Raw genomic sequence first — 115,343 nt, forward strand, 5'->3', positions numbered from 1 at the left:
CTGCCCCGACTGCTTGAAGAGCATCCGCGTCTGCAGTTCGCAATTCTCGGACAAGGCGAACGCGGGCTCGAACATGCGATGCAGGAACTCGCCGCCGCGTGGCCGGCGCGTGTGGGTGTGCAGATCGGTTATGACGAGCCGCGCGCGCACATGCTGCACGCGGGCGCGGACATTCTGCTGCACGGCAGCCGCTTCGAGCCGTGCGGACTCACGCAACTCTATGCGATGCGTTACGGCACGATCCCGGTGGCCTCGCGCGTAGGCGGCCTCGCGGATACGATCGTCGATTACGCGCCGCACGAAGCGCGAGACGAAGATTGCGCGACCGGCTTCCTGTTCGATGGTGAGCATCCGCACGACGTCGTGCATGCGCTCGGCCGTGCGTTGGCCGCGTTCGTGCGGCCGGCGTCGTGGCATGCGTTGCAGCGCAATGCGATGAACCGCGACTCGGGCTGGGAAGTGTCGACAGCGAACTATCTTGCGTTATATGCGGGTCTCGTCGACGCACACCCTGCGGTGCCCGATACGCGTGTTCGCAAGGCGCCTGTCCGCGCAAGAACTGCAGCCCCGGCGAACTCACGGCGAGTTCGCAGCGAAGATACGTTCAATGCGGGTGTGGGCGAGTTGGCGCGAACCGCGTGATGGATTGACGGCGTGATGGCTGGAGTCTGACGGTAATGAAGGGCCTGCGCCGCGAAGGCGCAGCCGGTTCATCAAAGGTGCAGCCGCTTCCCGCTTGAGATCGCAACGCCCGGGCTACCCGACGCGCGCCTCAGATGCGCGCGAGGCAAACGCGAAGCCGTTCTTGCCGCTTCGCTTGACCCGATACATCGCTTCGTCGGCGGCAGCGACGAGGCGGCAATAGTCGTCGACGAGATCGGGGTAGCTCGCTATACCGATACTCGCGCGAACCATGCCCATGCCCATCTGTTCGTCGGTGCGGGCCACGCAGGCGATCAGGCGCTGCGCGATCTGCCGCAACTCCTCCTGCTCGGCGAACTCCTGAACCAGCACTGCGAATTCGTCTCCGCCAATGCGCGCGACAACGTCCTCTTTGCGCACCGATTCGCGAAAACGCCGCGACACTGCGACCAGAAACTCGTCGCCCACGCGGTGACCGCGTGAATCGTTGACCTTCTTGAAGCCGTCGAGATCCACATACAGCACGGCCATCTTGCGCGGGCTGACCGACATCGACGCCTGGGCAGCGGCCTCCTCCAGCGCGGCGAAAAGCTTGCGCCGGTTCGCGAGCCCGGTCATCGGATCGTGCAGCGCCGCGTGCTTGAATTCGTGCGACTGGCCGGCCAACTGCCGGTTGCGTTTGGCATACATGCCCAGCGCCGTAATCAGCAGGCAGAAGAGCAGCGCCGCCACCGCGATGAGCATGTGCGCGATCCCCGTGATTCGCTTGCGCATGTCCGCGCTATAGGTATCGCGTTGCGTGTGCCAGTAGGACGACGCGTCGCCGAGCAACCTGTCCATTTCGCCGAACGTCGCGTCGGGCAATAACACCGACGACGGAATACGCGGCGCATTCGCAGGACTCGCATTCACGAGCGCGGCTAGCGACGCGAGACGCCGCGTCAGTTCGGCGCGCGCCTGCCCGTACCCTTCCGCTGCGGCATCGTGAGCGTGCGGCACCTGGTCCCATACGCCCACGCGCGCACGCGCGGTCTCGGCTCGCTCGACGGCTTCGAGCACGAGACCCGCATATTCCTGTTTGACCTGATCAGCGAATACCGTTCTGATCTGCAACGCCAGATACAGCAGGCCGATCAGCAGGCACAGCAGCGACGCCACGGCGACGGTTGCGGGACCGGGCGTGAGACGCCATCCGTTGGCGCGGCCGGATTCGCGGGGCAACGCAAAGAGCGTTTCAGGGATGCGAGTAGGGGTCTTGCTGACTTCCGCTGCCATGTTGTCGGTAGCTTACGCGTCGAAAGAAGGAGCTCATTCTTGCAAACAGATTGGGCTTACGTCGTGCGCTGGTCCCTGAAGCGCGGCGCTCCTGCTGCGCGTATTTCGCTGCTCGCGCGGGACGTGTTGATGCCAGCTGCGGCGAGGCCGGATCCGCCGCGGCGGCAGTACGTTGCATTGAGCGAGGCGAAACGGCCGCGCCGGTTTCCGTGCCCGACGGCACAGCCTCGGCACTGTCCGCGAGCACTTCCTCTTCGTCCTCCGGACGGCTGATCTGTCCGGACCACACCGACGGCTTCCGGCTCTCCGTGCTAGACACCGGCGACTTCGCGGGAACCGCCGGCAGGTCGAGCAGTGCAATCGCATCTGCGGGCGTGCTGGTGACGGGCCCGGGACTCTGTGTCGGTGCCTGCATCGGTGCCGGTGTTGGTGCCGGTGCCGGGGCGCTGATCGCGGATGTCACGAGCGGCGCTCCCACGATAGCGGCTGCAGGCGGTGCAGCCTGCGCGCTGGTGGCGAGCGTAGTGTCTGCCTGCGCGGACGCTTTCGCGAGCGCCGACGCCATGTTGTTCGGCGTGGGCATACGCAACGCCTGGCGCGCGCGGGCGATGGCCTCGGCATACGTCTGCTGGTCGCTATTGAACCAGACGCCGTAGGCCACGGTGCCCACCACGCCGAACGCGAGCGCGCTCGCCGCCGCTACGCATAGCGCGAGGCGTCCGAAGCGGGGCGTCACGCCTGAGTCTTCCACATCGCCGCTATCGAAGCGCGCATCGTCTCCATGTCCGCGGACAGGAGGCAAGTCGGGATCGTTATACATCGCAATACGCTCCGGAATTCTTCCGTCTGACGCTCCATCAGGCTGGGTCTCACTATTTCGCACGGTCGATGCAAACGCTGCTGGAAGAATGTAACTCGCTCGTCCGGTAGCGACAACAACACGCGGCGCGGCTGCCGACGTCTGTTCGGCAGCGCGCATTCGCGTCTGAAACCCGGGTAAAACGTTCAACGCCCATGCATATACAACAACGCAGTGGCCTTTCAACTGACGTCGGAGCGGGCGCAAAGCGCCGCCAGCCTTGATGCTCGGTCGGCAGAATGCGCCAGGGGCTCAGTACCATGCAATTTTCGCGCCTGCAGGCCGGTTAACTGAACGCGCGGCGCGCTTGCCGCGCTTGCCGTTTACGCCTCGCGTCGAATAGCTGCGCCGAGCGGCGCCAGAAATGGTTGCGCCATCCACTAAACGAGGAATGTTTAACGCCACGTCCGGCGCGCACAGGAGTCACACATTCTCACCGGAGCGCTCGGGCGCGGCTGCGCGCCTTTTGCTGACACGCGCAGGCGCGAGTGGCGTACATCGATGAGATTTCGGCGCTATTGTGCGATCGCTTAGCGGAGCCGCTTGCCCATGCATTGAGCGGATATGGCCGGTAATGCGGTAACGCTGACGTCGCTTGCAAAAGCGCAGTGGCCCGCATCGCGCGAACGATGCGGGCCACTGTACCTTCGGCAGCTAACACGCTGGTAATGGCCGCCGGCTTGGCGCGTTACTCCCCTTGCGCCTTTTGCCGCAATTTGCCTTGATAGCGGATCGTCGGACGCAGCGACTGCGTCGTCGGCGCCGGCGTCTTCAGCAACTGACGGGCAACCATCGCGTTAGCGGAACTGAACGAGCCGATGCTCGTTTCACGCGACGGGTCCGCAAGACCGTGTGCCACGAGCAGTTTTGCTTCGAGTTGCAAGCTCGTCAGCAGGACAGGATCCTTCAGCGCATTGCCCTGTGCGAGCAACTGACTCCACGCGTTGTTGCTGTAGTTCGTCACGTAGTAGTCGAGTCCGCTCGGGTCCGCGAGCACCGCTGAGCAGCCGTTGAGCCGCACCTGCGTTTGCGGGTCCTTCAGCGCGAGCGTTTTGCGCGAGGTCAGTCCGTCGCCATACGCGAGCGTCAGCGGAACGGTCCACTGCGTCCCCGGATACTGGTTCTGATTCGGGAACGGCGACTGTTTCAGCGTCACGATGGTCTGGTTCGTCGTCAGATCGCATTGCGTGTCGAGCGATATCAACGGCACGCCGGTTTGCCGCACGAAGCTGTCGCCGATCGCGACCATCGGCTCGCCGCTCGCCTTTGCCAGCTCATCCCACAGACGCTTCGGCGTGACGTTGCCAAGCGAATAGTCGGCGAGATACTGCTGCAGACCGCGGCGCATGGTTTCCTCGCCGAGATAGTTTTCGATCATCTTCAGCACATGGCCGCCCTTGTCGTACGTGAACGCGCTCGCGCTCAGCACGAAGTCGTTGGACGCCCAGCCGTTGAAGTTCGGCTGCACCGGGAACGAGGTCGACTTCAGGTCCGCGTTGATCACCGCATACTTGTTCTTCACGTCGTCGACCCAGCTGAACCGGTCCGGGAAGAAACGCACCTTCGTCTTGTTTTCGAAGAACGTTGCGAACGATTCGTTCAGCCACACATCGTCCCACCAGTCGAGCGTGACCAGATCGCCGAACCATTGGTGCGCCGCTTCGTGCGTGAGCACCGTTACGCCATAGTCGGACATGGTCGTGCCCGGCGCGGGCAGGATGTCGTCGGCGAATTCGAGAATGGCGCCCCAGTTCTCCATGCCGCCGAAGTTCAGGTCCTTCTCTTCCTTGAACGCGTCATTGGCAGCCACCGTGTCGAACTTCGTGAGCGGCAACGGGATGCCGGTGTAGCGATAGTAGTAATCCAGCGCCTGCTTGGTCTGCTGCATTGCCGGCTTGGCCCAGTCCCGCATGCCCGGCGGCGTGAAAATGCGCAGATGCAGCCCCTTGCCGTCAGGCAGCGGACTCGTGAAGTCGTCTTCGAGAATGTCAAACTGGCCGCCGCCGAAGAAGAGCAGATACGAAGGCATCGGCGGCGTCTTTTCGAACGACACCAGCTTGTAGCCGCTATCCACATTCACCGCGGGTTTTTCCGCCGCGTTCGACACGACGTTCCAGTTCCGCGGCACCTCCGCACTCACCTCATAGGTCGGCCGGAAAGCCGGCTCGTCCCAGCCCGGGAACCATTGCCGGGCCAGATTCGACTCGCCTTGCGTGAGGATCGCGCCGCTCGTGGTGCCGTCGGTCGCCTTCAGATCGACGCGGAATACGCCCTCCGCTGCAGAGCAGCCGGGGTAATGATCCTCGCCGCAACTGCCGCCCGTCTTCGCGACCGGATCGTCATAACTCTTGAAGTTGATGATGCCGCTCCACTCCATGTGGAGCGAGTAGTTGCCGGCGGCGATCTGACCGCTCACGGGCCGAAGCTGATAGAAGTCGCCGTCGTCTTGCGGCGTGGCGATCAACGCGATGTTGCCCGGTTGAAGCGTGATGGTGCCGTTGGTGAACTTCACGCGATGGCCTGCGATCGTAATCGCATTGACGGCCTTGAGCACCTTGATCTGCACGTCTGCGCGACCGTCGAACGACGACAGCGCCGGGTTGGGCCGGAACCACAGTTTGTAGTTGACCGGCATGACAGTGTTCGGCAATTCGACCGGCTGCACGGTCTTGTCGATCGACGTATCCGCGAGCACTGCACTTGCGGGCGGCACCTGAGCGACTTCGGATGCGCCCGCCGGCCCCTGTGCGGATTTACTCGTCAATGACGAGGAGCCGTCTCCTCCACCGCACCCGGCCGTTACCATTATTCCGGCTAACGCCAGGCACTGCACCTGCGATCGGAAATTTATACGCATTTTAATCCTCGACTGACAATATCGGTATAAAGAAGTGCGTTGAGCCACTTGAGCCGTGTTTCTGTTTTTTCAGCGACAAAGGTCTCCCGCACTAGCACCGAATTGCTAGCCAGAATATGGACGTGTTACGTCCTCAGCACTAATTGGCTGATTTTAAGATTCGAATGCTTATTTATTACAAAGCTTTCAGAAACGCATAACTACGCTCTGACGATCGCCGGGCAAAGCGCCGCCCACCGGACCTCACAGGCAGAACCGGAAACCAGGATCAGTTTTCGACGACAGTGCGTAGCCTAGTTTGGCAAACGTTATCGTGTCAACTTCCTTTCACAATCTTTCCTGAATTGCCACGCGATGTATGCGAGTTGGTTGCCGGACGTAATCGATCCGAGTTAAAACTCTAAATAGCGGTTTTTCCGGATTGGACTACGAAAAACTTTTTTATTTTTCAATGCCGGATGTGCTAAGGCGAGCAGGACGCAAATAACGAATTGCGAATCGATTTTTGTACTAGCTATTGAGTTCAACGCAGCGCACAAAAAGACCGGTGTGCGAATGGGTCATGGGGCACATGGCCGCGAGTCCGCGCACTGCCGACCCGCGGCTAAGAACGGACGTGGTGCACGTCACCGGCGATGCAACGATCGCACCGCAGTTGAACGTCTCAGGCCGCAACCGCCTGGGCCCGCCTCAGAGGAAACGGATCGCGCCACGCCTCAAGCTCGCTCAGCCGATCGTGCCAGCGCATTACCTCGGGAAACTCGTCTAGCGGCATGTTCGCGCTTGCCGCATAAGGCAGCGTGACGCCGACCGAGAAGTCAGCGATGCTCATCTGATCGCCAAGCAACCATTTACGCCCATGCAGATGCTGGTCGAGAACGCCCGCATGTTTGCGGAACCACCCTTGTGCTTCTGCGACTTTCGCACTGTCAGGCGCGCCCAGACCGATTGCCGGTTTTATCAGGTGTTCGAAGTAAAGCAAACCGCCGTGGCGGTAAAAGTGCTGGCTATTCCAGCTTAGCCAACGCAGCACGTCGGTCTGCTGCTCGGCGTTCTGCGGCCATAACGGCGATTGCCCGCGTTGCGCGAGATGGCAAATGATCGCGTCCGCTTCCCAGATGCTTCTTTGCCCATCGACAAGGCACGGCACCTTGCCGTTCGGATTGAGCGCCAGATAAGCGGGCGCAGTGTGCTCGCCTTTGCCCAGATCGACATAGACGTACTCAATTGGCAACCCTAAATATTTAGCTACTGCGCATGCCTTGCGCGGCGCTAACGACTCCGCATAGTAAAGCTTCATTTGACGTCTCCGTGATGGTTCACTTCATTCGATGCTGCCTCTTCAAAGTTCCGTATTGCCGAGTTCCGCAATCAGTGCATCCAGCTTCTCAAACGCGCCCTTCCACCCGGCGTCGTGACCGTCGCGTGCGGCTTCGTCGAAGAACTGCGAGTGGGTGAAGTTCATTTCCGTGCCATCGTCGATCGGCCGGAACGTGATGCTGACAAGTGAGCGCCGCTCCGGCAACGTCACCCATTCCCACGTAAAGACGAGCTTACGGTCCGGCTCGACTTCCTGATATTCGCCGCGGCAGTCATGCGTTTCGCCGTCGAGCGTCTGGAATACCACGCGAAACCGGCCACCCACACGCGGATCGGCTTCGGCGCTCAATACCGGACCAGCGTCAGGTCCCCACCAGCGCGCCATCAACTCCGGCCTCGTCCACGCTGCGAACACTTTCTGCGGCGGCGCCTTGAGGCGGCGCACGATGGTTAAACTGGGTTTCTGCATCGCTCACTCTCCTCCTTCGACAAAATCGGCAAGCCGGTCGAGGCTCGCGGACCAGAAGCGTTCATAGCGTTTAAGCCACGCCATGGCCTCTTCCATGGGGCCGGCAACCAGATCGACTGACACGGTGCGGCCATGCTTGGCGCGCGTGATCAGGCCGGCGTCGCTCAGCACGTCGAGATGCTTCATGACGGCCGGCAACTTGAGCGGCAACGGGCGCGCGATTTCCGTGACAGAAAGGCCCGGCTCTCGCTCCAGACGAGCGAGTATGGCCCGCCGGGTCGGATCTACCAGCGCGGAAAAAGTACGATCGAGTTGACTGACTGGACACTTCACCATGTGGTGAACTATAGAGATTCGACGGGCAGTGTCAAGGATTTTTGCGCGATACTTTTTTCCGCAGTCTGCTGTCAGAAGTTCGCCGTTCGCGCGACCAAGCCGAACGTCGAATTAAAAAGGGACTTTCGCGTGGACGACATCGACTTCGAATGCACCGCGTGCGGCAAGTGCTGCCACGACTTGCGCTTGCCGCTGACATTGACCGAGGCGAGCGACTGGCTCGCGCGAGGCGGACAGATGGAATTGATTTGCGAGGCGATTCCGTGGCCGGCCGATCCCGAGCCGCCCAATGCGCAAGCGGACTATAGAAAAGCGCGCTCGACACCCGCGGCGAGCGGTTCGCTGCCCGTGCGCGTGTCGATCATTCTCGCGGCCGCGTTCGCGGGTCCATGTCCGAATCTTCGTGCCGACATGCTGTGCGGCATCTATGAAGAGCGGCCACTCGTGTGTCGCATCTATCCGGCGGAGATCAATCCTTTCGTCTCGCTGACGCCTGCAAACAAGGCGTGTCCGCCCGAGGCATGGAATACGAAGCCGTTGCAGCGGCACGGTGTGTTGGTGGACGAGACGACGCGGGGGCTGATCGAACTATCGCGCCGCACGGCGGAAAATGAAGCGCCGCTTCGTATGCGCTTATGTCACGAGTTGGCGATTACTCATGCGTCGCTTGCAAACGAAGGCTTTGTTATTCATGCGCCGCGAAGCAGCGAACTACTTGCGGCTCTCGAACGAATTCGCGCGACGCCCGATGTGTCGCCCGAGCCGGCGGAATGGACGTTTGTATCGAACCGCAGTGTTACGGTGGAGACGCTGCTGTCGGTGGGCGCTACCGTCCGCCTTGACGAACCGGTGGAGGCGCGCGACTTCCGCTATCACGGCTTTCACGAGGCATCGTCTACGTAGGACCGTGCGTGTCTGCTCGCACCGACTCGGCGTCTAGACGCCGCCCGCAGGCCTCCGGTGGTTCCATCGCTTTGCCGAACCTCGCACAATGTTTATCCACAAGCAGGCGACGCATGCTTCGTCGAACATTCAGCGCGGCCATCCGATGAACTGCCACGACAGCCACGCGCGGCTCTTCGCGCATCATTCAATGCGTTACGTCCGCAGCGGCCGGAAGAATGCGCGGATTTCGGCGGCGAGCAGGTCCGGCTTCTCCATGGCTGCGAAATGCCCGCCGCTCGGCATGTCGGTCCATTGCACCACGTTGAAGGTTCGTTCGAGCCAACTGCGCGGCGGACGACTGATCTCCTTCGGGAAACGCGCGAAGCCGACGGGCGGCACGACACGTTGCCCGTCGGCAAAACGCATCGGCGCGAGGCGGTTCTCCCAATACATCTGCATCGCCGGGCCAATGCTTTGCGTGTACCAGTAGAGCGATATGTTGGTCAGCAAATCGTCTTTTGAAAACACCCGTTCGACGTCGCCTTCGCAATCGCTCCATGCGCGGAATTTTTCGCCGATCCAAGCGGCGAGCCCTACCGGCGAATCGTTCAGCGAAGCTGCGACCGTCAATGGCTTCGTTGCATGCATGTGCGCGTAGCCGCCTTCGAGCGCTACCCACTCGTTTCTCTCACGCAGAAAGCGCTCTTCTTCCGGCGTCAACGGTTGTTGGGCCGCCCCGATTGCGGGCTCGTACGACCCAGGCAGAAAATTGAGGTGAATACCGTCGACCATCTGCGGATGCCGTGCCGCGAGCGCAACCGACACACCGGCGCCGAGGTCGCCCCCTTGCGCGCCGAAGTGCTGATAACCGAGGCCGCGCATCAGCGATGTCCAGAGATCCGCGACCTGAAACGCGGACATGCCGGACTGCGCGGGCGGCGGCGAAAAAGCAAAGCCCGGCAGAGAAGGCACGACCACATCGAACGAATCAGCGGGATCGCCGCCGAACGCCGCCGGTTCGCAGAGCCGCTCGATCAACGCCTCGAACTCCACGAACGAGCCCGGCCAGCCATGTGTAACGACGAGCGGATAAGGTGCCGGTCCCGTACCGCGCCGATGCAGGAAGTGCACGCGCTGCCCCTGAACGTCGGCCACGAATTGCGGCTGCCGGTTCAGGCGCTGTTCCGACGCGCGCCAGTCGAACTGACCGGCCCAATAGTCGGCGAGCTCACGCAACCAGTTTGAATCGACACCCTGCTGCCACGCGGCAGACGGCGTAGCGGGCGCCCAACGTGTCGCGCGAATGCGTCGACGCAGATCGTCGATGTCCTCGTCCGGTACGGCGATTTGAAACGGCTCGATTTGCATGGCTGTCGTCCTGCAACAAGTCATTGATGGAGAACTTTCTGTACGCAAGGCTCGCCGCAATCTGCTCGCGGGGTCCACGGAACTATCTGCATGGTACACAATGGCCGCATTTCCGTTTCCTGCTGGAGATCTACATGCTTGCCGCGCTGGCTGCCCTGCTTACTTTTCAATGCCTCGGAGAAGGTGTGTCTTACGTGTTTCATTTGCCGGTGCCGGGTCCCGTGATCGGCATGCTGCTGCTGTTCGGCTTTGTCATGATGCGTCCGCAGACAGCCGATGCGATCGAACCCACCGCGCTCGAACTGTTGCGGCACCTGTCGCTGCTGTTCGTGCCGGCAGGCGTCGGCATCATGGTCTCGGCAAGCCGCATTCGCGGCGACGCCATTGCGGTGATCGTGTCGATTGCCGTCAGCACGACTCTCGCGATTGCGGTGGCCGCGCTCGTCACGCGCGCGTTGATGCGCCGGCAGTTGCACAATGACGCCAACCGCGAGGCCGCACAATGACCGCCTTACCGAAGCTCGGCGCACTCTGGGTCTATCTCGCAGCGAGCCCATTGCTCGGCCTGACCATCACGCTGATCGCGTACCTGATCGCCCAGACGCTGTATGCGAAGGCGCGCTTCAATCCGCTGGCTAATCCGGTGTTGATTGCGGTCGCGTTGCTGGTCGCGCTGCTCGAAATCACGGGCACTCCGTACGCCACCTACTTCGAGGGCGCGCAGTTCGTGCACTTCCTGCTCGGCCCCGCGACGGTCGCGCTTGCGTTGCCGCTTTATCGTCAATGGCCGAAGCTGCGCCGCTTTGCGTTTCCGCTGATCGGCGGACTCGTCGCCGGCTCGTTGACGGCGATACTGTCTGCGGTCGCCGTGGCTGCGCTCTTCGGCGCCTCGCATCAGACGGTTGCGTCGCTCGCGCCGAAATCCGCGACAACGCCGATTGCAATGGCCGTCGCTTCCGAAATCGGCGGGATTCCTTCGTTGACGGCTGTACTCGTTATCTCGACGGGAGTATTCGGTGCAGTGTTCGCCCGGGCTATTCTTAACGCGCTGAAAATCGCCGAGCCTGAAGTGCGCGGGTTCGCACTTGGCGTTGCGTCGCATGGCATCGGCACGGCGCGCGCTTTTCAGGTTAGCGAGCAAATGGGTGCGTTCGCGGGGCTCGGCATGGGTCTCAACGGTGTGTTCACCGCGTTCGTGGTTCCCGTGCTGATGCCGCTCATTGCGCGCTGGATCGGCGCCTGAGCGCAAGGTGTTCATTGTCTCGGCGACGCAGAAAAGCCCGCAAATTGCGGGCTTTTTTTCAAAGTGCCGCTAATGCGGCACTCGACGCCACTGCTTAGAAGCGATGACGGATACCGACGGTGCCGACCACCTGCGAACTGGTGGACGAAGCGCTCACGCCGACAATGTCCGCAGTAATGCCCGAGTTGCCGGTGCTGCCCACATGCTGGTATGCGGCTTCAGCATAGACGTCGGTACGCTTGGACAACGCGTAGTCCGTTTGCACGGTGACCTGATGGTACTTCGGGCTCACGCCGTCCAGACGCGCGTCGGTAAACGTGTACGCGCCCGACACCGACAACGCCGGCGTCAACGCATAACGGCCGTTCACTTCGTAGTTCGTGAAGCGTGCGCTGCCGCCCGTCAGAGCCAACCCGCTGCTCGTGCCCGATGCCGACGAACTGATCGCGCTCGCGCCGTTCAGTTGCGTCTGCGTCACGACGAGACCGACGTTCGCCGGGCCGAACGCATAGCTCAAACCGGCGCCATACGTGCGTTGGCGCGCCGCCGTGAAGGTCGAGTCGCCAGTCGCAACGGCGCCGCTGGTGTTCGTCGACGAGCCGCCGCCGTTCAGTTGCAGATAGCCCGCCGCGACCTTCAGGCCACCGAATACATACGACGCGCCGACGCTGTACGCGCGGCTATCGGCGAAGCTGCCCGCTGCGTTCGAGAATCCGTATAACGCACCGAATTTGAAGCCGGCGTAATCGACGCTCTGGAATTTGACAGCGTTGTTGATACGCACCGAGTTGTTCAGGTTGTCGTTGTCGTACGGGTGTGACGCCAGCGTGCCGCCATACTGCGTGCCGTTTAGCGCAAGCGGCGCGAGATAATCGACCACGCTGTCGTACTGGCGACCCAGCGTGACGGCGCCGTACTGGTTGCTCGACAAACCGACGAACGCCTGCCGCCCGAACTCGCGGCTGTTCTGACCGAGCTTGCCGGTAGACAGATTGAAGCCGTTTTCAAGCACGAAGATTGCCTTCAGGCCGTTGCCGAGATCTTCCGCACCGCGCAGGCCCCAGCGATTGCCGTTCAGAATGCCGCTTGCCTGCTGGAAGTTGCTGCTGCCGCCCGAATTGCTCGTATAGGTCAAGCCTGTATCGATCAGGCCGTACAGCGTGACGGAGCTTTGTGCATGAGCGACGCCCGCGGCGCCGGCAAGAGCGAGCGAGAGGCTCGACAATACGTATTTGTTCATTGAATATCTCCTGAATCCAATAGCGGCTGCTATTGAGCGGCGGAGAATACCGCAGAAATTCAAAACCTATTTTTCACTATATTACGACGTTGCTTTTTAGCGACGTCATTGCGATTTAACTTTCGCTTTATTTCCTTTAACACGCTTAACCTCCGTGCCAAATGAAATGGGGCGCGTCTCGCGGAAGACGCGCCCCAAGTGCCTGATCTAGAAAAGCGCTCGGAATCTCAGGCAAATCGAGAATAGCATATGGACAGTCTCACAACAACGCAGATTCAATCGCTTTATTCTTCCACATTATTCCATGCGTAAGTTATGGAAATAATGAATCAGCGATTTAAACAATTCCATTGGTTATTTATTTAACAGCAAAGACATTTCGCCTGATTCGAAAAGCGTTGTGGGCACGTCAGTGGTAGCAGCTACCAGCGTCGATCAAAGTTCGCTGACACAGACACTCGACGCAATCGTTTCGTGATCCGAACTAAACGACCGTCAACCATGACTCTCGACAATGCGCGCAACGCATTCACCATGCATAGTTTGAAGCGCGCCCGGTTTTATGCCATGCTAGCCACGCCCCAACACGGGCCATGAAAACAGAGGGCGTAAGAGGCAGACCAATCCTGTTGTCCATTCCTCAGGAGGAGACATGATTGTGTCATCGCAAGCGCGCAGCATTAGCCGTGCCGGAAACGTGTCCGGCGTTCCCGGCGTCCTCGTTCAGCCCTCCCTCCCCGCCGCGCGATTGAAGTACTTGCATCGCGCGGTTGCTGTTTCAGGCTTTGCCTTCCTCGTTGGGCTGTCATCCGTCTGTCGAGCCGACACGCAAGTAGGTGGCACTCTGCCGCCCGCGCCCGATATTCTGTACGGCGACCTCTTCGTTGCCGTGCAAACCGCGCAGATCTATCCAGACCAGAAGACCTTCGTCGATGCAACGCCCAATGCGGACCCCGCCGTCATCGTGCAGCTTTATCAGCAGCAGCGAGGCAAGCCCGGTTTTTCGCTGGCGAACTTCGTGAACCAGTACTTCACGCCGCCGAGCGAGCCGGTCATCACGCCGCCCGCCAATCAGACGCTGCGTGAGCACATCAACTGGCTATGGCCTGCCCTCACCCGCACGACCACGAGCGCGCCGCCGAACAGTTCGCTGATTCCGTTGCCAAAACCCTATGTCGTGCCGGGCGGCCGTTTTCGTGAGGGCTACTACTGGGACACCTACTTCACGATGCTCGGCTTGCAGGAAGCGGGCCGTGAGGACCTCGTCGACAACATGCTCGACAACTTCGCGTACATGATCGACACGTTCGGCCATATTCCAAACGGCAATCGCACGTACTACCTGGACCGCTCGCAGCCGCCCTTCTTCTCGCACATGGTGGAACTCGCGGCGAAGGTGGAAGGCCACGGCGTCTATCAGAAGTATCTGCCCGCGCTGCGCAAGGAGTATGGCTACTGGATGCAGGGCGAAAAGTCCACGCCGGCCGGCTCGGCGACCCGCAATGTCGTAGTGATGCCCGATCGGACTGTACTGAACCGCTATTGGGACGAACTCGACACGCCTCGCGACGAATCGTATCTGGAGGACATACAGACCGCGCAGAAAGCCACCGGGCGCAATCCGAACGACGTCTACCGCGAACTGCGCGCCACTGCGGAAAGCGGCTGGGATTTCAGCTCGCGCTGGTTCGGCGACAACATGACGCTCGCGACGGTGCGCACGACGTCGATCATCCCTGTCGATCTGAACAGCCTGATGTTCCACCTGGAGATCAGCATTGCGAAAGGCTGCAGCGAGACGCGCGACTTCCGCTGTGTCGGCGAATTCGCAGGACGCGCCGCGAAGCGCGCGCTCGGCATCAATCGCTACCTGTGGAATCCGAACGGCTACTACGGCGACTATGACTGGCAGCTCGCGAAACCGCGCGACAACAAGACCGCCGCCATGGTGTTCCCGTTGTTCGTGGGCGCGGCATGGCCGGAGCGCGCGCAAAAGACTGCACAGCAAGTGCAGTCGACGTTATTGCAACCCGGCGGACTCGCGACGACAACCTACAACACCACCCAACAGTGGGACGCGCCGAACGGCTGGGCGCCGCTGCACTGGGTCGCGATTCAGGGCTTGAAGCGCTATGGCCACGACGCCCTCGCCCAACAGATCGGCACGCGATTCCTTACCAACGTGAAAGGCGTCTATGCGTCGGATAAGAAACTGGTCGAAAAATACGTGGTCGAGGGAGCGGGCACGGGCGGCGGCGGCGGTGGCGAATATCCGCTTCAGGACGGCTTCGGCTGGACCAACGGCGTAACGCTCAAACTGCTCGACCTGTACAGCCCCGGCGAGTAGCGGCGTTCCAACGACGCAAACAGGCTCAAGCGCGGACACGGGCAAGAGGTCCAGCCTGCGGGCAAGAATACTGTATAAAAACACAGTACAATGCCTTGCATGAACCGACTATTTGCCGGCCGGGCCGCTCGCGCCCGGCATTGAACCATGGCGTCCCAGCAAGGCCTGTTTGCTCCCGAACCCGTTGCGCTATTCGGCGACAGCGACGGCGGAATACGCTACCTGCCCGACTCTGTCCCGCCCGAGCTCGCGCAACGGTGGTTCGACGAGGCGCTACGCAACATAGGCTGGAGCAGCTATCAGCGCATGATGTACGAGCGCGAGGTGCTGGTGCCCCGGCTGATCGCCACCTTCCTGCGCGAATCGGCTGACCTGCCCACGCCGCTTGGCGAAGCGTTCGAGATGGTGCGTTCGCTGGTCGGCGCGCCGTTCAATCGCGTGGGGCTCAACCTTTATCGCGACGAGCACGACAGCGTCGCGCCGCATAGCGACAAAACGGCGAATCTGGTGCCCGGCGAGCCGATCGCGATTGTGTCGCTTGGTGCAAGCCGCCGCATGACGGTCCGTCCAAAGAAAGGCCCGGGCCGCGCAGTGCATGTCGAACTCGAACCGGGCAGTTGCCTCGTCATGAGCTACGCGTCGCAGTTCACCCATGACCACGGCATTCCCAAGCTGAATGAGCGCGTTGGGCCGCGCATCAGTCTGGCGTTCCGCTGCTACAGCGGCTAGCGGCACTGGCTACACGCCGCATGCGCGGCGCAATCAGACGCCGTCAATCAGACCGCGTAAATGTTCGGATTCTCGAGCAGCGGCACGAATTGGCCGGTGCGGCCGTCGAGTGCAAGCATTACGCCGCTTTCAATCTGGAAGATCCAGCCGTGCAATTGCAGCGTCTTGTTCGCGAGCCCGACAGCGACCGACGGATGCGTGCGGATATTGGCCAGTTGCGCGACCACGTTGTCCTTGACGAGCGCGTCCAGACGCTCTGTGGGCGACTGATAGGTGCGCGACGCATTGATCGCCTTCGCCGCATCGGCGTGCCGCAGCCAGCCGGCCACTGCCGGCAAATGTTCCAGGTTCGTATTGGTCGTAATTGCGGTCATCGCGCCGCAGTTCGAATGGCCGCATATCACGATGTCGCGCACGCCGAGCACGGCGACCGCGTACTCGACTGTCGCCGATACGCCGCCAGGCTCCGGACCATACGACGGCACGATATTGCCCGCGTTGCGGATCACGAAGAGCGCGCCCGGCTCCGCTTGCGTCAGCAGTTCAGGAACCACGCGGCTGTCCGAACACGTCACGAAAAGCGTGCTCGGACTTTGCGCGGTCGACAGGCGCTTGAACAAAGCACTTTGCTGTGGAAACACTTCACGTTGAAAGCGGATCAAGCCCTCGATGATTTCCTGCACGATGTTCTCCCGATAATCGAAGATACGCGGCACGCCTTGCATGGCCGCGGCGGTTCGCGCGAACTATACCGCGTTGCCGTGGCGTCGGCAGGCATGGCGGCGTGCTATCGGGGCGGCGCAATCGGCCAGGCACTCGTGAACTCACCGCTTGGCGCATGGACTGGCTACAAGTGCTGCAACGGCTCGCAGCATGAGCGCCGCCGAGCCGCTGAGCCACCGCAGATTCATCGGCTAGAACAACCGTCGAGCCCGGCGCATGCCGGACCCGTCGACGGCAATGACCGCGGCAGCGCCAATGCTAAGGCCCCGTCTTGTCGAAGTCGCGCGTCTCCAGTTCCACCGACTGCCCGCCGTTCTTTTCCAGCACCCGCTTGGTAGCCTTTTCAATCTGCGCGCGATTGGCTTCGAACGTACCCACGAGATCGTGAGCCGACGGCCCGCCGTTACCGAAATGGTCGTTTAGCGCGTCGAGCGAGACGCTGCACCAGACGTCTTTTCCGTCGACATTGGCTTCGAAGGCGACGCGTGCCGCCGCCACCACTTCACGGCGTCCGGTGAATTCGATCCTCATAATGACCCTCCATGTGTCGAAAGAACCTTGCAAGTCGCAAGTGCTGTGCCAAACGGCGCAGGGCGCCGATGGCGCCGCTCGCATGCGAAGATTCTGTGCAAGGTGCATACTCGGGGTCGGCCGCCTCCGAACGGCCGTGCTCATGCGTCGCCGCGTGCAGGTCGAGCGCCAGGCGGCCGGACGCACCCACTATTCTGATCCAACTTCGCCCCATGTCCCGCAATCCGCAATCGTCGCGTCCTTTGGTCATTGCCGCCGTGATGGCTTCCATGGCGATGGTCGCCATCGAGGCCACCATCGTTTCCACCGCCATGCCGCAGATCGTCGCGCAACTCGGCGATCTGCATCTGTATAGCTGGGTATTCTCTTCGTTCCTGCTCACGCAAACGGCCATGACCGTGGTGTTCGGCAAACTCGCCGATCTGTACGGCCGCAAGCCGGTCATGCTGGCCGGCATCGCGATCTTCCTGATCGGCTCCGTGCTCGCGGGCTTCGCATGGTCGATGCCGGCCATGATCGCGTTCCGGCTGATTCAAGGCATCGGAGCGGGCGCGATCCAGCCGGTCACGCTGACCATCGTCGCGGACCTCTACCCTGCGCGCGAACGCGGCAAGGTGCAAGGTTATCTTGCAAGCGTGTGGGCGATTTCAGCGGTGGTGGGACCGATGGTCGGCGGCTTCATCATCCACAACTTGTCGTGGGCGTGGATTTTCTGGATGAACGTGCCGATCGGCCTCGCATCCGCAGCAGGATTTATCGCGTTTCTACGAGAGTCCGAGCGGCATGCGCGCCCTTCTATCGACTTCGCGGGCGCGGCGCTTTTCATGGCCGCGATAGCCGCGTTGATGACTGCGCTCACCTGTGCGGGCGACGACGACCTCGCGCACGCATCGATGGCCGGCGGTGCATTCGTCGTGTGCCTGCTGCTGTTCGTGTTGCAGGAGCGCCGCGCAAAAGAACCGATGATCTCATTCGCGCTCTGGAGCCGCCGCCCGATTGCCGCGTGCAACGGCGCGACCTTGCTGTCCGGCATGATCCTGATGGGCTCAACCACGTTCCTGCCGATGTATGTGCAAGGCGTGCTCAATCGCTCGCCGGTGATAGCGGGCCTCGCGCTCACGATGATGATGGTCGGCTGGCCGGCCGGCGCCACGCTCGCCGCCAAGTCGTTTCATCGCATTGGCTTGCGGCGCATGCTGATTTGCGGCAGTGCTTTCATTCCCATCGGCGCGGTGCTGCTGCTGTTCCTCGCGCCGGGCGGCTCGCCGCTCGTCGCCGCATTCGGCTCGCTGATCATGGGTTTCGGCATGGGCACGTCGAGCGTCAGCTGTCTCATCCTGATTCAGGAAATCGTGAAAATCGACGAACGCGGCAGTGCAACGGCGTCGAATCTGTTCTCGCGCAATCTGGGCAGCACGCTAGGCGCCACGCTATTCGGCGCTGTGCTCAACTTCGGCCTCAGCCACTCGCACGGCGTCGCCGTCGTAACGTCGGACCAACTGAAAAGCCTGCTGCAAAATCAGGCCGCGAGCCTCGGTGGTAGCGAAGCAATCCGCATGGTGCTGCATCAATCGCTGCACCTCACGTTCATTTCGATCTTTGCAATCGCGATTTTCGTGGTGCTGCTGCTGACTCTCGTGCCGGCCATCACCATCGGCACGGAGAAAAAGATGCCAGTCGAAGCGCTTGCGCCGCTCGAAGACTAGCTGTTGCCGGTAGATGGACGGACGTGTATGTCGAATGGCCGACGCGCGAATGCAATCGACCGCCTTCTGATACGTCAGGCTTTCGCGTACAGCGTCGAATTCGCAAAGCCTTCGGCCGCGAGGACCTGTCCGACCAGAATCAACGCGGTGCGCTCGATCTGCGTGGACTGGACCTTCCCGAGAATGTCGTCGAGCGTGCCCGTGATCTTTTCCTCGTCAGGCCAACTCGCGCGATAGATCACCGCGATCGGACATGCGCCGCCATAATGCGGCCGCAGTTCTTCGACGATGCGCGCAAGGTGCCGCACGCCGAGATGAATGGCCATCGTCGCACGATGCCGCGCCAGATCGGCAAGCTGTTCGCCCTCAGGCATCGTGGTTTTGGTCGCGTACCGCGTGAGAATCAGCGTCTGCGAAATGTCTGGCAATGTGAGTTCGCAGCCGAGCGCCGCCGCGCAAGCAGCGGTTGCGGTCACGCCCGGTACGATTTCGTACGGAATCGCAAGCTCGCGCAACCTGCGAATCTGTTCGCCGATCGCGCCGTACAGCGAAGGGTCGCCGGAATGCACGCGCGCCACGTCCTGACCTTCATCATGCGCGCTTTTCAGTAACGCCACGATCTGGTCGAGGTCGAGTTCGGCCGTGTTCACCACCTGCACCGCCGAATGCCCTTCGAGCACCGCAGACGGCACTAACGAACCTGCATAGAGAATCACGGGACAACTGCGCACGAGACGCTGCCCCTTCACCGTGATCAGCTCCGGATCGCCAGGACCCGCGCCGATAAAAAACACCGTCATTCAATACTCCATTGATTCAAGCGGACGACTCAACGTGACAGATGCAGCGCGTCAAGCAACTCCGCCACGCTTTCGAATTCACGATCCGCCGCGGGCAATGAAGGCCGGCGCAGCATCACGACAGGCAGGCGGCGCTCACGTGCGACTTCGAGCTTGGCCTCGGTTGCACTGCCGCCGCTATTTTTGCTGACCACGACGTCGACGTGTTGCAGCGCAAAGAGCGCACGCTCGCCTTCGAGCGTAAACGGTCCGCGCGCCGCGATTATGCGAGCGCGTTCCGTGTCTTCGTGCGAGTCGAGACAGCGCACGAGCCAGAATTGATGTGGCGGAATCTCGTCGAGATGCGAGAGCGGTTCGCGTCCGAGCGTGAAGAGCGGTCGCCTGAACGGCGCGAGCGCCATGGTGAGTTCGTCCCAGCCGTCGATCATGCGCCAGTCGTCGCCGGCGCGCGGCTGCCACGCCGGTCGACGCAGCACCCAGCACGGCACGCCCGCGTGACGAGCCGCATTCACAGCATTCGCACTGATCTGCGCCGCGTACGGATGCGTCGCATCGATCACGAGGCCGATCTCTTCATCTGCGATATATCGTGCCATGCCTTCGCTGCCGCCAAAGCCGCCGACCCGCACGCTGCATGGCAGATCGTCGGGCACCTTGCCGAGTCCCGCGAGACTGTACACGTCGACGGAAGTAAGTTGGCGGGCAATGCGTAAAGCGTCGCCGGTGCCGCCGAGCAGCAGAACCTTTGTCATCGCGCGACTCCGATCAGCTTGCCCGCGCGGTCGATCGCGAACATCTCCACGTTCACCTGCGGCGGCACGATTTCGCGTGCGACGGCAAGCGCGTGCGCACAGACAATGTCGCCGAGCGGCACCTGCTCCGCGTGCGCTAGCGCGACGGCTTGCTGACTCGTATTGGCCGCGCGGATCGCGGATTGCAACGCGTCGTCGGCGCCCTGTTCGGCGGCCCATGCGGCGAGCCGTTCAAGATCGATGCTCGAGTTGCGGCTATGCAGATCGAGATGGCCCGCCGCGAGCTTGCTCAGCTTGCCGAAACCGCCGCAAATACTCAGGCGCTCGACCGGCGCGCGCTTCATATGCTTGAGCACCGCGCCGACGAAGTCGCCCATTTCGATCAGCGCGATATCGGGTAATGCGTAGTGCGAGCGCATCGCGTCTTCGCTCGCGTTACCTGTACACGCGGCGAGATGCATATAGCCGTTAGCGCGCGCAACGTCGATGCCCTGATGAATCGACGCGATGTAGGCCGAGCACGAAAACGGCCGCACGATGCCGGTCGTGCCCAATATCGACAGGCCGCCCACAATCCCGAGCCGCGGGTTCATCGTTTTGAGCGCGAGCGCTTCGCCGTCCTCAACGCCGATCGTCACTTCGAAACCGCCGCCATAGGCATGCTCGGCAGCGAGTTCTGCAAGATGCTCGCTCATCATTTTGCGCGGCACCGGGTTGATCGCCGGTTCGCCGACGGCGAGCGTCAACCCCGCACGCGTCACCGTGCCCACGCCCGGCCCGGCGCGGAACACCACACCTGGCTCAGGGACCAGACGCACGCGCGCGAACACCACGGCGCCGTGCGTGACATCGGGATCGTCGCCGGCATCCTTGATCGTGCCCGCTTCGGCGCCGTCATCGGTCAACCGGCAGAAGACGAGCGGCATCGGCACATGCTGGCCCTTGGGCAACACGATTTCGGCCACCTCGCTGACCACACCCGCGAGCAGCAGACGCGCGGCCGCCAGCGACGTGGCGGTTGCACAACTGCCGGTCGTGTAGCCGCTGCGCAGCGGTGCGGGTTGTTCAGGCGTTTCGTCGCGCATGAGCGTCACGCCGATGAAGCAGCGTTGAGGTTATCGGCAACACTATGGACGCCGTTGGCAGCGCAACGCTTCACCGCATCGTACAAGGTGATCGGCAGCGCTTGCCGCCACGTATCGAAGCCACCGAGCGGCTGAGCGTCCGCAAGCGCGATTCGCGTGAGCGTGCCGCCATGTTTGTCACGCCATGCGGCGAGCGCCGCCTCGCCTTGCAGCGTGACCGCGTTCGCGACCAGCCGGCCGCCGTCGCGCAAATTGTCCCAGCACGTTTCGAGCACGCCGGGCACTGTTACGCCGCCGCCAATGAACACCGCGTGCGGCGCGGCTAACCCTTCGAGCGCTTGCGGCGCGCGGGCCGCTACGAGTTGCAAGCCCGGCACGCCCAACGCATCGCGATTGTGCTCGATGAAGCGCTGACGCTCCGCGTGCCCTTCGATGGCGATCGCCCGGCAAGTCGGATGCGCGCGCATCCACTCGATGCCGATCGAGCCGCTGCCCGCACCCACGTCCCACAACAATTCGCCGGGCGTCGGTGCAAGTCGCGCGAGCGTGATCGCTCGCACATCGCGTTTGGTGAGCTGGCCGTCGTGACGGAACGCGTCGTCGGGCAGGCCGCAGGTGAGCGGCAGGCGCGGCGCGCCTTCGGTGGCGCGGCATTCGAGCGCGACCAGGTTCAGCGCGGCGACATCGCCCGGGGACCATTGATCCGCGCGGCCGTCGATGCGCCGCTCGTCGTCGCCGCCAAGGTGTTCGAACACGGTCATCCGCGTTGCGCCGAAACCTCGCGCGCTCAGCAGGTCGGCAAGCGCGGCGGGTGTGCGCCCGTCCGCGCTGAGCACGAACACGCGTGCGCGGTCATGCAAATAAGCGTTCAGCGTGGGCAACGGCCGACCAACCACCGACACCGTGGCCACATCCTGCAACGGCCAGCCGAGCCGCGCCGCCGCGAGCGATAACGACGACGGCGCGGGCAACACGCGCAGTTCGCTGGGCGGCAACTGCCGAGCCAGCGTCGCGCCGACGCCGAACAGCATCGGATCGCCGCTCGCCAGCACGCAAACGGGGCCGCCGCGCTCGGCCAGAAGCGGCGCGAGATCGAATGGGCGCGGCCACTCGGCGCGGCGCGCGGCCAGCCGCGCGGGCAACATCGACAGATGACGTTCGCCGCCGTAAATCACCGACGCCTCGAGCAACGCACGCCGTGCGGGCCGCCCCAAACCGGCGAAGCCGTCGTCGCCAATGCCCACTATCGTCAGCCACGCCGACATGCACCCTTCCTCATTTTGTATCTCAAACAATGCACTGCGCCACGCCGGTCAAAGCGTCCAGCCTCGTTGTGCTATCCGAAAAAAGGCATAATACAGCCGCCGGTGCCCTTCGGGGCCTAACAGGGAACACAGCGGGAAGATTACCGCTGTGGCTGCCCCCGCAACTGTATGCAGCGAGTCCGCCTGCGCTTGGCGCCACTGGTTAAACCGGGAAGGCCGCAGCGGACGACGACCTGCCAGCCAGGAGACCTGCCGGCCAGACTGTTCGTGCCAGCCAACATCGGGCGGGGTGTACCGATGCCGCAGCAATGCCGTTTTGACCGCTTGCTCGGGCCGTCGCGCGACGCTAACCCGGTGTCCGTCTTGAATCCAGCTTCGCCCTCCACTGTCTTGCCCGACGCGGCATCTGCGCTGCGGCCCTCGGCGTGTCCGGGCCTGCTGCGGATCGTGGCGGCGCGCGACGGCGGTATTTGTCGGATCAAGCTGCCAGGCGGCGAATTGAGCGCGGCTCAAGCCGAAGCGATCGCCAACGCGAGCGCGCAGCATACGGCGGGTGTGATCGAACTGACGAATCGCGCGAATCTGCAATTGCGCGGTGTTCGGGCCGGCCATGAAGCTGCGCTGGTCGCCACGCTGATCGATGCGGGGCTCGGACCGAGCGCTGCAAGCGGCTCTGCAGGAGCGGGCGGTAGCGCGCCGACCGATTCCGTCGAAGACGATCACGATCACGGTCACGATCGCGATCGCGATCGAAACGCGCACGCACTCGATGCAGCCGCCGCTGACGACGTGCGCAACGTCATGATCAGCCCCACTGCCGGACGCGACCCATGCGCACTGTTCGACACCAGACCTCTGTGCACCGCCCTTCTCACGCTGCTGCAAAGTGAAGCGCGTTTCGCGGCACTATCGCCGAAATTCGCGTTATTGGTCGACGGCGGCGAGCGGCTCGCGAGAGTGGACCACCCGCATGACGTGTGGCTCGCGGCAGCACAAGATTCGGCCGGAGCGGTGCGCTTCGTGTTCGGGCTCGCGGGCTGCCCGACCGTGGATGCAAACGCGAGCGCAAACACGCACATCGGCGGGAAGTCACCATCATCAGGCAACGCTGCGAACTCGTCCGAAAGATTGCATGCGGATGCGACAGGCGCGTTGGCCTCGGTGCTGCCGTCGCAAGTTCCGGCGCTCGTGCGCGCGTTGCTGCATACGTTTCTCGATCTTGCCGCTGCCGACGCCACGCGTATGCGTCACCTGCTCGACACGCATTCGGCGGACGCGATATTGCAGCATGCGCAAACCTACGTGGATTTTCCATTGACACGCGACGCGACGCTCGCCGGCTGGCGTCGCAGCACGACCGCCGATGCCTCGCTGCGCCTCGGCGCACATGAGCAACGCGCCGCGGATACATGGCATGCCGGCGGTCAACCGCCGCTCGGCCGTATCGATGCGGCCACGCTGCACGGCCTCGCCGCGCTCGCGCAACAACATGGCGACGGCACGCTGCGCATCACGCCGTGGCAAAGCGTGCTGCTGCCCGATATCCGGACGCTCTCAGTGCCCGTTGTGCTTGCCGCGCTGAACGCGCTGGGCCTCGCATGCGATTGCGCCGAAGCCATCACACACCTGATCGCGTGCGCCGGTTCCACTGGCTGCGCGAAAAGCCTCGCGGATACCAAAGCCGACGCATTGAATCTCGCGAAGCGCCTGCCCGCCGGCGTCGACGTGCATTTGAGCGGATGCCCGCGCTCATGTGCTGCCGCGCATTGCGCGCCGTTTACGATGCTCGCCGCGGCGCCCGGCATGTATGACCTTTTTCGACGCGACCAGGGCCCCGGCTTCGGTCGATGCGTCGCGCGCCAACTGACAGTCGAACAGGCCGCCGAGACGATCGCGCGCCTTGTTCGAAGCGACACATGAGTGACACCGATGCTTGATTACATTCGCGACGGTCAGGAGATCTATCGCCAGTCTTTCGCGACGATCCGCGCCGAAGCCGACCTGTCGCGCATTCCTGCCGACCTCGAAAAACTCGCGGTGCGCGTGATCCACGCGTGCGGGATGGTCGATGTGATCGACGATCTCGCGTTCTCCGAACATGCCGGCACAGCAGGCCGCACGGCGCTCGCGCAAGGCGCGCCGATTCTCTGCGACGCCGGCATGGTCGCGCAAGGCATCACGCGCGCGCGGTTGCCGGCGAACAACGACGTGATCTGCACACTCACACATGAACGAGTGCCTGCACTCGCCCGCGAACTCGGCAATACGCGCTCGGCCGCCGCGCTCGAATTGTGGCGCCCGCATCTGGGCGGCAGCGTCGTCGTGATCGGCAATGCGCCGACTGCCCTCTTCCATCTGCTCGATATGCTCGACGCCGGTGCGCCGAAGCCCGCGCTGATTCTGGGCTTTCCGGTCGGCTTTGTCGGCGCAGCGGAATCGAAAGCGATGCTCGCAGAGAATAGCCGTGGCGTGCCGTATGTCGTCGTGCATGGCCGGCGCGGCGGCAGCGCGATGGCTGCGGCCGCTGTCAACGCGCTGGCAACGGAGGTCGAATAAATGACGGCGCAACAACGTGCAGGGCGTCTATATGGACTCGGTGTCGGTCCAGGAGACCCGGAACTCATCACGCTAAAGGCATTGCGTCTGCTCAAGGCAGCAGCCGTAGTCGCCTACTTCGTCGCGAAAGGCAAGAAGGGCAACGCGTTCAGCATCATCGAGGCGCATTTGCACGACACGCAGCAGCAACTGCCGCTCGTGTATCCCGTCACGACCGAAGCGCTTGAGCCGCCGCTCTCGTATGAAGCGATCATTGCCGACTTCTACGACACCGCGGCCGACATAGTCGGGGCGCATCTGGATGCGGGGCGCGACGTCGCCGTGATCTGCGAAGGCGATCCGTTCTTCTACGGCTCGTACATGTATCTGCACGACCGGCTCGCGGCGCGCTACGAGAGCGAAGTGGTGCCGGGCGTCTGCTCGATGCTCGGCGGCGCGGCCGTGCTCGGTGCGCCGCTCGTGTATCGCAACCAGAGCCTGTCGGTGCTCTCGGGCGTGCTGCCGGAAGACGAACTGCGCCGCCGTCTTGCGGATGCAGACGCCGCTGTCGTGATGAAACTCGGGCGCAATTTCGACAAGGTGCGGCGCGTGCTCGGCGAACTCGGACTCGCGCACCGCGCGCTGTACGTCGAGCGGGCGACGATGGGCAACCAGCGTATCGTCCCGCTCGCCGAAGTGGACCCGATGGCGTCGCCGTATTTCTCGCTGCTCGTCGTGCCGGGGGAAAAATGGCAAGGATGATGCCGCCCGCCATCGTCATTCTCGGCGCGGGCGCGCTGGATACCGCGCGGCGCATTCAGACGCTGTATGCGGATTCGCAGGTGCATGCGCTGCAAGGCCGCGTTGAAGCCGATGTCGCGTACGCCGAACTGAGCCCGCATCTGCGCGACCTGTATGCACGTGGCACGCCGATTGTCGCGCTGTGCGCGGCCGGCATCGTGATTCGCTGCGTGGCGCCGCTGCTGTCGAACAAGGGCGCCGAGCCGCCGGTGCTCGCCGTCGCCGAAGACGGCAGCGCCGTCGTGCCGTTGCTCGGCGGCCTCGCTGGCGTCAACGTGATGGCGCGCGAGATTGCCGCCGCACTTGCCATACCGCCTGCAATCACCACGAGTGGCGAGTTGCGGTTCGGCACCTGTGTGCTCAATCCACCGGATGGTTATGCGCTTGCCGATATCGGCCAGGGTAAGCGTTTCGTGTCGGACCTGCTCGCCGGCGAAAGCACGCGGGTCGAAGGCGACGCGCCGTGGCTCGACAATGCGCAACTGCCGCGCTCGCCATCCGCGCGGCTGGCGATTCGCATCACGCCTCGCGCGTGGAATGGACGCGACGACGAGCTTGTGATTCATCCTCGCAGTGTGGTCGCAGCGGTGGCGCTTGAGGCTGTCGCTTCAACGCCCGCACAGGCAAACAGCGCGGCGACATCAACCGCATACAAGAACGCCGCCGCCGAAATCGCGGCTCGTGTGCGCAACTCACTCGAAGCGCACGGCCTCGCGTCTCTTTCGCTTGCCGCGTTGCTTGGCTCATCGGAACACATGGCAGAACCGGCGCTTGCCGAAGCGGCCGCGCTGCTGAACGTGCCGCTGCGTTTTACGGGTTGCGACGCCGCAATCGGCGAATCACCGGCCAGCCTTTTACGCGCCGCCCTGCGCATTCCCTACGAGACGTTGCACGACGATCATGTGCAAGGCATCGCCCTCGCTCTATCGCCGCTCGCGGTCGATCCCGGCACGATAGGACGGGCGCGCGGCCGGCTGACGGTGATCGGCCTCGGCCCCGGCAGCGCGGAACTGATGGTGCCCGCGGCGCGTAAGGCGCTCGACCAGGCCACCGATATTCTCGGCTATGAGACGTACGTGAAAATGGCCGGCCCGCTGCGCGCCGGCCAACGCGTGCACGGCACCGATAATCGCGAGGAAATGCAGCGCGCGCGCCATGCGTTCGAACTCGCGAGCGCGGGACGGTCAGTGGTGATGGTGTCGTCCGGCGACCCCGGCGTGTTCGCGATGGCCGCGGCTGTGCTCGAAGCGCTCGACGCCTCTGAGGACAGCGCGTGGGCCGCTGTCGAGCTCAGCATCGTGCCGGGTGTATCGGCGGCAATGGCTACCGCCGCGCAAGCCGGCGCGCCGCTCGGCCATGACTTCTGCATGCTGTCGCTGTCGGATAACCTGAAGCCCTGGAGCATCATCGAAAAACGCTTGCGACATGCCGCGCAAGCGGACCTCGTCATGGCGTTCTACAACCCGATTTCGCGCGCGCGTCCGTGGCAACTCGATAAGGCGCTCGATATCGTTCGTGAATATCGGGCGGCGCATACGCAGGTCGTGCTCGGCCGCGACATTGGCAGGCCGGGCGCAACGCTGCGCGCGGTAACCCTGGGCGAACTGCGCTCAGCGGATGTCGATATGCGCACGATGCTGATCGTGGGCTCCTCCACCACGCGCCGCTTCACCAGGGGCGCGCAGTGGGTCTACACGCCGCGCTGGTACGAGTAAGCGCCGACGGATAGTTACGCCGCGGCCTTCATATCGTCGATCGCGCGCTGCCTCACGCCCAGGTCGTCCCACAGTTCCGGATGACAGGTGAACACCAGAATCTGATGCCGCGTGGCAGCGTCGATCAGCGCCCGCTTGATCGCATCCCGCCGTGCGGCGTCGGTATGCACGGCCGCATCGTCGAGCATCAGCAACGTGGGCCGGCCGGACGCCTTCAGCAGATCGGCATACGCGAGCCGCGTGAGAATGCCGAGTTGCTCGCGCGTGCCGAAGCTCAGCGCTTCGAGCGTGTCTGCGCGGCCATAACGATCGAGCGTCGTGGGACTCAGATCGTCGCCGAGCGCGATGGTCGATTGCGGGAAGATCCGCTTCAGATAGTGGCCGAGCCGTTCCGTCAACGGCGCACGCAATTGGGCGACCGCCGCATCGCGTTCCGCGACGAGCACTTCGTCGAGCAGACTCAACGCGCCGGCGCGCAAGCTCAGCTCCTCTTTGCGGCGGGTGGCCTGTTCCACTTTTGCGTCGAGCGCTGCAAGACGCTCGCCGAGCCCTGACGCGCCCACGGTCTCCAGCTGGCTGCGCAAACGCGCGATGCTGACCTGCCGCTCGTGCTGGTCCTGGCGCGCAAGTTCCGCCGACGCGCGATAGCGCTTCGCCTCGGCCGCCGGGTCGTCCAGACGCACGGCTTCGAGTTCGCGCGCCCGCGCTTCGCGCTGCTTCGTCAGCGCCTCGACCTGCACACGTTGTTCGACGATCTTCGCCTGCCACTGCGCGCGGTTGCGGCAGAACGCCGGGTCGCTCAGCTGCGCCTCCTTGCGCTGCAACTGAAGCGCGAGCGATTCAGCCGTTGCAATACCGGTGGAACGCTTCTCGGTTGCCTCGTTCAGCATCTTGCGGGCACTCTCCAGCGCGGACGCTGCGATTTCGGCGCTGCGCCGGGCTTCGTCGAGCGGCAGCGCGGCCGAGACGTCGGGCAAACTCGTCAACCGCTCGTTGGCGGCCTGCGAGCGCGCGGTGGCCGAAGCCAACGCGGCGCGCAGCGCGTCGATGCCCTGCGGCGCGTATGCTTCAAGCACCTTCGCGTGACTCTTCTGCTGCGCGACGAGCGCCTTCCACTGTTCGTGCCTCGATTCGGCTTCGGCAAGCGAAGCGACGCCGAGCGCTTGCAACAACTGCGCATGCTGCGCTTCGAGCGCGGCGAGTTCCGACAGTCGCGCGGACAGATCCGAAACGCCCGGAATCACGCGCAGTTCGCCAAGCTCGCCGAGGCCAATCCGCTTTTCTTCGTCGACACGCAATACGCCCGTGCCGCTGATGGACGCATCGCCCACCGTAATCGGCCCACTCAACCGGTATTCGATGCGCGTCATCGCCGCTTCGGTGCGCGCACGCAACACGGTCAGCGACGCATCGAGCGATGCGAGGCGCTTGAGCTTCGCCTCGTCTATTTCAAGGGCGGCTGCAGCGCGCGCGGCTGCTACGAGCGCTTCGTTGGCTTCGCTCGCGGCGGCAATCGCCGTTTCGAGCCGTTCCAGTTCAGCACGATGAAGACCGATCTGGTTGCGCAGATCCGCAGCACTCACCGCCGCGTTCGCCAGTTCGAGCGCGCGGTTTGCATCGGTAAAAGCCTGCTCAAGTTGCGCGACGCGGGTTGCCGCCTGCGCATATTCGGTCTCGACCGACGCCACGTTCGCGCGCGCCGTGTCGAGTTGCTGACGATCGCGCGTCACCGCTGTTTCCAGTTCCACCGCGGCCTGTTCGTGCTGCAACGGCAGCGCGAGTTCAGCCTCACTGACTTTCAACGCCTGCGCGAGTTGGCCTACGCTGCGCTCGAGTTCCGCAGCCGCATCGGCGCGTTTTTGCGCGAGCACGGCCTTCTCCTCGTGGAGTTCCCACGGCCGTTTGCGTTCGGTTTCCTCGAAGGCCTGCTGCTGCGCGGCAAGCCGCGCGATGTTTTCATCGAACTGTTCGCGCTGCCGGTTTAGATCGTCACGCTCCGCGATCAGCGCGGCGAGCGCGGCTTCGGCTTCCGCCAGCGGCCCCGTGGATTTCTGCGTGCGTGCGGTCAGCAGTTGCCGAAGCTCGCGTTGCACGGCGGCGATCAACGCATCCTCGCCCGCCGATTCGCGGCTGCCGGACAATTGCGACAACGCATCGCGCAGATACTGCGCCGCGTGACCGGTCGAGTCGCGCATATCCTGCGTGCCGCCCTGCTGCACCCATAGCAGCCCCGGAACACCCGCGTTTTCCGCCTTCAACGGCCCGCGCGCGGCACGCGAAAAGCCGAGCAGTGCGGCGAGTTTGTCTTCCGCTTCGTCTTCGCCGAAAACGGCCTGGCCGATCTTCAACTCACAGCGCTGACGCGTGACGAACTGCTTCGACAGGCGGCATGCAACGCCGTCGAGATCGAAGCTCACCTCGACCGACGGCTGCCCGCTCGCCTTGCCCCAAGGCAGCAATTCCTTCAGATGCGAGGCCTTGTAGCGTTCAAGAAATACCGCACGCACGGCCTCGGCAATCGTGCTCTTTCCGGCCTCGTTCGGTCCCACGAAAAGATTGAGACCGGGCTGCAGGTCGTCGATAAAAAGACGCCCGGTGAACTGTTTGAATTCCTCTATTGCGATGCTCTGAAGCTTCATGCGGACCTCGCTTCACGCGGCAATTCGCGTTGAAACCGCGCCAGCAGCAATAAAGCCTCTGCCGCGCGCTTGACCTGTTGCGGGTCGGACTGCGGGTCCTCCTGCATGCCTCGCAAACGCGCGACGACTTTTGCCAGATAGCCGCTTTGCGCGCCGAGTTCGGCGAGATCCTCTGTAGTGGGCAGCACCTGCAAACCGCTCAGATCGACTCGCAAGGCACGCACGCGCGCGCGGGTCTCTTCGACGGCGACATGAAGCGCCTCGGCGTCGGCCAGCGCGGCCGTGCCGGTCACCGAGACGCGCAGCACGTCGCTGCTGCCCAACGTGGCGAGGCGCGTCTTCAGCGAATCCACATCGGTCGGCACGGAAATCGTTTCGTCCCAGCGATGCCACTGGTATTGCCCGACTCGCACCGCCTCGACCGCGGGTTGTGCGCCGGGCTCGCTCAGCGTGACGTCGAGCATGAAGCCGGGATCGTTCGCGCGAAAACGGTCCTGCTCGTGCGTGCCCGCGTACCAGGTGCGCTCGTCGACGCGAAAGTGGCCGTGCCAGTCGCCAAGCGCCAGATAGTCGAGACGCGCGCTCGCGGCGCGCGTCGGCGAGATCGGGTTCGAGGAGTCGATGCCTTCCTGCAGAATGCCGCTCACGCTGCCATGCGCGAGGCCCACACGGTGATACCCCGGCGGTGTCTCGGCGGTATCGAAAAAGCCGGTGGTGTCGTCGTAAGTAATGCGCTGCGTGAGCGGCGCGCACAGCACCGCGCAACGGCATGCGTCCAGCAACACGACGCCGGGCGCGAGCACGAGGCGCACGTTCGGCGGCACGCAATTGAGGCGCTGCGCACGCGTCCAGACGCTTTCCACGAGCGCCGCGTCGTGATTGCCAGGCAGCATGATCCAGGTGCCCGCGAAGGCTTGCAGTGCGGCGAACAGGCGGCGGATCACCGTATCGGATACCGTCTGCAGATCGAACACGTCGCCTGCCACCAGCACCGCGTCGACCTGGCGTGCGGCTGCTTCGTCGGCGATGCGGCGCACGGTATCGAAGCGCGCCTGTGCCAGATGCGCGGCCTCCTCCGGCTCGAACTGGCCGAACTGCGTGCCGATTTGCCAGTCCGCGGTATGCAGAAACCTGATCACTGTGCCTCCATTGCGTTCAAATGCATTGCCGCGCGGCGCATGATGCTCACGCCGCCGCGGTTCAACCCTCGATGTTACCGCGCCGGCGGCGCAAACAGCGACCGAAACGGCCGGATCGCGCTCAAGGGGCGCGATGCCGCGCTCTTCAACGTCATTCGCCATCATCCGGCATCATTCAGCGCGGCTCGACTCGCCCTACACACCGCGCGGCGCGCGGCGCTAAACTCGCGTTTCCGGACCCTGGCTCTCTCGCCGATGAACAAAGCACTCGAACTGAAGAAGGCCAAACGCACGCCGCTGCTGCTCCTCGCCGCGGCGGCCTGCGTTTTCGTCGTCACGGCATTGATGCCGCGCGGCGTCTGGATCGACGGTATCAAGGCAGTGGCCGAAGCCGCGATGGTCGGCGCGCTCGCTGACTGGTTCGCAGTCGCCGCGCTGTTCAGGCGCGTGCCGATTCCGGTGGTATCGGCTCACACGGCGATCATTCCGCGCAACAAGCACAAGATTGCCGACAACCTCGCCGTGTTCGTGCAGGACAAGTTTCTCGACGTGCCGTCGCTCGTCGGTCTGATCAAGAAGCACGATCCGGCACAGAGCATCACGCGCTGGCTGACCGAGCCCGCCAACACCGCGCGCCTTGGCAATTACGTCGTGAAACTGACGAGCGGCATTCTCGATCTGACCGACGACGTGCGCATTCAGGTGTTCATCAAGGACGCATTGCGCGATGTGCTCGCCAAGGTCGACCTCTCGCAGTCAATGGGCTCGATTCTCGACACGCTCACCAAAGACGGCCGCCACCAGGAACTTCTCGACGCGGGCATCGAACAGGTCGTCGCATTGCTGCGCGAACCGCAGGCGCGCCAGTTCATTGCGGAACGTATCGTCGATTGGGTCAAGAGCGAATATCCGAAGATGGAGAAAATCCTGCCCTCCGCGTGGCTCGGCGAGAAAGGCGCCGAGACTATCGCGAACGCGGTAAACCGGATGCTCGAACAGGTCAGCGAAAACCCCACGCACCAGTTGCGCCAGAAGTTCGACGACGCCGCGCACAGGCTGATCGTCAAGCTCAAAAGCGATCCGGCCTTTCTGGAAAAAGGCGAGGAATTCAAGCGTTATCTGGTGGAAGGCGAAGCGCTCGCCTTGTATGTGAAGGACATGTGGGGCGAACTTCGCGCGTGGCTCAAGCGCGATTTGCAAAGCAGCGACTCGGCGTTGCATGCGCGAGTCGTCGCGGCGGGCCAATGGGTGGGCCGCGAACTCGCGAACGACCCGGCGCTGCGCCAGTCGCTCAACGATCACCTCGAAGACGCAGCACGCGCAATGGCGCCCGAGTTCGCGCAATTCCTCACACGGCATATCAGCGACACCGTGAAGAACTGGGACCCGCATGAGATGTCGCGGCAGATCGAACTGAACATCGGCAAGGACCTGCAATATATCCGCATCAACGGGACCGTGGTCGGCGGCTTCATCGGCTTGCTGCTCTATGGAAGCTCGCTAGTATTCGACTTGCTGCGCATGCATATCGGCTGAGCGGGCAGTTCTGGCGAACCGCGACGCAAAGCGCCTACAATCCGGGCATAGGGTTTGCTCAGCCGCAGTGGCCCATACGGCACCGTGCCGCCGCCGCATCTACCGCGCGCGAGACTACAAGCGACCGCGGAAGCGGCCGCGCCACTCAAACGGACAGTGTGCTCATGAAAATATCCTTACCGCCGCATGGGCGGTCGAACCGCGTTTATCCGCCCGCCGCTCCGAGTTTGCATGGTCTCGCCTCGGTCATTACCGGCGTGGTCGTGGTCTGCGCGCTTTACTTCGGCCGCGCGGTGCTGATTCCCATCACGCTCTCCGTGCTGCTCAGTTTTCTGCTCGCGCCGCTCGTGCAGATGTTGCGGCGGCTGCATATGGGCCAGTTGCCGTCCATTTTCATCGCGGTGCTGTTCGCCCTGGCCGCACTGCTCGCCGTGGGGGCGCTGATCGGCGCGCAGCTCGTTCAACTGGCGGGCGACCTGCCGCAGTACCAGGTCGCCATCGAACGCAAGATCGAAACCGTGCAGGAGAAAACGATCGGTCGCGCCGATTCGCTGATGAGCCGCGCGGCGGCCACGCTGCAACGCGTTGCGCCTTCGAAGCCGCCGCCACGGCCTACTGGCAGGGCGGCGCGCAACGCCCCCGCCGTGCCCACACCCGTCGAAGTCCACGAGCCTTCGCCCACGCCGTTGCAACTCGCGCAGCGTGCGCTGTCGCCAGCCATCGCGCCGATTGAAACCACCTTCATCGTGCTGGTGGTGACGATTTTTATTCTGCTGCAGCGCGAGGACCTGCGCGACCGCCTGATCAGTCTCTTCGGCTCTCGCGATCTGCATCGCACGACGACAGCCATCAACGACGCCGCAGTGCGCCTGAGCCGCTATTTTGTCGCGCAACTCGGCGTGAACCTGAGCGCAGGCGGTGTGATCGCGATCGGGCTCGCTATCATCGGCGTGCCTGGCGCGTTGCTGTTCGGCGTGATAGCGGCGCTGCTGCGCTTCGTGCCATACATCGGCATCTGGATCGCGGCGATTCTCGCGGTGTTTCTCGCGGCAGCCATCCAGCCGCAGTGGACGATGGCGGTCTACACACTGATTCTTTTTATCGTCGTGGATGTGGTCGCCGGGCAGATCGCGGAGCCGCTGCTATATGGCCACCGTTCGGGGCTGTCGCCGCTCGCAGTGGTCGTCGCAGCGATTTTCTGGAGCTGGCTGTGGGGGCCGATCGGCCTCGTGCTGTCCACGCCGCTCACGCTGTGCGTCGTGACGCTTGGGCGCTATGCCGATCGTCTGAACTTTCTCACGGTGCTGCTCGGCGACCAGCCGGCGCTCACGCCCGCGCAGAATTTCTATCAGCGGCTTCTTGCAGACGATCCGCATGAGGCGATCGTGCAGGCGGAGCGTCTGCTGCGCGAGATGTCGCTAATCGACTACTACGACACCGTCGCGCTCGAAGGACTCAAGCTCGCGCGCAACGACGCGATGCGCGGCGTGCTGATGCCGGACCAGTTGGCCCGCGTGAACGAAGCGCTGGTGGACATCGTCGAAAATCTGGAAATCGCCGATGGTTTGCCGGACCGGCTGATCCGCGCCGAGTCTCCAGAAGCGCTCGTCGCGGCTTCCTCAGCGGATCTTTCCGAGCGGCACGATAGTGCGACGCGAGCGCATGCTTCACTACAGAGTGACAGCGAAAAAGCGGCGGTGCTCTGCGTGCCCGGACGGGGCGCGTTCGACGAAGTCACGACGGCCATTGCGGTGCAACTGCTCGGACGCTTCGGTTTTGCGCCGATCATGGCGACGCACTCGGGCTATCGCAGCGCGCACGCCGACGAGCCGAGCTACAAGAATGCGCCGATCATCTGCATCGTCACGCTCGACGCTCCGGAATCGCCGCCGTATCTGCGCAATATGCTTCGACGCACACGCCAATGGCGGCCGAGAGCGGCGCTCGTGGTCGGCGTCGGCGGCACCGCGGAAAACGGGCATGAGACAGGAACGGGTGCGACTGCCGCTTCACACTCGGCACCGACCTTCCGCGCGATGATCGAGGAATGCCAGCTGGCCGCGTCGTCGCTGCACACGCGTCAGCATTCGCACGTGGCGAGCAGCGCGGATTGAGCACGGTGATAGGCCAACCGCGCGCCCGTTAGCGTGGATCGAATCGTGGCGCGCCTGTACCCAAAATGAGGACAGGCGCGCGTAAGCTCTCCTCCATACTTCGCTCATCGCTTTTTTCGTATCGCCGCGCGTCTAAAACACTCACAGGCGCGGCGCACCGGAAAACGCGGCGAAAATCGAGGAGACATGCATGACGCGCAGTTTCAAACCCTACCCCTTTGCGCCGCGCCAATACGAGGGCGCGGCGCCCCCGCTCATCGACGGAAACGATCCCGTGCGGCGGCCCGTGGCGATAGTCGGCGGCGGGCCGGTCGGCATGACGCTCGCGCTCGCCCTCGCCCGGCAAGGCGTGCGCTCGGTGCTGATCGAGGCCGACGACAGCGTATGCACCGGCAGCCGCGCAATCTGCATTTCGCGGCGCAGCCTGGAAATACTCAAGCGCCTTGGCGCCGTGCAAGGCTTCCTGCAAAAAGGCCTGCCGTGGACGGGAGGCCGTAGCTTCTATCGCGACACCGAAGTGTTCCGCTTCACGATGCATCAGGACGACGAGCAATCGTTGCCGCCGATGATCAACATCGCGCAATATCAGGTCGAGCAGTTCCTGCTCGACGAACTGGAGCGGCATGCGGATCTGATCGACATCCGCTGGCAAACTCGTGTGACCGGCATCGAGCAATCCGACGGTTCCGACGCGCCGCGCGGCGCAACACTCGCGCTGCGCACCGGCGACACCGCGTGGCGCATGCACGCCGACTGGGTCGTCGCGTGCGACGGCGGGCGCAGCACCGTACGTGAAGCGCTCGGTCTGAAGCTCACCGGCACCACGTACGAAGGTCGCTACGTGATCGTCGATATCGCCTTGCACAGCGAGCGCGCGACCGAGCGCCTCGCCTATTTCGATCCGCCGTCGAATCCCGGTTCCACGGTGCTCGTGCACAAACAGCCGGACGACGTATGGCGTATCGACTACCAGCTTCGCGACGACGCAGACCCGCAGGCGGCCATCGAGCCGGATAACGTAATTCCACGCGTTCAGAGCGTGCTCGACGCAATGGGCGAAACGGGCGAATGGTCGCCGATCTGGATCACGGTCTACAAGGCAAACGCGTTGACATTGGAGCGTTATCGCCACGGCTCGATACTGTTCGCCGGCGACGCAGCGCATCTTGTGCCGATCTTCGGCGTGCGCGGCGCCAATTCAGGCATTGACGACGCCGATAACCTCGGCTGGAAACTCGGCTGTGTGGTCAACGGCATTGCATCGCCCGATCTGCTCGACAGTTATAGCGACGAGCGCGTGTTCGCCGCGCGCGAGAATCTGAGCTACGGGATGAAAAGCACCGAGTTCATGGCGCCGCCCACGTTCGGGTTCGAGTTGATGAGAACAGCGGTGCTTGGGCTCGCCGAACATCATCCCGCTGTGCGGCCGCTGATCAATCCGCGGCAAACGCACCCGATCGCGTATGTCGAATCGCCGCTCAATCGCGTTGCGGCAGACGGCGTGCAGGCAGCCGGCGCAGTGCCCGTGGCGAGCCGATTTGCCAGCGGTCCCGCGCCGGGCAGCGTATTACCGGAGTGCAGGCTGCAGCGCATTAGCGACGGCAAGACGGTCGATATGCACGTTACCGATCTGCTGTTACCGTGCTTCACGGCGTTGCGCTTCGGCACGGACGCATCGCAAGATGCCGAGTGGCAACGCATGCAGGACGATCTGAAGAGTCGTGCGATTCCATTCAACACGATCACCGTCGTCGACACGAACGTCAAGCTGGGTGCAGACAGCACTGCCGTTATCGATCACAGCGGCCGCCTGCATCACATGCTCGACGCAACACCGGGCACCGTCTATCTGATCCGCCCGGATGGCCATGTGCTCGCGCGCTGGCGCGACGGCACGGCAGCCGCGACACACAGCGCGCTTATCGCCACACTGAACATTCGGAGCAAGGAGAGACAGTCATGACCGATAGCGATCTCGAGCGCATCTATACGACGCTTTGCCAGAACATCACGGCCGAAGGTGAAGCGCAGGCACCGCTCTATCTCGCCCGCCTTGCACTGCTCTGCATGACCGAACTCGATGACACGCAACGCGCTTTGTCTTTGATCGAGGCAGCTCGCCTGCCTTCGCCGGGGGCAGTCACGGCGGCGACATAGGTTGAAAAGAGCACGACGAACCAGGCGCAAAAAAAGCCGCCGCGAGTTGACCCGCGGCGGCTATCAGCTTCAGCGAAGCACTACTGCTATATCTGCTAGATCGGCTATACCGGCTTCAGTACAAACCCAGCGTGCTCGCATGCAAACGCGCGAGACCGAGCAGCGCGTCCGTGTATGGCGTTTGAACACCGGTCAGTTGACCGAGTTCGCGCACCGCGCTCACGAGTGCGTCCAGTTCCACGGGCTTGCGCGCCTCTACGTCTTGCAGCATCGACGTTTTCATCGCCCCGAGTTTGAGCGTGACCGCATGCCGGTCCTGCGGCGCCTGATCGATCGGAATGCCGAAGCGCGCGCCGATCTCCTTCGCTTCGAGCATGATGCTCGTGACGAAGTTGCGCACCAGTTCGTCGCTGAGAATGCGGTCGGTGGTCGCGCCGGTCATTGCGCTGATGGGATTCATTGTCATGTTGCCCCAGAGCTTGTACCAGACATCGCGCTGGATCTGGTCCGACATCGACGCATTGAAGCCGGCTGCGACGAGCGCTTCAGTTAACGCCTTGACGCGTTCGCTCGGCCGGCCGGCAGCCTCGCCGACGATCAACCCATTGCCCTGATGATGCCGGATCACGCCAGGCGCCTCGACGAGGCAGCTCGCATGCACCACGCAGCCCACCGTCTGCTCGCCCGGAATCGCCGCGGCGATGGCGCCGTCGGGATCGACCGACTTGAGCCGCTTGCCCGCGAAATCGCCGCCGAGCCCGTCGCAGAACCACCACGGCACGCCGTTCATGGCGGTGAGCACGAGGGATTGCGGCCCGAGCAGCGGCGCGATATGCGCGGCCACCGACGCCATGGCAGGACCCTTGACCGCCACCACCACGAGATCCTGAACACCGAGTTCCGTGGGATCTTCGGCCGCTCTCACGCGAACCGTCTGCGTCTCGCCGCCTTCGATCAAACGCAGGCCATGCTCGCGCAACGCGGCGAGCGTCGCGCCGCGCGCCACCACACCGATATCGTGGCCCGCTTGCGCGAGCTTCACGCCCATCCATCCGCCAATCGCGCCTGCGCCGTAAATCACTGCTTTCATTGATTCATTCCTTGTAACTCGCGTCGATGCGCTCCACGCGACGCACCAGCGCATCGTACACATCCTGGCCCGCGCCGTGACGCGGATCGAACTGGAGCGCGTCGCGCGAACAGCGGATCGCCACTTCTTCGGGGACCGGCCGCGCCTTGCCCATTGAGAACGTCGCCATCTGAATTTCGCACGCGCGGTTCAGTGTCCAAAGAATCGCAAAAGTCTGCGGCAACGTGCGGCCCCACGCAAGCAGTCCGTGGTTGCGCAGAATCACCGCCTGCCGGTTGCCGATATGTTCGACGAGCCGCGGCCCTTCTTCCGCATGCACGGTGATGCCCTCGAAATCGTGATACGCGATCCGGTCGTGCAACTGAGCGCTGTAAAAATTGGTCTGCTGCAAGCCGTCTTCGAGACACGCCACCGCGACGCCCGCCGTGGTGTGTGTGTGCATCACACAATGCGCGTCGGGCACGCCTTCGTGGATCGCCGCGTGCACGACGAAGCCGGCCGGATTGACCGGATAACGCGAGTCGTCCAGCACGCGGCCCTGCGCGTCGATCTTCACGAGATTGCTCGCCGTGACTTCGCTGTAGTGCAAGCCGAACGGATTGATCAGAAACTGCCGCTCGCCGCCGCTTACGCTTTCCGGCACACGCAACGTGATGTGGTTGTAGATCATCTCGGTCCACCCGAGCATGTCGAAAATCCGGTAGCACGCAGCCAGCTGAACGCGCGACTGCCATTCGTCCGGGTGCATTCCGGTGCTCTTCGGCGCACTCGCCGCTGGCATATCAAGTGTCGTCATCGATCTCTCCATGGTTATCTGCTGGCTGCAAATGTGCGTATCTGCCGTTGTGCGCCGCCCGTTATGCGCCGGACACGACCGCGGCAATGGACGATGCGACGTACTCCGCATTGCGCGCATTCAAGCCCGCTACGCACATGCGCCCCGAGCGCAAAACGTACACCGCGTGTTCGTCGCGCAAACGCTCGACCTGGCTTGCGGTCAAGCCTGTATAGGTGAACATGCCGCGTTGCGCGACGTAACGTGCACGCATCACTTCATCGACGCGGCCGGCGAGCCCTGCGTGAATCGTGCCGCGCATCGCAAGAATGCGCTCGCGCATGGTGGCGAGTTCCGCTTCCCACGAAGCGCGCAACGACACATCGGACAGCACGTTCGCGACGAGGCGCGCGCCGTGCGTCGGCGGATTGCTGTAGTTCGCGCGCACGGCGGACATCAGCTGACCGAGCACGCGGCTCGCTTCGTCGGCGTTCTTGCAGACAACGCTCAGTGCGCCGCACCGCTCGCCGTACAGCGAAAAATTCTTCGAGAACGAATTGGCAGCGATCAGCGGTACGCCGGCCTCGGCCAGCATACGAACGCAAGCGGCGTCTTCTTCGAGGCCCGCGCCAAAGCCCTGGTAAGCCATATCGACAAACGCGATCAGCTTGCGACGCTGCAGGACCGGCACGAGTTCGGTCCATTGCTCGACGCTGAGATCGACGCCGGTGGGGTTGTGGCAACACGCATGCAGCAACACGACACTGCGCTCGGGCAAACGGCCGATGGTGTCGATCATATCGGCGAAACGCAGGCCGCCCGTCTGTTCGTCGTAATACGGATAGGTGTTGACCGTCAGGCCCGCGCCCTCGAATACGACGCGGTGATTCTCCCAGCTCGGGTCGCTGATCCACATTTGCGAACCCGGAAAATAGCGTCGCAGGAAATCGGCGCCGACTTTGAGCGCGCCGGAGCCGCCAATGGTCTGCAACGTCGCGATGCGGCCTGCGGCGCGCGCCTCGCTGTCTTCGCCGAATACCAGCGCCTGTGCGGTCTCGCGATAGAGCGGCAAGCCCGCCATCGGCAGATAGGAACGCGGGCCGATTGCGTCGAGCAACGCGGTTTCCGCGCGGCGCACCGCGTCCATGACGGGCAGCTTGCCGGCGTCGTCGAAATAGATGCCGATGCTCAGGTTGACTTTGTTCTGGCGTGGATCGAGCTGGAAGTCTTCGTTGAGACTCAGAATCGGATCGCCGGGATAAGCGGGGATATGTTCGAACATGGCATTTCCTTGAAAGGAGCCCTGAGATGTTGCGCCGACATTGCGTCGACGGCCGGGCGAGACTGAAAGTCTAAGCGTCTTTACGTGCTCCCGTCGATTGGGACAAGTGTCGACGAACGCGCCCCAATCAACAATCAACGGATTTTTCACGATTCGTAAGTTTTTCTTTAGAATCGGGCGATGGCACTTACTCGCATCACCATCCGTCAATTCGAGGCGTTTCTCGCCATTGTCGATCTTCAAAGCATCGGCGCGGCGGCGCAGCGGCTCGGCCTCACTTCGTCGGCAGTCAGTCAACTGCTCGCCGAGCTTGAAACGGAACTGGGCTTTCGCCTGTTCGACCGGACCACGCGGCGTGTGAATCTGTCGAGCGCGGGGCAAGACTTCCTCGCGTCGGCGGAATCGGTATTGCGTCACGTGCGCGCCGCCGCCCAATCCGCCGACGATATCCGCAACCGCGCGGCCGGCATTGTCCGGATCGGCGCGCCGCTGGTGCTGGCGTCCACTGCGTTGCCGGAGGCGATTGCCGAGTACGCGCGCGACAAGCCGAAGGTGGTCGTGCGCATTTGCGACACGGTGGTCGAGCAACTCGTGGAGCGTGTGGAGAGCGCGGACGTGGATCTCGCGGTTGGCCCCGACAGGCCAAGCGGTGCACGCGTGCGCCGCGACTCCGCATTCGCAAGTCCGTGGGTGATGTGGTGCGCGCCGTCGCATCCGCTCGGCACGCGAAGGCGTGTGCAGTGGCAGCAGTTGCGCGATATACCTATCGTCGCTACAGGCCGCGATCACGAACGCGCGGTCGACCAGATGCTTGCAAACCTGCCGGTCGAGGCACGCATCGTTCCAGTCGATGTGGTGGACAACGTGACGACCGCTTTCGGCATCGCTTCGCGCGGACTTGCGGTGACGCTCGCGCCGGCCTACGTCGCGCCGCTTGCGCGCACTTTCGGGCTGATCATGAAGCGGATCGTCGAGCCGGAGACCATCCGCGAGGTTTGCGTGTATCGCTCGACCGAACGCGCGCTGTCACCGCCTGCGGCCGGCTTTGCTGATTTCCTGTTGCCGTGGCTCAAACGCTGGGACCGCGAGACGCGGTTGAAAAAGCGTTGAGTACGGCTCGGCAAGATCCCAATCTCAGCCGCGTTGAGGCGCTAAGCACAGCGCGAACAGTTGCCTCTGACTGGAAATGCCAAGCCGCGCGTATGCACGCTTCTGATAAGTGATAACGCTCGTGGGCTTGACGCCCATTTGCGCGGCGATCTCGACGGCTGTCGCGCCTTCGAGCGTGCCGCGAAGCACATCGAGCTCACGTGGCGTAAGCGCGGGACAGATTCGCCTGATGCGTGCAAGCATGGCCGCTGCCGGGCCTTCCTGATGCTGCCCATGAAGCGCGTAATGCCCCTTCGCTGCGTGCGCAAACAGATGCGCGAGGCTCTCGACCCGTTCCAGCTCGCCCGCGCTGAACGTGCCGTATGCGCGGTCACGGTATAGGTTGATGGACAGCCACACGTTTTCCACAGGCTGCAGGAGCAGCGACAAGCGGTCGGATACGTTGGGCTGCGAGTAGCACGCTGCGCGATACGCTTCGTTCGGGATTTCTTCGCTTTGCTGCTGATGCAGAACTAGCGCGCCGTTCGATCGCGCGCCGCGCGCGTTTCCGATGATCGCCCTATTGCCGTCCAGTGCATAAAAGTGCGTCGCGTAGCGGTCTGCAACGTCACGCAGAAAACGTCCGCCCCGATGATCGGCGGCGGAAATAGTGCGCGGTCGCGCGTCGAATTCGTACGCAAACACGGTGCACTGCGAAACCGGCAGCATATCGCCCACGGTTTTGAGCATGCTGGCGGCGAGCGAGTCGGCGTCGCCGTGCGAAATCGACATGACGAGCTCGGCCGCACGCGCGGTGCTGACCTGTTCGCTTCGATGCGGCGGGGAAATGCGCCATGAACGCATGATGGCTTCGTGCTCGCGCGGCGTGGATTGTGTTGCGCCAAGCGTAGCACAGCGCGGCGCTGGTATCGACGGCCGTATCCGCAGCGCCGTTGCCGCCTACGCGCTGCATTTGTGTTCGCGCTTATTTCCCTGAGAACGAGCCGCGTTGCAGCGTCACCATTCGCGGGAGTTCGATCGTGAACACCGTGCCGTCCGCTTCGTCCGACTTCACGCTGACGCCACCGCCGTGCATCCGCGCAATCTCCTGCACGATATGCAGACCGAGCCCGAGGCCTTCGCGTGAGCGGGAGCCGCTGTTGTTCGGGCCGAATGCCTTGAACAGATGCGGGAAAACTTCAGCGGGAATGACGCCGCGATTGGCGACCTTCAGGCGGACGCAGTCGGCGGCTTCGCCGTCCACCTCGACGCTGACGTCGCCGCCTTCCGCGCCGTGATGCAGCGCGTTGCTCACCAAATTCGACACTGCTTGCCAGACGAGATCCGTATCCCATGCGCCGGCCGTATTGCCGCGGCTCGCGAACACGATACGCTTGCCGTTCTCGCGCGAAGTAAACTCGTCGATGACCGATCTGCATAGCGTCGCGAGTTCGATCGAACGAGGTTGCAACGGCAGACGTCCGCCTTGCAGACGCGCGAGGTTCAGCAACTGCTCGACCATGCGCGCCATGCGCAGCGAACTGTTTTTCACACGCGCGGCAACCGTTGCCGATTGCGGGTCGGCAGCGGTGCGCATCAGATATTCCGCAGACGCGAGCACCGCGCCGAGCGGCGTACGCAGATCGTGGCTAAGCACCGCCATCAACATCTCATTCGCTTCGAGCATCTGACGCGTGGTCACGAGTTGCGCGGCAAGCTGGCGCTTCTGCTGTTCGAGCTGAACGAACACGTCCACCTTCGATTGCAGAATGCGCGGGTCGAACGGCTTGTAGAGAAAATCGACCGCGCCTGCTTCATAGCCGCGAAACGTGCGCGACGCGTCGTGCGCGGTTGCCGTCAAAAAGATGATCGGCACATGCGTCGTGCGAGGGCTGCCGCGCATCAGCGCCGCCAGTTCGAAGCCGTTCATGCCGGGCATGTTGACGTCGAGAATCGCGAGCGCGACTTCGTGCTTGAGCAGCAGATCGAGCGCGGCGGTGCCGGAATCGGCCACCAGCACGGCGACGTCTGGCCGTGTCAGCAACGCCTTGAGCGCAGTAATGTTGTGAGCGATGTCGTCGACAATCAGAATGTTCACGGGTGGGTTCGACATGGCATCGGGTCAGAGAGAGGCCGGCAGAGCTGCAAGCTGCCGTGCCATTGTTTCGGGAGAGAAGATGTAATCGGCCGCACCGCGTTCAATTGCGGTACGCGGCATTTCCGGCGAAGTGGCGGTGTCCGGTGCCTGCACCCACGTAAGGCCGCCGAACGCGCGCACTCGCTGCAGACCGCGCGCGCCGTCGTCGTTGGCGCCGGAGAGCAGCATGGCCAGCAATTGATCGCGGTAGACGCCCGCCGCGGACTCGAACAACACGTCGATGGAAGGCCGGGAGAAGCGCACTGCTGCATCCGTTGACAGTGCAACCGTCCGGTCCACTTCCACCAGCATGTGATAGCCGGGCGGTGCTACATGCACGCGGCCCGGCATGATCTGTTCGCCCGCGTCGGGCTCGACCACGGGAAGCAGGCAGCGGTGCGCCAGCGCGTGAACGAGATAGCTCGGCGGATCGGGCGGCAGATGCATGACGACCATCACGGCGGGCGCAAAGCTCGCTGGCAGCGAGGCAAGCAGCAGGTTGAGGACTTCCATGCCGCCTGCCGAGCCGCCGATCAGGACGAGCTCGCAGGTGCGCCCATTTCGCGCGCCTCGCGGAGCGTCTTCGGGCGACTGGATCGATGTGCGTGGGATCACGGTGGTGTCAGCGTTTCTGGTAAATACGCTCGCCCGGACGAAACTCGTCGAAGGCTTCGTAATGGCTTGAAAAACGCAGCGTCTCCTTGCTGCCCAGACCGAGAAAACCGCGCCGTACCAGCGCATTCTCGAAGAGCCCCAACGCGCGGTCCTGCAAACCGCGATCGAAATAGATCAGCACGTTGCGGCACGACACGAGATGCGCTTCGAGAAAGACCTCGTCGGTCGAGAGGCTATGGTCGGCGAACACCACGCGGCCTTTAAGCGAACCGGCAAAGCGCGCACCGTTATAGGCCGCGTGATAATAGTCCGACAGCGAGCGTTTGCCGCCGGCCGCGAGGTAATTCTGCGTGAAGCCCTGAACGCGATCCAGCGCGTAGATTCCTGCTTCGGCACGCGCGAGCGCGTCCGGGCTGATATCGGTTGCGTAGAACAGCGTGCGCTCGGTCAAGCCCTCTTCGTCGAAAAGAATTTTTAGCGACCACAACTCCTCGCCGGTGCTGCAACCGGCCACCCACACCTTGATGGACGGATACGTGCGAAGACGCGGCAAAACGTGCTCGCGCAACGCGAGAAAATATGCAGGATCGCGAAACATGTCGCTGACCTGCACAGTGAGGTATTGGAACAGCCGCGAAAACTGATCGCTATCGCGCATGATGCGGTCCTGCAATTGCGATAGCGTGCTCAGTCCAAATTCATCCAGTGCCTGAGACAGACGGCGACGCAGCGACGACATCGCATAGTGACGGAAATCGTGCTGGTATTTGAGGTAGATAGCCTCCAGCAGCAATTTCAACTCTATGTCGAAATCGCTCATGCGTTGCCGTGCGTCTAGTTCGAACTGGCTCATTGCTTTTTCCGTGTCTGGACCGTTGTCTCAGCCTGTTAGCGTTGGCGCAGCCAGACACGGCAGAGCGCAACGAGCTTGTCCACGTCGATCGGCTTGGACACGTAGTCGTCGGCGCCCGCTTCGAGACAACGCAGGCGATCGTTCGCCATCGCCTTCGCCGTCAACGCGATGATCGGCAGATGCGCAAAGCGCGGATTGCGCCGAATCTCGCCCATTGCGGTTAGACCGTCCATCTCCGGCATCATGATGTCCATCAGTATGAGATGCACTTCGGGGCCGTTTTGCAGCGCTTCGAGCGCTTCGCGGCCATTGCGCGCAATCTGCAACTTCGCACCGAGCGGCTCGATCACATGCGAGAGCGCGAAGATATTGCGCACGTCGTCTTCGGCAAGCAGAATCGTGCGGCCTTCGAAGGCGTTGTCGCGTTGCCGCACGGTGCGCAGCATGCGTTGCTGCTCTGGCGCGAGCGACGACTCCACGCTGTGCAGGAACAGCGTCACTTCGTCGAGCAGGCGTTCCGGCGACTTTGCGCCTTTGATAATGATGGATTTCGAATAGCGGCGCAGGCGGTGTTCGTCTTCATCGGAGAGCATGCGCCCTGTGTAGACGATCACCGGCAATGACGCATGCTCGGCGTTTCCGGCCAGGCGTTCCAGCAGATCGTAGCCGGTGCCGTCGGGCAGCGCGAGATCGGTTACCACGCAATCGAACGAGAAAGTTTCGATGTGTTCGAGCGCTTCGGCCAACGTGGCGACCGCCACGATCTCGGTGTTTTCACTTTGCAGCAACGCGCGGATGCTTTCGCGCATCGCTGCGTCGTCTTCGATCACCAGTACGCGTTTGAGGTGCTGCTGCAAGCGCGCTTCGAGCCGGCGGATCGCGGCTTCCATCGTGGAGCGCGCGGTCGGCTTGAGCGTATAGCCGATTGCGCCGAGATGCAGCGCCTTGTCCGCGTGGTCGGTGGCAGACACGATGTGGATTGGAATATGACGCGTGAGCGGATCGTTCTTCAGCCATTCGAGCACGGTGAGGCCCGAACGATCCGGCAAGCCCACGTCGAGCAGCACCGCCGCAGGGCGCATGTCGCGCACGAGAGCGAGACCGCTCGCCGCGCTGCTCGCATGCACGAAGTCGAAGTCGAGTTCATGCACGAGATCGCGAAGGATTTCGGCGAACGCGAGGTCGTCTTCCACCGCGACGATCAGACGGCCCGCACGCGTGCGGTTGTTGCGGTCGTCGGCAATCGACGCCGCGGCCGAATCCGGCGCGCTCCCCGCATCGCCCGCATTGGCCGCATTACCCGCATACCCCACGCTTGCTCCGTTGTGACGCGCTTCTGTCATTAATCCGTTGGCCCGCGTGATGACTGTCGACGCAGCGCCGCTCCATGACGTAGCAGCAAGCAGCGGCTCGCCCCGCGTGTCACCGGTGGTCTCAGCGTTGCCTGCCGCCCGAGCCTGCGCTGTGGCGGTTGCCGTAGCCGTACCCGCCGCGGCGGCTGTGTTCTCGCCGTCGGCCGCCAGCGCTGCGCGCGCGTCGAGCGGCAACCACAGCGTGAAGACGCTACCCTTGCCCACTTCGCTGACAACGGTGATCCGGCCGCCCATCAGTCGCGCAAATTCCCGCGAAATGGACAGGCCGAGTCCGCTGCCGCCGTACTGCCGACTGGTGGATCCGTCAGCTTGCTGGAACGCTTCGAAAATCATCTCCAGCTTGTCGGCCGCGATGCCGATGCCGGAATCGCGCACATCGATACGCAGCATGTCGCCGTCCGCAGGCGCGACCGATAGCGCGACCTCGCCGCGCTGGGTGAACTTCACCGCGTTGGACAGCAGATTGCGCAATATCTGCGTGACACGCTGGCCGTCGCCGATGAACGTATCCGGCACACCCGGCGAGCGGTCGAACGCGAGGCTCAGGTGCTTTGCATCCGCCATCGGCTTGAACATCTCTTCGAGCGATTGCAACGTTGCGTCGAGCGACACGGTTTCGAGTTCGACAGTCACCTGCCCCGCCTCGACCTTCGACAGATCGAGAATGTCGTTGATCAGCACCAGCAGGTCGCTATTGGATGCGTGGATGGTTTCCGCATAGCGCACCTGCTCCTCGGTCAGATTGCCGCTGCGGTTCTGTTGCAACAACTTCGCGAGAATCAGCGAACTGTTCAGCGGCGTGCGCAACTCGTGCGACATGTTGGCGAGGAACTCGGATTTGTAGCGGCTCGATTGCTCGAGGCGCTCGGCGTTTGCCTCAAGGTCGTCCTGCGCGCGCAGCAGATCGGCTTTCTGCCGCTCGAGGCGCTGCGCATACTCCTCGAGTTGCACGTTCGTCTGTTCGAGTTCGGCCTGCTGCGCTTCCAGGCGCGTTTGCGATTCGAGCAGTGCGCGGCCGCGCTCTTCGAGCCCTTCGTTCGAAACACGCAATTCCTCCTGCTGAACCTGAAGCTCCTCGTTCAACTGCTGCGTTTCGATCAGCGCATCTTGCAGGCGCTCGCGATACAGCGCCGCTTCGATGAAATCGCCCATGCTGTCGCTGACGAATTCGATGAACTCCTCGTCACGCGGCGCGAGTGCCCGGATAAAACCCAGTTCGACGACGCCGTTAACTTCGCCTTCGCTCCTGATCGGCATGATGATCAGGTTCTTCGGCGCAGCTTTGCCGGTTGCAGAAACGACTTGCACATAGTTTTCCGGCACGTCGCGCATCACGACCATACGGCGCGAAAGTGCGGCCTCGCCGACCAGCGTGTCGGCCTCGCTGAGATCGCGCCCGGTGGCCTGCTCGCTCTCGCGGCTGAAGCCGTAAGTCGCAATGCGGCGCAATGTGCCGTGCCGCTTGTCGCGCACATAAACGGCGCCGACGGCAGCCTCCATGTACTGCGCAAGGCAGTCGAGCATCGCACGGCCGACGAGTTGCGGCGTGGCCGCGCCAACCACTCGCTCGGCCAGCATGCGTTGACCGGAGCGCAACCAGACCTGCTTTTCCAGCGTTTCCGTCTGTTCGGCTTGCTGGCGTATCGCCTTGTCGTAGGTCCCCGCCAGGTTGAGCAGTTCGCGCCGGCCCATCCATGCAAGCAGACCGTTCACGCCGATGCTGAAGATCAGGAACACGCTGACCAGTATCCCGGTGACGCGGCGCGATGCCTCGCTGCGCTCCTGACGCAAGCGCAATTCGACTTCGAGAAAATCGTTGAACTCCTTTCGAGTCTCGTCGAATTCCATCTTGCCGCGACCGCTCGCCACGGCACTCGTGACGTCCTGCATTCTGCGGCGCGCATCGATCATGCTTTCGGCGAAGCGAGTCCAGCGGTCCTGGATTGCCTGAATCTGCCTGAGCTTCTCGACTTGCGGCGGATTATCGGCAACGAGGCGCTGCAGGTCTTCCATTTGCGCCTTGAACTGCGGTCCGCCGTTTTCGTACTGCGCGAGAAAACTTTCGTTTCCGGTGATCAGAAAGCCGCGCATCGACGATTCGCGATCGACGGCGAGCCGCAACATTTCGTTGGCCTTGCCGACCACACGCTCGGAATGCTCAGCCCAATTCGTGGTGGAAACCAGGTATCCGATGAGCCCGACGAACACGGCTATCGTGATCAGGCCAACAAAGAGAGGTAAGGCGATGTTGCGGCGGACGATGCCGCGAAAGTAACGTTCGTCGACAACCTGGGATGCGGTCATTTTTTCTATATTCAGCAAAACGGATCATTGCGATCCGGAATATTTTTCGGGTTTTCCGCGTGGTGTTTTCGGGTTCTTACACAGCCGCATAATCATACAGGACGGACTTTGCATTTTGCGTGCGCCACCGCGCTCCGCCTTGCTGGACAAGGCCGAGCAGATACACGCAACTTTGCCGGGGCGCGCGCGGTCAATGATGCGAACCATGTCCACCTCTTTGACCCATTCATGCTTCGACGTCCTTTCTCCTGCCGATGACAGTTCACGCTTTCGCCGCTGTTGCCCGTCACCATCTGCGTCGCGCGCTGGGCGCCCTGCATGTCGCGCGGCTTGGCGCCTCGCTTGGTACCACGTCTGTGGCCGCCCATGTGGCCGCGCTCACCGCCGCGCTCATGTTGCATGCGTCGCTCGCGGCTGCAGCTCCGGCTGCCGATGCGGCGCCGCGAGCAAGCGGCATCACGCGTGTCGCACTGCATGTCGAGCCCCCCGTGCAGGCGTCGCCGGTGGTGCCGGTGCCGCCCTCCGAGCAATACCCCGACCTCTATCGGGACGTGCAACTGGCTCACCTCTTTCCCGACAGCAAGACCTTCGCCGACATGGTGCCGCTCGCGCCGCCGGCACAGATTGCCGCGGCGTATGAAACCGCCAGGCAACAACCGGGTTTTAGCCTCGGCGATTTCGTGAAGCGCAATTTCACGCTGCCCGTTCGTATGTCGAAGAGCTACGTGTCCGATCCGAACGAGGACGTGGTGAGTCATATCGATACGCTGTGGAACGTGCTGCGCCGTGAGCCGGATGCCGCGGCGAGTCCGTGGTCCTCGCTGCTGCCGCTGCCCGATGCCTACATCGTGCCGGGCGACCGCTTCGACGAGATTTACTACTGGGACTCGTACTTCATCATGCTGGGTCTGGAAGCAAGCGGACACCATGCGTGGGTCGTCGACGAACTGAAGAACTTTGCGACGCTGATCAATCGCTATGGCCACATACCGAACGGCAATCGCACTTACTACCTGAGCCGCTCGCAACCGCCGTTCTTCGCGCAGATGGTGCGGCTCGTGGCCGAGAAAGACGGCGACGCCGTCTACGCGCAATACCTGCCGGAATTGCAACGCGAATACGCTTACTGGATGGACGGCAGCGAGGGGCTGCCCGCGGGTCACGCTAACCGGCATGTGGTGCGCCTCGCGGACGGCTCGCTCCTCAACCGCTATTGGGACGAACGCGCGGCGCCGCGCGACGAGTCGTATCGTGAAGACATTGCGACCTCGCAGCAAACGCCGCAACGCAACGCGGACGATCTGTGGCGCAACCTGCGCGCAGGCGGCGAAACGGGTTGGGATTTCAGCTCGCGCTGGTTTGCCGACGGCAAGACGCTTGCCACGGTCGATGTGACGTCGCTCGCGCCGATCGATCTGAATTGCCTGATCGTCGATCTCGAACGCGCACTCGCAAAGGCGTACCGCGTGCGGGGCGACGTCACGCATGCGGAGAACATGTCGCAGCGCGCCGCCACACGAGCCGACACGATTCGACGTGTGCTGTGGGACCCGCAATTGCAGGCATTCGGCGACTATGACTTCGTACATCGCACGCTCACGCACAGGCTGACCGCGGCCACTGTTTATCCGCTGTACACGGGGGTTGCGAGCCGTCAGCAGGCGAAGGCCGTGGCCGCGACGTTGCAGCGCGAGCTGTTGCGCCCCGGCGGCCTTGCTACCACCAGGGTCGCGACCGGTCAGCAATGGGACGCGCCGAATGGCTGGGCGCCGTTGCAATACCTCGCGGTGATCGGGCTGCGTCGTTATAGCGAACCGGCGCTCGCGCAAACCATCGCGACGCGCTGGATCAAAACCAACGTCTCGTACTATCAGCACACGGGCAAGCTCGTCGAAAAATACGATGTGGATGCAGCGTCGCCCGGCGTGTCCGCGGGCGGCGGCGAGTATCCGTTGCAGGACGGTTTCGGCTGGACAAACGGCGTGTTGCGCACATTGCTTGCGCTTTATCCGCAAGCAGCGGGCACTTCACGCCCAAGCGATATTCCAGCGGGTCCGGCGGGCGTATCGGCAGCGGCAGCGTCCGCCGCTGCCGCGTCCAAAAACACGCACCGGCTGCAGGGCACGCGCGTGAATCCGTAACCGTGACGGTTGCGCAACCGCCACGGTTGCGCTTCGCTCAGAACCGGTAGTTGATCGAGACGTCCGCAACGCCATTGGCCTTGCGGTGCGTGATCGGGCTATTCCCGGCACTGCCGACGAGTTGCTGGAAAGCGCCGTCGGCAGTAGCGAACCAGTGCTTGTCGAATAGCCATACAGCACTAACGCCGAAGCCAACCGACTTGAAACCCGCACTCGCGTGGTACTGCGGGAAGTTGGAATGGGCGGCCTGGTTCTGGTTCACGCCGAACCAGCTGTTCATATAAGTGGAGTCCGCGAGCGTCACGTTGGGGCCGGCGAACCAGAAGAATTTCTTCGAACTGCCCGGCATCGGCATATACGCACCGAGATCGCCGATCCACCCGTTCGAGCCGCCGAAATAGCGGCGCACGGCTGCGCGCAGCACGAGCGGAAAGTCTCTCGATACAACGTATTCGCCCGAGAGTTTTAAACCCGGCGCCGGATTGATGTTGCCGAGACCGTTCAGTTCCTGCGGATCGTCGTGAGCGCGACGACCGAGGTCGTACACCACGGCGAGGCTTGCACGCCAGTTTTCGCCTTGTGCGAAGTTCGCCCCGAAACCTTCGCCGCTCGACAGGAAGAACAGGTCTTTATAGCGGACGTCGATGCTGGGACCCGCCATCAGGTGATACCGCTCCGAGCCTTCGTAGCGCGGCTGGAAAGACGTAGCGGCGCCAACGCGCACCTGCCAGTCGGGAATGTTCGGCTGCCACATCTTTTGCAGCGGAATACCGACCGAGTATTGCCACTCGCCCAACGGCGAAGGCGTCTGCGCAGACGCGACCCCCGGTAACGCGGCAAAGCCGCCAATAGTCATGGCCACCATGGAAGTAGCCGCGATGCCTGTTTGTTTATTGCGGACCTTGCCGATCCGCTTTCTACGGCTGTTCAACACCAATGCCTCCAATCTCGCGTATCGCGAAGAGGGTTTATCTTTTCCGGCCCGGCTCACCCGCGCAGCACAAGAGCCTGGCCGACCGCCGCGTTGCTACGCGCAGCATGTAAGTTTTTCAGCAACCGACACGCATTGCACGGCAAAACGCGCACATTCAAGGTCTGCCGATAGGAGGAACAAGCTTCCTGCCCACGTATTCGTCATAACAGACCATGCGAAAGTTTTGCCGACGGACGAGCTAGTGCAAGATATGGGCCCAAGCGGTTGAAGCATGCCTCGATTGCCTTGCGGACGGTACTTGGCAGTTAAGGTTGATGGCTACCGGGCGCGAGCGGCGGCGTCCGTAGAAAGCCTTGTAATAGAAAAGCGCCGCCTCACCGGCGGCGCTCCTACACGCGAACGACAGGCACGACTTCAGCGCTTCCAGCGTTTCTATTGCGCTGCCTGAACCAGCACTGGCGTGTCGCGATACAGATTGGGGAACATACGTTTCAGATTGGCCACCTTCGGCATGTCGTATAGCGCGATGTACCCCGAGTTCGGATGCTGCGTCAGATAGTTCTGGTGATAGAACTCCGCGGGGTAAAAGCCTTTGAACGGCTCCGCCTTCGTCACGATTGGCGCTGCGAATGCATGCGCCTTCTGGAGCTGCGCGATATAGCCCTGTGCGACGCGCCGCTGCATATCGTTCAGCGGAAACACCGCTGAGCGATACTGCGTGCCGCTGTCGGGCCCCTGGCGATCGAGTTGCGTCGGGTCGTGAATCACCGAGAAATACACCTGCAGCAACTGGCCGTAGGTGACCTGAGTGGGGTCGAACGTGACCTGCACGGATTCCGCGTGCCCGGTCGCGCCGCCGCTCACCGTTTCATAGTGGGCGGTGTCGCGCTGGCCGCCCGAATAGCCCGACACGGCCTGCTTTACGCCCCGCACATGCTGGAATACGCCCTGCACGCCCCAGAAGCAGCCGCCCGCAAACACGGCGGTTTCTTCGTGAACCGTGGCCGCGGCGACCGGCTCATCGAGCGCGGGGGGCGCGATGGCCACTGCGCCCTCGGATGAAAACGCCATTCGTTGTGCAAGCAACAGCGCGAGCGCACCGAAGCCAACGGAGAATGAAAGTCTGGCCGCACGGGAGCGGACGCTCTTGCGGTCGATATGTTTGTCCATGTTCATGATGTCCTGTCCTGATTCCGCCTTCGCAAAGGCACGCGGTTCACTCTTGCCGGCGCGGATTGCGTATGACCCGAGTGTCCACAGTGTTAGTCGCACATGCGGCGCGTTAATGACATGCACCCCGACAACACGCACCCCGACAGCATGCGCCCGTTTGCGGCTTCGTGCCTGATGGCACGGGCGTCAGAGCGGGAATCGGGTGGTCGACAAAATCTCCTTGAGCACCATAAACGAGCGAATTTGCCGCACGCCCGGCAAATAAAGCAGCTGTTCCGCGTGAAGACGGTTGAAGCTGTCGCTGTCGCGCGTGCGAATCGTCATGAAGTAATCGAATTCGCCGGTCACGACGTGGCACTCCATGCAACCGGCCACCTTCTGCGCGGCTTTCTCGAACTCGGCGAACGATTCGGGCGTTGAGCGATCGAGCACCACGCCGATGATGACGAGCATGCCGGCGCCCGCCGCCTTCGGGTCGATCAACGCGACAACGCCGCGAATCAACCCCGATTCCTTGAGCCGCTCGACTCGCCGCAAGCAAGCCGGCGCGCTCAGTTTCACCTTCGCAGCCAGTGCGACGTTCGAGATCGACGCGTCCGTTTGCAATTGACGCAGGATCGCCCGGTCGATGCGATCGAGCGATTGCAGCGGATCGGCTTCCGCAGTTGCCGTGGCGCGGGTTGCGGCAAGGCCGCGAACTTTAGTTTTGTTCATTTGCTTCCATGCACAATTTCGATAGGCCTATCTCATTGTTACATTACCAAAATTTTGCTTGCGCGATTTTATTCGCAAGCTCATTTCCCGGCGTTTTTCCTACCATGTGTTGACCGCGGTTGCCACGCACCGCGCCGAACCAACCGACACCGGAGATACCATGAACTTGCAACGATTTCCCCGCTATCCGCTCACCTTCGGGCCAACACCCATCCAGCCGCTCAAGCGGCTGAGCGATCATCTGGGCGGCAAGGTGCATCTCTATGCCAAGCGCGAGGACTGCAACAGCGGCTTCGCGTTCGGCGGCAACAAGACGCGCAAGCTCGAATACCTGATTCCCGAAGCGCTCGCGCAAGGCTGCGATACGCTCGTGTCGATCGGCGGCATCCAGTCGAACCAGACGCGCCAGGTCGCGGCAGCGGCCGCGCATCTCGGCATGAAGTGCGTGCTCGTGCAGGAAAACTGGGTCAACTATTCGGACGCCGTGTACGACCGCGTCGGCAACATTCAGATGTCGCGCATTCTGGGCGCGGACGTGCGCCTCGTGCCGGACGGCTTCGACATTGGCTTTCGCAAGAGCTGGGAAGACGCGCTCGAAAGCGTGCGCGCCGCCGGCGGCAAGCCATACGCGATTCCGGCAGGCTGCTCCGACCATCCGCTGGGCGGTCTCGGCTTTGTCGGTTTCGCCGAAGAAGTGCGCCAGCAGGAGGCGGAACTCGGCTTCAAGTTCGACTACATCGTGGTGTGCTCGGTGACGGGCAGCACACAGGCAGGCATGGTGGTGGGTTTCGCCGCCGATGGCCGCGCAGATCGCGTGATCGGCATCGACGCCTCCGCGAAACCGACGCAGACCCGCGAGCAGATCACGCGAATCGCGAGTCGCACCGCGGAGAAAGTGGGCCTCGGCCGAGATATCACGGCTAACGACGTCGTGCTCGACGAACGCTTCGGCGGCCCCGAATACGGCCTGCCGAACGACGGCACGCTAGAGGCGATCCGCCTGTGCGCCCGCCTGGAAGGTGTGCTCACCGACCCGGTGTACGAAGGCAAGTCGATGCACGGAATGATCGACATGGTGCGCAACGGCGAATTTCCCGAGGGCTCGCGCGTGCTCTATGCGCATCTCGGCGGCGTGCCTGCCCTGAACGGCTATAGCTTTATCTTCCGCGACGGCTGATCGTCGCGAGACATGCAGCGGCCCGCGTCCGTTTTCGAACGGGGGGCCGTTGCCGCCGGTCGCTACGCTGCAAGACGCTTTTTCAGATGTTTGTGCAGAAAGTCGACGAACGCACGAATGGTCAGCGAGCTTTGCCGATGCTGCGGGTAGACGGCATAGACACCCGTCGCGCTCGGCAGGAAGTCATCGAGCACGGTGACGAGCTGGCCGCTTCGCACCGCGTCGGCGACAATAAAATCAGGAAGCCGAACTATTCCGAGGCCGGCCACCGCCGCATCGCGAATCAGGTCGCCATTGTTGGCGCGCAGCGGCCCGTGTACTTCGAAGCCCTTCAACGCGCCGTCTACTGAAAAATCCCACGTCACCACGCCGCCGTGTCCGTACAGCAGACATGAATGGCGCGCGAGGTCGGCAGGCGTAGCGGGCGCGCCGCGACGGCGCAGATAGCCCGGGCTGCAACACGCGACGAGATTCACATCCACCAGTTTTTGCGCGATGAGCGTGGAGTCAGGCAGCACGCCGATTCGCACCGCCATGTCGAAGCCCTCGCCGACCACGTCGACGGTGCGGTCGCTCAGCTCCATGTCGAAGCGCACGTCGCCATGCTCGCGCAGGAAGTCGGCGACGAGCGGCGACAGATGCATCATGCCGAACGACATCGGCGCGCTCACCCTCAGCAGCCCACGCGGCCCGGCTCGCCGCAGCGACATGGCCTGCTCCGCTTCCTCCACCTCGCCCAGAATGCGTCTGGCGCGCTCGTAGAACTCCTGCCCCAGTTCTGTCACGGCCAGCTTGCGCGTGTTGCGCACGAGGAGCGGCACGCCGAGCGCTTCTTCGAGCGCCATGACCCGGCGGCTGACGAACTGCTTCGACAGCGACAGGCGCTTGGCGGCAGCGGTGAAGTTATGAGCGTCGACCGCAGCGACGAAGATCCGCATGTCATCGAGTTGCATTGTCATTGTCCACTGAGATGATACGGTGTTTCTGATTTTAGCCTGATTAAAGCCGTTCGAGTTGACCTAAACTGTCGTTCATGGATCACGGACAAGCAGTTGCCCGGATCGCCCGCAACGAAAGTTGCATGGACCCAGAACCTGCGCGTCGCGCAACCTCTGGTCGACAGGAGAAAGAGATGCTTGAAATCAGACACGCCAATCAACGCGGCCGCGCGGAACACGGCTGGCTCAGCTCGCGTCATACGTTTTCGTTCGCGAACTATCACGATCCGAAGCAAAACGGCTTCTCCGATCTGCTCGTGATCAACGACGACCGTGTCGCGCCGGCTCAAGGCTTCGGCAAGCACCCGCATCGCGATATGGAAATTTTCTCGTACGTGCTGGAAGGCGCGCTCGAGCATAAGGACACCATGGGAACCGGCTCGGTGATCGTGCCCGGCGACGTCCAGTTGATGAGCGCAGGAACCGGCGTGGCGCACAGCGAATACAACCATTCGAAGAGCGAGCCGGTGCACTTCCTGCAGATCTGGATAGCGCCGGCGAAAAAGGGAACCGAGCCACGCTATCAGCAGCAGCACTTCAGCGCGGACGACAAGCGCGGTGTGCTGCGCCTCGTTCTGTCGCCGGACGGCGCGAACGGTTCGCTGGTGTTGCAACAGGACGCACGCGTCTATGCCGGACTCTTCAACGGCGACGAAACGGCGCAGCTGCAACTGGCGAGCAACCGTTATGCATACGTCCATGTGGCGCGCGGCAGCGTGACGGTGAACGGCGTGGAACTCGGCGAGGGCGACGGCGCCCGTGTGCGCGGCGAAGAAGCACTGACCTTCACCCAAGGCCGCGACGCAGAAGTACTGGTGTTCGACCTGCGCGATAACGAAGTGTCGGACTTGTGGGGCTAAGCCGTTCGTCTTCACAGGCTTACGCTTGAGCAAGAGGCGCCCGGTTTCACAACCGGGCGGCTTTTTTTGCGCGTTGGCGCTGGCTGTCAGCGCAGTCTGGCGGGATGTCCAGTACACATCCGCGTCCACAAATGAAAACGGCGGCCCGCGGGCCGCCGTCTTTCATTACCAGCTAAGTCTTATCGTCAAACCGCAGCTTCGGCTTCGACTTCGCTAACGGTTTCCGTTTCTTCGCTGTTGCGGATCAGGTGATCGAACGCGGAGAGCGATGCTTTCGCGCCCTCGCCGACTGCAATCACGATCTGCTTGAACGGCACCGTGGTGACGTCGCCGGCCGCGAACACGCCCGGCACCGACGTCGCACCGCGTGCGTCGACGACGATCTCGCCGTGCTTCGACAACTCCACCGTGCCCTTCAGCCACTCGGTGTTCGGCACCAGGCCGATCTGCACGAATACGCCTTCCAGTTCGACGTTTTTCACTTCGCCAGAACGCAGGTCCTTGTAGACGAGACCGTTGACCTTCTTGCCGTCGCCGGTGATTTCGGTAGTCTGCGCCTGCGTGACGATGGTCACGTTTGCGAGGCTGCGCAACTTGCGCTGCAGCACTTCGTCGGCACGCAGCGTCGCGCCGAATTCGAACAGCGTGACTTCACGCACGATACCCGCGAGGTCGATTGCCGCTTCCACGCCCGAGTTGCCGCCGCCGATCACCGCGACACGCTTGCCCTTGAAGAGCGGACCGTCGCAGTGCGGGCAATACGCCACGCCGTGATTGCGGTACTCGCGCTCGCCCGGCACGTTGATTTCGCGCCAGCGGGCGCCCGTGGCGAGAATGATCGTTTTGGCCTTCAGCACCGCGCCGTTTGCGAGGCGCACTTCGTTGATGCGGCCGGGAATCAGCGCTTCTGCGCGCTGCACGTCCATGATGTCGACTTCATACGTTTTCACGTGCTGTTCGAGCGCCGTAGCGAACTTCGGCCCTTCAGTTTCCGTGACGGAGACGAAGTTCTCGATCGCCAGCGTGTCGAGTACCTGACCGCCGAAGCGTTCCGCGACGACGCCGGTCGCAATTCCCTTGCGCGCCGAATAAATCGCGGCAGCCGCGCCAGCGGGACCGCCGCCGACGATCAGCGTGTCGAACACCGGCTTATTTTCAAGTTCCTTCGCGGCACGTGCACCGGCGTTGGTATCGAGCTTTGCGAGAATTTCCTTCACGCCGCTACGACCCTGGCCGAACACTTCGCCATTGAGAAACATGGTCGGCACGGCCATGATCTGGCGTGCGTCGACTTCGTTCTGGAACAGCGCGCCGTCGATCGCCACGTGGCGAATGCGCGGGTTGATGAGCGCCATGACGTTCAGCGCCTGCACGACTTCCGGGCAGTTCTGGCACGACAGCGAGAAATACGTTTCGAACTGGTAGTCGCCGTCGAGACTGCGGATCTGTTCGATCACCGCGTCGTCGAGTTTGACCGGATGGCCGCCGACCTGCAGCAATGCGAGGACGAGCGACGTGAATTCATGCCCCATCGGAATGCCCGCGAAGCGGATGCCGATGTCCTTGCCGGGCTCGCCGATCGAAAACGACGGCTTGCGTTCGCTGTCGCCGCGACGTTCGATCACGGTAACACGCTCCGACAACGTCGCGATATCGTTCAGCAATGCCAGCAGCTCCTGCGATTTCGCGCTGTCGTCGAGCGAGGCGACGATCTCGATAGGCCTGCTAACCTTTTCGAGGTACGTTTTCAACTGAGTCTTGAGATTGGCATCAAGCATGGCTATTCGATTCCGTGACGATGGGGTGTTGGGTTCCCGGCCCCGCCTGTGTCCGACAAAACACAGGCGAACCGGGGACGCGCGAACCGCTGTAAGAAGCGGCCCGCACGCCGATGCGCCGCTAGGGCGCTAGTACCGCCTGAGGCTTTGAAGCTGCTGAACCTTAGATCTTGCCGATCAGGTCGAGCGACGGGGTCAGCGTTTCAGCGCCCGGCGTCCACTTGGCGGGGCAGACTTCACCCGGATGTGCTGCGATGTATTGCGCAGCTTGCACCTTGCGCAGCAGTTCGCCAGCGTCACGGCCGATGCCGTTGTCGTGGACTTCGCACAGCTTGATCTCGCCTTCCGGGTTGATCACGAACGTGCCGCGCAGCGCCAGACCTTCTTCTTCGATCAGCACGTCGAAATTGCGCGAGATCGCGAGGGTCGGGTCAGCGATCATCGGATACTTGATCTTCTGGATCGTGTCCGACGTGTCGTGCCATGCCTTGTGCGTGAAGTGCGTGTCGGTCGACACGCTGTAGATTTCAACGCCGAGCTTCTGGAAATCGGCGTAGCGATCGGCCAGGTCACCCAGTTCGGTCGGGCAAACGAACGTGAAGTCGGCCGGATAGAAAACGAAAACCGACCACTTGCCCTTCAGGCTTTCTTCAGTGACGGTCACGAAATCGCCGTTGTGATAAGCCTGTGCCTTGAACGGTTTGACTTGACTATTGATGATCGGCATTTACTGAGTCCTCTTTCTGAGTGGTTGGAAAGTGGAGTCAGTATGTCAGACAGCGCTTAATAGGTAAAGTGGATTGTTTTAATTATATTGATAGATTTGTGCTATCTGATCCGGCCCCGTCGGCTATCGCGCGGTCTCAGTCTTCAGCAGCCGCCAGAGCGTAGTGCGGCCGATGCCCAGCGCCCGGCTTGCCGCTGCACGGTTGCCGCCGCAGCGTGCCAGTGCTTCCAGTGCGTCGTCGCGGCTCGGCGCGGCGCGGGCGGCGCCAGGCGTAGCGGCGTCTGCGGAAATTCTAACAAGCCTCCCGTTGCCGCCCGCATGCTCCATACGGCTGAATTCTGGAAACAGCCCCAACAGGTCGGGCTGAACGCTGCGGTCAGGATCGACGCGCTGCGCGCTCGCTGTATCGCTGAGATAGATCGCTGCGCGCGCCAGCAGATTTTCCAGTTCCCGCACGTTGCCCGGCCACGCGTAGCGCTCGAAGAGCGGCGTCAGAAACTGCAGAACCCGGTCGCTTGCCGCTTCAGACAATCCATATTGGAGCGCATTGCGGCTTAACAAGTGCCGCGCCAGCAAAGCGACGTCGGCGCGCCGCTCACGCAGCGGCGGCAATTCTATCTGAAGCAGATTCAGACGAAAATACAGATCCGCGCGAAACCCGCCCTCGTCGACGAGCGCGTGCAGGTCGCGGTGCGTGGCGGCTATCACCCGCACGTCGACGGGTGTCGCGCGGCCCGAGCCGAGCTTCATCACCTCGCGTTCCTGGAGCACGCGCAGCAGCCGGCTTTGCAGCGCGGGCGGCATTTCGCCGATTTCATCGAGAAAAATAGTGCCGGTGTGAGCCATTTCAAACAGGCCCGGCTTGCCGCCGCGCCGCGCGCCGGTGAACGCGCCTTCCTCGTGACCGAACAGTTCGCTTTCGATCAGCCCCTCAGGAAGCGCCGCGCAATTGAACGCGACGAACGGATTGCCGCGCCGCGGGCTCGCATTATGGATGCCCTGCGCGACCAGCTCCTTGCCGGTGCCGCTTTCGCCGGTCAATAGGACGGTGACGTCGTGCGCCGCGCCGGCGCGCGCGAGCCGGCGCACGCGTTCGAGCGCCGCCGATTCGCCGATCAGATCGTCCAGCCGATGCCGCGCAACCAGATGCCTCGGCCGCTGACTGGTGCGCAACGACCGGTCGATCCGCTGCGCGACCAGCGCGTCCTGCACCGTCACGACAACGCCCGAGCGCGCGCCCTGCTCGACTATCGGCACACAATTGACGATCAGCGAGCGCTCGCCGATCTGCTCGATGCGCTCGTCGAGCGCGCCGTCGCCTTGCAGCGCCTTGCGCAGCCACGGGCCGACCGTCCGCGCGAGTTGCGCCGAAACGTCCCGGTCACGGTCGAGGCCCAGTAGCTCGAGCATCGCGGGATTGACCGCTTCGAGCTGGCCTGCGTCGTCGAAGGCGGCCACGCCGTCGCGCAGATGCGCGACGATCGTGTTCAGGCGCACGCGCTTCGACTCCTTCTGGCGGCTCACGCGCGCGAGTTCGACCGAGCGCTCGAACGCTTCCTCGACGGCGCCAAGCGAATACAGGAACACGCTCTCCAGACCCTCCTGCTGCGCGAGATCGCAAGCCATGCCCGGCCCGATGATCACGCGGCAGCCTTCGGCGGCGAGATCCCTCACTGCGGTTCTGACTTCATCGACCGAGCGGTAGGCGCGCTGTTTCAGGCCGACGCTCAGCCAGCCGCTGAGATCGGCCAGTTCATGCGAGATCGTTTCGTGCAGCACGAGCCCGATCGGCTCGTTGGGCCAAACGGTGGTGGCGCGGGTGATCGCGCTCAGGACGTCGAAGCCGTTCACCTTCACCATGACGACAGGCACGCTCAGGTGGTCGCGCAAATACGCACCGTTCGAGCCCGCCGCGAGCACGACGTCGACGGAGCCCGCGTCGACGTATGCCTGCAGCGCGGTCACAGCCGAGCCATAGCCTTCGCGAATCGAGAAAAATCTTGCGCGGCCGGCGTAGCGCGGTGCAATCGTCTCGCAAAGCGATTCGAGGCGGCTGATACTTACCAGTGCAATCCCCGGGCGGCCCGAATCTGCGTTGACGAGAGACGGCGCAAAGGTCGACATGTGAAACGCTCCAGAAGAGGCCGTTGAAACGTTCCACGATCGTTTCAGGAAACGTTTCATGGAACAGTCAACCATTCTGCCACGAAACGCCGACTGCGAGCCCCGCTTCCCTAAGCGATTGATTTCACTACGTTACTTGTCAACGCCGACTCGTTGGCATACTTTCTGCCTCTTCGAGGCCAACCTTACTGAGCTTTCCCTCCGGAGACAACCGTCATGACAACTTCCGCCGCGCGCCGCGCCGCCTTCCGCGCCAAGGTCAACGAACGCCAAGGCCTGCTCGTGCCAGGCGCGTTCAATGCGATGAGCGCCCGCGTTATCGAGGACGCCGGTTTCGAGGCGATCTACATCACCGGCGCGGGCGTCACCAACATGTCGCTCGGCTTGCCCGATCTCGGCTTCATTGGTCTTGCCGAGGTCGCCGAGCACACCGCGCGAATTCGCGATGCGGTTGCGCTACCGCTGATCGTCGACGCCGACACCGGCTTTGGCAACGCGTTGAACGTACGCCAGACCGTGCGCGTGCTGGAGCGCAGCGGGGCCGACGTGATCCAGTTCGAAGACCAGGTGATGCCGAAGAAGTGCGGGCACTTTTCCGGCAAGGAAGTGATCGGCGCCAGCGAAATGGCAGGCAAGATCCGCGCGGCGGTCGACGCCCGCGAAGACGGAAACCTGCAGATCATGGCGCGCACCGACGCCGCGGCAGTCCACGGTATTGAAGACGCGATCGAGCGCGGTCATCGCTTTATCGAGGCGGGCGCGGACATTCTTTTCATCGAAGCGACGGAGTCGCTGGCTGACATCGAGCGTCTGCCGTCGCTGTTCGACAAGCCGCAGCTGATCAACATCGTGATCGGCGGCAAGACACCGGTGCAATCGCGTGAAGCGCTCGCGAAGCTCGGCTACGGCATCGTGCTGTACGCGAACGCCGCCTTGCAAGGTGCGGTGCTCGGCATGCAACGCGCGCTCGGCAGCCTGAAGAGCAACGGCCGCCTCGACGAGGACGCGACGCTCGTCGCTCCGTTCAGCGAGCGCCAGCGTCTCGTGAACAAGCCGTTGTATGACCGGCTGGACCGCGAATACGCGGCGAAGGACTGAACCGCGGGCCGTATCGAAACGTGTTTGCTGACGGCCGGGCACGGCACGCGACGTGCTCGGCATGAGTCATACATGAGTCAGCACGAGTCGGCGCGCTGTTTGGACCTGACGCATTGGTCTGTGCCACGCATCACCTATGCAGCGCCCCCGATTGCGATAGGATTCAGAGCCGGCGATATATCACCGCGGCACGCGCCCAGTGCAAGTCATTCTGCTAGCAGCATGACTGACGCGTTCCCCCGGCCCCGCTCCTGTCGCTCGTCCGCTTTGCAGGGACGGCGAAAACACGTCTTAGAGAGAAAGTCAAAAACATGAAGTGCATAGCATTGCGTATTTCGCGTGGAATTCGCCCATGCGTTCGCGGCCTTCGCGACGCCCACACGCACGCGCTGGCGGGGGCCATGCAATGAACGCAAGCAGCACGCCTCTGAAGCATGCCGGCTGGTTGCCGTATATCGTCGCGGCGACGTTTTTCATGGAATACCTCGACACCACGGTGATCGCGACTGCGCTGCCGCAGATGGCGCACTCGTTCGGCGTCGGGCCCAACAGCATCAGTCTCGGCATGACGGCCTACATGCTGGCGCTGGCGATTTTCATCCCGGCGAGCGGCTGGGTCGCCGACCGCTGCGGCTCGCGCACCGTGTTCTTCAGCGCGATCGGCGTGTTTACGGTCGCCTCGGTGCTGTGCGGGCTGTCGCAGAACGTCGCGGAATTCACCGCCGCGCGTTTGCTGCAAGGCATCGGAGGCGCGATGATGGTGCCGGTCGGCCGGCTGATCGTGGTTCGCAGCACCGAGAAAAGCCGCATGATGCAGGCCATTTCAACGATAACGTGGCCCGCAATCGCCGCGCCGGTAATCGGCCCGCCCGTCGGCGGCTTCATTACCACTTATGCGTCGTGGCGCTGGATTTTCCTGCTCAATGTGCCGTTCGGTCTCGCGGCCATGGCCGTGGCGCTCGCGTTGGTGCCCAACCTGCGCGGCAGCGAGCGCAAGCCGCTCGACGTCGTCGGTTTGCTGCTGAGCGGCACCGCGCTCACTGCGATTCTGTACGGCGCGGAACTGGCAAGCCAGCCCGCCGAGAACCCGTGGATCGGTGGGGCGATCATCGTCCTGGGCCTGGTGGTGGGCGTCGTCGCGTTCCAGCATGCGAAGCGTCATCCGCATCCGTTGATCGACGTTTCCACGCTGAAAATCCCCACGTTTTCGGTGACGGTCATAACTGGCTCCTTCACGCGCATTGGCATCGGCGCCGTACCTTATCTGATGCCGCTGCTGTTCCAGGTCGGCTTCGGCTTGTCGGCGTTCAAGTCCGGGCTGCTGCTGCTCGCCAGCGCGCTCGGCAATCTCGGCATGAAGGCGCTGACCACGCGAATCCTGCAACGTTTCGGCTTTCGCATGGTGTCGATCGTCGATGTGACGGTGGCCGGCATTTTCATCATTGCGTGCGGCTTGCTGACGCCGGACGTTCCGCTTGCGCTCGTGCTGATCGTCGTGTTCGTGTACGGCGTAGCGCGCTCGATGCAGTTTTCGACACTCGCCACGCTGGCCTACGCCGACGTCGCGCAGCCGCAAATGAGCGCGGCCAGCACGCTATGGAGCGCGGCGGCTCAGATGACCATAGGCCTCGGTATCGCGTTCGGCGCGGTTTCACTGCGGGCCGCGGCGTTCTTCAACGGCGAGACGACGGGCCGCGTGTTCACGCTCGACGATTTCCGCCTCGCGTTTTTGCTTGCGGGCGTGTTGACGCTCGTGTCGGTGATCGGCTACATGGGTCTTTCACGCGATGCGGGCCAGAGCATCGGCGGCGGTTCGCGCGGCGCGGAAGGCCCGGCCAAGGGTTAACAGATTTCAGGAGACGGCGTGGCGACCTCTAATGAACTGAGCGAACTTGAAATTTCCAGCGACAAGGACAAGCTCGACGTCGCAATGGTGCACGCGTTTCTGTCGCAAGAAACGCCGTGGGCGAAAGGCATGCCCCGCGAAACGCTCGAACGCGCGATTGCCGGGTCGCTGTGTTTTGGCGGCTATGTCGGGGGCAAGCAGGTCGCGTTTGCGCGCGTGGTCACGGATCACGCGACGTTCGCGTACCTGTGCGATGTGTTCGTGCTGCCCGAGTATCGCGGCAACGGATACGCACACGCGTTGCTCACGCAACTCTTCGCGAGCGAGTCGCTGCAGGGCTTGAGGAGAATCATGCTGGCAACGACAGACGCGCACCACGTCTATCGGCCACACGGGTTCAAGGCTTTGTCGAACCCGGCGCTGTTCATGGAAGTACACGACCCGGACGTCTACGGCAGCACCTGAGCACGAAGCTCAAATGCGCCAACGCGCGCCCAGATATTGAAATCAGACGTACGCGCGCTCACGCACCCACTTGGTCATGATCCACTTTTCGCCGGCAAGCACCGGTGCGCCGCCGTGCAAGGTCAGCGGATCGAGTTGGCGCTGACCGTTCATGTAGCGGAAATACACGGCACCGCCCCGGTTCGCCGCCACCGACAAGCCCGCTTCAGGAAAAATCGTTTCGCCGCCTTCAGGCACGTCGTTCAGATAGATGACGAGCGTCGCCACGCGCTGGCCGCCGCGCGCCGTATGGACCGCGCTGCCCGGTTGATCGGGCGGGAAATAGTCGTAATGCGGCCGGTATTCGCCGGTCGGGCCATAGTGCAGAACCTGCAGACCTTCGCCGTTCTCGACCGGCCAGTTCATCAGGCTCGCAATGCGCTGTTCCAACCTTTCGATCAACGGGTCTTCGCCGCGTTGATACCAGATGCCCTCACTCGTGCGGTTGCGGATCACGTCTTCCTGACCGGTCGCAGGATTGACGGTGGTCGATCGTTTCAACCGATGCCGCGAGCGCTCGATCATCTCGCTGCACTCCTGCGCGGACAGCACGTTCGCGAACACGATCACCTGCGGCCGCTCGCAGCGCGCCAACACCTGCACGTCCCGGTCATGGGCGTGGATCGTATTGCCGTGCGCGACCGGCGCGTCGTCGTACCGGTATGTGTGTGGCGTCTTTTGCGGCAACGCCGCTTCGGTGCCGCCCGCCGCTGAGACCGCCCCTGTGGCTGCGCTCGCAACGTTCGCAGTACTCGATCCGAAGGCGGCGCGCACCGCTTCGCCGGCTGCCTCGGCGGCAAAACCGGCTTGCGTCATGGCCTCGATCATCGAGTCGATCGTGCAGCCACGCGCTGCGTTCGTGCGCAGCCATTCGTGCCACGCGGCATCCACTACCGGCATACGTGTCCCCGCTGATCGATGAAACAAGGATACTGCATCGGCCCCAACCCACGCGCTCAGGTGTTATGGTCCTGGCGCCGATAGAGCGCGAGCCCTCTTCTCGCCCGCGAGCGGATCGAGCGATGCACGAGCGGCGACCATCCGAGCAGCGCGCCTCGCGCGCCCAGCGCCTGACGCATCCACGCCCATAAATCGAAACTGTCACGATGCTCGACGATCAGCCCATCGCGAAATGCAAAGCGCGCATCGATCTGGTTGACCACCGGCCGGCCCGTCTGGCTAAACACGTAGCCCGCGGTCCAATGCGCGCGGCCGCTATGTTCGTCGGCTTCGATGCTGTCGAATGTCAGCGAAAAATCCTGCGCGCGCGTGACGAGCATGCGCCACATGTCGCGCACTTCGTCGCCGTGCAGTTCACCGAATGCGGGGTCGCTGAAAACGACGTCGTCGGCGTAGCAGGCGATCATGGTGTCGGCGTCGCGCCGCTGGAACGCGGTGTAGAAGCGCTCGATCAGTTGGATATTGGAGTGGCTCATCGTTCTGGTATTTGCGTTGCCCGTATTGGAGCGCGAGTTGCAGCCGAGTTGCACCCGCGTTGAAGCCGAGTTGAAGCCGCGTTACAGCCAGCGATAACCGCTAACCGCAACTCGCCGGATTGTATCGAATCCTTGCCGGTGCGGGCCTGCATGCGCAGCCGCTATGCCTCGTGCGCATGCGCGCGAGCGCGGATTTCCGACAGCGATACGTCGACCAGCAGCTTGCCCGAATCGAATACGGTGATCATCGCATCTTCCCAATCGGCTTCGTCTGCCGCCGCGTTCACTGCTGGCGCGAGCGGCAGCGTCGCCGTGCGGTAGTCGCCCGTTCGACGGTTGCGCAACAGCGTGAGGCGTCCTTTCATCGACCGTTTGGTGGTGTCCGTGACCGGATCTTTCGATACGTCGTGCCATGTATCCCCGAGGCGGATTGCCGAGCACTTCATCGCAAAACGCTGCGTGTCGCGATTGATCTGCTGCAACAGCGCGCCGCCCATGCCGAACACGATGTTGTCCGTCGCGAAACCCGCATGGTCCATTGCGGCGAGAATGGCCTCGAGCGAGTCGGGATTCACGCCATCGCCCTGAATCACTCGCACGTTGTTGAGCATGCGCCGCCCCTTGCTGTTCAGCACCGATCCAAACGACGCCTCCAGCGCATGCAAGGTCTGCAACACGATAGTTTGCGGATCGCCCGAATCCGGCCTGATTACAAGCGTGCCGCCGGAATCGAGCACGGCCTGCTTCAGATCGGTGCCCCAAACCTTGAGCGCCGCGTACAGGTCGTAGGAGTCCGATACCACCGAAACAATTGCGCCCGGCCTGGCGAACTTCGCGATCATGTTCCGATACGCGTCGGTCTCGCGCTCGCGGCCCCATGAGGTGACCGTGCTGTGCTCGGCGGCCGGCACGGAGAAAGCGGCCATGCTCTCGTTGTAGTAGTGATTCGCCGCGACCACGCCGAGCACCGTGTCGGAGCCCATGAAGCTCACGAGATGCGCGGCGCCGCCGATTGCCGCCGACTCCGCGCTCGACACGCCGCGCGCGCCGAAATCATGCAGCTTGAACGGCAGTTGCGTGAGGTCGTCGCTCGTCTTTGCCAGATAGGCGTGAATTGTCTTGCGCAGATGCCAGCTTTGCGTCGCTACCGTGACCGGATACCACACGCGCAGCAGCATGGTTTCCAGATATGAGGCGAGCCAGAATACCAGCGGATCGTCGCACTCGACCGTGACGAGCACGTTGTGCGTAGGCACCACTGAACCCTCGGGCACTGCGCGAATCCGCACCGGCAAATACCCGTTGTGATGCTCGACGATATGGCGCCAACCGGCTTCGTTGAACGGCTCGCCATGCGCGCTGAAAAACGCCTTCGCCTGTTCGATCATTGCCGCTGTGATGGGCCGGCACAGATACTCCTTGATCAGCATCTGCAGGCCGAAAAAGAGCGTGCAATCGTAGCGCCCGCCGCGCGATTCGATGTACGAGAACATCGCCGACGCTCCGGGCGGGTACTGCAGATAGTGCGACGCCTTATACGAGTCCGTGTTGAGAATCGGATTCGAGAGGATCGAAGAAATGCCGCTAAAACCGCTGGATTCGTTGGCCATGGAGGACGCCGCGCCCGGCTCGCTGACTGTGGCAGTCTTTACATGATGCCACGAAGCGTGAAGCGGCCAGCACGTCGGCGCAGCGGTTCGAATGTTCTGTCATCGTTCGGGATGCTCGCGCAAGCCACCCTCAGCTCCCTCAACTCACCAGCAGCGCTCAGTCCGATTCGTCGTATTCCCGCTCACTTATGTCAGCATCGCGATCGGCGTTCCTCTCGCGCGAAACCGGAATCTCGTATGCATCGCGCAATTCCGGGCGCTGAATCTCCGCCTGCGCCTTGCGCTTCATTGCGTCGGCGATCACGAGCGTGAGCAGATCCACCGGCGGCGCGGCAAACAGTCCGCGCGGCGCACCAACGTGCGCCCGGTAACGAAGACGGATAACTTCGCCACTACGTGCCGTGGCTGGATGGTCGTGGCGTGGCCTGCACACCGGGCCGATAACGTGCGTTTTCATGACATCCCCGTTCGGTGACATGCTGACGGCTGCATGCAGCCTTCCAGGTCCGCCGTGCTCACGCTAAACACGCGAACACGGCGCCCGGTCCACCTCGCTTGTGCGCTTCTCTGTGGAAGCTCTGGCCTTCTCCCCGTTTCGTCGCGCCGGTTGGTCCAGACCGTGCGCTGCCCTTTCCCCGTTTGCATGTCGCTCGCGCAAACGTTGCCGCGCGAGGTACCTGTCGTTATGTCTCCGCCACCTTCACCTCCACAGACGAAAAAATCGACGAGGTCAGAGATTTGCGTCGCCGGGTGGCGAACGACCGTTTCGCATCGGCCATTCGCCCCGTGTTATGTGACGTCCGCTTGTCCATGACCCCGCCGCAGCCTCGCAGAACGCATTGGCTTTCCCCGGCCGCGTCCGCGAGTCGTTGTGCCGCCGGTCGTTTTTTTGACTTCCCCTCTCCCTCACCGACCGGCAGCAACAGATTCGCTGTGACTCGCTTATTGCAATGGCCATGCCATGCGGGTCGAAGTCCTGTGCCACAAGGCGTTTGCCGGCATGCGCGGCTTTGGCCGGTTTTTTAGCCGCCGTGCCATAGCTCCGATGATTCGTATACGAGACGCTCATCGAGGCCGCCATCGTGCGTAAAACGTCGATTGAACGCACGGAATATGCGCTTCATATAAGCGTCGAAGCCGGGTACACCGCGCCCCTTCGCGGTTTGCGTTCAAGTTCTGAACGAAACTGCCGACATAGCAGCGGATAGAATCGATCCAGATGCCGTGGAAAACGCACTGTCGATTATGTTGCATACCTGAAACATCGAAAATCGCGTAACGGACCTGCTCGCTCAGGGTTCGTCCACGCGTTGTGTACTCCACCGCGCATAACGGGGCTTGACGTGTGCTGTCCGAACGGCTTCCGGTTATGCGCGCATTAGGCCGGCAACCGGGCAACTGTCCGGCCGCAATCGCGCCGCTATCAGCCGGAATCGAATAAACGCCCGTCAGGAGGGCAAACTGCCGGCTTCCTGATTTGTTTGTATAGCATTCCAAAGCGCTTTCGCTTATGTTTAAGTCACGCGCCGTTTAGAGCGCGAACAAAAAAGCCAAGGAGATAAGAAACGGTACAAGTGATTCGGGGATGAAATACTCCGGCCGGTGCAACGCGAAACGTTCACCTGTCTGCCGCCAATAGGCGGCACCTCGCAGTTCACGCTGCGCTGCTTGCCCCGCTATGACCTTACAGTCGATCGGCCGTCGCCCCCAGTAGCGCAGTAGCGCCCGCGACGGCTCAGAGCTTCGTGCCCGGGGTTGCAACCAGGCTGCTGGCTCAGTTATTCCGCAGGCCCGGTCAGGCTTGCGATCCTTGACAACGTCGAACAGCAGTCTTGAAAGCAGCACCGAATCGGGGGTAATGAATATGACTTTCGCATCCGCGGACACCGAACGCACCGTTCTTTACGTGTCGAACTCGCCCGATAAGAAACTCGCCGACTTCCTCGCCGCATCCGCATGGCACGCCGTACACGCAAAAACCACCGCGAGCGCGGAACGCATGATCGAGCGCGACAATATCAAGGTCGGCCTCATTGAACTGCCGGAAGACTGCACGTCGCAGCAACTGTCCGCCCTAGCCTCGTGCATGCGCCGGCCAGAAACGAACTGGGTCGCTCAAATCGCGCCGGGCCAGGCGGACGACGAACTGATCAGCCGTTTCATCCTCGATTACTGCTTCGACTTCGTCACCCGGCCGTGGCTCAATGAGCGGCTCGTATTCGCGCTGGGTCATGCGCACGGGCTGTCGGCGCTGCGACAAGCGCATGTAACGCCGGAACCGTCGCTCGGACGGCACGGCATGGTCGGCCAGTGCGAGGCTATGCAGCAGTTGTACCGGCGCATCGACAAATGCGGCACGACAGAAGCGCCGGTGTTCGTCGCCGGCGAGTCCGGCACGGGCAAGGAGTTGACCGCGCGCGCGATCCACGAACGCTCGCCGCGCGCCGGCCGACCGTTCGTCGCCATCAATTGCGCGGCGATTCCGCCAACCCTGTTGCAAGCGGAACTGTTCGGCCACGAGCGCGGCGCCTTTACCGGCGCGCTTCAACGCAAGATCGGACGAATCGAGAGCGCGCACGAAGGCACGCTCTTTCTCGATGAAATCGGCGACATGCCGCACGAATGCCAGGCCGTGTTGCTGCGCTTTCTGCAGGAAGGCACGATCGAGCGGCTCGGCGGCAATGGGCCGATCCACGTGAATGTGCGGGTCATCTCGGCAACGCACGTCGACCTCGACAAGGCGGTCGAAGAAGGCCGTTTCCGGTCCGACCTGTATCACCGGCTGTGCGTGCTGCGCCTCGTCGAGCCGCCGTTGCGCGAGCGCGGCGGCGACATCAAGCTGCTCGCGAGCTATGCGCTGAGCATGTACAAGCAGGACGGCGCGCGCAAGCTGCGCGGATTGTCTAGCGACGCGATCGTCGCGATGTCGAACTATGCGTGGCCCGGCAACGTGCGCGAACTGATCAACTGCGTGCGCCGCGCCGTCGTGATGAGCGAGGGGCGCTTCATCAACGCGAGCGACCTGGGCTTGCCCGAAACGGACAATGGGCCGGCCGTCACGCTCGCAGAGATTCGCAGCAAAGCCGAAAAAGACGCGATCGAACATGCGCTGCAGCGGCACGGCTACAAGTTGTCGGAGGCGGCGGCAGAGCTCGGCATTTCCCGCGCCACGCTATACCGGCTGATGCACGCGGATCGGCTGCATGCGGAGCCGTCAGGCGGGCGCACGTCGAACGCGGACCTCGACGGGGACGCAGACGGCGAACGCGAGCCTCGCATGCCTATTCCTATGTCGGCGGCTTCTGCCTAGTTCAAGCGGGGTTTCTGGGCGGGCCGCAGCCCTCCGGCGATCGGCTGCGGCAAGTCTGCCACTGGCAGCAGCATGCCCGCATCGACCTCCCTGCCCGCCCGGGCAGTCACGCTCCTACTCGTCGGTGCCGCGCGGCACCGCGGCACGCCTTGTTATGATCCCCTTCGCGTAGAGTCAGGCAAGCTCAGGCAAGCAATTTGCTTTCGCCAATTGCCTTAGGCCGGCTCACGCCCGCCAGCGCGGTCTTCCTTTACAACGCGGCCGCAGTCAAAGGAACTTGTGCGACAAAAGCCGTGTCGGTTAAGGCGTCGATCAAACCGCCAGACCGACCGATGTTTCGCACGCCATCGGCACCCGCAGCCCGTCTTACACCCTATGCGCAAATTACTACACGCCTGCTTCCTCGTTTTCCTCCTTCTTGGCGCCCCGGCCGTTTTCGCGGCGGTGACGGCTGCCACGCCCGCCTCGGGCGCTACTGTCACCCTGACCCCTGAACAGGCACGCCAAGCGCTCTCAGTCCTCAACGATCCCAAGCGCCGCGCGCAGGTGGCCGATACCTTGCAGGCCATTGCTGCCGCCGGCGCGCTGAGCACACCGGCCTCCGCCGCGCCGGCCGCCTCGGCGCCGGCTGCGGCAAGCGGCGCCGCCGCTCTCGTGCCGAACGCGTTCAAATCCAACGGACTCGCGTCCCAACTGGCTCGTCAGGGCGCGCACTGGGCCGTCAATCTGGGCGCGTCGCTGCGCAACTCGATTACGGCGCTCCTCGACGTCGCTTCGGTGCGCGCGTGGTGGAACTGGCAGTCGACAAATCCGCAGGCGCGCTCGATTCTCGCGCACGTTGCGTGGTCGCTGCTGGCCGCACTGCTGCCCGCGCTCGTGCTCGAATGGCTCGCGCGCCGCCTGTTGCGTCGCGCGTATCTCGCGCTCGCCGCGCGCCGCGAACGTGGCGACGCCGCAGACGCACCGCGCACCGACTTGCCGGTAGACGTCGAACCGCAGCCCGCCGACGCTGCGAACGCCGCGCCGCCTCTGCCCGCCCCGCCGGTCGCCGAGATACGAGCCGAAGCGCAGGCTAGAGCGGAGGCGAAGACAGAACCTGCGGCAAGCGCGGCAACGTCACCGGCAACCGGGCAGCCTGCCGTCACGCCTGCGCCGTCAACGACGGCCGCGAACGGCAGAGTCACTGAAGCCAAGGGCAAGCAGAACGCCACGCATCACTGGACGCTGCTGCAGCGCCTGCCGCGCGCGCTATTGATCACGGTTTTGCGTCTGCTGCCGCTCGCGGTATTCGTCGGCGCGGCGAGCGCGCTCATGTCGATCTTCACCGACGACGGCACGCCGCAAGACCGCGCCCTCGATTCGCTCGTCGATATCTACGTGCTGTGCCGCGTGATCGTGATCATCAGCGGCTTTTTCCTGCAGCCCACGGCACCGCGTCTGCGTCTGCTGCGCATGAGCGATGCATGGGCTGCGTTCGTACATCGCTGGGTGATTCGCATTGTCAGCGTCGTCGGCGTGGGCTCCGCGATTGCGGAAATCGCGCACTCGCTCGGCCTGAGCGAGGCGGCGCATCTCGCGTTGATGAAGGTCGTGGCGCTCGCCGGCCACGTGATGATCTCGATCCTGATCCTGCAATGCGCGAAACCGGTCGGCGAACTCATTCGCCAGCGCATGGCCGCGCGCAAGTCGCTTGAAATGGTCGGCAATGCACTCGCCGATGCATGGGCGTGGCTCTCGGTCTTCGTCGTAATGGCGTTGTGGTTCATCTGGGCGCTCGACGTGCAGAATGGTTATCACGCGCTGCTGCATCTCGGCGGCATGTCGCTCGCCGTGCTGGTGGGCGCTCGGGTGCTCGCCATCGTCATCTTCGGCGGCCTCGCGCGGCTCTTCAACGGACACGAAGACGCCGCCGGCAAGTCGCTCGTGCATCAGCATGCGTTCCGCTATTACCCGCTGCTGCGGCGAGTGGTCTCGTGGATCATCGGCATCGTCACCGCGCTCGCGTTGCTCCAGGTGTGGGGCGTCGATGTGGGCGAGTTGTTCCGCGACGGCAGTGTCGGCCACCGCCTTGCGTCGGCCATCGTGACGATCGGCGTCGCGGCGGTGATCGCACTCATCGTCTGGGAAAGCGTAAATGTGTCGGTCGAGCAGCGGCTGGATCGCTGGACGACGAGCGGCGACCTCGTGCGCGCCGCGCGTCTGCGCACGCTGCTGCCCATGCTGCGCACCGGGCTTTTCTGCGTGATCGCACTGGTGGTCGTGCTCACGGGCCTGAGCGAACTGGGCGTGAACATCGGGCCGCTACTTGCAGGCGCGAGTATCTTCGGCGTGGCGCTCGGCTTCGGCTCGCAAAAACTCGTGCAGGATTTCATCACGGGCATCTTCCTGCTGATGGAAAACGCGATGCAAGTCGGCGACTGGGTGACGCTCGCGGGCGTATCCGGCACCGTCGAATATCTGTCGATCCGCACAGTGCGGCTGCGCGGCAGCGACGGTTCGCTTTTCACCGTGCCGTTCAGTTCGGTATCGACAGTGAACAACACGAATCGCGGCATCGGCAATGCGGCGGTTCGCGTGAATATCGTATTCGGCCAGGACGTGGATCTCGCGATCGACACGCTCAAGGAAATCGGGGCCGCGCTGCGCGAAGAAGAGAAGTTCAAGGACGGCATTCTGTCCGACTTCAGCTTCTGGGGCGTGGACGCCGTGGACGGCTCGGCCGTTACGCTGGCCGGACAGATGCAGTGCCGCGATTCGGCGCGCTGGGGTGTGCAGCGCGAATTCAACCGGCGCATTCTCGACCAGTTCCGCGAGCGCGGCATCGAGATCGCGAACCCGCAGCGCAATCTGCTGACGTGGGACCCGGACAGCGTCGCGCCCCGCGTCGAAGCGGGCGAGCCTCCAAAACAGGAGCCTGAGCAAGCGCCTTCGAGCAGCCCGTCCGCCGACGGCGCATCGGCGGGTGTATCGCCTGACGGCGCTTCGAAGGGTGACGCGCCAGTGGAAGACCAGATCCCTGTCGACTCGAAGCCTGCGGGCGGACCCGGCACACCGTCAAACCCGGGAGCAACGTCGCCGCACGAATGAGGTACGGGCTTCGCGCGTCGATTGAATTACCGGACCTGCCACCACCGAGGCAACAGGCGGCGCACCTCGGGCCGCCTGTACCGGTCGTCGATCAGATGCACGACGCCTTCGTCGAGCTCGGTGCGGATCACGCGCCCCGCCGCCTGCACCACCTTTTGCAAACCGGGGTACAGGTACATGTATTCGTAGCCATTGCCAAAACGCGCGTCCATCGTGCGCCGCATCTGTTCGTTGACCTCGTTCATTTGCGGCAGGCCCAACGTTGCGATAAAAGCGCCGATCAACTGTTGCCCGACCAGGTCGACACCTTCCGAAAACGCGCCGCCGAGCACCGCAAATCCGATGCCCTGGTTCGCGCTTCGAAACCGCGCGAGAAACGCGTCCCGGGCCGCTTCGTCCATGCCCGGTTCCTGCGCCCAGACCGGCAATCCGGGATGACGCTCGCGCATGAGCGCGACCACCTGCTGCAGGTAATCGAAACTGCTCAGGAAACCCAGGTAATTGCCGGGCTGCGCGATGTACTGCTTTGCGATCAGATCGACGATGGGATCGAGCGAACGTTCGCGGTCACGCCAGCGCGTCGACACGTTGCCGGCGACATGCACCCGTAACTGCTCCGCGCGAAACGGCCCTTCAACGTCGAGCCATTGCGTCTCCTGTGCAAGACCCAACGTATCGCGGTAGAAATGATGCGGACTAAGCGTGCCCGAAAACATCACGGTCGTGCGCGCCGCTGCATATCGCGGCGCGAGAAACGGAGCAGGAATCACATTGCGCACGCAGAGCGTGCAACTGGTCTTGTCGCGTGGTGCGTGGCGATCTGTTGTCAGCGTGATATCGAAAATGGAATGCTCGCCGAACTGCTCCGCGAGAGCGACGAAATGCATCGCGTCGAAGAAAAAACGCAGCGACGTCTCGTCGATTGAGAGCGGCGCGTCCGCGAGCTGATCCGTCACCGCGCCAATCAGATTCTGCGCGGCCGAGAGCAGCTTGCCAGGCACATCTGGATAGACCTGATACGACGCAGTTTGCGCCCGCTTGACCGCATTCCATTCGCGCTGCAACCGTTCGAGCGGCTTGCGCAACCCAGGCGGCGCCGTCTTGCGCGCGAGCCGCAACGCCGCCAGATCGAGCGACGCCGTGTACATGCGGCGCGCACGGTCGAGCAGATTATGCGCCTCGTCCACCAGCACGCCAATGCGCCACTGGTTGATCTGCGTGAGCGCGTAGAGCATTGCGCTGCTGTCGTAGTAGTAGTTGTAGTCGCCCACCACCACGTCGGCCCAACGCGCGAGTTCCTGGCCCAGATAATACGGGCAGACGTCATACGCGAGCGCCGCTTCGCGCACCGCGGCGCGATCGAGCCTTTCGCCCGCGAGCGCCGTGCTACGTGCCGCGTCGAGCCGGTCATAGAAGCCGCGCGCGAGCGGACACGACTCGCCGTTGCAGGCTTTGTCGGGATGCTCACAGGCTTTGTCGCGCGCAACCAGTTCAAGCGTTCTCAACGGTAAAGACCCGGCGCTTCGGCGAAGCGTTTCGATCGCGTCGAGCGCGAGCGCACGGCCAGGCGTTTTCGCGGTCAGAAAAAACACGCGATCGATCTGATCCGTCGCGCACGCCTTCAATAGCGGAAAGATCGTGGCGAGTGTCTTACCGATGCCGGTTGGCGCCTGCGCCATCAGCGGCTTACCGTCGCGCGCCGCACGGTAGACGGACACCGCCAGCTCGCGCTGCCCGCAGCGAAACTGCGCATGCGGAAACTGCAACGCGTTGAGCGCCGTGTCGCGCGCGACACGATGCGCCTCCTCCTGCACCGACCAGTCCAGAAACCGCTCGCATTGCTCGACGAAAAAAATCTCCAGTTCGCGCGCCGTGTGCGTTTGCGTGAGCAACGTTTCCTTCTGACTGCCGATGTCGAAGTAAACCAGCCCGACCGTCAACTCCGTGAATCCACGTGCGCGGCACAGCAAATGTCCGTACACCAGCGCCTGCGCCCAATGCAGCGTGCGATGATTGTCAGGCATGCGCTCGAGATCGCCTCGATACGTCTTCACTTCTTCCAGGCGGTGCGCCACCGGGTCGTAGCCGTCCGCACGACCCCTCACGGTGAGATTGCGATGCGTACCGGTCAGCGTGATTTCGGTTTCGTAGCCGCTTGCGCGGCGGCCTGCGACCGTGATGTGCCCCGCCATGCCTTCGAGCGAAGTGGGCGCGGGCGTGAATCGCAGATCGAGGTCGCCGCGTCGCGCAGTGAACTCGCACATGGCTCGCACGGCGACGACGTAGCTCATGCGGTGCGCTCCGCGATCAGCGTGGTGAGCGCCAGCGCGCCGACGGATGGATCGGCGATCGCATGGTCAAGCGCTTCGTCAGCCCAACGCACGTCGACCACTCGTACCGGCATGCCGTGCTGCACGCAGTAAGCTAACCAGCGAATCTGGTTGTCCTGCAAGCGGTCGCCGGGCCCTTTCACTTCGATCAATTCATAGCGCCGCTCGGCGGGCCAGAAGCGGATCAGATCGGGCAAACCCGAGCGATTGCCGCGAATATCGAGCAGCAAACGCTCGAACCACAATTTCAGATGCGCGGCGGGCAAGCAGTCGAGCGCCGTCGTGACAAGCTCCGGCGTAAGCATTCCCCAGAACACGAACGGCGATTGCACGCCTGCTTTGCCGTGCAGATGCCGGGCAATCGTCTCGCGATACGCGCCACTATCGAGTTGAGCAAGGCACGCAGCGAACTGTTCGGCTCGACGCGCATAAAAGTCCGGCGCGTGAAGATCAGCGGGGCCGCGTTGGAACGGATGAAAAAACGCACCGGGCAGCGCCACGAATATCGGTTCCCAGCAAAGCAGTCCGAACAGCGAGTTGATCAATGCATTTTCGACGTAATGCACCGGCGCCGACTCGCATGTCAGATGATCGCGCACCACGTATTCAACGGACTGCGGCGCTTGGGGTCTGGGCAATAGCAACGTACTGCGTTCGGCCGCTCGCGCAGCGGCCGCGCGCACCGCCGGCCCACCAAGCTTGCGACGCAGGCGCGGGAGCATGCGCGCGATGCGCTGTGCCTCTTCCTCGCTTTCGGGCGATGCTGCAGCGCTCAACGCTAGCGAAAGCGCAGCTTCGAAACGCTCGGCTCGTTCAAGCACGCGTACACGCCGATGTCGCGCGCCGGGCCACGCGCAAACCTCGTATACGGCGAGCGCGGTGGGCCACATCTGTCGACGCTCGCAATGCTGGCCGATGCGAAAGAGCAGCTTGGCGCGTCGCAATTCGAGCCACGAGTTGCACGTTTCCACGCTTTGCACCCGAGCCACGAGGTCATTGAGCGCAGCGTTTTCTACTTCCAGGCCGATCAGCGCGCCGGACGTTGCTATCGAGTCCAGTTCGTCACGACATGCTTGCAACGCAAGGTAAACATCGACATCTGCGCGCTGCTGAAACGCTCGCGACGCAGGCCCGAAAGCCACTTTTTCGTAGCGGAATACGCCGAGATCGGCGAGCACGAATTCGGACCAGTCCTGCTGCAGATTGCCAAAGAACATCAGACGCAGACGGTCGCACAGCGGCGCAATGTCCACGCGAAACACGCAATCGGTCGTTTGGGGGTGCCATGCGGACAACCGGCGCGCGATGCAGCTATCGGTGTCATGCCCGTCCAACTCGTCCCGCTCGGGATAGAACGGACGTAATGCTTCCAGCAGATCGGGCTTGCGAAGACTCCGGGCGCCCGGAATCAATGAAAGCGCCTCGGCGAAGATGTCCAGTAATTCGGCGCGCGTGGTGAGGGCGAACAGATCGTCGAGTGTCAGGTGCGGCGCGGGATTTAGCCAGCCGAGCGCCGAGACGGGCGCAGCGGCTTGCAACGGGCAGCCGATTTCGTCGTAGGCAAGACGACTTGCACGAAACAATGCGCCTTTGCGCATGAGCATTCGGACCAGCAATGCGCGCGACGCCTGCGGCAAGCGCGCGAATGTGCCGAGAAAAGCGCGCTCGCTCGCATCGAGCAGATCGTCGTAGCGTTGCGCGAGCCAGGCGAGCGCACGCTCGAAATTCAGCAGATAGTAAGGAACGCCGGCGAGGGAATCCGGCGGAGCATCGGTTGCCACGGAGTTTGCATGACCTGTACGTTTATACAGTAATGATAGCAAACTCCACCGCCGCGCCTACTCAGCGGCCAGCCACACCACCGTCAGCGACCGCACGCCCTGCGCGCCGCGAATCAGAACGCCTTCTATGTCCGCGGTCGCGGACGGTCCCGTGACGAGTGCCGCGTAACGTGCGTCGCGAAAGTCGTCGCGGCGATAAACGTCCTGCAAGCCGTCGACCAGTTGCGCCGGATCGAGCAGAACCACGAGATGCTGCACGATATAGCCCAACGCATTGACCACGTACTCGCGCTCGCTGAACCACACCGAGCCGGTCTCCGCCACACCGAAACGCGCACGCACCACGCCGACGTCGATATCCTGCAACGACGAAGGCTCGGTGTCGGCCGTGAGCAGGCGCGTGCCGGACACTTCGGCAGTGGCTGAAGCGATCGACACAGTTGCGCCAAATCGCTCGCGGATCAGACTCGCAACCTCCGACGCGGCATCCGCTTCGACGCAGGTCCCGCCCATCGTTTGCAATGCCGACGTGAAGCGCGCGCGCAGATCGCCGCCGACCGCGCTAAACAACGGCACGTCGGGGCGCGGGCGCGCCGCCGGCTGCGCCTGCCGCACTTTCGCGATGAAGGCCTCACGCGTTGCCATCGCCACCTCCGCGATTTTGCTTGTACCACGCATGGAAGGTCTGCTTCGGCGCCTCGGGCAATTCGCGTTGTCTGCCCCAGATATTCAGCGGGTTATAGAGTACGAAGTTCGGTAGCCGCCGCAATGCGCCGCTCATTGAAGCTACGGTTGCCCGATACAGCGTCGGGCTCGCGAGCAGCCGCCCTGCCATCTTCAATACTTCCTGCTTCACGAACGGCACTTCGTGGCGCTCGGCAATCACCGTGCGCCATTTATAGATCTGCTCGTGGATATTGATCTTCACCGGACACACGTTCGTGCAACTGCCGTTGAGCGTGGACGCGAACGGCAGCGCGCTATAACGTTTCAGGTCGAAGGTTGGGTTGATGATCGCGCCGATCGGCCCCGAGTACGTACCGCCATACGACAGCCCGCCGCTGCGCCGATACACGGGACACGTGTTCATGCAGGCTCCGCAGCGGATGCATTTGAGCGAGTACCAGAAGTCGTCCATCGCGAGCCGTTCCGAGCGGCCATGATCGACGAGGATGAAATGCATCTCCGTGCCCGGACGCGGCGCACGGAAATGCGAGGTGTATTGCGTGATCGGCGAACCAAGCGCACTGCGCGAGAGCATGCGAATAAACACACCGAGATCCGAGACCTTTGGAATCAGCTTCTCGATACCGATCGATGCGATATGCAGCGGCGGCACGTTTGCCGAAAGATCGGCGTTGCCTTCGTTCGTGCAAACCACAACCGTGCCCGTTTCCGCGACCGCGAAATTGCAGCCGGTCATGCCGGCCGTTTTCTCGCGTACGAAATACGGCCGCGTATTCATGCGCTGACTTTCCGAGAGGTAGTGAATGTCGCTATTGTGCGGATCAGTGCCGATGGTTCGGCCAAACAGTTCCGCGACATCGGCGCGCAGCTTGTGCACCGCCGGCACCACCATGTGGCTCGGGTCCTGATGATCGAGTTGCTGGATGCGTTCACCCAGATCCGTTTCCATTACCGTAATGCCGCGCGGTTCGAGATACTCGCGCATCTTGCATTCGTCGGTGAGCATCGACTTGCTTTTGACGAGCGTGGTCATGCCGCGCTCGGACATGATCTTGTGTACGAGCGCGTTGTGCTCTTCGGCCGTCGCTGCCCAGTGGACCACGACACCGTTCGCCTCGGCCGAGGCCGCGAACTGTTCGAGGTACTCCGACAAATGCGACAGCGCGTGTTCCTTGATACCGGACGCCAGTTCGCGCAGCGTCTCCCACTCGGCAATGCCGTGCGCCTGGGCGTCGCGTTTCTCGCGCAAATCCCACAGGCGCTTGTCGTGAAACGCCACATGTTCCGTCTTTTTGATGAACTCGCCTGCTGCCTTCGCGTGGTCGATCCGGCTCATGCGCGCGCCCCGTTCAACACTTGTGCAATATGAATGAAGCGTGCGTCCGCCTTCATGCGTTCCGCACAGCCTTGCTGATGCATCAGGCACGACATGTCGCCCGACACAATGTATTGTGCACCCGCATTCAGATGATCGCGGACCTTGTCCTGCCCCATGCGGACAGACACCGGCTCTTCCGTCACCGAGAACGTGCCGCCGAAACCGCAACATTCGTCGGGGCGAGACGGCTTGACGAACTCGATACCCTTCACGCCTTCAAGCAACGCGCGCGGCTTGGAAAACGGCTGGCCCGCCACTTCCGAGATCGACGCCTCTTTCAGATGCCGCAACGCGCTGCAACTATTGTGCAGCCCGACGCGATACGGAAACTCGGCCCACGGAAATTCACGCGCGCCCACCACGTCGTGCAGAAACTCGACGAGTTCATAAGCGCTCGCCCGCACCTTTTTGACTTCGTCCGTCTGATCGATCGCGGTGAGATGCTCGCGCACGTGGTGAATGCAGCTCGCCGATGGTCCGACGATGTAGTCGTAGCCCGCGAAGTTGCGCGCGAACACCCGCTCCGCGCCAGCCGCTTCTGCATGCGCGCCGCTGTTTCCCATGGGCTGGCCACAGCAGGTCTGCTCCTGCGGGTAATCGACCTGGATGCCGAAGCGTTCGAGCAGTTCGAGCGTGGCAATGCCGACCTCGGGATAAAACGCGTCGATAAAGCAAGGGATAAAGAGGGCGACTTTCATAAGCTCATTACAGGGAATGGGGCACGCGGACTCGGGACGCGTAAGATCGTCGCCAGTCAGACTGGTATTGTTGGTCTGACCAAAATATAAGGAAGTCGCCCGAGCGTGTCAATCGTTAGATGGCCACGCGAAATGCGACGCCTAAAGCTTCGCGGCGTCTTCCTGATAGATCTCGCGCACGAAGGCCAGGTGCCGTTCGGCCGCCTTGCGTGCCTTTTGGGCGTCGCGTGCGACGACGGCGTCGTAGATGGCCTGATGCTGACTCATCAACTGCTTTTCCATCGCCTCGTCGTAATCGATCAGCCGATGGTATTGACGCATGCCTTCGCGAATCAGCGTGTGGATGCCATGCATGACATGGGCAAGCGCGATGTTGTGCGTAGAGTCGGCAATCGCGAGGTGAAAAGCGGCATCCAGCTCCGCCAGATTGACGCGATCTTGCGACTGCGAAGCCGCCTTCAGTGCATCGAACGCAGTCTTGATCTTGCGAAGATCGGCGGCGGTCGCGCGCTCCGCGGCATATACGGTCGAAATCGATTCGAGCCCCTGGCGCAATTCGAGAATGTCGGCACTTGTGCGCGGATTTTGCAAAAGCAGTTCGGCGAGCGGCTTCGAAATAATCGGCGCCGTCAGATCGACCACCGTAAAGCCGCCCCGCCCGGACGTGGCGATATAGCCATCCGATTCCAGCCTGATCAGCGCTTCGCGCAACGAAGGCCGCGACACCGCCAGTTGCGTCGCCAGATCGCGCTCAGCGGGCAGCCGGTCGCCCGGCATCAGCGTACCGTCGGAGATCAATTGCTTGATCTGATCTGCGACGACGTCGGAGAGCCGTTTGCGCGTGAAAGACTGGATCGGGCGAAAGTGCATAGGCTACGGCTGGCACAGCCGGTTGTTCAGGATGATTCGTTAGCGGCAGTATGCGACGCGACAGAGCTAAACGGGAGCGAATGAATTATACCGTTGGGCGCCCTGCGCGATTTTCGCTGCGAGCGCGTATTCACGGGTTCGATTGCAACGGCAACGCCGCGACAAACGCCGCAATCCGCTCGCACGCTTCGGCAAGCCGCGCTTCGTCGACGACAAAGCCCAGCCGGACGAAACCGTTCGCGGTCTCGCCAAACGCACTCGCGTCGAGCACTGACACGCCTTGCGCGCGAAACAGCTGCCATGTGAAATCGACGGTATCGAGGCCCGTGCCGCTCACGTCGACCATCATGAACATGCCCGCTTCGGGCAGCAGGCAGCGCAATGGCGGGACCCGGCTTAAACGCTCGAACACGACGTCGCGACGGCGCCTGTAGATATCGCGCATCTGCGCGACGATGCGCGACTTCTCCTGTAACGCGGTCAATGCGGCCTGCTGGATGAAGCCCGGCAAGCCATACAGCATGGCAAGCGCGAGGCGTCCCATATGTTCGATCAGTTGCGTGGGTCCGATCGCCCAGCCTACGCGCCACCCCGCCATTGCATGCGATTTGGACAGGCTGCCGAGTGTGACCGTGCGCTCCGCCATGCCGGGCAGCGACATGATGCTCACATGTTCGCGCTCGAAAGTGAGATCGGCGTAGACCTCGTCGGACAGCACCCACAGGTCGTGCTCGCACGCGAGCCGCGCAATGCGTTCGAGGTCCGCGCGCGGCATCACGACACCTGTTGGATTGCACGGCGTCGCGAAGAAAATCGCCTTGGTGCGCGGTGTCACGGCTCGTTCGAGCGCGTTGCAATCCAGGTGAAATGCACGCGCAGGATCGACCGGCACCGGCACGAGCGTCGCACCTGCGGCGCGCACGCAAGCTTCGTAGGTGAGGTACATCGGCTCGGGCACGATCACCTCGTCGCCTGCTTCGAGCAGACAAAGCGACGTGGCAAACACGCCGTTTTGCGCGCCCGCCGTGAGGATCACATTCGCCGCGCTGACCGTGGAACCGGTCATGCGCGCCTGCTCTTCGGCAATCGCCGCACGCAGCGGATCGCGCCCGGACACCGCGCTGTAATGCGTATCGCCGCCACGCAACGCGTCGATGGCACGCTCGACAATCGGTGCGGGCGTAGCGAAGTCAGGGTCTCCCACGCTCAGGACGATGACGTCATTGCCATTCGCCGCGGCCTGCTGCGCCACGCGATGAATCTCCCACGCCGACGTACGTCTGCCTTGCAATCCCTCGACCCGACTCGAATACTTCATCTCGCTCACCCGTTTCTGATTGACCCGCCAATGTAATGGGGCGTGCGCAAAACGTCCAGATACGAAAAAGCGCCACGCGAGCGGACAGCCTCGCGTGGCGCTTCGTATCAAAGCCCCGCTTGCAGGGGCTGGGCAAATTCAGACCTGGCGGCGCAACTCCGCCGGCGGCACCTTCATCAGATGCCGGTACTTGGCAACCGTGCGGCGCGCGACGAGCACGCCCTGATCCGCAAGCATCTTTGCCAGCGTCACATCGGAGAGCGGGTCGCGGGTGTTTTCGGCAGCGATCATTTCTTTCAGCAGCGCCCGCACTGCGGCGGCGGAACAGGTACCGCCGCTTTCGGTGCCAAGCTCGCGCGGGAAGAAGTGCTTGAACTCGAAAATGCCGCGCGGCGTGGCCATATATTTGTTGCCGGTCGCGCGCGAGATCGTCGATTCGTGCAGGCCGAGTTCGTCGGCGACATCGCGCAACACCATCGGCTTGAGCGCGATTTCACCGTACTGGAAAAACGCCTTCTGATGCGCGACGATGCATTCGGCGACGCGTTGAATCGTGTCGAAGCGCTGCTGCGCATTTCGGATCAACCAGCGCGCTTCCTGAAGCTGCTGGGCGAGCGGCGAACGGCTAGCCCCCGCCGATTGCGCAAACAGCTCGGCATACATGCGGTGAATGCGTGCGCGCGGCTGCACGGCCGGATTGATCGTCACCACCCACTTGTTGCGCACCTGGCGCACGATTACATCGGGCACGACGTAGTTGTCTTCGGTACGGCCGTAGCAGTTGCCCGGCTTCGGATCGAGCTTGCGCACGAGTGCGCAGGCCACACGCAGCTCTTCCGCAGTACAGCCAATCTGTTTTTGCAGTTCTGCCTGTTCGCGACGCGCGAGCCGCTCCAGATGATGTTCGACAATCTGCCGCGCGACATCGCGGCCCGGCGTGTCCGCGGGCAACGCATTGACCTGCAGCAGCAGACACTCGGACAGCGAACGCGCGCCAAGCCCAGGCCGGTCGAGCGACTGCACGAGGCGCAGCGCGACCAGCAGTTCTTCCTCTGTCAATTCGGGTTCGAGATCGACGCTGTCGGCGAGATCCGCCAAGTCCTGGCGCAGATAACCGTCGTCGTCGAGCGCCTCGATGATGAAGCGCGCAACCGCGCGATCGCGGTCATCCAGACGATAAAGACGCAGTGCGTCGTGCAGTTGCTCGCGCAACGTGGGTTGCGAGCGTGCCCATTCGGCCGGATCGCTGCCGTCGGAGTCGCCATTCTGGCGTGCCGAACTGCGGCTGCTGTAATCGCCCGAAAAGTCGCCGGGCATGTCGTCGGGGCCGCCGCTGTCGAGGCTCTCGTTGCTAGCGGCTTCAGCGGGCAGCGAGTCGGGCTCGGCGGCCGCGACTGCATCGGTTGCCGGCAGCGCGCCTTGCTCTTCGCCGGACGTGGCGGTTGCAAGCGCAACGTCCTCCGTATCCGACGAGTCATATTCGAGGAACGGGTTCGTATCGAGCGCAGTTCGCAATTCCTGCTGGAACTCCAGAGACGATAGCTGCAACAGACGCACCGACTGCTGCAAACGCGGCGTAAGTGCAAGAGACTGCCTTGTGCGAAGTTCAATTGAAGGCATCGTGTTCAGGTCCCGTTGAAAGCTGAAGTAAAGGAGTGACCTCACTAGAGCAACACGCGTACCAGCTTTTGCAACGCACTGTTTTATTTGGTGTTTATGTTTCCAGGCCCGCGAATTGCAACGCCGCGCGGGGCCTTTTTTACAAGCGACCCGGCAAATTCCGCATCCGCTCCACACGAGTCGGCGCGCGCACGATCACGATGCGCGATCACTATTCATCAGTGGAAAAGCGCCTGCTGGCGCGGGCTTCGCCGCTTCTCTGGTCCTCAGTCACGAGGCGCGGGCACACACTTTGCGGTAACGAGCATGTGGACGGACGGCTCTCTTCGCATCCGGCGCGAACGCGCAACGACTGTGAAGACCCGCCCGGTGTCGATAACGGGCCCTGACGGAACCGTAGCGGCAACGACCCCACGCGAGTCATCGGCGGCTTCGGCCGCGATCGACCGCAGGCAACAAGACCGCAATTTCATCAACACCCGAAGGAGAAAACCATGAAGACCATCCAATTCCTGAAGACTGCCGGCAGCATCGCGTGCGTTGCTTTCGCACTGAACGCCACCGCACAAACGAGCGCCTCGGCTCCGTCGGCTTCGTCAGAAACCATCGGCCAGCACGTCGACGACGGCACGATCACCACGAAGGTCAAGGCCGAACTGCTCGGCGCGAAGAACGTGAAGTCCACGCATATCCATGTGAAGACCCGCAAGGGCGTGGTGTGGCTCACGGGTACGGTGCCTTCGGCTGAAGACAAGACCGCCGCCCAGGACGTCGTGGAAGGCGTGAAGGGCGTGAGCAGCGTGAAGAACCGCCTGAAAATCGCCGCAGAATAATCTCGAGGCGCCCGGCGTTCTGCGCCGGGCGCAGGGCCCCGAGAAGCTCCCGAGAAAAAAGGCCGTCCGCACATTGTGCGGACGGCCTTTCTGCTTTAGAGGCCGGCCTGACGGCCGGCTACCCGATTAGCTCTTTGCCGCGTATTGATCGCGCAGATCGCGAACGCGGTCGTGATTCTGCAGCACGCCTTGATACTGACGCTCGACAATCGCGCGCACGTCGGCGGGCAGTTCTTTTTCCAGCGCGTCGTGATAGTTCTTCTTGGCGACGTCCTCGCCCTTTTCCACCTCGACGAGAATCTGATGGTCGCTGCGGTCCGTCACCGCCGACTTCACGTCGACCCATCCCCGGTGCAGCGCACCGCTCACACTGCCGCCCGTTTCCGGCTTACCGCCCAGGCGCTGAACCACATCCTGCAGCTCGCGTGCGCCGCGCGCGCAATCTTCGGCGCGCGTGAGAAACATCGTCTTCAACTGTGTGTCACGCGCATCTTCGGCCGCCTTGCGAAAGCCCTTTTCACCATCCTTCGATGTTTCGATGAGATCGTTCAGAACGGAGACAACATTCGTAGTCATTCAATACCTCCAGGGTTTCGTTAATCGCGGAATCCGTTGCCGGCACGCCCGCATGTATCGCGGTTCGCGTGCCGCCTGCTTTGCCAACGCCTGCGCAAGGCAACGGGGTTCACTGTTTGATACGCATGGCGCGTGCCCGAAAGTTCACAGGATGCATTGCGCCCGCGCACTCTGTCTGCGCGGCCGTCTTTGTTGCAGAGGTGGGTAATTGTTGCGCGGCGCGAACTGTCTTGAGCGGCGTGAAAGCCTCTCTGAGCGCGGCTTTCGCCGGTGGCACACCCGTTGCTTTTATTGCTTCGCCCGAGTAATGCCATGCAACGCACAAGTTGAAAAGCTGCATGACGTATCGACGAATTGAAAAGAATGGGCAGGCAACAATGACAGGGAGAACATCATGAAGATTCGCAGCGCAGAATGGCTGGTCGCCGTCGCCATCGTCTCGTCGGCCAGCGTGTTGCAGATCCGCGAGCATATGCAGCCGCACGATAGCGCTGCGGCGAGTACGAGCGCTGGCGCGCAAGCCGTGCCTTCGACCTGCGAAGGTTCTCGCAAAGGCGTCATGCCGGCCTCATGCGAGCCCACGCGCGACCAACGCCCTGCTGACCACGCCCCCTCGCCGCAACGTGGCGCCGCGCGTATCTGGGTATAACTTTCGCGACGATCAGCGCGCCTTGCGTTTTCGGGACCACCAAAGAAAAGGGCCCGACGTCTGTCGGGCCCTTTCCGATCGCCTTCTCGCTTACTGCCGTCCGCCGCTGTCGCCGCTGGCACCGCTACATCAGGCGCGCTTTTCGTTGTACTCGTTGAGCGGAACGGGCTTCTTCAGCGGATCGAAGTCGGCCCAACGGCCTTGTTGCCAACGACCCGTCGCGCGTTCGATCGACACGCCGCCTGCTTCCCGCAGCAAACGGGCGGCGTCGAACTGATTGTCAGGCGACACGTGCACCGCGACCAGCACGCCCGAATCGCGCGCCTCTTCGTGGAACGGCGTGCGATGCCCGGCTTCGCTACTATCGCGCGTGCGCCACATCGCCCCGGCCAGCGAGCCGATATAGGCGCCGACGCCCGCAGCGATCGCCGAAACGAGCAGCGGCGCAGAGAACGCCGCGAAGATGCCGACGCCAATAATAGCGCCCACCACCGCGCCGATCGTCACGCCGAGGCCCGCGCCCTTCGGCGCGCCTTTCGCACCCGCATCGGTGTGGGTGTCGCCGCCAATCGGAAAACGCGCATGCTGGCCACGCGGATTGACGAAGAACAGCGTGACGTCTTCCTCGACGAAGCCTGCATTGAAAAGTTTTTGCGCCGCTTCTTCCGCGGCTGGGAAAGTCGTGAAGCGTGCTGCAACGATGAGTGACATGAGGCCTCCTTGCATCGTGATTGCGTTTTGACGGACGACGCCCGCGACTACTCGCAGTGCGCGATCAGAAGAAGCGGCAGCGCTACACCGCCGTGCCGCGGTCGGGCTCCATGCCTTCCACTCTGAACAATCCGCTATGCAAGACTACGCCCTCCCCGTCGTTCTGGTCGAGCGCCTCGGCGCACACCGAACGGATCCGGTTGCGGCCCTTGTCGAAGGCTTCCATCAACTCGCTTTCGAGCGGCGAACCGGCGCCGAAGTGATCTTCCAGCGCCTCGACCGTGATGGCGCAGACAACCGGTTCACCGTCCACGCGCGCCATGAAGCGAACCATCAGGTTGGCGCCGTCGAAGGTCGGTTTGTCGTCGGAAAAAGTGATCTGCATAAGGGAATCCTCATAGGCAGGCCGCGGCAGGATCGCGTTCATGATGACGCGCCCTTCATTGCGCCGGCGAGCTGCTGCGCCATCTCCAGATGATGCTTGATGACCGGCAGCGCGCGCGCGGCCGCAGCCTTCAGTTGCGAGTCGGTGCCGCTCTGGCTCTCCTGCTGGAAGAGATCGACTGCCCGCTGATGCGCCTCGAGGCCGACCTGCTCGACATACGCCTCGTCGAACTTCTGGCCCTTGAGCGTTTGCAGCTTGCCAACGAGCGCGGAGTCTGCCGACGGCGTGGTGGCAAGCCCCTTCTTCGCTGCGAGCGCACCCATGCTGCGCGAGAGCTTCGTATGTTCGGCGATCATCTGCTGTGCAAATTTCTTCACGCGCGGATCGCTGGAATTCTTCAACGCGATCTTGCTTGCCGCGATTTCGGTGGCGTCGGACCGTGAAGCATCCTGGATAAACTGCTGGTCGGCGGCCGAGAGCTTCGTGCCGCCGACGGGCGCGTCGCTCGCGGGAGCGTCGCTTGCCTGCGCATACACGACGCAGGCCGGCGCCGTGCCAAGAGCAAGCGCGACAGTCATCGCTTGTAGGGAATACCGTAGTTTCATGCGTTTTCTCCCTTGTTCACGGAGTCACCGGCGCGTCTCATCGCCCACCTGCGCCGCTCATGCAGCCTTGCGTTTCGACAGTTGCCCGATCAACGCTTTGTTGAAGGCGGGAATGTCGTCCGGCTTGCGGCTCGAAATCAGATTGCTGTCTTCGACCACTTCCTGATCGACCCACGTGCCGCCCGCGTTGCGGATATCGTCCTGCAGGCTCGGCCAGCTCGTCACCGTGCGCCCCTTGATGATTCCGGCCGACACGGGCAGCCACGTGCCGTGGCAAATCACCGCGATCGGCTTCTTCGCGTTGTCAGCCGCTTTCACGAATGCCTGCGCCTGCGGCAACACGCGAATCGCGTCACCGTTCACCACGCCGCCAGGCAACACGACTGCGTCATAGTCGTCCGCGATCGCTTTGTCGAAAGTCGAATCGACCTCGACCGTGTCGGCTTTATCAACGTGCTTGAAGCCCTGGATCTTGCCGGGCTTCGCTGAGATCACGTGCACGGTCGCTCCGGCCTCGGCGAGCGCGCGTTTCGGGTCGACCAGTTCAGCCTGTTCGAAACCGTCTACCGCCAGGATCGCTACCTTCAGACCGTCGAGACTGTTTGCCATCTTTCTCTCCTTTGTTCAAATGCCGGGGCCGCGCACGTGATGCGCCAAACCCCTTTCATCATTGATTAACGATGCGGCAGCAAGGCTTGTGCCTGCTGTTCCCCGACCCGCCTACCGCGTGATCGCTCCGGCCTCGACGCCCGCTGCGACGGGCCTCGGAGGCTCGGGATGCTTGCGTCAAGCGGAGAGGCGCAACGCGGTTACAGGCCGCTCGGGTCGTCGTCGAGACCGTCGTCGTCTTCGTCGGCTGTCGGTGGCGTCAGAATGCGATCAGGTTCGATGTCGCTATCCGGGTCTAGCGTCGAATCGCCGTCCGCGGCTGCGCGCTCGCCTGTGCCCGCCCGGTCGGTGTCGCTGCCCATTTCCGACTCGCCCAGTTCGAGCGCGTGGTTGTCGAGTTCCGTATCGACGTCGAACTCATGGCGCTTCGCGCCCGCGACGTCGCTGCCGCTATCGGATGAATCGCTCGGTCCCAACGCGCCCGTCGTGCCTGACGTTTGTTTGACGACCTGTTGCGGCTCTTCATCGGGGTTCAGCGTGCTGCTCATGGCGCTCTCCTTTATCGGTTGATACGTATGACGTTCTCCGCAAGGACTGTTCCGCCCGCTCGCCCGCGCCGGCAGTGCCGGGCACCGGCTTTGCTCCGGGCCATCACTGGCGCAACGCGCTTCACGCTTGAAAGTTCTACCTGCAAAGATAGCCATGGCAAACAGCACAACCACAAGCACAACGAGCACGGCGCAAAACGGTCATGCATCGGCCGACGAAAGCGTGAAGCAGTCCGCGACAGCCGCCATGCCGCCCGGCTTGCGCCATGCCGACGACAGCAAGCCGGGCTACACGCGCAAGCGCGAGAAAGACGGCTTCGCGTATTTCGACGTGCAAGGAAAGCGCATTGAAGACGAAGCGGAGATTCAGCGCATCAACTCGCTCGCGATTCCGCCCGCGTACGAAGACGTATGGATCTGTCCAGACCCGCGCGGACATATTCAGGCGACTGGCCGCGACGTGCGCGGGCGCAAGCAATACCGTTATCACCCGCGTTGGCGCGAAACGCGCGACGCCGACAAATACGAACGCATGGCCGAGTTCGGGCGCGCACTACCGCGAATCCGCGCGCGCGTCGCCCGCGACCTCGAACTGCCTGGCATGCCGTGCGACAAAGTGATCGCAGCGGTCGTGCGGCTGCTCGATACCACGCTGGTTCGTATCGGCAGCGTCGAATACGCACGCGAAAATCAGTCATATGGACTGACGACACTGCGTAAAAAACACGTGAAGGTGGAAGCCGGACAATTGCGCTTCAAGTTTCGCGGCAAAAGCGGCATTGAACACGACGTGACGGTGGACGACCAGCGCGTGAAGCGCATCGTGCGGCGCTGCGCGGATCTGCCGGGTCACGACCTGTTCCAGTATCTCGACGACGACGGCACACGCCGTACCGTCGGTTCAGCCGACATCAACGATTATCTGCGCCGCGCGAGCGGCGCGGACTTCACCGCGAAGGACTATCGGACATGGGCCGGCAGCGTCTACGCGCTTGCAGCGCTGCGGCGCCTCGTGTGCGGCAGCGCCGCCGAAGCGCGGCGTCATATCGTGGCGACCGTCAAAGAAGTCGCGGGCTTGCTGCGCAACACGCCGGCCGTTTGCCGGCGTTGCTACATCCATCCTGCAGTGATTAGCGCATTCGAAAGCGACCAGTTGCAAACCTTGCCGCCGGGTCAGTCGCGCCGGGGTCTGAAAGTCGACGAGGTCGCTTTTGCTGCATTGCTCGCGCATGCCGAGAAGCGCGCCGCCAGACTCGCGCGTCAGGCGGGAGCAAAAGGCCGCAAGCTGCGCGAAACCGACACCGCCGAGAGCATCAACGGCTCCATTACGACGTTGCTGAAGAAGTCGCGCACCATTCGCAACGAAGCGAACAAGGCGGCGAAAGCCGCTGCCAAAGATAGCGTCAAACCAAGCGCAAAAGCCGGCGCGCGAACTGCCCGGCGTGCTGCGAGCGCGGGCGCCCGTTCCGCCCCGCGCGCCGAGAAGACGGCCGCGAGTTAACGCCGCTCATAGCAAGCAGGAACTGCAACGGCGCGCGCATCATTTACCCGGACAGAGGCTGCATGCTCGCGGACGCCGCCGCCATGGTGCGATGCATATCCGTGTATCGCCGCAGCGCCATGCGCGAGCACTTTCCGCGCACGTGAAGGCGTTTGTCCCGACCTGCGTAAAGCGACCGTAACGCCGGGCGAGGAACGCGCGTTGCTGCAGTGATCGTCACCCTAACCTGCAAAGGAGGCACATCATGGTCATGCAAAGTCAGACGCAAGGCACGCAAGGCGCACGTATCGTCGGTAAAGGCAGCGCGACGGCAGAAGGCCCGGGCCCGGATGTGATGGCGGCCGATACACTGGACGGCAACAGAGTGCTCAGCAGCGACGGCGAGGACATCGGCAAGATCAAAGACATCATGCTGGATGTGCGCTCGGGCCGCGTTGCGTACGCGGTGCTGTCGAGCGGCGGCTTCCTCGGCATCGGCGACAAGCTGCTCGCTATTCCATGGCGCGCGCTCACGCTGGACACCGAGCAGAAGTGCTTCGTGCTGGACATGACGGCGGAACGCGTGAAAAGCGCTCCGGGTTTCGACAAGGATCACTGGCCGTCGATGGCGGATGAGACATGGGCCACGTCTGTTCACCAGTACTACGGCAGGGAGCCCTATTGGGGCCGCGACCAGTTCGATATGCGCGATGACGTGGGCGTGGGCGATATTCCGGCCGGTTCGTCGGATGCGCCCGAAGCCGGTGGAGTCAAGCTGTAATCGGCGAGCCGCGGCGAGTGCGTGAAGCAGTTTGCCGTTCGCAGTTCGCGCACCGTCCTCACTTGCGCCGGCACGCCGCCATCGCGGCGGCCGGCGCGTTTGACTTTGACCGCGTCGAATTCGACGACGCAGACGGCCCTGGATAATCGCGCGCAATCCTGCGAGAAGGGACGCGCGGCAAAGACCGTAAAAGCAAAGACTGTAAAAAAGGAGGCGGCTCGAATGGCGGCCCGAAAAACCACCAGCAAATCGACCAGCAAATCGACCAGCAAGTCGCGGCGCTCGCCGGCACGCGGCAAGTCGGGGCGGCCGCCGCGTCAGCGCCATGCACAAGCGCATGCCGCTGAGCAGAAGAAGGCATCGCGCGCAGGCGGCAAGAGTTCGCGCAGGTGGTCGCATCATGTGATGGAAACGAGCGACGCGATGGACCTCGAACAGGACATCTTCAAGACAGGCAACGCCGAGGAGATTGCGAAATCGCTGAAACAGTCGTCGACAAAAAGCAGCCGCCGCAAAGGCACGCCGTTTCAATCGGCGATGTCGATGCTCAATTTCTACATCAACCGGGCAGGCAAGAACCTGCCGAAAACCCGCCGCGCAACGCTGGAGCAAGCCAAGCGCAAACTGCGCGAAGCATTCGGGCGCGCGCCCTGACATTCATGCGCTGTCGCGCGTTGACTGTCGCGACGTGATGCACCCGGGCGCTCGTCCCATTACCCCGGCCGGTCATGCGCCGTTCGCATGTCGGCCCTAACCGGATGCTCATGCACGAAACTTTGTGGTTCCTCATCGTCGGCGCCGTGCTCGTTTTCATGGGCGTGGCCGCGACAACCCTCCGCCGGCTGCCCGTCAGCGCGGCCATGTTCTATGTTGCGCTCGGCTACGCGCTCGGGCCGCCCGGCTTCGACCTGCTGCATCTCGACATGGTCGCCGATGCGCATCTGCTGCGCACCGTCACCGAAATCGCGCTGCTGGTGTCGCTGTTCGCCATTGGACTGCGCTTGCGCGTGGGCGTGCTCGACAAACTGTGGATGGTGCCGCTGCGCCTCGGCTTCCTCGCGATGCTGGCGACCGTGCCGCTCCTCACCCTCTTCTGCGTCTACGTGCTGAATCTGGGCTGGGGGCCGGCCATTCTGCTGGCCGCTATTCTCGCGCCGACCGACCCGGTGCTGGCCCACGACGTGCAGGTGCACGACCCCGGCGACCACGATCTGCTGCGCTTCGCGCTTTCCGGCGAAGGCGGCCTGAACGACGGCATCGCGTTGCCGTTTGCGATGGTGGGTCTCGCCATCTGCGCAGTGCAAGGAGCCGACGCTGGCGACGTGCTGAATCTGGAATTTGCCGGCAGTGTCGTGTGGGGTGTATTGGGCGCACTAGCGATAGGCGGTGTACTCGGCTGGGTCACGACGCACGCGGTCGCCTGGCTGCGCACGCGCCATGCACACGCGCTCGGCCTGGAAGGCTTCTTTGCGCTCGGGCTGATCGGCTTGTCGTTCGGCGCCGCGCAGTTTGCCCAGACTTATGGCTTTCTCGCCGTGTTCGCGGCTGGCGTGTCGATGCGTCGCGTCGAATATGGGGCGAGCGGCGGAGCCTCGCCTCGCGAGACGATCGGCACCGTCGATTCGAAAAATGTCGAAGCCACTGCGTCCGATCCCGAGAAAGCCCACGCGTTCATGACCGAGTCCGTATTGGGATTCACGATCGAGCTCGAACGTATTGCCGAGGTCGTCATCATGGCCATGGTCGGCAACGTGCTCGCGACGCTGAGCGTGCCGCTTTTCACATGGCAGGCGTTTGCGCTTATCGTCGCGCTGTTCGTTTTCGTGCGCCCCGCGTCGGTCGAGTTGTCGTTGCTCGGCTCCGACGCCATGCCGACGCAAAGGCGCCTGATGAGCTGGTTCGGCATCCGCGGCGTGGGCTCGTTCTACTATCTGGCTTATTCGCTGGAACACGGTCCGGCCGCGTCTATCACGCCGCTCGTGCCGCTCGCGCTCGCGGTGGTCACGGCTTCGGTGGTCATCCACGGGGTGTCGGCGACGCCGCTCATGAACCGCTATCGGCGCCTGCGTCATAGCGAAAGCTAGAATACGGGGCCCGTTCGCTGCACGTGCAGCATTTGCGGCGTCCGGCTCCCTCGCAGCTTTCGCAGCTTCTGAACCCCGCGATTCAATGGCTCCTCACGACGATCCAGCACAAACGACGCGCGCAAGCGCCGCCGAATCGCTTTTCGCGTTCCTCAAATCGCTGCCGTTCGCGGAGCGGCTCACCGAAGGCAGCCTGATGGCGTTCCAGGCCGTGGCGGGCGCGAGCCTCGCGTTCGAAATCGGCCAGGCGCTGCATACCGAGCAGGCATTCTGGGCGGCGATCACCGCCATTGCAGTGAGCCAGCACAGCTACGTCGACACGCGCAAGCTGTCGCGCGACCAGTTCATCGGCGCGATGGTCGGCGGCTTATGCGGCCTTGCCGGCGCAACGCTCGGCCACGGCTATTTCGCGGCCTACGCGGCGACGGTGGCAGTGGCCATCGTGCTGTGCTGGATCGTGAACGTCGGCAGCGCGGCGCGGCTCGGCGGGATCACGGCTACCATCATGCTGCTGGTACCGGGCATTGGCCCGGCGTGGGACAAGGCGTTGTTGCGCCTCGGCGAAGTCACGCTCGGCACGGTGTGCGCGCTGCTGGTCGCGTGGCTGATGGCGCGTGCGGAGAAGCGCTGGTTCAGCGCGCCCGGCAAGGCGCGCTGAGCGGCATCGCCGGTTTATGAAGACACGTCCGCCGCGCTTTGCTGTGGATGGCGCCGGTAGCGTCCCGGCGTTACGCCGACGCTTTGCTGAAACGCCTTGCCGAACGCGGCTTCAGACTGATAACCCACCGCTTCGCCGATTTCAGCCGCGCTGCGCTGCGTGCGGCGCAGCAGGTCGCAAGCGATCGTCATGCGAATCTGCGTGAGGAAATCCATCACGGTCATACCGGCGCGTTCGTTGAAATGCCGTGCGTAAGTGGCGCGCGACATCGCGGCAAGCTCGCCCAGTTCAGCAATGGTCCACGCGCGCTGCGGCGCGCTCAACATGCCTTGCACTGACGCCGATAGACGCGGGTCGGCCAGCAGCGACAGCATGCCGGGCGTCGAATCCGCCTGCTCGCCGTGTACGCGTAACGCCATGCCGAAGAGCGCCTGACTCAGCGCTGTGACGATGGCGAGCGCGCCGGGCCGGCGTTGGCCCGCCTCGTCGCGCATCAGCCCGATCACCGTCTGCAATGGGGCGAGCGTGCGAACGCCGCCGAGCGACACATGGAACGGATCGGGCAGCGCATTCAGCAGCAACGCTGACGAACCCGGCGTGTACGCGAAGCGGCCGCAGAGCAGGTCGAGATCGGCGGCGTTCGCCGTGACGTGCTCTGGGCCGCCGTGGGCAGCGTCCGTGTGCGCGCCGGTCAGGACATCAGCGTCGGCTTCTTCACCGCTCGCGGACTTGCCGTCCAGACCTTCGCGCTCTGCAGCCCTGCCAATGCCCCGGCCGTCGTTTCGCTTGACCGGCAGCAGGCCGTCGTGACTCATGACCAGCGGCGCGCTGACGGCGCTCAACTCGACATCTCTCACGCGATGTGCCGCGCCGCGTGGAAACAGCATGAAATCGCCGGTCTGCAGGCGCACCTGCGCGCCGTCCGCCATCTCGATCACGCACGACCCTGCCAGCACCAGATGAAATGGCGCAATGCCCGGCTCCATCGGCGCATGGTCGACGTCGAACGCGCCGGTGAGCAGGCATCGCAAATCCAGACTGGCTTGCGGCCGTGCAAGGTCGAGTAACCGGCTGAGCGTATCCATGAGACGTCCGCGCTAAATGTTGAGCCAGTCGAGTATTCAGGATGTCGCCGTCCCGCGCAATACTTTGTCCATGGCGCCGGCAACCGCCGACGCCCCACAGACGAAGGAGCATTGCCATGTTGAACTGGACCGAATACCGCAAGCAGCTGTTTGGCCGCATCGGCGAAATCGGCAAGCTGTCGCCGGACACCGTCAAGGGCTATCAGACGTTATCCAACGCCGGTCAGAAGAACGACCTGCTGGGCGCGAAGACGCGCGAACTGATCTCGCTCGCGGTGGCCGTGAGTTTGCGCTGTGACGGCTGTATCACGGTGCATACGGCCGAAGCGCTGAAGCAGGGCGCCACCCGCGAGGAAATAGCCGAAGCGCTCGGCGTAGCGGTCGCGATGAACGCCGGCGCGACGATGGTCTACTCGGCCCGCACGATGGACGCGGTCGCGGCGTATTCCGCCGAAGCATCGGCTTAACGCGCCGGGCGTCACTGGTCGCTTCAGACCACGAGCCGGCGCGCCTCCTCGAGCTGTTTGCGGCGCGCTTCGCCCTGGCGCGCCAGCATCCAGCCGGGGTACTCGGCAGGCAGCGCGCTCACCTGATCGAGCCGTGCGAGTTCGTCCGCGGTGAGCGCGACGCCGGTCGCCGCGATGTTGTCGTCCAGTTGCTCGACCTTCTTCGCGCCGACGATCACCGACGTCACCACCCGTTGATGCAGCAGCCACGCAAGGGCGATCTGCGCGACCGACACGCGCTTGGCCTCGGCAATCTCGCGCATCGCGTCAATGCAGTCGTACGCACGATCGCGGTTGACCGGCGGAAAGTCGAATGTCGTGCGGCGGCTGCCCGCTTCGCCCTGCTGCTCACGCCCGTATTTGCCGCTCAGCAGCCCACCCGCGAGCGGACTCCACACCATGAGCCCGAGCCCTTCGCTTTGCAGCATCGGCACGAGTTCGCGTTCCAGGTCGCGGCCCGCCACCGTGTAGTACGCCTGCAGCGTTTCGAAGCGCGCGGTTCCCAAACGCTCCGCAATGCCGAGCGCCTTGACGATCTGCCACGCCGCCCAGTTCGACACGCCGACATAGCGCACGTGACCGTGCTGCACGAGCGTGTCGAGCGCGCGCACGGTTTCTTCGATCGGCGTGGCCGGGTCGAAACCGTGGATCTGATACAGGTCAACGTGATCGAGCTGCAGGCGCTTCAAACTGGCCTTCATCCCATCGATGATGTGGTAACGCGACGCGCCGCGCGCGTTCGGAAACTCGCCGGTCGGGCCGAAAACCTTGGTCGCCACCACGACCTTGTCGCGCGGCACCTTGAGGTTTTTCAGCGCCTGCCCGGTGATCTGCTCGGACAGGCCTTCGGCGTAGACGTCGGCCGTGTCGATGAAATTGATGCCCGCATCGAGCGCCCGGCCGACGAGCCGCTCCGCATCGGCCTGCTGCAAATCGCCGATCTGCTTCCACATGCCTTCGCCGCCGCCGAAGGTCATTGTGCCCAGACAAAGTTCTGAAACAAAAACCCCGGTACGGCCAAGCTGGTTGTATCGCATTGTCGAAACTCCATCGTGGATGAGTGCACAGGTGAGCCGTAAAGGGTACTGCAATTGGCGCCGTCGAGCAGGCGGGGGCTGCCGTCGCTTTCGGAACGCCGACACCCACCGGCAACCGCTGCCCGGCCATTTGGCAAACGGCGCCCAAACCTGCCAGACTGGCCCCTGATTCCGCGACTTCGATTCGCACCGGCAACGGTTGCGAGCAATGCCGTCGTCTGGATATCGGGCGTCGCGTCCCCATCTAACCACGCATGACCCTAGTGACCACCTCAGTGACCACCTCAGTGAGCACTTCAGTGAGCAGCACGACCGCAAATCCAACCACCGGAACCACCGCACCCGCCGCAGCCGACTCGCTTCGCGCGCTCCCGGCCTCGCTGGTAGAGCGCGCCGCCGCGCACGACGCGCTCGCGGGCTTTCATCCGGCGGTTGCAGGCTGGTTCCTGAAGTCCTTCCCCGCGCCGACCGACGCGCAGGCCGCTGCCTGGCCGCAGATTCGCCAGGGCCGCTCGACCCTGGTCGCCGCGCCCACGGGCTCCGGCAAGACGCTCACGGCCTTCCTGTCCGCACTCGACGATCTGGTCCAGCAAGGTCTTGCGAACAACGGCGCGTTGCCCGACGAAACGCTGGTGGTCTACGTCTCGCCGCTCAAGGCATTGTCGAACGACATTCGCCTGAATCTGCAAGTGCCGCTACAGGGCATTGCCGCCGAACTCGACGCGCGCGGCCTGCCGCCGCTCGACATCCGCACCGCCGTGCGCACCGGCGACACCACGCAGCAGGAACGCAACGCGCTCAAAAAGCGCGCGCCGCATATCCTCGTCACCACGCCGGAATCGCTTTACGTGCTGCTCGGCTCCGACTCCGGGCGGCGCATGCTGTGCACGGTGCGCACCGTGATCGTCGACGAAATTCATGCGCTCGCCGGCAGCAAGCGCGGCAGCCACCTCGCTCTCAGTCTCGAACGGCTCGACGCGCTGTGCGGCCGACGCCTGCCGCGCATCGGCCTGTCCGCGACGCAAAAGCCGGTGAGCGCAGTAGCACGATTTCTCGTAGGCGGCGCGCCGGTCGACAGCGACATACCCGCCGACTGCGCAATCATCGACGTAGGCCACATCCGCGAACGCGACCTGGCGCTGGAAATTCCGCCGGTGCCGCTCGAAGCGGTGATGCCGAACGAAGTCTGGGAACGTGTCTACGACCGCCTCGCGGAACTCGTCGCGCTGCACAGCACGACGCTGATCTTCGTGAACACGCGGCGCATGGCCGAGCGCGCCGCGCGTCATCTGACCGAGCGGCTCGGCAAGGACGCGGTCGCCGCGCATCACGGCAGTCTCGCCAAAGAGCATCGCTTTGACGCCGAACAGCGGCTCAAGCGCGGTGAACTGCGGGTGCTGATCGCGACCGCTTCGCTCGAACTGGGTATCGATATCGGCGACGTCGATCTGGTCTGCCAGATGGGTTCGCCACGCGCAATCGCGCCGTTCCTGCAACGCGTGGGGCGCTCGGGCCACCATGTCGGCGGCATGCCGAAGGGCAGACTCTTCCCCACTTCGCGCGACGATCTGATCGAATGCGCAGCGCTGCTCGATTGCGTGCGGCGCGGCGAGCTCGACGCGCTGCGCATTCCGCGTGCGCCGCTCGATGTACTCGCGCAACAGATCGTCGCTGAAGTATCGAGCACCGAATGGAGCGAGGACGCGCTATTCGACCTGATACGCCGCGCCGCGCCGTACGCGGAACTGGCTCGCGAGCAGTACGACGCAGTGCTGCGCATGCTTGCCGAGGGCTACACGAGCCGCAACGGACCGCGTGCCGCGTACATTCATCGCGACGTGGTCAGCGGCACGCTGCGCGGCCGGCGCGGCGGCAAGCTCGTGGCGGTCACCTCGGGCGGCACGATTCCCGAGAACGCCGACTATGCGGTGGTGCTGGAACCGCAGGCGGTCAATATCGGCACGGTCAACGAAGACTTCGCGGTAGAAAGTCTCGCCGGCGACGTGTTCCAGCTCGGCAACGCGTCGTACCGGATTCTGCGCATCGAAAGCGGCCGTGTGCGTGTCGAAGACGCACAAGGGCAGCCGCCCAACATCCCGTTCTGGCTCGGCGAAGCGCCTGGCCGCAGCGACGAACTGTCGTTCGGCGTCGCGCGCCTGCGCGAGCAGATCGCGCGTCTGCTCGCATCCGACGACGACGCAACGACGCCGCTCGACAACGCACAGGCGAGCAACGCCGCTTCGAAGGCGACGGCTTCGGAACACGTACCTGACGCAACCGCTGAAGCTCCGAATCCCATGCCCGCGCGGCTCGAACGCGCGATCGACTGGCTCATCGCCGAACTTGGTCTGGACGAAGCAGCCGCGCGCCAGATCGTCGACTATCTCGCGCGGGCGCGCGCCGCCCTCGGCGTTCTGCCGACGCAAGACACGCTGGTGATGGAGCGTTTTTTCGACGAATCGGGCGGCACGCAGCTTGTCGTTCATGCGCCGTTCGGCAGCCGCGTAAATCGCGCGTGGGGCCTAGCGCTGCGCAAGCGCTTTTGCCGCCAGTTCAATTTCGAACTGCAAGCCGCGGCCACCGAGGACGCGATCGTGCTGTCCCTGACCGGCAGCCATTCGTTCGTGCTCGATGAAGTGTGGCGCTACCTCCATTCGAATAGTGCCGAGCGTCTGCTGATTCAGGCCTTGCTCGACGCGCCGCTCTTCGGCGTGCGCTGGCGCTGGAACGCGACCACCGCGCTCGGTTTGCCGCGCTACACCGGCGGCCGCAAAACGGCGCCGCAATTGCAGCGCATGCGCAGCGAAGATCTGCTGACGAGCGTCTTTCCCGAACAGGCCGCGTGTCTGGAGAACGTGGTCGGCGAGCGCGAACTGCCGCATCATCCGTTAGTCGATCAGACCGTTGACGACTGCCTGCACGACGCAATGGACAGCGAGCGCTGGCTCGCGCTGCTGCGCCGCATGGAAAGCGGCGACATGCGGCTTGTTGCACGCGATTTGCCGGCGCCCTCGCCGCTTGCCGCCGAAATACTCAACGCAAAACCCTACGCGTATCTGGACGACGCCCCCATCGAGGAGCGCCGCACGCAGGCCGTGCTCAATCGCCGCTGGACCGATCCGGCAAGCGCCGACGACCTCGGCGCGCTCGACGCCGACGCGATCGCGAGCGTGCGCGACGAAGCATGGCCGCAGGCACGCAGCATCGACGAAATGCACGAAGCGCTGACAGGTCTCGCCTGCATTACCGAGGCCGAGGCGCAGCACAACGAGGGCTGGCCGGAATGGCTCGCGTCGCTCGCTCAATCGGGCCGAGCGACGCGCCTCGAGATCGCCGCCGACGCGGCACTGTGGCTCCCTGCCGAACGACTGACGTGTTTCGACGCGCTCTATCGCAGCGGGAACAGCGGCACTACGAACAGTGGCTCCCGCTTCACGCCGCCGCTCACCGCGCCGAAGGGTTACACCGACGAATGGAGCGCCGACGACGCGCTGCTCGACGTACTGCGCGCCCGGCTGACCGGTTTCGGCCCGCTGCCCGCCGACGCGATTGCAGATGCGCTCAAGCTGCCGCGGACATCGGTCGAACAGGCGCTCGGCCGTCTCGAGGCAGAAGGCTATGTGATGCGTGGACGTTTCACGTCGAACACGTCGGAAGAGGAATGGTGTGAGCGCCACCTTCTTGCGCGCATTCACCGTTACACCGTCAAGCGATTGCGCCGCGAGATCGAGCCCGTGGAACGGCACGACTTCATGCGCTTTCTGTTCGAATGGCAGCATCTGACGCCGGACACGCGCAGCGAAGGACGCGACGCGCTCGCCGCCGTTCTGGAACAGATGGAAGGCTTCGAGGCTGCGGCAAGCGCCTGGGAAGAAGACATTCTGCCCGCGCGCGTAAAGGCCTATTCGAATACTTCGCTCGACGAACTGTGCCGCGCGGGCAAGATCGTCTGGACGCGCTTGACGGAGCGTTCGCGCAGCGCGGCCGGCCCGGTGCGCAGCACGCCTATCGTGCTGCTGCCCCGCCCGCAGGTACGTACGTGGAGCGCGCTGATCGACGCCGAGCGGCAGCCGGAGCTATCGGCGCGCGCTCAATCTGTGTACGACGCGCTGTCGCAACACGGCGCAATGTTCTTCGATGAACTGCTGCACGAACTTCGCGTACTGCGGATCGAACTGGAGAGCGCGCTGGGAGAACTGGTGGCGGCCGGTCTCGTCAACTCCGACAGTTTCGCGGGACTGCGCGCGCTGCTCAAACCGGCAGCGAAGCGCAACGCGTATTCGGGCAGCCGGCGCGCAAGATCGAGTATGGGATTGGGCGCGCTGATCGGCGGAATGGACGACGCGGGACGCTGGGCGCTCGTCAATCGGCGCGCGTCTATCGCCACGAGCGAAGAAACCGCCGCGCAACCGGGCCGGCCGCAGCAGCAGCGGCGCCGTCAGTTGCCAGCCGAGACGCTCGAACATGTCGCGATGACGTTGCTGCGGCGCTACGGCGTCGTGTTCTGGCGCGTGCTAGAACGCGAGGCCGACTGGCTGCCGCCATGGCGCGATCTGCTGCGCGTCTATCAGCGGCTCGAAGCGCGCGGCGTGATCCGCGGCGGGCGCTTCGTCAATGGACTCGCTGGCGAACAGTTCGCGTTGCCCGAAGCAATCCCGTTGTTGCGCGAGGTTCGGCGGCATGCGAACGATGGTGCTTTTGTGTGCGTCGGCGGCACCGATCCGCTGAATCTGGTGGGCACGCTACTGGTTGGAGAACGCGTTCCGGCCGTCGCCGGCAACCGTGTGCTGTACCGCGATGGCGTCGTCATCGCGACGCTCGCAGCAGGCGCGTTCTGGTTCGAACCGTCGGTCGAGGCGAGCCCGACAGAGCGCGAGCGCGCGCGCAGCTGGCTCACTCGCAGGTTCTGACGCGCGACACCTGTAAAGACTGCCTGGCGCAGCATCTTTACCCGCGCTTTTTTACCGACGCACACGGTTCGGCGAAACCACGAACCTTTCATGTTTATGGCCCGAATTTCAGCCGCTTCGCTACAATGGGCCGTCTTTAAGTATGATGAGACTGTCTGCCGTCATCCGCCATCAGGGCCGAAACGGCACACCGCCCGGGGATCCCATGAATGACGACCATCACGAGCAGGTGCTTTTTGCGCAGTTCGGCACAAGCAGCCCTTGCTGGCGTCTGTCGAGCGACAGCAACGCGCTCGAACTGACACCAGTCACTGGCGATATGCCAGCCAATGTTGCCATTCCGCTCAATCCTCAACAGGCATCGCAAATCCGTTGCCTCACTGGCATTACGTCTCACCTGGTTCTCGACGTGCGGCTCTTCGGCGAGCCTCTGCGTTTGCACCTCGTCGGCAGAAAGATCAACAGCGGCAGTTGGGCCGGCACCGCGTCGGCTTATGACGACACCGAATCTGTCGCGCGCGATCTGATGCATGGCTTGTCGTTCGCCGAGCAGGTCGTGTCTGAAGTGAATTCGGTTGTCGTAATCGTAGACCGGCACGGGCGAATCCAGCGCTTTAACCGGCTGGCCGAAGAACTCACGGGCGTCAAGGAAGAGAACATTGTCGGGCGCAACGTGTGGGCGCTTTTCATGTCATCGGAAGACGGCGCGGCGTCGAGCCAGAACATTGCGGGCTTCTTCAATCGCGGCGTGTCGTACGAAGTCGAACGGCGCATCAAGACACTGCACGGCGAACGGCTCTTTCTCTTTCGCAACAAGTTCGTTCAGAGCGGCAGCGGCGTAGACGAGCAGTACCTGATCTGCTCGGGTACGGACATCACCGAGGAACGCCTTGCGCAGGAGCGTCTCACGCAACTTGCCAACACGGATTCGCTCACGGGCCTGCCCAATCGCAACGCGATCCAGGACATGATCCGCACCGCGATCGAGGAGACGGCGCCGGGCGAATCGGTGGGCGTGCTTTTTCTCGATCTGGATAACTTCAAGAAGGTCAACGATCACTACGGCCACGTGTTCGGCGACCGTCTGATCCGCGACGTGTCGGCGGCGATCGGCATGTGCCTGAACGAAGGCGACACGCTCGCGCGGCTCGGCGGCGACGAGTTCATCGTGCTCGCGGCAAAAGGCACGGCGCATGAACTGGAGGCGACCGCGCAGCGCATCCTCGAACGCATGCGCACGCCGTTCAGTCTCGGTCTCGTCGAAGTCTATACGGGCTGCTCGATCGGCATTGCGCGTTATCCGGAACACGGCGACAACCTGGAGTCGCTGATCCGCTCGGCCGATACGGCCATGTACGTCGCGAAAGACGAAGGCAAACGCACGCACCGCGTGTTTTCGCCGGAGATGAACCGCAAGGTCGCCGAGTACATGTGGCTCGACACGAACCTGCGGCGCGGCCTCGAAGATGGCCAGCTGACGCTGCACTATCAGCCCAAGCTGCTGCTTTCAACCGGCGCGGTCCAAGGCGTGGAAGCGCTGGTGCGCTGGAATTCGCCGGAACGCGGGCAGATCATGCCGGCAGAGTTCATTCGTTATGCCGAAGAGTCCGGCCTGATCGGCGTGCTCGGCCGCTGGGTCATGCAAACGGCTGCGAAACAGGCGGCAAAATGGCAAGCGGACGGCTACAACCTGCGCATCGCGATCAATGTGTCGGCGCGGCAACTGGTGGATACGGCGGTAGTACGCCACTTCACCGAAGCGCTTCAGCAGGCGAAGCTCGAACCATGTCTCGTCGACGTGGAACTCACCGAGAGTTGCCTGATCGAGGACGAAGCCGCGGCCATCGATCTGATCAAGCAGTTCCGTCAACTGGGCGCGCAAGTACATCTGGACGACTTCGGCACCGGCTATTCGTCGCTATCGCAATTGGGCCGAATTCCGCTCGACGTGATCAAGCTCGATCGCAGCTTCGTGCGTTCAATCAACGCCGACACCAAAGCGCAGGCACTCGTCCGCTCGATGGTGGTGGTTGCGCAGGAACTCGATTTCAAGGTCGTCGCCGAGGGAATCGAAACCGAGTCCGAAGAGACTTTCATGAAAGGGCTGGGCGTCGAATACGTGCAGGGCTACTTGTACGCTCACCCAATGCCGGCCGCGGACTTCGAGCGCTGGTTGCAGGACAGGCAGAAGCTCAGGCTGATCGCCTGAGCTTGCGGCATGAGCGTCGCAACGGGCGCACTTCGGCCGCGGGTGGATTGAGTCAGCCGAAATTGGCCGCGCTGGCAGCCGTCTGCCGCAAGTTGGCCGTGCGGCGGTTTTGCAGCGTCACAAGCCGCTCCATGAAGGCCAGGTCCTTCTCTTCGATCATGAAGGCGGCGTCCACCCAATCTTCGGTGATTTCCATCAATTCGGCCCGCGGCAATTGCAGCACGCGCTGACGCGCCCGCAACATCGCGCGGATGCCGTTCATCTTCGGCTTGAGCGTGTCGATGAACGTGCGGGTCGCGACATACGCGTCGCCCGGTTCGAACAGCTGGTCGACGAGCCCCTTCTCCCGATGCCACTCCGCCGTATGCGGTTCGCCCACGCCGATCAGTTCCTCGGCGAGACGCATCCCGGCCTTGCGCGCGACGAGCGAATAGCCGCCCATGCCGGGGAACAGATTGAACGCGATCTCGGGAAAGCCCATGCGCGCGTCCGATTGCGCGAGCAGGAAGTGGTGTGCAAGCGCGGCCTCGAAGCCGCCGCCTAGCGCCGTGCCCTCGACCATCGCAATGGAGATCGCGCCGGTATCGAAGCCGCGCGCCGCCGCGTGCACGCAATCGACGCACGCACGTGCGTATGCCATCAGCGCCTGACGCTTGCCCGAGCGAATTGCATCGGCGAAGAAATCCAGGTCGCCGCCCACGTTGTAAATGTTGGGGATCAGCGAGCCGGTCACCCAGAAGTCGATGGGCAAGCCGGACTCCCGCGCGGCCTGCGCAAGCCCGAGAATATCGTGGACCAGATCCAGATTGAAACACGGACGCGGCTGCGCGCGCAGCATCATCCACATGACATTGCGGCCTTCTTCGTAGTAAGCCGAAACTTGCGACAGATTGCCGGCTTCGAGGAACGGGCGGCAGGCGTGGTGGTTATGCAGATTCATTTTGAACGGTCCTTTAGGGTTAAACACTGATATTGCAATGCGAGCCTAAAGCAGACCGGATTCGGATGGGAGCGGGATAACCAACAGATCAATGCAACGAAATCTCGAACCCTTGCGCGACGGGCGTCACAGCGGCACGTGAAAGCCGCCCGGCGTGCGCCGCACCGCAAACGCTTGCGCGGCGAAGATGCGCGACATTGCCCGACATTGAGTGCAGGCGCGCCATGCAATCAGCGGACGAGCGAAGCCGGAATTCGCCTGCGAATTCGAAAGAAAAAGCAAGACACGCCGATTAGGCGACGAAGTCGAAAATGCCGCTTGCGAATATTTTTTTATTCGTGGTCCAACAGACGGAATATCTATATTGCATAAGCGGCATTTTGCCCATTATCCAGGCAATGCTATTTGAGCAACGCCGACCAGCGCGCGACCTCGTCGGCGTGCATGCCGACAGCGAGCGCAGCCGTGGAGATCTGCGTCCATGTGGCGGCATCGACGGGAATGCCTTGGGCTTCGCGCTCCGCGCGCGTCACGCGCTCCGGCTCGCCAGGCTCATAGATATGATCGACGCCCGCAGCGAGCGGTGAGGCTTTCACCCACGCGATAAACGCGTCGGCTTCTGCTTGCGCATCAGGGGCGTCGAACGCCGCCGGGTCGATGATGACCGACAGCATGCAATTGATGATCGCGTTGGTGGTGCCGAGCGTGTCCGCGTGCGTGGTGAAGCCGCCCGCCAGCGCGCCGCTGAATATCTCGCACATCGCGGCAAGCCCGAAACCCTTATGGCCGCCGAACGGCGTCAGCGAACCGAACGGCTCCTCGTGCATGACTTTGGGATCGGCCGTCGGCACACCTTCATGGTCGATCAACGCGCCCGGCGGCACCTGCTTGCCCTGGTTGTAAGCGACGCGCGTCTTGCCGTAAGCAACCGTGCTCGTCGCGAAGTCGAGCACGAGCGGCGGCTTGCCGGGCCGCGGATAAGCTGCGCAAAACGGGTTGGTGCCGATGCGACGGTCGGCGCCGCCAAGCGGTGCGACGAGCGGGTCGCCCGCCACATTGACGAAATGGAACGACACGAGCCCCGCTCGCGCGCATTGCTCGGCCCAATGACCGATGCGGCCAATATGATGCGCATCGCGCAGCCCGACGGCGCTGATGCCGATGCGCTGAGCTCGCGCGATGCCCTGTTCCATCGCCTCGAACGCGACTACCTGGCCGAAGCCTTTGCGGCCTTCGACCGTGAGGACGGCACCCGCGTCTTTTACGACGTCGGCATGCAGGTTCAGTTGCAGCTGCCCGTCGGCAAGCGACGCCACGTAGCGCGGAATCATGCCGACGCCGTGCGAATCGTGCCCGGTCAGGTTCGCCGCCACCAGATGATCCGCGACCAGTTCTGCTTCGCGTGGCGCGCTGCCCGCCTGCTCCCAGATCGCCCGGACGAAGGCGTGTAGTTGATCGGCCGCAATGCGGGGCGTGGTGGATCCAGCGAACTCTTTGTCGGTCATTCGGATCGGGGCGTTAGTTAGTTAGTAATGGCAACGCAATAATGGCACCGCAAGCGGAACGGGAGCCTCAACAGGCCGGCAAAAAACGCTCAGGGCGCGGCGGCGATCACCTGCGCAACCGCGGCCGTGAGCTTCTTGCCGTACGGCACGTGCAAGAACTCGTTAGGCCCGTGCGCATTCGACTTCGGTCCGAGCACGCCGCATACCATGAACTGCGACTTCGGAAAGCCTGCCTTCAGCACGTTCATCAGCGGGATGGTGCCGCCCTGCCCCATGTACGCGACGTCGGCGCCGTAATGTTCGCGCGATGCATTGTTGAGCGCGGTTGCGAGCCAAGGCGCAAGATCGGGCGCGCTCCAGCCGCTCGCCGCTCCGGCGTCCGGCTTGAATGTCACCTTCGCGTTGTACGGCGGGTCGAGTTCCAGCAGCGCCTTGAGCTCCGCAACGGCCTTTTCCGCTTCGATCAAAGGCGGCAGACGCAGCGACAGCTTGAACGCGGTGCGCGGGCGCAGCACGTTGCCGGCGTCGGCGAGTGCGGGCAAGCCGGCGGCACCTGTCACCGACAATGACGGACGCCACGTCGAGTTGAGCAACGCCTCCTTCGGATCGGTCGTGGTGGGCAGCACCTGACGGCCGTCCTGGCCGCATGCCCACGGCAGCTTCTTCCACACGTCGTCGCCGAGAATTTGCGCGGTGGCTTCGGCTTCGCGCAGACGGTCGGCGGGAATCGGACTGTGGAACCCCTTGGGCAGCAGGGTTCCGTTAGCGGAGTCTTCCAGACGGTCGAACAACTGCCGCATGATGCGGAAGCTCGACGGCGCAATACCGCCGTAGCCGCCTGAGTGAATGCCTTCGTCCAGCACCTGCACTTCCAGGTCGCCGGCGACGAGCCCGCGCAACGACGTGGTGAGCCACAACTGATCGTAATTGCCCGCTCCGGAATCGAGGCAGACGACGAGGCCGACATTGCCGAGCCGTTCGCGCAATGCGTCGACGTAAGGCAGCAGATCGTAACTGCCCGACTCTTCGCAGGTTTCGATCAGCCCGACGCAACGCGGCCGCTCGACACCTTGCGCGTCCAATGCGGCGAGCGCGGTGATGCTCGCGTAGATCGCATAGCCGTCGTCGGCGCCGCCGCGGCCGTAGAGCTTGTCGTTTTCGAGCTTCGGCGTCCACGGGCCGAGGTCCTTGCGCCAGCCGTCGAATTCCGGCTGCTTGTCGAGGTGGCCGTACAGCACGATGGTTTCATCGCTACCTGAACGTGTTGCCGGCGTCTCGAAGAAAATCACCGGCGTGCGGCCCGGCAGCCGGACGATCTCGAGTTTCAACCCGCGTACCGGCTGCTGCTCGACCCATTGCGCGGCGTCGGTGATCACGCGTTCCAGGTAACCGTGCTTGACCCACTCGGGATCGAATGCCGGGCTCTTGGCCGGCACCGCAATGTAGTCGGTCAGCGCAGGCACGATCTCGTCGTTCCATTTGCGGTCCACGAATTCGCGGAGCGTGTCGGGGTTCAGGCGTTCAGCCTGCTGGGTCGTATCGTCGGAGATCATGATGGCGGTCCGTAACAGGGTTCGGTTTCGTTCGAGCGAAACGAACATGATAGTCCTGATGCCCGCGGTGCTGAAGTCCTCGTCGCACGTCGGTGTGCTGTGGGGCGTGCAGTAGTGCGTGCCGTGGGCGTGCTGTCGGACTGCTGGACGGCGGCGTGCACCACTGGCGTCTGCATCGCCAGGCTTTCATTCAGGCTGCACGCGTCAGACAATCGCGCGACAATTAGTGAATGAACTGCGGGTGAATGAACTGCGCGTGCAGGCCCGCTCGGTAAGCGCAGCATTGACCTTGGCCACCGCGAGGCGGACCTTCTTCCAGGAGGCGACATATGAATGACACGGCCGTCGTTCAGATCATCGCCGTGATGATCGCGCTGGCGCTGTATTTCCTGCCGGCGATTCTGGCCGATCGGCGCAAACGCGTCGACGTGCTGACGCTCGCGCTATTCAACGCGTGCCTTGGGTGGACCGTTCTTGGATGGCTGCTCGCGCTCTACTGGTCGTTGCAGCCGAACCCGCCGAAGAACCTTGCGGGCGACGTGGAGGAACAACGCAAGGTGGTGCGCATGCGCGCGTTTTCGTCCGCGCTGTTGCTGCGCGTGCAACGGCGCAGCACAACGCGGAATGGTTCGCAGGAGTAAGCCCGGTAAAGCCGGAGCAGGAACAGGCGCCGAAACAGCAGCCGTTATGCCGCGCGGCCTATCCGGTTCCACTGCACGGAGCCCGCCGGGATGGAGCGCGGCTCGGCGCGCACGCTGGAGGGCGCGAATACTTCGCGGCGCAGTTCGCCGTGGTCGTCGAACCACTCGCAGATCAGCCAGTCGCCGGGATTGAGCGCCACCGGGCCCGCATACGTAACAGTCATGCGCGGGCCGCCGTCTTTCAACGTGACCACGTCGCCGATTGAGAACCGGGCGGGAGGCGGTGTAAGCGTGTCAATGGTAGCGGTCAGCATATCAATCCTCTACGGAACCGTTAGCAGTATTCAAGTCATTGCGCCGTCTATCGACTAAGACCTATTGAGGGATACCTCTAAACGCGTTCAGATTAACAATCGAAATTAAATACGGCAAGTGCTTTTTATTGATACCGATTTCATAAAACCCGGAAAGACAATTTGACGCACTGCAATGCCGGGTTAAACCGGAGCGGCCTCCGCGCCGCGCCGCAGCCTTGACGGTGCGGCAACGCACAGAACGCAAGACTTACTGCTCCAGCGCTGGCGTCGAGTAGAAAATGCATGGCCCAAAATGCTTCATTACTGAAACAATTTTGAATGTCGGGCGGTAGCCTTCCATTTGCCTCGCGGCGCCGAATTACCTGTGAACTACTCAATCACCGGTAAATGCAATCGTAATTAAAATGAATTCCGTGTGAAAAGCATAATGATTTTCCCGGAGACACAGCTATGAAAACGATTACCTGCGCGGCAATTTTCAAGCGGCTGCGGCGGCCCGCCGCAACGCGAGTTGCTGATGCCGCACGAGCAGCACGCTCAAGCCGATGCAGACGAACATCAGCACGGCGTTGATCGCGAGACTCAGCTGGAACGCGTGGGCGTAGCGGACAGGCGCCGCCTCGGCGCCGGCCGCTCCCACCGCGCCAAAGAACGCGCCGCTGATAGCGGCCGTGCCGAACGCCGAGCCGATCTGCAATGTCGACGAAATCACGCCCGACGCGAGCCCTGCTTTTTCGGGGGCGACCTCCAGCAGCACGATGCGCATGATCGACGGCAGCAGCAAACCCTGACCGACTCCCGCGCATACCAGGCCGACGTAGAACGGCAGGTCCGGCGCGGCGCCTGCGGCTGCTCCTGCGGCACAGCCTGTGACCGTGAAGCCTAGCGTCATCATCGAAAATCCGAGCGTGAGAACATAAGCGCCGATGCGCTTGACCACCGCGGGCGACGCGAGCGGTCCAATCACAAAGCCGATGGCGAACGGCATGATCGCGATACCTGATGCGAGCGGCGTCCAGTGCAAGCCCGTTTGCAAGAAGATGCCGTAGGTCAGGAAGAATGCGCTGTTGCAATAGAAGAGGAACGCGAGCACCAGGCCGAGCGCGAACGCGCGGTTGCGGAACAGTTGCAGATCGACGAGCGGATGGCCGCCGCGGCGCTCAACACGCCGCTCGGTGGCGACGAACAGTGCGAACGCGGGCACGGCGAGCGCGAACATCGCGAAGGTCCATGCGGGCCAGCCGGCTTCCCGGCCATGCGTCATTGGATAGATTATGAGCAGCAGCACGGCTGAGAGCAGCGCGACGCCCTTCAGATCGAGGCCGGCGTGCGTAGCTGGCTGGTTCTCGGGCACAAACTTCCATGTGCCGAGAAACGCGGCGATCCCAATCGGAATATTGATCAGAAAGATGACACGCCAGTCGAGCCCGAACGGGCGATACGTGATCAGCGCGCCGCCGCCCAGTTGCCCGACGATCGACGAGAGGCCGAACACGAAGCCGTAAAAGCTCATCACGCGCGTCTGCTGATGCAGCGGCACGACCGCGCGGATCGTCGCAAGCACCTGCGGCGCCATGATCGCCGCCGCCATACCCTGCACGATGCGCGAGATCACGAGCATGTGACCGCTGGTCGCAAAACCACACAGCGCCGACGCGACCACGAACGCGGCCATGCCCGTCATGAACATGCGACGCCGGCCGAACAGATCGCCGAGCCGCCCGCCGGTGATGAGCAGTACCGCGTACACGGACGAATAGGCCGACACGACGAGTTGCAACTGGGCGTCCGTCGCGTTCAGACCGATGCGGATCGACGGCAGCGCGAGGTTGACGATGAAGTAGTCGAGCGGCGCAAGGAAAGCGCCGACGAACAGCACTGCAAGCGCAAGCCCCTGACGTTCGAAACGCGGCGCCGGCTGTTCGCCGGCCGGCGCCTTTCGGGCTGCGGCGCCGGCAGCGCTTGTCATCGCGGCGGTGGCAGCGACGGAGCCCGGGCAAACCGCGACGTTCGCAGTCGGGCACCCCTTTACGACGTCCGCATCGGCGAAGGTAGCAAGTGAGGGAGATCCATTTCGTTCCGATTTCATGACTGAACGTTCAATAATTCGGCAAAAAATTTAGACGAGGGCTCGCATTGCGACATCGACGATGCTGATCAAAGCGTCTTCCCTATGGGCGACTCGCCCGAGTACGCGCAGGCCTTGCATGATGCACAGCAGGAAATCGCCGACCGCCTTTTCGTCGAGCGTCGAGTTGAATGCGCCGCTTGCCTGGCCACGGATCACCGACGCCGCCAGCAACGTCGCCATTCGGCGTTGAACCGCGGCAACGCGGCTGCGCAGCTCCTCGTCGCCGGGCTGCATTTCGAGGGTGGTATTCGTAATGAAGCAACTGCGCTCGCCCGTCAGTGCGCATGCGACACGCGCGTAGTGGAGCAACGCGTTGCGCAGCGCCTCTTCAGGCGGCACCGGCGCATTGAGGCGCTCGGCGAGACGCGCGACCGAGCCCTCGGCGTAGTGGTCCAGCGCGGCGAGCATGATGCCGTGCTTGTCGCCGAACACGCCATACAGGCTGCCGCGCAACAGGCCGGTGGCCTTGCACAAGTCCTCGATCGAGGTGGCGTGGTAGCCGTGGTTCCAGAACACCTGGCTCGCGCTCGCGAGCACGGCCTCGGTGTCGAACTCGCGCGGGCGGCCGCGCGCGCAGACCTCGCCCTTCTTCGATGAAGGCTTTGACGAAGATTGCGGATGACCGGTTGATTTCATTTCACGGATATTATGACTAACCGTTCAATAAAGCAAATCCGGGGTTTCGTAGGGAGGGATGGGTCGAATGTGCGGGCAATGGACCCGAAAAATGAAAGCCATTCGCATCGGAGGGCGAGCTTGCGATCGTCTTGCCGACCGTTTGACTCTCAGGCCTAAGCCTCGCTGCCATCGATTCGGATAGTGACGCCTAGTTCGAACAACAGATCGAAGTTGTCCAAACACAATGTAGCGAGAATGGGAGCGCGACGATCGTCGCCAACCTACCCAACGGTTCAGACCGACTGCTTGTGGCTAAGCCCAGCCCCCACCTCGTATAACTCCAGTGGAAGCCCATCAGGGTCCGCGAAGAAAACGAAACGCCTGTTTGTATATTCGTCGATGCGTACGTCCTCAACCAGAACTCCCTTAGATTCAAGCAACGCTTTACAGACATCGACGTCGCTCACGCCAAAAGCAAGATGACGCAAGCCGCACGCTTCCGGATAGGACGGTCGAAGCGGCGCATCCGGAAACGAAAACAGCTCAACCTGCGATCCGTCGGGAAGCATGAGGTCCAGCTTGTATGACTGTCGATGCTCCCTGTAATGCTCGGCCACTATCTGAAGGCCGAGAATCTCCGTGTAGAAGCGGCGAGACACCTCGTAATTCGAACAAATGATTGCAGCGTGATGAATGCGGAGAAGCATGATAGTTGGCCAAAACGATTGCAGACGATATGAAAGGACTGTACCGACCTTCCTTCCACTTCTGCAAGCCCTTGTTCGGCATGGCCGGTGCGCATCGGGTCGTGGCAGCGACCCGCATCACAACTGGAAGCGATCGCGTGTCGTGACATAGTCGCTCGCGCCGAAGCGGCCCACCGGAAAGTAGTGCTGCAATCGCACTCGCCAGGTTTCGATGTCGATCAACTCGTCCCGCACATGCAGCATCAGCACCTTGCCGATAAAAATGTGGCGGCTCGGCGTTTCAAGGGTCTCCCACAGCGCGCATTCGAACGCGACGGGCGCCTGCGCGATGCGGGGCGGCTTCACGCGCGTCGACGCCATCGCTGAAAAACCCACCTCATCGAGTTCGCTGATATCGGGCGCAAAGCGCTCGCCGCAGCGATGCATCTGCTGCGCAATCGGCTCGTCGGCGAGATGCACGACGAACTCCTTTTCGCGCGGAATGTTCACGGCGGTGTCTTTCAGCGTGCCGTCTGCCAGCCGGTTGATACTCAACATGACGATCGGCGGTTCCTCGCCAACCATGTTGAACATCGAGAACGGCGCCGCATTGACGGTGCCGTCCGCGCCAAGCGTGGTCACGAGCGCGATGGGCCGCGGCACGATCAGACTCGCCATCAGCTTGTAGCGCTGATATTCGGTGATCGCTTCGAAGTCGATTTGCATGTCATTCCGTAGAGGTTGATCGATGCGGTTCGATGCCGAGCAGATGCGCAAGCCGCTTCGTTCCCGGCATGTCCGATGTCTCGATGCGCGCTTCCAGACTTTGCAGATGCGCGGTCATATGCGCAATCGCACCTGCCGCATCGCGCGATTCGAGGCAGTCGAGAATAGCCGTGTGCTCGTCATGCTCGCAGGGCGCATTGCCCACCCGCTCGTACGCGCCGACAATCAGCGAACTGCGCGAGATCAGCTCCGTCAGATAGCGCTCCAGAATCGCATTGCCGGACAGTGCGGCGATACGCAGATGGAATTCGCTGGCAAGCCGCGCCCACGACGGCTGATCGAAGCGATGCATCGCTTCGTGCTCGTCGGCAAGTTGCTTGCGCAGTGCGCTGATGTCCTCGACGCTCGCACGCTGCGCCGCAAGCTCGACGAGCGCACGCTCGACCGCGCGCCGCGCCTCGAAAATTTCGCGCGTTTCCTCGCGCGTCGGTTGCGCGATCACCGCGCCTTTGTTCGGCCGCAATACGACGACGCCGTCATGAGCGAGCTTCTCCAGCGCGCGCCGCACCACCGCGCGGCCCACGCCGAACAGCGCGCACAGTTCCGGCTCGGGCAGCTTGGTACCAGGCGTAAGCCTCTGATTCAACACCCCTTCGAAGATCGACTGATAGATCCGTCCATCCGCGCTCACCTCGTCGCGCTGGCCGTTCCGCGCAACCGCACGCACGGTGCTCATGCGGCTTGCGCCGGTGCGGGCACGGCCTCCTCGACATGACGCGCAATCGCGCCGGGCGTGGTGAGCCAGATGTCGTCGCGCGCGTTGGCAACATGCGCGAGCGCTCGGCGCAAATGCCGCAACCGGTATGGCTGGCCGACGATGTACGGGTGCAGCGCAATCCCCATCACTAACGCCTGAGACTCGCGCGTACGCTGGGTCTGCTCGAGCATTTCGTCGAACTGGTCGACGATCATGTCCGCGAAATCGCGCATGTCCATCTGCCGCGCCATGATCATCGGCAGATCGTTCAACTCCTGCGGATAGGGAATCGACCAGAGCGGTCCCGCGCTCGTGTGCATGCGCACGGGGCGATCGTCGTGACACCAGTTGAGCGTGTAGCGATAGCCCGTTTCCGCAAGCAGGTCCGGAGTCGCATGCGACTCCGAGATCCACGGTGACAGCCAGCCTTCCGGCACGACGCCGGAACACTCGCGGATGCGCGCGCGGCAATGCGCGAGCAGCGCGCGCTCGTCGTCCCGATCCAGATCGCTTTGACGCTGCGCGTTCGTGTGGCCATGAGCAATCAGTTCGTCGCCGCGCGCCACGCATGCGTCGATCAGCGCGGGGCAGTGATCGTACAGCGACGTATTGATGAGCGTGCCCGCCGGCATGTCGAGCGAGTCGAACAATTCGATGCACCGCCACGCGCCGACGCGGTTGCCGTACTCGCGCCAGCTGTAGTTCAGCACGTCAGGCTGCGGCGACAGCGGCCCGAGCGCCGCGCCCAGCCCTTCGCCGAACGCAAAATGCTCCAGGTTGAAGCCAAGGTAGACCGCGAGCCGAGCGCCGTTCGGCCAGGCGTAGCCGTTGCCTTCACGAACCGGCTGATAGTCGAATCGGCCATGTGTCTTTAGGAAACCCAACGAAGCACACGGCTCTCGCTTGTAGTCGTTCATTGTCACGTGTGAATGATCCGGTTTGGTTAGTTCGTGCCCCAATCCGAACGAAATCTGCACTGCGATCGCACACGGAATGCATCGGCAAGTGCTGACGATCG

The 115,343-nt window shown here is 63.1% G+C and carries 96 protein-coding genes and 1 riboswitch (1 of these 97 only partly in view); of the genes, 35 read left to right on the top strand and 61 right to left on the bottom strand.

From position 1 onward, the window contains the following. Window positions 1–642, top strand: the 3' portion of a protein-coding gene (gene glgA / locus J2W46_RS01030; RefSeq protein ID WP_288824263.1) for a glycogen synthase GlgA. 960 nt of this gene lie to the left of the window's left edge; 642 of the gene's 1,602 nt are visible here — the last part of the coding sequence; its start codon lies off the left edge, out of view; it ends in the stop codon at window positions 640–642. A gap of 114 nt (window positions 643–756) precedes the next feature. On the opposite strand, the gene J2W46_RS01035 is transcribed toward glgA, so the two are convergent. The 6 genes from J2W46_RS01035 to J2W46_RS01060 all read right to left on the bottom strand — a co-directional run bounded on the left by J2W46_RS01035 (window position 757) and on the right by J2W46_RS01060 (window position 7,758). Continuing rightward, window positions 757–1,917: a GGDEF domain-containing protein gene (locus J2W46_RS01035; protein WP_020067875.1), complete on the bottom strand. Its 1,161-nt coding sequence runs from the start codon at window positions 1,915–1,917 to the stop codon at window positions 757–759. After that, window positions 1,877–2,737 (bottom strand): hypothetical protein, encoded by an 861-nt coding sequence (locus tag J2W46_RS01040; RefSeq protein ID WP_310350559.1) that lies wholly within the window; start codon window positions 2,735–2,737, stop codon window positions 1,877–1,879. The genes J2W46_RS01035 and J2W46_RS01040 overlap by 41 nt, the downstream gene beginning before the upstream one ends. A 727-nt stretch (window positions 2,738–3,464) precedes the next feature. Next, complete coding sequence (locus J2W46_RS01045; RefSeq protein ID WP_310350560.1) at window positions 3,465–5,633, bottom strand: M1 family metallopeptidase; 2,169 nt, start codon at window positions 5,631–5,633, stop codon at window positions 3,465–3,467. Window positions 5,634–6,297: 664 nt separating this feature from the next. Further along, on the bottom strand, window positions 6,298–6,933 hold the full coding sequence (locus J2W46_RS01050; RefSeq protein WP_310350562.1) for a glutathione S-transferase family protein: 636 nt from the start codon (window positions 6,931–6,933) through the stop codon (window positions 6,298–6,300). 42 nt (window positions 6,934–6,975) lie between these two features. Continuing rightward, window positions 6,976–7,422: an SRPBCC family protein gene (locus tag J2W46_RS01055; RefSeq protein ID WP_310350563.1), complete on the bottom strand. Its 447-nt coding sequence runs from the start codon at window positions 7,420–7,422 to the stop codon at window positions 6,976–6,978. Window positions 7,423–7,425: 3 nt separating this feature from the next. Further along, window positions 7,426–7,758 (bottom strand): ArsR/SmtB family transcription factor, encoded by a 333-nt coding sequence (locus J2W46_RS01060; protein WP_020067880.1) that lies wholly within the window; start codon window positions 7,756–7,758, stop codon window positions 7,426–7,428. 129 nt (window positions 7,759–7,887) lie between these two features. Between J2W46_RS01060 and J2W46_RS01065 the strand changes: the two genes are divergently transcribed. After that, window positions 7,888–8,661, top strand: coding sequence for a YkgJ family cysteine cluster protein (locus J2W46_RS01065; protein ID WP_310350566.1), 774 nt, complete (start codon window positions 7,888–7,890; stop codon window positions 8,659–8,661). 195 nt (window positions 8,662–8,856) lie between these two features. Here the strand turns inward: J2W46_RS01065 and J2W46_RS01070 are convergent, their stop codons facing one another. After that, window positions 8,857–10,011: an epoxide hydrolase family protein gene (locus tag J2W46_RS01070; RefSeq protein WP_310350568.1), complete on the bottom strand. Its 1,155-nt coding sequence runs from the start codon at window positions 10,009–10,011 to the stop codon at window positions 8,857–8,859. Window positions 10,012–10,145: 134 nt separating this feature from the next. On the opposite strand from J2W46_RS01070, the gene J2W46_RS01075 reads away from it, so the two are divergent. Together J2W46_RS01075 and J2W46_RS01080 are read left to right on the top strand one after the other, a co-directional pair. Next, the gene (locus J2W46_RS01075; RefSeq protein ID WP_310351982.1) at window positions 10,146–10,517 is read left to right on the top strand and encodes a CidA/LrgA family protein; all 372 of its coding nucleotides are present in this window, start codon (window positions 10,146–10,148) and stop codon (window positions 10,515–10,517) included. After that, window positions 10,514–11,254: an LrgB family protein gene (locus tag J2W46_RS01080; protein WP_020067884.1), complete on the top strand. Its 741-nt coding sequence runs from the start codon at window positions 10,514–10,516 to the stop codon at window positions 11,252–11,254. Before J2W46_RS01075 ends, J2W46_RS01080 begins: the two co-directional genes overlap by 4 nt. A gap of 94 nt (window positions 11,255–11,348) precedes the next feature. Here J2W46_RS01080 and J2W46_RS01085 read toward each other — a convergent pair whose 3' ends face one another. Further along, entirely contained in the window at window positions 11,349–12,494 is a 1,146-nt protein-coding gene (locus J2W46_RS01085) for a porin (protein WP_020067885.1), read from the bottom strand. 652 nt (window positions 12,495–13,146) lie between these two features. Between J2W46_RS01085 and treA the strand changes: the two genes are divergently transcribed. Further along, on the top strand, window positions 13,147–14,841 hold the full coding sequence (gene treA, locus J2W46_RS01090; protein WP_310350571.1) for an alpha,alpha-trehalase TreA: 1,695 nt from the start codon (window positions 13,147–13,149) through the stop codon (window positions 14,839–14,841). A gap of 147 nt (window positions 14,842–14,988) precedes the next feature. Beyond that, window positions 14,989–15,570: an alpha-ketoglutarate-dependent dioxygenase AlkB gene (locus J2W46_RS01095; protein WP_088173712.1), complete on the top strand. Its 582-nt coding sequence runs from the start codon at window positions 14,989–14,991 to the stop codon at window positions 15,568–15,570. Between the two features lie 47 nt (window positions 15,571–15,617). Here J2W46_RS01095 and J2W46_RS01100 read toward each other — a convergent pair whose 3' ends face one another. Beyond that, window positions 15,618–16,253, bottom strand: a complete 636-nt coding sequence (locus J2W46_RS01100; protein WP_027778561.1) for a carbonic anhydrase — start codon at window positions 16,251–16,253, stop codon at window positions 15,618–15,620. A 298-nt stretch (window positions 16,254–16,551) separates the two neighbouring features. Further along, the gene (locus J2W46_RS01105) at window positions 16,552–16,824 is read right to left on the bottom strand and encodes a DUF1488 family protein (protein ID WP_088173713.1); all 273 of its coding nucleotides are present in this window, start codon (window positions 16,822–16,824) and stop codon (window positions 16,552–16,554) included. A gap of 212 nt (window positions 16,825–17,036) precedes the next feature. On the opposite strand from J2W46_RS01105, the gene J2W46_RS01110 reads away from it, so the two are divergent. Further along, window positions 17,037–18,530, top strand: coding sequence for an MDR family MFS transporter (locus J2W46_RS01110; protein ID WP_310350573.1), 1,494 nt, complete (start codon window positions 17,037–17,039; stop codon window positions 18,528–18,530). A gap of 74 nt (window positions 18,531–18,604) precedes the next feature. Here J2W46_RS01110 and cobM read toward each other — a convergent pair whose 3' ends face one another. The 4 genes from cobM to cbiE are packed head-to-tail and all read right to left on the bottom strand — an operon-like array spanning window position 18,605 to window position 22,432. Then, window positions 18,605–19,330 carry a precorrin-4 C(11)-methyltransferase gene (gene cobM / locus J2W46_RS01115; protein WP_310350576.1) on the bottom strand — a complete coding sequence of 242 codons (726 nt, stop codon included), beginning with the start codon at window positions 19,328–19,330 and terminating at the stop codon, window positions 18,605–18,607. Between the two features lie 29 nt (window positions 19,331–19,359). Then, window positions 19,360–20,082 carry a cobalt-precorrin-6A reductase gene (locus tag J2W46_RS01120; RefSeq protein WP_310350577.1) on the bottom strand — a complete coding sequence of 241 codons (723 nt, stop codon included), beginning with the start codon at window positions 20,080–20,082 and terminating at the stop codon, window positions 19,360–19,362. Then, window positions 20,079–21,167 carry a cobalt-precorrin-5B (C(1))-methyltransferase gene (locus J2W46_RS01125; RefSeq protein WP_020067893.1) on the bottom strand — a complete coding sequence of 363 codons (1,089 nt, stop codon included), beginning with the start codon at window positions 21,165–21,167 and terminating at the stop codon, window positions 20,079–20,081. The genes J2W46_RS01120 and J2W46_RS01125 overlap by 4 nt, the downstream gene beginning before the upstream one ends. Before the next feature lie 5 nt (window positions 21,168–21,172). After that, the gene (gene cbiE / locus J2W46_RS01130) at window positions 21,173–22,432 is read right to left on the bottom strand and encodes a precorrin-6y C5,15-methyltransferase (decarboxylating) subunit CbiE (protein ID WP_310350579.1); all 1,260 of its coding nucleotides are present in this window, start codon (window positions 22,430–22,432) and stop codon (window positions 21,173–21,175) included. A gap of 85 nt (window positions 22,433–22,517) precedes the next feature. Further along, window positions 22,518–22,703: riboswitch (cobalamin riboswitch) on the top strand. An 83-nt stretch (window positions 22,704–22,786) separates the two neighbouring features. On the opposite strand from cbiE, the gene cobG reads away from it, so the two are divergent. Genes cobG through cobJ form a run of 4 tightly spaced genes read left to right on the top strand, consistent with a single transcriptional unit; the run spans window position 22,787 to window position 27,483 of the window. Then, window positions 22,787–24,352 carry a precorrin-3B synthase gene (cobG, locus tag J2W46_RS01135; protein WP_310351985.1) on the top strand — a complete coding sequence of 522 codons (1,566 nt, stop codon included), beginning with the start codon at window positions 22,787–22,789 and terminating at the stop codon, window positions 24,350–24,352. A 9-nt stretch (window positions 24,353–24,361) separates the two neighbouring features. Next, a complete protein-coding gene (locus J2W46_RS01140) occupies window positions 24,362–24,988 on the top strand; it encodes a precorrin-8X methylmutase (protein ID WP_288824237.1) in 627 nt (208 codons plus the stop codon). After that, the gene (locus tag J2W46_RS01145) at window positions 24,989–25,729 is read left to right on the top strand and encodes a precorrin-2 C(20)-methyltransferase (RefSeq protein WP_020067897.1); all 741 of its coding nucleotides are present in this window, start codon (window positions 24,989–24,991) and stop codon (window positions 25,727–25,729) included. Then, window positions 25,726–27,483 carry a precorrin-3B C(17)-methyltransferase gene (cobJ, locus tag J2W46_RS01150; protein WP_310351989.1) on the top strand — a complete coding sequence of 586 codons (1,758 nt, stop codon included), beginning with the start codon at window positions 25,726–25,728 and terminating at the stop codon, window positions 27,481–27,483. Before J2W46_RS01145 ends, cobJ begins: the two co-directional genes overlap by 4 nt. 14 nt (window positions 27,484–27,497) lie before the next feature. Here the strand turns inward: cobJ and J2W46_RS01155 are convergent, their stop codons facing one another. After that, on the bottom strand, window positions 27,498–30,122 hold the full coding sequence (locus J2W46_RS01155; RefSeq protein ID WP_310350583.1) for an AAA family ATPase: 2,625 nt from the start codon (window positions 30,120–30,122) through the stop codon (window positions 27,498–27,500). Further along, window positions 30,119–31,261 carry a metallophosphoesterase family protein gene (locus tag J2W46_RS01160; RefSeq protein ID WP_310350585.1) on the bottom strand — a complete coding sequence of 381 codons (1,143 nt, stop codon included), beginning with the start codon at window positions 31,259–31,261 and terminating at the stop codon, window positions 30,119–30,121. Before J2W46_RS01160 ends, J2W46_RS01155 begins: the two co-directional genes overlap by 4 nt. Before the next feature lie 255 nt (window positions 31,262–31,516). On the opposite strand from J2W46_RS01160, the gene J2W46_RS01165 reads away from it, so the two are divergent. From J2W46_RS01165 to J2W46_RS01180, 4 genes are all read left to right on the top strand, one after another. Next, window positions 31,517–32,797: a DUF445 domain-containing protein gene (locus tag J2W46_RS01165; RefSeq protein ID WP_310350587.1), complete on the top strand. Its 1,281-nt coding sequence runs from the start codon at window positions 31,517–31,519 to the stop codon at window positions 32,795–32,797. Between the two features lie 164 nt (window positions 32,798–32,961). Continuing rightward, a complete protein-coding gene (locus tag J2W46_RS01170; protein WP_310350588.1) occupies window positions 32,962–34,911 on the top strand; it encodes an AI-2E family transporter in 1,950 nt (649 codons plus the stop codon). 190 nt (window positions 34,912–35,101) lie between these two features. Beyond that, window positions 35,102–36,874, top strand: a complete 1,773-nt coding sequence (locus J2W46_RS01175) for an FAD-dependent oxidoreductase (RefSeq protein WP_310350590.1) — start codon at window positions 35,102–35,104, stop codon at window positions 36,872–36,874. Then, window positions 36,871–37,068, top strand: a complete 198-nt coding sequence (locus J2W46_RS01180) for a hypothetical protein (RefSeq protein ID WP_310350592.1) — start codon at window positions 36,871–36,873, stop codon at window positions 37,066–37,068. Before J2W46_RS01175 ends, J2W46_RS01180 begins: the two co-directional genes overlap by 4 nt. A gap of 115 nt (window positions 37,069–37,183) precedes the next feature. Here J2W46_RS01180 and J2W46_RS01185 read toward each other — a convergent pair whose 3' ends face one another. The 3 genes from J2W46_RS01185 to J2W46_RS01195 form a co-directional block, all read right to left on the bottom strand. Further along, window positions 37,184–38,158 (bottom strand): 2-dehydropantoate 2-reductase, encoded by a 975-nt coding sequence (locus J2W46_RS01185; protein WP_310350594.1) that lies wholly within the window; start codon window positions 38,156–38,158, stop codon window positions 37,184–37,186. Between the two features lie 4 nt (window positions 38,159–38,162). Then, window positions 38,163–38,954, bottom strand: a complete 792-nt coding sequence (locus J2W46_RS01190; protein ID WP_020067906.1) for a class II aldolase/adducin family protein — start codon at window positions 38,952–38,954, stop codon at window positions 38,163–38,165. Window positions 38,955–39,015: 61 nt separating this feature from the next. Continuing rightward, window positions 39,016–40,215, bottom strand: coding sequence for an amino acid aminotransferase (locus tag J2W46_RS01195; protein WP_310350596.1), 1,200 nt, complete (start codon window positions 40,213–40,215; stop codon window positions 39,016–39,018). 180 nt (window positions 40,216–40,395) lie between these two features. Here J2W46_RS01195 and J2W46_RS01200 point away from each other — a divergent pair, with 180 nt between their 5' ends. Beyond that, window positions 40,396–41,325 (top strand): LysR family transcriptional regulator, encoded by a 930-nt coding sequence (locus J2W46_RS01200; RefSeq protein WP_204521524.1) that lies wholly within the window; start codon window positions 40,396–40,398, stop codon window positions 41,323–41,325. Window positions 41,326–41,349: 24 nt separating this feature from the next. Here the strand turns inward: J2W46_RS01200 and J2W46_RS01205 are convergent, their stop codons facing one another. From J2W46_RS01205 to J2W46_RS01225, 5 genes are all read right to left on the bottom strand, one after another. Next, entirely contained in the window at window positions 41,350–42,168 is an 819-nt protein-coding gene (locus J2W46_RS01205; protein ID WP_310350599.1) for a helix-turn-helix transcriptional regulator, read from the bottom strand. Window positions 42,169–42,289: 121 nt separating this feature from the next. Beyond that, window positions 42,290–43,417, bottom strand: coding sequence for a hybrid sensor histidine kinase/response regulator (locus tag J2W46_RS01210; RefSeq protein WP_027804612.1), 1,128 nt, complete (start codon window positions 43,415–43,417; stop codon window positions 42,290–42,292). Window positions 43,418–43,426: 9 nt separating this feature from the next. Then, window positions 43,427–44,056 (bottom strand): chemotaxis protein CheB, encoded by a 630-nt coding sequence (locus J2W46_RS01215; protein WP_374726795.1) that lies wholly within the window; start codon window positions 44,054–44,056, stop codon window positions 43,427–43,429. A 7-nt stretch (window positions 44,057–44,063) separates the two neighbouring features. Then, a complete protein-coding gene (locus J2W46_RS01220; protein WP_020067912.1) occupies window positions 44,064–44,909 on the bottom strand; it encodes a CheR family methyltransferase in 846 nt (281 codons plus the stop codon). A gap of 35 nt (window positions 44,910–44,944) precedes the next feature. Next, window positions 44,945–48,586: a response regulator gene (locus tag J2W46_RS01225; RefSeq protein ID WP_310350602.1), complete on the bottom strand. Its 3,642-nt coding sequence runs from the start codon at window positions 48,584–48,586 to the stop codon at window positions 44,945–44,947. Window positions 48,587–48,978: 392 nt separating this feature from the next. Here J2W46_RS01225 and treF point away from each other — a divergent pair, with 392 nt between their 5' ends. Further along, window positions 48,979–50,727: an alpha,alpha-trehalase TreF gene (gene treF, locus J2W46_RS01230; RefSeq protein ID WP_310351994.1), complete on the top strand. Its 1,749-nt coding sequence runs from the start codon at window positions 48,979–48,981 to the stop codon at window positions 50,725–50,727. A gap of 37 nt (window positions 50,728–50,764) precedes the next feature. Here the strand turns inward: treF and J2W46_RS01235 are convergent, their stop codons facing one another. The 3 genes from J2W46_RS01235 to J2W46_RS01245 form a co-directional block, all read right to left on the bottom strand. Next, entirely contained in the window at window positions 50,765–51,661 is an 897-nt protein-coding gene (locus J2W46_RS01235) for a MipA/OmpV family protein (RefSeq protein WP_087754865.1), read from the bottom strand. 432 nt (window positions 51,662–52,093) lie between these two features. Then, window positions 52,094–52,837, bottom strand: coding sequence for a peptide-methionine (S)-S-oxide reductase MsrA (gene msrA, locus J2W46_RS01240; protein WP_310350607.1), 744 nt, complete (start codon window positions 52,835–52,837; stop codon window positions 52,094–52,096). 183 nt (window positions 52,838–53,020) lie between these two features. Further along, the gene (locus tag J2W46_RS01245) at window positions 53,021–53,548 is read right to left on the bottom strand and encodes an Lrp/AsnC family transcriptional regulator (protein ID WP_088173733.1); all 528 of its coding nucleotides are present in this window, start codon (window positions 53,546–53,548) and stop codon (window positions 53,021–53,023) included. Window positions 53,549–53,708: 160 nt separating this feature from the next. Between J2W46_RS01245 and J2W46_RS01250 the strand changes: the two genes are divergently transcribed. Then, window positions 53,709–54,725, top strand: a complete 1,017-nt coding sequence (locus tag J2W46_RS01250) for a 1-aminocyclopropane-1-carboxylate deaminase (protein WP_310350609.1) — start codon at window positions 53,709–53,711, stop codon at window positions 54,723–54,725. Between the two features lie 62 nt (window positions 54,726–54,787). On the opposite strand, the gene J2W46_RS01255 is transcribed toward J2W46_RS01250, so the two are convergent. Continuing rightward, window positions 54,788–55,678 carry a LysR family transcriptional regulator gene (locus J2W46_RS01255; RefSeq protein ID WP_310350611.1) on the bottom strand — a complete coding sequence of 297 codons (891 nt, stop codon included), beginning with the start codon at window positions 55,676–55,678 and terminating at the stop codon, window positions 54,788–54,790. A gap of 179 nt (window positions 55,679–55,857) precedes the next feature. Here J2W46_RS01255 and J2W46_RS01260 point away from each other — a divergent pair, with 179 nt between their 5' ends. Continuing rightward, window positions 55,858–56,583: a pirin family protein gene (locus J2W46_RS01260; protein ID WP_087754869.1), complete on the top strand. Its 726-nt coding sequence runs from the start codon at window positions 55,858–55,860 to the stop codon at window positions 56,581–56,583. A gap of 185 nt (window positions 56,584–56,768) precedes the next feature. Here the strand turns inward: J2W46_RS01260 and ahpF are convergent, their stop codons facing one another. From ahpF to prpR, 3 genes are all read right to left on the bottom strand, one after another. After that, complete coding sequence (ahpF, locus tag J2W46_RS01265; RefSeq protein WP_020067921.1) at window positions 56,769–58,361, bottom strand: alkyl hydroperoxide reductase subunit F; 1,593 nt, start codon at window positions 58,359–58,361, stop codon at window positions 56,769–56,771. A gap of 163 nt (window positions 58,362–58,524) precedes the next feature. Beyond that, entirely contained in the window at window positions 58,525–59,088 is a 564-nt protein-coding gene (gene ahpC / locus J2W46_RS01270; RefSeq protein WP_020067922.1) for an alkyl hydroperoxide reductase subunit C, read from the bottom strand. A gap of 123 nt (window positions 59,089–59,211) precedes the next feature. Beyond that, entirely contained in the window at window positions 59,212–61,212 is a 2,001-nt protein-coding gene (gene prpR, locus J2W46_RS01275; RefSeq protein WP_310350616.1) for a propionate catabolism operon regulatory protein PrpR, read from the bottom strand. 216 nt (window positions 61,213–61,428) lie between these two features. Here prpR and J2W46_RS01280 point away from each other — a divergent pair, with 216 nt between their 5' ends. The 3 genes from J2W46_RS01280 to J2W46_RS01290 all read left to right on the top strand — a co-directional run bounded on the left by J2W46_RS01280 (window position 61,429) and on the right by J2W46_RS01290 (window position 64,621). Continuing rightward, complete coding sequence (locus tag J2W46_RS01280) at window positions 61,429–62,310, top strand: isocitrate lyase/PEP mutase family protein (RefSeq protein WP_020067924.1); 882 nt, start codon at window positions 61,429–61,431, stop codon at window positions 62,308–62,310. Between the two features lie 406 nt (window positions 62,311–62,716). Beyond that, a complete protein-coding gene (locus J2W46_RS01285; RefSeq protein WP_131315735.1) occupies window positions 62,717–64,156 on the top strand; it encodes an MFS transporter in 1,440 nt (479 codons plus the stop codon). 18 nt (window positions 64,157–64,174) lie between these two features. Beyond that, the gene (locus J2W46_RS01290) at window positions 64,175–64,621 is read left to right on the top strand and encodes a GNAT family N-acetyltransferase (protein ID WP_310350621.1); all 447 of its coding nucleotides are present in this window, start codon (window positions 64,175–64,177) and stop codon (window positions 64,619–64,621) included. A gap of 42 nt (window positions 64,622–64,663) precedes the next feature. On the opposite strand, the gene J2W46_RS01295 is transcribed toward J2W46_RS01290, so the two are convergent. The 4 genes from J2W46_RS01295 to J2W46_RS01310 form a co-directional block, all read right to left on the bottom strand. Then, window positions 64,664–65,560: a 2OG-Fe(II) oxygenase gene (locus tag J2W46_RS01295; protein WP_310351996.1), complete on the bottom strand. Its 897-nt coding sequence runs from the start codon at window positions 65,558–65,560 to the stop codon at window positions 64,664–64,666. 56 nt (window positions 65,561–65,616) lie between these two features. Next, window positions 65,617–66,096, bottom strand: coding sequence for a nuclear transport factor 2 family protein (locus J2W46_RS01300; protein ID WP_020067928.1), 480 nt, complete (start codon window positions 66,094–66,096; stop codon window positions 65,617–65,619). A gap of 161 nt (window positions 66,097–66,257) precedes the next feature. Further along, complete coding sequence (locus tag J2W46_RS01305) at window positions 66,258–67,706, bottom strand: nicotinate phosphoribosyltransferase (RefSeq protein WP_310350624.1); 1,449 nt, start codon at window positions 67,704–67,706, stop codon at window positions 66,258–66,260. Between the two features lie 157 nt (window positions 67,707–67,863). Continuing rightward, the gene (locus J2W46_RS01310) at window positions 67,864–68,163 is read right to left on the bottom strand and encodes a hypothetical protein (protein ID WP_310350629.1); all 300 of its coding nucleotides are present in this window, start codon (window positions 68,161–68,163) and stop codon (window positions 67,864–67,866) included. A gap of 1,401 nt (window positions 68,164–69,564) precedes the next feature. Between J2W46_RS01310 and J2W46_RS01315 the strand changes: the two genes are divergently transcribed. Then, on the top strand, window positions 69,565–71,016 hold the full coding sequence (locus J2W46_RS01315; RefSeq protein ID WP_310350632.1) for a sigma-54 dependent transcriptional regulator: 1,452 nt from the start codon (window positions 69,565–69,567) through the stop codon (window positions 71,014–71,016). Window positions 71,017–71,391: 375 nt separating this feature from the next. Further along, window positions 71,392–74,103, top strand: coding sequence for a mechanosensitive ion channel family protein (locus tag J2W46_RS01320; RefSeq protein WP_310350634.1), 2,712 nt, complete (start codon window positions 71,392–71,394; stop codon window positions 74,101–74,103). 26 nt (window positions 74,104–74,129) lie between these two features. Here the strand turns inward: J2W46_RS01320 and J2W46_RS01325 are convergent, their stop codons facing one another. The 8 genes from J2W46_RS01325 to J2W46_RS01360 all read right to left on the bottom strand — a co-directional run bounded on the left by J2W46_RS01325 (window position 74,130) and on the right by J2W46_RS01360 (window position 84,785). Continuing rightward, window positions 74,130–76,394: an ATP-dependent DNA helicase gene (locus J2W46_RS01325; RefSeq protein WP_310350637.1), complete on the bottom strand. Its 2,265-nt coding sequence runs from the start codon at window positions 76,392–76,394 to the stop codon at window positions 74,130–74,132. After that, window positions 76,391–78,214 (bottom strand): VRR-NUC domain-containing protein, encoded by a 1,824-nt coding sequence (locus J2W46_RS01330; protein ID WP_310350640.1) that lies wholly within the window; start codon window positions 78,212–78,214, stop codon window positions 76,391–76,393. Before J2W46_RS01330 ends, J2W46_RS01325 begins: the two co-directional genes overlap by 4 nt. Before the next feature lie 57 nt (window positions 78,215–78,271). After that, a complete protein-coding gene (locus J2W46_RS01335; protein ID WP_020067935.1) occupies window positions 78,272–78,859 on the bottom strand; it encodes a LutC/YkgG family protein in 588 nt (195 codons plus the stop codon). Beyond that, entirely contained in the window at window positions 78,846–80,237 is a 1,392-nt protein-coding gene (locus J2W46_RS01340) for a lactate utilization protein B (protein WP_310350643.1), read from the bottom strand. The genes J2W46_RS01335 and J2W46_RS01340 overlap by 14 nt, the downstream gene beginning before the upstream one ends. Beyond that, window positions 80,234–80,977, bottom strand: a complete 744-nt coding sequence (locus J2W46_RS01345; RefSeq protein WP_087754881.1) for a (Fe-S)-binding protein — start codon at window positions 80,975–80,977, stop codon at window positions 80,234–80,236. The genes J2W46_RS01340 and J2W46_RS01345 overlap by 4 nt, the downstream gene beginning before the upstream one ends. A 141-nt stretch (window positions 80,978–81,118) precedes the next feature. Then, window positions 81,119–81,847, bottom strand: coding sequence for a FadR/GntR family transcriptional regulator (locus J2W46_RS01350; protein WP_020067938.1), 729 nt, complete (start codon window positions 81,845–81,847; stop codon window positions 81,119–81,121). Between the two features lie 130 nt (window positions 81,848–81,977). Next, window positions 81,978–83,165, bottom strand: coding sequence for a pyridoxal phosphate-dependent aminotransferase (locus tag J2W46_RS01355; protein WP_310350647.1), 1,188 nt, complete (start codon window positions 83,163–83,165; stop codon window positions 81,978–81,980). A 138-nt stretch (window positions 83,166–83,303) separates the two neighbouring features. Next, window positions 83,304–84,785 (bottom strand): RNA polymerase factor sigma-54, encoded by a 1,482-nt coding sequence (locus J2W46_RS01360; RefSeq protein ID WP_310350650.1) that lies wholly within the window; start codon window positions 84,783–84,785, stop codon window positions 83,304–83,306. 494 nt (window positions 84,786–85,279) lie between these two features. Here J2W46_RS01360 and J2W46_RS01365 point away from each other — a divergent pair, with 494 nt between their 5' ends. After that, window positions 85,280–85,618 carry a BON domain-containing protein gene (locus J2W46_RS01365; RefSeq protein WP_020067941.1) on the top strand — a complete coding sequence of 113 codons (339 nt, stop codon included), beginning with the start codon at window positions 85,280–85,282 and terminating at the stop codon, window positions 85,616–85,618. A 126-nt stretch (window positions 85,619–85,744) separates the two neighbouring features. Here J2W46_RS01365 and J2W46_RS01370 read toward each other — a convergent pair whose 3' ends face one another. After that, window positions 85,745–86,194 carry a ferritin-like domain-containing protein gene (locus J2W46_RS01370; protein WP_020067942.1) on the bottom strand — a complete coding sequence of 150 codons (450 nt, stop codon included), beginning with the start codon at window positions 86,192–86,194 and terminating at the stop codon, window positions 85,745–85,747. A 394-nt stretch (window positions 86,195–86,588) separates the two neighbouring features. On the opposite strand from J2W46_RS01370, the gene J2W46_RS01375 reads away from it, so the two are divergent. Next, the gene (locus J2W46_RS01375) at window positions 86,589–86,843 is read left to right on the top strand and encodes a hypothetical protein (RefSeq protein ID WP_310350653.1); all 255 of its coding nucleotides are present in this window, start codon (window positions 86,589–86,591) and stop codon (window positions 86,841–86,843) included. Window positions 86,844–86,972: 129 nt separating this feature from the next. On the opposite strand, the gene J2W46_RS01380 is transcribed toward J2W46_RS01375, so the two are convergent. The 5 genes from J2W46_RS01380 to J2W46_RS01400 form a co-directional block, all read right to left on the bottom strand. Then, window positions 86,973–87,554: a hypothetical protein gene (locus tag J2W46_RS01380; RefSeq protein ID WP_310350658.1), complete on the bottom strand. Its 582-nt coding sequence runs from the start codon at window positions 87,552–87,554 to the stop codon at window positions 86,973–86,975. 82 nt (window positions 87,555–87,636) lie between these two features. Beyond that, window positions 87,637–87,981, bottom strand: a complete 345-nt coding sequence (locus J2W46_RS01385) for a DUF1488 family protein (RefSeq protein WP_087754887.1) — start codon at window positions 87,979–87,981, stop codon at window positions 87,637–87,639. Beyond that, window positions 87,978–88,544 (bottom strand): DUF4142 domain-containing protein, encoded by a 567-nt coding sequence (locus J2W46_RS01390; RefSeq protein ID WP_310350661.1) that lies wholly within the window; start codon window positions 88,542–88,544, stop codon window positions 87,978–87,980. The genes J2W46_RS01385 and J2W46_RS01390 overlap by 4 nt, the downstream gene beginning before the upstream one ends. Window positions 88,545–88,601: 57 nt before the next feature. Then, complete coding sequence (locus J2W46_RS01395) at window positions 88,602–89,153, bottom strand: type 1 glutamine amidotransferase domain-containing protein (protein ID WP_020067948.1); 552 nt, start codon at window positions 89,151–89,153, stop codon at window positions 88,602–88,604. Window positions 89,154–89,353: 200 nt separating this feature from the next. Further along, window positions 89,354–89,701: a chemotaxis protein gene (locus tag J2W46_RS01400; RefSeq protein WP_087754889.1), complete on the bottom strand. Its 348-nt coding sequence runs from the start codon at window positions 89,699–89,701 to the stop codon at window positions 89,354–89,356. Window positions 89,702–89,855: 154 nt separating this feature from the next. On the opposite strand from J2W46_RS01400, the gene J2W46_RS01405 reads away from it, so the two are divergent. The 5 genes from J2W46_RS01405 (at window position 89,856) to J2W46_RS01425 (ending at window position 94,704) form a co-directional block, all read left to right on the top strand. Beyond that, window positions 89,856–91,202 (top strand): DNA topoisomerase IB, encoded by a 1,347-nt coding sequence (locus tag J2W46_RS01405; RefSeq protein ID WP_310350668.1) that lies wholly within the window; start codon window positions 89,856–89,858, stop codon window positions 91,200–91,202. A 244-nt stretch (window positions 91,203–91,446) separates the two neighbouring features. Further along, window positions 91,447–91,962: a PRC-barrel domain-containing protein gene (locus J2W46_RS01410; protein WP_087754891.1), complete on the top strand. Its 516-nt coding sequence runs from the start codon at window positions 91,447–91,449 to the stop codon at window positions 91,960–91,962. A 222-nt stretch (window positions 91,963–92,184) separates the two neighbouring features. Further along, a complete protein-coding gene (locus J2W46_RS01415) occupies window positions 92,185–92,616 on the top strand; it encodes a DUF3175 domain-containing protein (RefSeq protein ID WP_310350672.1) in 432 nt (143 codons plus the stop codon). Between the two features lie 110 nt (window positions 92,617–92,726). Next, window positions 92,727–94,046 carry a cation:proton antiporter gene (locus J2W46_RS01420; RefSeq protein WP_087754928.1) on the top strand — a complete coding sequence of 440 codons (1,320 nt, stop codon included), beginning with the start codon at window positions 92,727–92,729 and terminating at the stop codon, window positions 94,044–94,046. Between the two features lie 85 nt (window positions 94,047–94,131). Continuing rightward, a complete protein-coding gene (locus tag J2W46_RS01425; protein WP_310350675.1) occupies window positions 94,132–94,704 on the top strand; it encodes an FUSC family protein in 573 nt (190 codons plus the stop codon). Between the two features lie 14 nt (window positions 94,705–94,718). On the opposite strand, the gene J2W46_RS01430 is transcribed toward J2W46_RS01425, so the two are convergent. Then, on the bottom strand, window positions 94,719–95,789 hold the full coding sequence (locus J2W46_RS01430) for an AraC family transcriptional regulator (RefSeq protein WP_310350677.1): 1,071 nt from the start codon (window positions 95,787–95,789) through the stop codon (window positions 94,719–94,721). Window positions 95,790–95,905: 116 nt separating this feature from the next. Between J2W46_RS01430 and J2W46_RS01435 the strand changes: the two genes are divergently transcribed. Continuing rightward, complete coding sequence (locus J2W46_RS01435; RefSeq protein ID WP_087754895.1) at window positions 95,906–96,256, top strand: carboxymuconolactone decarboxylase family protein; 351 nt, start codon at window positions 95,906–95,908, stop codon at window positions 96,254–96,256. A gap of 23 nt (window positions 96,257–96,279) precedes the next feature. On the opposite strand, the gene J2W46_RS01440 is transcribed toward J2W46_RS01435, so the two are convergent. Continuing rightward, on the bottom strand, window positions 96,280–97,332 hold the full coding sequence (locus tag J2W46_RS01440) for an aldo/keto reductase (RefSeq protein ID WP_020067957.1): 1,053 nt from the start codon (window positions 97,330–97,332) through the stop codon (window positions 96,280–96,282). 254 nt (window positions 97,333–97,586) lie between these two features. On the opposite strand from J2W46_RS01440, the gene J2W46_RS01445 reads away from it, so the two are divergent. Continuing rightward, window positions 97,587–102,242 carry a DEAD/DEAH box helicase gene (locus tag J2W46_RS01445; RefSeq protein ID WP_310350680.1) on the top strand — a complete coding sequence of 1,552 codons (4,656 nt, stop codon included), beginning with the start codon at window positions 97,587–97,589 and terminating at the stop codon, window positions 102,240–102,242. 205 nt (window positions 102,243–102,447) lie between these two features. Then, on the top strand, window positions 102,448–104,451 hold the full coding sequence (pdeR, locus tag J2W46_RS01450) for a cyclic di-GMP phosphodiesterase (RefSeq protein WP_020067959.1): 2,004 nt from the start codon (window positions 102,448–102,450) through the stop codon (window positions 104,449–104,451). Window positions 104,452–104,503: 52 nt separating this feature from the next. Here pdeR and J2W46_RS01455 read toward each other — a convergent pair whose 3' ends face one another. The 3 genes from J2W46_RS01455 to J2W46_RS01465 form a co-directional block, all read right to left on the bottom strand. Then, complete coding sequence (locus J2W46_RS01455; RefSeq protein ID WP_020067960.1) at window positions 104,504–105,391, bottom strand: crotonase/enoyl-CoA hydratase family protein; 888 nt, start codon at window positions 105,389–105,391, stop codon at window positions 104,504–104,506. A 401-nt stretch (window positions 105,392–105,792) separates the two neighbouring features. After that, entirely contained in the window at window positions 105,793–106,896 is a 1,104-nt protein-coding gene (locus tag J2W46_RS01460; protein WP_310350683.1) for a malate/lactate/ureidoglycolate dehydrogenase, read from the bottom strand. A gap of 89 nt (window positions 106,897–106,985) precedes the next feature. Beyond that, window positions 106,986–108,449, bottom strand: coding sequence for a M20 family metallopeptidase (locus J2W46_RS01465; protein ID WP_214880281.1), 1,464 nt, complete (start codon window positions 108,447–108,449; stop codon window positions 106,986–106,988). Between the two features lie 329 nt (window positions 108,450–108,778). Here J2W46_RS01465 and J2W46_RS01470 point away from each other — a divergent pair, with 329 nt between their 5' ends. After that, the gene (locus J2W46_RS01470) at window positions 108,779–109,090 is read left to right on the top strand and encodes a superinfection immunity protein (protein WP_087754900.1); all 312 of its coding nucleotides are present in this window, start codon (window positions 108,779–108,781) and stop codon (window positions 109,088–109,090) included. Window positions 109,091–109,134: 44 nt separating this feature from the next. Here J2W46_RS01470 and J2W46_RS01475 read toward each other — a convergent pair whose 3' ends face one another. The 7 genes from J2W46_RS01475 to J2W46_RS01505 all read right to left on the bottom strand — a co-directional run bounded on the left by J2W46_RS01475 (window position 109,135) and on the right by J2W46_RS01505 (window position 115,242). Beyond that, window positions 109,135–109,404, bottom strand: a complete 270-nt coding sequence (locus J2W46_RS01475; RefSeq protein WP_020067965.1) for a YodC family protein — start codon at window positions 109,402–109,404, stop codon at window positions 109,135–109,137. A 481-nt stretch (window positions 109,405–109,885) separates the two neighbouring features. Further along, window positions 109,886–111,496: an MFS transporter gene (locus tag J2W46_RS01480; RefSeq protein WP_204521545.1), complete on the bottom strand. Its 1,611-nt coding sequence runs from the start codon at window positions 111,494–111,496 to the stop codon at window positions 109,886–109,888. Between the two features lie 30 nt (window positions 111,497–111,526). Continuing rightward, window positions 111,527–112,174 carry a TetR/AcrR family transcriptional regulator gene (locus tag J2W46_RS01485; protein WP_087754902.1) on the bottom strand — a complete coding sequence of 216 codons (648 nt, stop codon included), beginning with the start codon at window positions 112,172–112,174 and terminating at the stop codon, window positions 111,527–111,529. Between the two features lie 275 nt (window positions 112,175–112,449). Next, window positions 112,450–112,863 carry an SMU1112c/YaeR family gloxylase I-like metalloprotein gene (gene gloA2, locus J2W46_RS01490; RefSeq protein ID WP_204521547.1) on the bottom strand — a complete coding sequence of 138 codons (414 nt, stop codon included), beginning with the start codon at window positions 112,861–112,863 and terminating at the stop codon, window positions 112,450–112,452. A gap of 117 nt (window positions 112,864–112,980) precedes the next feature. Beyond that, complete coding sequence (locus tag J2W46_RS01495; RefSeq protein ID WP_020067990.1) at window positions 112,981–113,568, bottom strand: flavin reductase family protein; 588 nt, start codon at window positions 113,566–113,568, stop codon at window positions 112,981–112,983. Between the two features lies 1 nt (window position 113,569). Further along, complete coding sequence (locus J2W46_RS01500) at window positions 113,570–114,304, bottom strand: GntR family transcriptional regulator (protein ID WP_310350690.1); 735 nt, start codon at window positions 114,302–114,304, stop codon at window positions 113,570–113,572. Next, window positions 114,301–115,242 carry a polysaccharide deacetylase family protein gene (locus J2W46_RS01505; protein WP_310351999.1) on the bottom strand — a complete coding sequence of 314 codons (942 nt, stop codon included), beginning with the start codon at window positions 115,240–115,242 and terminating at the stop codon, window positions 114,301–114,303. Before J2W46_RS01505 ends, J2W46_RS01500 begins: the two co-directional genes overlap by 4 nt. Between the last annotated feature and the right edge of the window lie 101 nt (window positions 115,243–115,343).

The sequence above is a fragment of the Paraburkholderia strydomiana genome (assembly GCF_031456815.1).
GTDB classification, from domain to species: domain Bacteria; phylum Pseudomonadota; class Gammaproteobacteria; order Burkholderiales; family Burkholderiaceae; genus Paraburkholderia; species Paraburkholderia caledonica.

Excerpts from the sequence above, each read along its gene's own strand:
- J2W46_RS01035 (WP_020067875.1), bottom strand. The coding sequence starts at position 1,917 with ATGGCAGCGGAAGTCAGCAAGACCCCTACTCGCATCCCTGAAACGCTC.
- J2W46_RS01040 (WP_310350559.1), bottom strand. The coding sequence starts at position 2,737 with ATGTATAACGATCCCGACTTGCCTCCTGTCCGCGGACATGGAGACGAT.
- J2W46_RS01045 (WP_310350560.1), bottom strand. The coding sequence starts at position 5,633 with ATGCGTATAAATTTCCGATCGCAGGTGCAGTGCCTGGCGTTAGCCGGA.
- J2W46_RS01050 (WP_310350562.1), bottom strand. The coding sequence starts at position 6,933 with ATGAAGCTTTACTATGCGGAGTCGTTAGCGCCGCGCAAGGCATGCGCA.
- J2W46_RS01055 (WP_310350563.1), bottom strand. The coding sequence starts at position 7,422 with ATGCAGAAACCCAGTTTAACCATCGTGCGCCGCCTCAAGGCGCCGCCG.
- J2W46_RS01060 (WP_020067880.1), bottom strand. The coding sequence starts at position 7,758 with ATGGTGAAGTGTCCAGTCAGTCAACTCGATCGTACTTTTTCCGCGCTG.
- J2W46_RS01070 (WP_310350568.1), bottom strand. The coding sequence starts at position 10,011 with ATGCAAATCGAGCCGTTTCAAATCGCCGTACCGGACGAGGACATCGAC.
- J2W46_RS01075 (WP_310351982.1), top strand. The coding sequence starts at position 10,146 with ATGCTTGCCGCGCTGGCTGCCCTGCTTACTTTTCAATGCCTCGGAGAA.
- J2W46_RS01080 (WP_020067884.1), top strand. The coding sequence starts at position 10,514 with ATGACCGCCTTACCGAAGCTCGGCGCACTCTGGGTCTATCTCGCAGCG.
- J2W46_RS01085 (WP_020067885.1), bottom strand. The coding sequence starts at position 12,494 with ATGAACAAATACGTATTGTCGAGCCTCTCGCTCGCTCTTGCCGGCGCC.
- treA (WP_310350571.1), top strand. The coding sequence starts at position 13,147 with ATGATTGTGTCATCGCAAGCGCGCAGCATTAGCCGTGCCGGAAACGTG.
- J2W46_RS01095 (WP_088173712.1), top strand. The coding sequence starts at position 14,989 with ATGGCGTCCCAGCAAGGCCTGTTTGCTCCCGAACCCGTTGCGCTATTC.
- J2W46_RS01105 (WP_088173713.1), bottom strand. The coding sequence starts at position 16,824 with ATGAGGATCGAATTCACCGGACGCCGTGAAGTGGTGGCGGCGGCACGC.
- J2W46_RS01110 (WP_310350573.1), top strand. The coding sequence starts at position 17,037 with ATGTCCCGCAATCCGCAATCGTCGCGTCCTTTGGTCATTGCCGCCGTG.
- cobM (WP_310350576.1), bottom strand. The coding sequence starts at position 19,330 with ATGACGGTGTTTTTTATCGGCGCGGGTCCTGGCGATCCGGAGCTGATC.
- J2W46_RS01120 (WP_310350577.1), bottom strand. The coding sequence starts at position 20,082 with ATGACAAAGGTTCTGCTGCTCGGCGGCACCGGCGACGCTTTACGCATT.
- J2W46_RS01125 (WP_020067893.1), bottom strand. The coding sequence starts at position 21,167 with ATGCGCGACGAAACGCCTGAACAACCCGCACCGCTGCGCAGCGGCTAC.
- cbiE (WP_310350579.1), bottom strand. The coding sequence starts at position 22,432 with ATGTCGGCGTGGCTGACGATAGTGGGCATTGGCGACGACGGCTTCGCC.
- J2W46_RS01140 (WP_288824237.1), top strand. The coding sequence starts at position 24,362 with ATGCTTGATTACATTCGCGACGGTCAGGAGATCTATCGCCAGTCTTTC.
- J2W46_RS01145 (WP_020067897.1), top strand. The coding sequence starts at position 24,989 with ATGACGGCGCAACAACGTGCAGGGCGTCTATATGGACTCGGTGTCGGT.
- cobJ (WP_310351989.1), top strand. The coding sequence starts at position 25,726 with ATGATGCCGCCCGCCATCGTCATTCTCGGCGCGGGCGCGCTGGATACC.
- J2W46_RS01155 (WP_310350583.1), bottom strand. The coding sequence starts at position 30,122 with ATGAAGCTTCAGAGCATCGCAATAGAGGAATTCAAACAGTTCACCGGG.
- J2W46_RS01165 (WP_310350587.1), top strand. The coding sequence starts at position 31,517 with ATGAACAAAGCACTCGAACTGAAGAAGGCCAAACGCACGCCGCTGCTG.
- J2W46_RS01170 (WP_310350588.1), top strand. The coding sequence starts at position 32,962 with ATGAAAATATCCTTACCGCCGCATGGGCGGTCGAACCGCGTTTATCCG.
- J2W46_RS01175 (WP_310350590.1), top strand. The coding sequence starts at position 35,102 with ATGACGCGCAGTTTCAAACCCTACCCCTTTGCGCCGCGCCAATACGAG.
- J2W46_RS01180 (WP_310350592.1), top strand. The coding sequence starts at position 36,871 with ATGACCGATAGCGATCTCGAGCGCATCTATACGACGCTTTGCCAGAAC.
- J2W46_RS01185 (WP_310350594.1), bottom strand. The coding sequence starts at position 38,158 with ATGAAAGCAGTGATTTACGGCGCAGGCGCGATTGGCGGATGGATGGGC.
- J2W46_RS01190 (WP_020067906.1), bottom strand. The coding sequence starts at position 38,954 with ATGACGACACTTGATATGCCAGCGGCGAGTGCGCCGAAGAGCACCGGA.
- J2W46_RS01195 (WP_310350596.1), bottom strand. The coding sequence starts at position 40,215 with ATGTTCGAACATATCCCCGCTTATCCCGGCGATCCGATTCTGAGTCTC.
- J2W46_RS01200 (WP_204521524.1), top strand. The coding sequence starts at position 40,396 with ATGGCACTTACTCGCATCACCATCCGTCAATTCGAGGCGTTTCTCGCC.
- J2W46_RS01205 (WP_310350599.1), bottom strand. The coding sequence starts at position 42,168 with ATGCGTTCATGGCGCATTTCCCCGCCGCATCGAAGCGAACAGGTCAGC.
- J2W46_RS01210 (WP_027804612.1), bottom strand. The coding sequence starts at position 43,417 with ATGTCGAACCCACCCGTGAACATTCTGATTGTCGACGACATCGCTCAC.
- J2W46_RS01220 (WP_020067912.1), bottom strand. The coding sequence starts at position 44,909 with ATGAGCCAGTTCGAACTAGACGCACGGCAACGCATGAGCGATTTCGAC.
- J2W46_RS01225 (WP_310350602.1), bottom strand. The coding sequence starts at position 48,586 with ATGACCGCATCCCAGGTTGTCGACGAACGTTACTTTCGCGGCATCGTC.
- treF (WP_310351994.1), top strand. The coding sequence starts at position 48,979 with ATGTTGCATGCGTCGCTCGCGGCTGCAGCTCCGGCTGCCGATGCGGCG.
- msrA (WP_310350607.1), bottom strand. The coding sequence starts at position 52,837 with ATGAACATGGACAAACATATCGACCGCAAGAGCGTCCGCTCCCGTGCG.
- J2W46_RS01245 (WP_088173733.1), bottom strand. The coding sequence starts at position 53,548 with ATGAACAAAACTAAAGTTCGCGGCCTTGCCGCAACCCGCGCCACGGCA.
- J2W46_RS01250 (WP_310350609.1), top strand. The coding sequence starts at position 53,709 with ATGAACTTGCAACGATTTCCCCGCTATCCGCTCACCTTCGGGCCAACA.
- J2W46_RS01255 (WP_310350611.1), bottom strand. The coding sequence starts at position 55,678 with ATGCAACTCGATGACATGCGGATCTTCGTCGCTGCGGTCGACGCTCAT.
- J2W46_RS01260 (WP_087754869.1), top strand. The coding sequence starts at position 55,858 with ATGCTTGAAATCAGACACGCCAATCAACGCGGCCGCGCGGAACACGGC.
- ahpF (WP_020067921.1), bottom strand. The coding sequence starts at position 58,361 with ATGCTTGATGCCAATCTCAAGACTCAGTTGAAAACGTACCTCGAAAAG.
- ahpC (WP_020067922.1), bottom strand. The coding sequence starts at position 59,088 with ATGCCGATCATCAATAGTCAAGTCAAACCGTTCAAGGCACAGGCTTAT.
- prpR (WP_310350616.1), bottom strand. The coding sequence starts at position 61,212 with ATGTCGACCTTTGCGCCGTCTCTCGTCAACGCAGATTCGGGCCGCCCG.
- J2W46_RS01280 (WP_020067924.1), top strand. The coding sequence starts at position 61,429 with ATGACAACTTCCGCCGCGCGCCGCGCCGCCTTCCGCGCCAAGGTCAAC.
- J2W46_RS01285 (WP_131315735.1), top strand. The coding sequence starts at position 62,717 with ATGAACGCAAGCAGCACGCCTCTGAAGCATGCCGGCTGGTTGCCGTAT.
- J2W46_RS01295 (WP_310351996.1), bottom strand. The coding sequence starts at position 65,560 with ATGCCGGTAGTGGATGCCGCGTGGCACGAATGGCTGCGCACGAACGCA.
- J2W46_RS01300 (WP_020067928.1), bottom strand. The coding sequence starts at position 66,096 with ATGAGCCACTCCAATATCCAACTGATCGAGCGCTTCTACACCGCGTTC.
- J2W46_RS01305 (WP_310350624.1), bottom strand. The coding sequence starts at position 67,706 with ATGGCCAACGAATCCAGCGGTTTTAGCGGCATTTCTTCGATCCTCTCG.
- J2W46_RS01310 (WP_310350629.1), bottom strand. The coding sequence starts at position 68,163 with ATGAAAACGCACGTTATCGGCCCGGTGTGCAGGCCACGCCACGACCAT.
- J2W46_RS01315 (WP_310350632.1), top strand. The coding sequence starts at position 69,565 with ATGAATATGACTTTCGCATCCGCGGACACCGAACGCACCGTTCTTTAC.
- J2W46_RS01320 (WP_310350634.1), top strand. The coding sequence starts at position 71,392 with ATGCGCAAATTACTACACGCCTGCTTCCTCGTTTTCCTCCTTCTTGGC.
- J2W46_RS01325 (WP_310350637.1), bottom strand. The coding sequence starts at position 76,394 with ATGAGCTACGTCGTCGCCGTGCGAGCCATGTGCGAGTTCACTGCGCGA.
- J2W46_RS01335 (WP_020067935.1), bottom strand. The coding sequence starts at position 78,859 with ATGGCAACGCGTGAGGCCTTCATCGCGAAAGTGCGGCAGGCGCAGCCG.
- J2W46_RS01340 (WP_310350643.1), bottom strand. The coding sequence starts at position 80,237 with ATGAGCCGGATCGACCACGCGAAGGCAGCAGGCGAGTTCATCAAAAAG.
- J2W46_RS01345 (WP_087754881.1), bottom strand. The coding sequence starts at position 80,977 with ATGAAAGTCGCCCTCTTTATCCCTTGCTTTATCGACGCGTTTTATCCC.
- J2W46_RS01350 (WP_020067938.1), bottom strand. The coding sequence starts at position 81,847 with ATGCACTTTCGCCCGATCCAGTCTTTCACGCGCAAACGGCTCTCCGAC.
- J2W46_RS01355 (WP_310350647.1), bottom strand. The coding sequence starts at position 83,165 with ATGAAGTATTCGAGTCGGGTCGAGGGATTGCAAGGCAGACGTACGTCG.
- J2W46_RS01360 (WP_310350650.1), bottom strand. The coding sequence starts at position 84,785 with ATGCCTTCAATTGAACTTCGCACAAGGCAGTCTCTTGCACTTACGCCG.
- J2W46_RS01365 (WP_020067941.1), top strand. The coding sequence starts at position 85,280 with ATGAAGACCATCCAATTCCTGAAGACTGCCGGCAGCATCGCGTGCGTT.
- J2W46_RS01370 (WP_020067942.1), bottom strand. The coding sequence starts at position 86,194 with ATGACTACGAATGTTGTCTCCGTTCTGAACGATCTCATCGAAACATCG.
- J2W46_RS01375 (WP_310350653.1), top strand. The coding sequence starts at position 86,589 with ATGAAGATTCGCAGCGCAGAATGGCTGGTCGCCGTCGCCATCGTCTCG.
- J2W46_RS01380 (WP_310350658.1), bottom strand. The coding sequence starts at position 87,554 with ATGTCACTCATCGTTGCAGCACGCTTCACGACTTTCCCAGCCGCGGAA.
- J2W46_RS01385 (WP_087754887.1), bottom strand. The coding sequence starts at position 87,981 with ATGAACGCGATCCTGCCGCGGCCTGCCTATGAGGATTCCCTTATGCAG.
- J2W46_RS01390 (WP_310350661.1), bottom strand. The coding sequence starts at position 88,544 with ATGAAACTACGGTATTCCCTACAAGCGATGACTGTCGCGCTTGCTCTT.
- J2W46_RS01395 (WP_020067948.1), bottom strand. The coding sequence starts at position 89,153 with ATGGCAAACAGTCTCGACGGTCTGAAGGTAGCGATCCTGGCGGTAGAC.
- J2W46_RS01400 (WP_087754889.1), bottom strand. The coding sequence starts at position 89,701 with ATGAGCAGCACGCTGAACCCCGATGAAGAGCCGCAACAGGTCGTCAAA.
- J2W46_RS01405 (WP_310350668.1), top strand. The coding sequence starts at position 89,856 with ATGGCAAACAGCACAACCACAAGCACAACGAGCACGGCGCAAAACGGT.
- J2W46_RS01410 (WP_087754891.1), top strand. The coding sequence starts at position 91,447 with ATGGTCATGCAAAGTCAGACGCAAGGCACGCAAGGCGCACGTATCGTC.
- J2W46_RS01415 (WP_310350672.1), top strand. The coding sequence starts at position 92,185 with ATGGCGGCCCGAAAAACCACCAGCAAATCGACCAGCAAATCGACCAGC.
- J2W46_RS01420 (WP_087754928.1), top strand. The coding sequence starts at position 92,727 with ATGCACGAAACTTTGTGGTTCCTCATCGTCGGCGCCGTGCTCGTTTTC.
- J2W46_RS01425 (WP_310350675.1), top strand. The coding sequence starts at position 94,132 with ATGGCTCCTCACGACGATCCAGCACAAACGACGCGCGCAAGCGCCGCC.
- J2W46_RS01430 (WP_310350677.1), bottom strand. The coding sequence starts at position 95,789 with ATGGATACGCTCAGCCGGTTACTCGACCTTGCACGGCCGCAAGCCAGT.
- J2W46_RS01435 (WP_087754895.1), top strand. The coding sequence starts at position 95,906 with ATGTTGAACTGGACCGAATACCGCAAGCAGCTGTTTGGCCGCATCGGC.
- J2W46_RS01440 (WP_020067957.1), bottom strand. The coding sequence starts at position 97,332 with ATGCGATACAACCAGCTTGGCCGTACCGGGGTTTTTGTTTCAGAACTT.
- J2W46_RS01445 (WP_310350680.1), top strand. The coding sequence starts at position 97,587 with ATGACCCTAGTGACCACCTCAGTGACCACCTCAGTGAGCACTTCAGTG.
- pdeR (WP_020067959.1), top strand. The coding sequence starts at position 102,448 with ATGAATGACGACCATCACGAGCAGGTGCTTTTTGCGCAGTTCGGCACA.
- J2W46_RS01455 (WP_020067960.1), bottom strand. The coding sequence starts at position 105,391 with ATGAATCTGCATAACCACCACGCCTGCCGCCCGTTCCTCGAAGCCGGC.
- J2W46_RS01460 (WP_310350683.1), bottom strand. The coding sequence starts at position 106,896 with ATGACCGACAAAGAGTTCGCTGGATCCACCACGCCCCGCATTGCGGCC.
- J2W46_RS01465 (WP_214880281.1), bottom strand. The coding sequence starts at position 108,449 with ATGATCTCCGACGATACGACCCAGCAGGCTGAACGCCTGAACCCCGAC.
- J2W46_RS01470 (WP_087754900.1), top strand. The coding sequence starts at position 108,779 with ATGAATGACACGGCCGTCGTTCAGATCATCGCCGTGATGATCGCGCTG.
- J2W46_RS01475 (WP_020067965.1), bottom strand. The coding sequence starts at position 109,404 with ATGCTGACCGCTACCATTGACACGCTTACACCGCCTCCCGCCCGGTTC.
- J2W46_RS01480 (WP_204521545.1), bottom strand. The coding sequence starts at position 111,496 with ATGAAATCGGAACGAAATGGATCTCCCTCACTTGCTACCTTCGCCGAT.
- J2W46_RS01485 (WP_087754902.1), bottom strand. The coding sequence starts at position 112,174 with ATGAAATCAACCGGTCATCCGCAATCTTCGTCAAAGCCTTCATCGAAG.
- gloA2 (WP_204521547.1), bottom strand. The coding sequence starts at position 112,863 with ATGCTTCTCCGCATTCATCACGCTGCAATCATTTGTTCGAATTACGAG.
- J2W46_RS01495 (WP_020067990.1), bottom strand. The coding sequence starts at position 113,568 with ATGCAAATCGACTTCGAAGCGATCACCGAATATCAGCGCTACAAGCTG.
- J2W46_RS01500 (WP_310350690.1), bottom strand. The coding sequence starts at position 114,304 with ATGAGCACCGTGCGTGCGGTTGCGCGGAACGGCCAGCGCGACGAGGTG.
- J2W46_RS01505 (WP_310351999.1), bottom strand. The coding sequence starts at position 115,242 with ATGAACGACTACAAGCGAGAGCCGTGTGCTTCGTTGGGTTTCCTAAAG.